Origin of the sequence: Blastococcus sp. DSM 46786 (genome assembly GCF_900109665.1) — a bacterium.
Classification (GTDB): domain Bacteria; phylum Actinomycetota; class Actinomycetes; order Mycobacteriales; family Geodermatophilaceae; genus Blastococcus; species Blastococcus carthaginiensis.
In genome coordinates this window covers 1-115,343 of the sequence record NZ_FOAO01000016.1, presented here as the reverse complement: position 1 = coordinate 115,343, position 115,343 = coordinate 1, and the positions used below count along the sequence as shown (strand labels likewise).

Below are 115,343 nucleotides of genomic sequence, written 5' to 3'. Positions count from 1 at the left end.
GGCACCCGCCGCCGGCGCTGCTGGCCTCCGACGGCAGCGTCGTCCTGCTCGACGGCAAGCAGGCCGACCTGCTGCTGGGCGTGGCGCCGGAGACGGTGCGGGAGGACCACGTCGCCGTCCTGGCCGCGGGCTCCACGGTGCTCCTCTACACCGACGGACTGGTCGAGCGCCGCGACCGCGACATCGACGCCGGTACCGAGCAGCTGCTGGAGGTGCTCGGCGAGTGCGGCGGGTTCCCGCTCGACGAGCTGTGCGACCGGGTGCTGGCGCGGATGATCCTGCCCGACGCCGAGGACGACGTCGCCGTCCTGGCCGTCCGGCTGGTGCCGGAGGACTGAGCGCGACGTCCGCGGCGGACCGGCTGAGCGCCGTCCTCACCGTCGGGGCGCCGTCCTCGCGCTGCACCACGAGGACGGCGACCGCGGCGCGAGGCCGGCGGGCCCGGCCCCGCCTACTGGCCGGGCGGGACGGCCACGGCGGTCGCGGTCCCGTCGGGGGTGGCGGTCCGCAGCTCGGCGTCGCGGGCGGCCATCGCCTCCTGCCGGCCCGGCTCCTCCTCCAGGATCGCCGCGGCCTTCCAGCCGGCCGGGATGGCGAACCCGTCCACCAGCGTGGTGATGTGCGGCCGCAGCTCCTTGAGCAGGGCGTTGACCGTCGCCGTCAGCGTCTTGGCCCGAGACGGGGTCAGCTGCCCGTGCTCGAGGAACCAGCCCTTGTCCTCCTCGATGGTGCTCAGCGCGTACAGGTCGCACACGGTGTCGAGGAGCGCCTTCGCCGCCGGGTCGGCGGTGCGGTCGACGGCGTCCACGAAGGCCTCGAGCACGATCCGGTCGATGTGCGCCTCCGCCGTCGTCAGCACGTGGTCCTGGACGTCGTTGAACATGTCGAACGGGGCCATGCCGGGGGTCGTCGAGTTCTTGCGCAGCCGCCGGATCGCGCCCTCGAGCGCGTGCTTCTCGCGGAACTCGAACATCTTCAGCTGCCAGCCGCGGTCGAGCATCGGCACCTCGTCGTCCCGGCCGGGGACGGCGTCGACCAGTCGCTGGATGAGCGCGCGGGCCGCCGTCCGCTCCAGCACGGTCTCGCGCACCATGTCGGCCACGAAGCCGACCCGGCCCCAGCCGTCCAGCGAGCCGAAGGCGTCGCGGTAGCCCGTGAGCAGCCCCTTGGCCACCAGCTGCAGCAGGACGGTGTTGTCGCCCTCGAAGGTGGTGAAGACGTCGGTGTCGGCCTTGAGGTGCGGCAGCCGGTTCTCCTGCAGGTAGCCCGCTCCGCCGCACGCCTCGCGGCACATCTGGATGGTGCGGGTGGCGTGCCAGGTCTGGGCCACCTTGAGCCCGGCGGCGCGGGACTCCAGCTCGCGCTGGGCCTGCTCGTCGATCTCCTGCCCGTGCTCGTGCACCGCCGTCTGGACGTCGTGCATGGTGCTGACCAGCTCGCCCTGGGCGAAGTGCAGCGCGTAGGTCTTCGCCAGCGCCGGCAGCAGCTTGCGCTGGTGCACGAGGTAGTCGTTGATGACGATCTCGCGCTCCTCGCCGGGGGCAGCGAACTGGCGGCGGGTGTTGCCGTACCGGACGGCGATGTCCAGGGCCAGCTTCGTGGCCGACGCCGCCGAGCCGCCGACGCTGACCCGGCCGCGCACGAGCGTGCCGAGCATGGTGAAGAAGCGCCGGGTCTCGTTCTCGATGCTCGAGGTGTAGGTGCCGTCCTCGGCGACCTGGCCGTAGCGGTCGAGCAGCATGTCGCGCGGGACGGTGACGTGGTCGAAGGTGAGCCGGCCGTTGTCGACGCCGAGCAGCCCGGCCTTGGGGCCGTCGTCGCCGATGGTGACCCCCGGCATCGGGTTGCCGTCCTCGTCGCGGATCGGCACCAGCCACGCGTGCACGCCGTGGTTCTCCCCCTGGGTGACCAGCTGGGCGAAGACGACCGCCATCCGGCCGTCCTCCGCGGCGTTGCCGATGTAGTCCTTGCGCGCGGCCTTGTGCGGGGTGTGCAGGTCGAAGGTCTGCGTCGCCGGGTCGTAGGTGCAGGTGGTGCGCAGCTGCTGGACGTCGGAGCCGTGCCCGGTCTCGGTCATGGCGAAGCAGCCGGGCAGCTCGAAGCTCATGATGCCGGGCAGGTAGGTCTCGTGGTGCCGGCGCGTGCCGAGCAGCTGCACGGCGCCGCCGAACAGGCCCCACTGGACGCCGGCCTTGACCATGAGCGAGAGGTCGACGAAGGCCAGCATCTCGATCGAGGTCACCGACCCGCCGGCGTCGGCCTCGCCGCCGAACTCCTTGGGGAAGCCGAGGGTGACCCGGCCGGACTCGGCGAGCTTCGCCGCCATGCGGGTGACCCGCTCCCGCGCCTCGGCCGTCGACTCGCCGTAGACCGGCAGCATCTCCGGGTCGTGCAGGTTCTCGCGGGCGTCGCGACGCACGTGCGCCCAGCGACCGTCGAGCGCCTCCTGGAGGCGGGCCGGGTCGACCGTGGGGGGCAGGGTGCTCGTCACAGGTCCTCCTTGGCTTCGGGGGTGGGGCGGGGTTCGGGGGTCACGACGCCGGAGAGTCCGGCCCAGGCGAGCTCGGTGAGGTGGGCGGCGAGGTCCCGCCGCGGCATCGGGCGGCCGGCGCGCAGCCACCAGTCGGCGGCGGCGCGGACCAGGCCGACGACGGCGTGGCCCCAGGGAGCGGCGGCGACCGGGTCGCGGCCGGCCCGTTCGACCGCCGGGGCCAGGATCGCGGCCGCCTGGTCGCCGACGAGGTCGGAGAGGCCGGTGATCGGGTCGTCGGCGTCGGACGGGCCCGGCGGGCCGTGGACGACGAAGCGGTAGAGCTCCGGATCGGCCTCGAGGAACGCCAGGTAGGCCTCGATCGCGGCGCCGAGCATGTCGCGGGGCTGGTCGGAGCTGCCCATCGCGGCGCGCAGCGTCGGCACCAGTTGCTCGGCGACCCGGGTGCAGACGGCGACGTGCAGGTCGCTGCGGTCGGCGAAGTGCCGGTAGACGACGGTCTTGCTGGTGCCGGCCACGGCGGCGATCTCGTCCATGCCCACGCCGGCGCCGTGCCGGCCGACCGCGACGACCGCCGCGTCGACCAGTGCGGCCCGGCGGGCGCGGCGGTGCTCGTCCCACCGGGAGTCGCGCCGGTCGCGGGTGCTGGCCCGGGCGGCGGTCGACCCCGCCCGGTGCTCGGCACGCTCCTGGGCCTCCCCGCTGGTCCGGCGCCGGCGCCCGGTCGGGGCGCCCGGCTGCGACGACGGGCTCATCGCCTCGAGTTCCACGGCACCGACGGTACCGGGTACTGTCGGTACCGGCCACTCATCCCCCACCACGGAGGTCCCCATGGCGGAGAACGCGAAGCCCGTGACGCGCAGGGCGGCGATCGTCGGCGGCAACCGGATCCCGTTCGCGCGGTCCGGCACCGCCTACGCCCGGGCGTCGAACCAGGACATGCTCACCGCGACCCTCGACGGGCTGGTCGCCCGCTTCGGGCTCCAGGGCGAGTCGGTGGGGGAGGTCGCCGCCGGCGCCGTCCTCAAGCACGCGCGGGACTTCAACCTCACCCGCGAGGCGGTGCTGGGTTCGCAGCTCGCGCCGACGACCCCGGCCTACGACGTCCAGCAGGCCTGCGGCACCGGGCTGGAGGCGGCGGTCCTCGTCGCCAACAAGATCGCGCTGGGCCAGATCGAGTCGGGCATCGCCGGGGGCGTGGACACCACCTCCGACGCGCCGCTCGCGGTCGGCGACGACCTGCGCCGGGTGCTGATCTCCCTGAACAGCGCGAAGACGGTGCAGGACCGGCTCAAGGCGCTGGCGCGGATCCGGCCGGGCATGATCGTCCCCGAGATCCCGCGAAACGCCGAGCCGCGCACGGGCCTGGCGATGGGTGACCACGCCGCGATCACCGCGGCGGAGTGGGAGATCGGCCGCGAGGAGCAGGACGAGCTCGCCGCCCGGTCGCACCAGCGCATGGCCGCCGCCTACGACCGCGGCTTCTTCGACGACCTGGTGACGCCGTTCCTCGGCCTCGCCCGCGACAACAACCTGCGCCCCGACTCCAGCGTGGAGAAGCTCGCGAAGCTCAGCCCGGTGTTCGGCACGGGCGAGGGCGCCACGATGACCGCGGGCAACTCGACCCCGCTGACCGACGGCGCCTCCGCCGTGCTGCTGGCGTCCGACGAGTGGGCCGAGGCGAAGGGGCTGCCGGTGCTGGCCCACCTGGTGGACGCGCAGACCGCTGCCGTCGACTACGTGCACGGTGGCGAGGGGCTGCTCATGGCGCCGGTCTACGCGGTGCCGGTGATGCTGGCCCGCAACGGCCTCACCCTGCAGGACTTCGACTTCTACGAGATCCACGAGGCGTTCGCCTCCACGGTGCTCGCGACGATGAAGGCCTGGGAGGACGCCGCGTTCTGCAAGGAGAAGCTGGGCCTCGACGCGCCGCTGGGCTCGATCGACCGGGCCAAGCTCAACGTGAACGGCTCGTCGCTGGCGGCCGGGCACCCCTTCGCCGCGACCGGCGGGCGCATCGTGGCCAGCCTGGCGAAGATGCTGCACGAGACGGGCCCGGGCAAGCGCGGGCTCATCTCCGTCTGCGCCGCCGGCGGCCAGGGCGTCGTCGCCATCCTCGAGTCCTGAACCCGGGCGACGCCGTCCGGCTCCACCCGTGCCACCGGACGTCCAGCCGCGCCACGGCCCGGCTGGACGTCCGGTCAGGCGGCCCCAGCGTGCGCCCCCCGACCCCCTTCTGGAGAGATTGCAGTGGCTGACTGGTACACGAACTTCGCCAACTCCGGCTTCGGTACGACGATCACCAAGCAGCTGGGCCTGCCGCGCCCGGTGGAGCTGCGCCGCTACGAGCCCGGGCAGCCGCTGCTCCCGGGCCCGGTGGTGGTCGGCTCGGCCGGTGCGGGCCGGCTGCGCGATACCGTCACCGCGGTCCTCCGGGACGCCGGGGTGACCGTGCAGTCGCCGGTGACCGCCGACGGTGCGACCGGCGGCGAGAAGCTGGGCGCGGTGATCCTCGACGCCTCCGGGCTCACCACCCCCGCCGACCTGGCGAGCGCGCACGACTTCCTCGCCCCGGCGATCAAGCGGCTGCGCGCCTCCGGGCGGGTGCTCGTCCTCGCCGACCCGCCCGCGGACGCCACCACCCCGGCGCAGGCCGCGGCGCGCCAGGCGGTGGACGGACTGGTCCGCTCCATCGGCAAGGAGCTGCTGGACGGGTCGACGGCGAACGCCGTCTTCGTGCCCGAGGGTGCGGAGGCCTCGCTCGCCGCCCCGCTGCGGTTCTTCCTCTCCGGCCGCTCGGCCTACGTCGACGGGCAGCTGCTCACCGTCTCGCCGGCGGACGTCCCGGCGAACCTCGACGAGGACGAGCCGCTGGCCGGCGCGGTCGCGGTGGTCACCGGCGCGGCGCGGGGGATCGGCGCCGCCATCGCCGAGGTCATGGCCCGGGACGGCGCCCACGTGGTGGCCGTCGACGTCCCCGCCGCCGGCGACGCCCTGGCCCGGGTGGCCGACGAGATCGGCGGGACGGCGCTGCAGCTGGACATCACCGCCGCCGACGCCCCGCAGCGGCTGGTCGAGCACCTGCGCGAGCGGCACGGGGGTGTCGACGTCGTCGTGCACAACGCCGGCATCACCCGCGACAAGCTGCTGGTGAACATGGATGCCGCCCGGTGGAACACCGTCATGGCGGTGAACCTGCAGGCGCAGCTGGACATCACCCAGGCGCTGCTGGACGCCGACGGGGTGCTCCGGGACGGCGCCCGGGTCGTCTGCGTCTCCTCGCAGTCGGGCATCGCCGGCAACCGCGGCCAGACCAACTACGCCGCGAGCAAGGCCGGTGTCATCGGCATGGTGCGCGCGTGGGCGCCGGAGTTCGCGGCGCGCGGGGCCACCATCAACGCCGTCGCACCGGGCTTCATCGTCACCGAGATGACGGCGAAGATGCCCTTCGGCACCCGGGAGATCGGGTCGCGGATCAACTCGCTGCAGCAGGGCGGGCTGCCGGTCGACGTCGCGGAGACCATCGCGTGGCTGTCGCAGCCGGCCAGCGCCGGGGTCAACGGCCAGACCGTGCGGGTCTGCGGCCAGTCGATGCTGGGTGCCTGAGATGGCCGAGTCCGCCGCCGGGCGCACGGTCCTCGAGCAGCCGCCGAACATGGCGGCGCTGTTCGCGAAGGCGGCGCTCACCGCGCGCGGCCGGGGCGGAGAGCTGCCCGGCACCCGGCTCGCGCGCACCGGCGTGACCGTCGCCCCGGCGAACCTCGCCGACTACGCCCGCGTCTGCCGGTTCCCGCTGGCCGATGCGCTGCCGGCGACCTACCCGCACGTGCTCACCTTCCCGCTGCAGCTGGCGCTGATGAGCGACCGCGCGTTTCCGCTGGCCCTGCCCGGGCTGGTGCACGTGCGCAACCGCATCGACGTGCTGCGCCCGATCGGCACCACCGAGCCGTTGGACCTCGAGGTCTGGGCCGAGCGGTTCGCGCGGCACCGCAGTGGGGCGACGGTCGACCTGTGCGCCTCGGTGCGGTCGGCGGGCGCCGAGGTGTGGCGGTCGCGGTCGACCTACCTGGCGCGCGGGGCGACGGCGCCCGACGGTGCGCCGGAATCCGATGTGACGGTGGCGGTGGGGGACCTCGATCGTGCGGTCGCCACCTGGCGCGTGCCGGACGACTCCGGCCGCCGCTACGCCCAGGTCTCCGGCGACGTGAACCCGATCCACCTCTCGGGGCTGACCGCCAAGGCGTTCGGCTTCAAGCGGGCGATCGCGCACGGCATGTGGGTCAAGGCGCGGGTGCTGGCGGCGCTGGAGAACCGGCTGCCCGGGGCGCTCGCCGTCGACGTGGCCTTCCGCAAGCCGCTGTTCCTCCCCTCGACGGTCACCCTGTCGACGGCGCAGGCCGACGGCGGCTGGGACGTCGCCGTCCGCCACGCGACGAACGGGAGCGAGCACCTGGTCGGTACCGTCCGGCCCCGCTGATCGCGGTCATCGGCGGCGGGCAGCCGCCGCCGGACGCTGCGGCCGTCCCGACGGGCGGGGGCGAGCGGCGGTGGCCGCGCCCTGGGCGACGTCGCGGACCAGCAGGGCCAGGTGCAGGGTCAGGCGGGACTCCGGGTCGTCCAGGTCCACCGTGAGCAGCCGCTCGATCGTGTTCAGCCGGGCGTACAGCGCCGGCCGGCTCATCGACATGGCCCGTGCCAGCGACGCCTTGTTCGCCCCGGCGGTGAAGTACTGGCGCAGCGTGTGCACCAGATCGGTGCCGTGCCGGCTGTCGTGGTCCAGGAGCCTCCCGAGCTCGGCCTCGGCGAAGCCGAGCACCCGCGGGTCGTCCTGCAGCAGGGCCAGCAGGCCCCGCAGCCGGACGTCGGCAAGCCGGTAGTACGGCCGCGGCCGGGTGACCCGCAGCGCCGCGCCGATCGCGACCGCATGCATCGCCTCGGTCAGGGAGGGTGCCGCGTCGGGGAGCTGCTCGGCCTGCCAGCCGACCCCGATGGTGGGTGCCGCCACCCCGGCGTGGGCGGCCAGCCGGGTGGTGATGCGCTCGGCGAGCCGGTCCAGCGCCTGCTCGACGGGTCGTCCCGTGGGGATCGCCAGCAGACCGTGCGCCCGGCCGCCGTCGGTGGTGGCGACGAGCGCGTCGAGCGCGCAGTCGCGCGCGGCAAGGGTGACCTCCTCGGCCAGGGCGCGGTCGCGGCCCTCGGCGGTGACCGGGTCGAGGTCCTCGGTGGCGCCGCTGTGCACGGCGAGGCCGACGAAGCGGTGCCCGCTGGTGGGGAAACCGAGGGCGGCGGCCCGGGCCTGCATCTCGTGGTCGTTGCCGGTCCGGCTGAGCAGGAGCTCGTCCAGCAGACCCCGGTGCGCCTGACGGACGAGTCCGGCGCGGTCCCGCTCCACGAGCCGGTTGATGGCCAGCGCCTCGGCGGCGCGCTCCAGCAGCAGGACCAGCTGCGCCTCCGGGCGGGTCGGTGCCGGAACGGCCAGCCGGCCCCAGCGCTGCCCGCGCGGGCCGACCGGCGTGACCAGCCAGCCCTCCGGGCCGGCGGTCGCCGTCGAGTCCGTGGCCGGCACGCCCCGCGAGCGCCGTTCCCAGTCCTCCAGCAGGGCACCGGCACGGCCTGCGTCGCAGCCGTAGGCGACGGCGCGGTGCGCGAGGTCCTCCAGGACGACGTCGTCCCCGGCGATCTCGTGCGCCTTGTCGACGATCTGCTGGACCGACGCCGCCTCGACGCTGAGCCGCCCGAACTCCCGGTGTGCCCGCTCGGCGAACCGGAGCAGCTGGTTCTGCTCATCGACGATCAGCCCGTGGACCTCCTCGGTGACGGCCACGAACCGGACGGTGCGGCGCAGGGCGACGACGGGCAGGCCGTGCCGGGCGCCGGCGGCGACGACGCTGGGCGGTACCTCGGTGAACCGGCGGCCCAGCTCCATCACGAGCGCGCAGGCGCCGGCCGAGGCGAGGGTCGCGACGAACTCGCGCAGCTCGACGGGGGAGTCGGGCAGGGCCACCCCCGTGGTGAGGATCAGCTCGCCACCGCGCAACAGCGGGGCGATGTCGGGCAGCTCGCTGACGTGCACCCACCGCACGGGGCGGTCGAGCGCTCCCTCCCCGGTGAGCACGACGGGCCGCCCGGCCTGGAGCACGGGGAGCTGGAGCACTCGGGCGAGGCTGACCGTCACCGACGAAGTGTAAGAACAGACGAGGCTGTCGTGACAGCGTGCTCATTGGAGGCGGCGATGGCCGGCCTGCAGACTGCCTGCGTGGCAGAACGAATCACGCACTGGATCGGCGGAAAGCCGTGGAGCGGCACGAGCCAGCGGCAGGCACCGGTGTTCGACCCGGCCAGCGGGGCGGTCTCGGGCCAGGTCGACCTCGCGTCGGCCGACGTCGTCGACGAGGCGGTGGCGGCGGCGTCGGCGGCCTTCCCGCAGTGGCGGGACGCCTCGCTCACCCGGCGCAGCCAGGTCCTCTTCGCTTTCCGGGAGCTGCTGAACGCCCGCAAGGAGGAGCTGGCGGCGATCATCACCGCCGAGCACGGGAAGGTGCTCAGCGACGCCCTCGGTGAGGTCACCCGCGGGCTGGAGGTCGTCGAGTTCGCCTGCGGCATCCCGCATCTGCTCAAGGGCGGGTTCTCGGAGAACGCCTCGACCGGGGTCGACGTCTACTCGATCCGCCAGCCGCTCGGCGTCGTCGGCATCATCTCGCCGTTCAACTTCCCGGCGATGGTGCCCATGTGGTTCTTCCCGGTGGCCATCGCCTGCGGCAACGCGGTGGTGCTCAAGCCGAGCGAGAAAGACCCGTCGGCCGCCGTCTGGCTGGCCGATCTGTGGGCCGAGGCGGGCCTCCCCGACGGTGTGTTCACCGTGGTGCACGGCGACAAGGAGGCCGTCGACGCCCTGCTCGAGCACCCCGAGGTGCGGTCGATCTCCTTCGTCGGGTCCACCCCCATCGCCCGCTACGTGTACGAGACCGGCACGGCGCACGGCAAGCGGGTCCAGGCGCTGGGCGGCGCCAAGAACCACATGGTGGTGCTGCCCGACGCCGACCTCGACCTCGCCGCCGACGCCGCGGTGAACGCGGGCTTCGGCTCGGCCGGGGAGCGCTGCATGGCGATCTCGGCGATCGTGGCGGTGGATCCCGTCGGTGACGAGCTGGTCGCCAAGATCCGGGAGCGCATGGCCGGCCTGCGGGTCGGCGACGGCCGGCGCGGGGCGGACATGGGCCCGCTCATCACCCGCGAGCACCGCGACAAGGTGGCGTCCTACCTCGACGCCGGCACCGACGCCGGCGCCCGGCTGGTGGTCGACGGCCGCGAGCACGAGGTCGACGGCGGCGCCGACGGGTTCTGGCTCGGCCCGAGCCTCTTCGACCACGCGACGCCCGACATGAGCATCTACCGGGACGAGATCTTCGGGCCGGTGCTGACCGTGCTCCGCGCCGGCTCGTACGCCGAGGCCCTGGGGATGGTCAACGCCAACTCCTACGGCAACGGCACCGCCATCTTCACCAACGACGGCGGCGCCGCCCGGCGCTACCAGAACGAGGTCGAGGTCGGGATGGTCGGCATCAACGTGCCCATCCCGGTGCCGATGGCCTACTACTCGTTCGGTGGCTGGAAGAACAGCCTCTTCGGCGATTCCCACGCGCACGGCACGGAGGGCGTGCACTTCTTCACCCGCGGCAAGGTGATCACCTCACGCTGGCTGGACCCGAGCCACGGCGGGATCAATCTCGGCTTCCCCACCCAGACCTGAGAGGCGGCGTCGATGAGCGAGAGCCGGACCGCGGCGCAGGTGACCTACGACCTGGACCGGGCGCACGTCTTCCACTCGTGGTCGGCCCAGGCGCGGCTCAGCCCGATGGTGGTCGAGCGCGCGGAGGGGGTGTACCTGTGGGACGGCGAGGGCCGGCGCTACCTGGACTTCTCCTCGCAGCTGGTCAACGTCAACATCGGCCACCAGCACCCGGCGGTCGTCGCCGCGGTCCGCGCCCAGGCCGAGCGGTTGTGCACCATCGCCCCGCAGCACGCGAACGACCAGCGCTCACGGGCGGCGCAGCTGATCGCCGAGCTGGCTCCTGCGGGGCTGCAGAAGGTGTTCTTCACCAACGGCGGGGCCGAGGCCGTCGAGCACGCCATCCGCATGGCCCGCCTGCACACCGGCCGGCCGAAGATCCTGTCGGCCTACCGCTCCTACCACGGCGCCACCGGGACGGCGATCAAGCTCACCGGCGACCCGCGACGCTGGCCCAGCGACGACGGCAACGGGGGAGTCGTCCACTTCTTCGGGCCGTTCCTCTACCGCTCGCCGTTCCACTCCGTCACCGAGGCCGAGGAGGCCGAGCGCGCGCTGGCCCACCTGGAACAGGTGATCGCCTTCGAGGGCCCGGGCACCATCGCGGCGATCGTCCTGGAGACCGTCCCCGGTACCGCGGGGATCATGCCGCCGCCGGACGGCTACCTCGCGGGGGTGCGCGAGCTGTGCGACCGGCACGGCATCGTCTACGTCGCCGACGAGGTGATGGCGGGCTTCGGACGCACCGGTGAGTGGTTCGCCCTCGACCACTGGGGGGTCGCGCCGGACCTGATCGCCTTCGCCAAGGGCGTCAACTCCGGCTACGTGCCGCTGGGCGGGGTGATCGTGTCCGACGCGATCGCCGAGACCTTCGCCCACCAGGTCTACCCGGGCGGGCTCACCTACTCGGGGCACCCGCTGGCCTGCGCGGCCGCCGTCGCCACCATCACCGCGATGCGGGAGGAGGGCATCGTCGACAACGCTCGCCGGATCGGCCGGGAGGTGCTCGGTCCGGGGCTCCGCCAGCTCGCCGACCGGCACCGGGTCGTCGGCGACGTCCGCGGGATGGGCGTGTTCTGGGCGCTGGAGCTGGTCACCGACCGGGAGAGCCGGGAGCCGCTCGCCCCCTACGGCGGCACCAGCACGGCGATGACCGAGCTGCTCGCCGCCTGCAAGGGGGCCGGGCTGCTGCCGTTCGCGAACTTCAACCGGCTGCACGTCGTGCCGCCCTGCACGCTCACCGACGAGGAGGCCAAGGAGGGGCTGGCCATCCTCGACGACGCGCTGGCGACGATCGGCGGGTACTACACGGGGGCCTGACGCGTCGCCCGCTGTCCACGGGCCCCGCGGCGGCGCCGGGCCGTGGCGAACGGGCGGCCGCACCGGCCGCGGTGCCGGTGCGGCGGTCAGCCGGCGCCGGCGCCGGGGTCGCGCAGGTCGCAGTCGGTCGCCGTCGAGGCGAAGTCGATCAGGTAGGACTCGGCCTGCTCGCGGGTGACGGAGATGTCGGCGACCACGTGGTGGCCGTACGCGTCCTCGAGCGCCACGAGATTGCTGGCCACCGACCGGGCGGAGCCCTGCAGGCGGAAGACGCCCATCGTGGCCCCGGCCTCCAGCACGGACACGTAGAGGCCCACCTGACGCTCGAAGAGCAACGCGCGCTGGGCGGTGACCGCCGGATTGCGCACCACCTGCGGGTGGAACTCGTACAGCAGGATGCAGGTCTCGTCCTCCGGACCGGTGGGCAGACCCGACCGGATCAACGCGGTCAGCCGCTGCCGCGGGTCGGACATGTGCTCGACCATCTCCCGGCGCTCGGTGCTGAACCGGTCGATGGCATCCCGGTAGACGGCCCGGAACAGGTCGTCCAGGTCGGGGAAGTAGTAGCTCACCAGACCGGGGGAGAGCCCGGCTTCGGCCGCGATGTGCCGGATCCGCACCGGGGCGAGCCCCTGGTCGACGATCCGGCGTCGCGTCGCCGCGATCAGGTCGCCCCGGCGTTCGCGCTGGTCCTTCTTTCGTGCCACACCCAGATATTGCGCGCTCGTTCAACGATCGGCAAGTTCCCAGCGCCGCCGTCACCATGACTTTCTCGACGTAGTACGGGTCCAAGCCTTGACAGCCACCACCGATGGTTCTTTGCTCCCTTGTTCAAGGGACGTGTTGCGCCACCGCCACCGGCGGCGGGCGGGCGGCCGAGGAGAGGGGCTTGGAATGGCAACCGGAGCAAGAGCCACCCGCCACGCCATGACGGCGGGTGCAGTCGCCACGGCAGTCGTGCTCGCCGGCTGCTCGTCCACGCAGGAGGCCGATCGGAGCGGTGGGCAGGCCCGCGACGCGGAGCTGGTCACGTCCACTCCGGCCGCCGCCGGCGGAATCGACCGGATCAGCTGGGCCCTGGGGTCCGAGCCGTTGTCGCTCGACTGGGTCTACAGCTACGACTACCCGCCGAACACGGTGCTGTCCAACGTCTGCGAGAGCCTGCTGCGCATCGACGAGTCGTTCGAGCCCAGCCCCGGCCTGGCCGAGGAGGTGGCGAACCCCGATCCGACGACGTGGGTCTACTCGATCCGCCCCGACGTGACGTTCCACGACGGCAGCACGCTCACGGCGGAGGACGTGGCCTACAGCCTGAACCGGCACCTCGACGAGGAGGTCGGCTCCTACTGGTCGGGCTTCTACAGCAACGTGGAGTCGGTCGAGGCGACCGGGCCGCTGGAGGTGACGGTCCGGCTGACGCAGCCGGACGTGTTGTTCAACCAGATGATGGCGGTGGCCGGCGGGGTCGTCGGCAAGAAGGAGTTCATCGAGCAGGCCGGCCAGGACCACGGCACGCCCGACGGCGGGCTGATGTGCACCGGCCCGTTCGAGCTGGAGGACTGGTCCAAGGGTGAGTCGATCACCCTCACCAAGTTCGAGGACTACTGGGATCCCGAGCGCGCCGCCCTCGCCGACGAGATCGAGTTCTCCTTCCTGTCGGACGCCGCGGCGCTGGCCAACGCGCTGGTGTCCGGGGCGGTCGACGGCACGTACGGAGTGCCCGAGTCGGCGCTGACGAAGGTGCAGAACAGCGACGCAGGCGACGTCTACTACGGCCCGCAGACCTCCACGCGCAATCTGATCGTCGCCGACCTCGAGGGCCCGCTGGGCGACGTCCGCATCCGTCAGGCGCTCTCCCTGGCCCTCGACCGGGAAGGCTTCGCCGACGCCGCGATCCCCGGCCCCAGCGAGCCGTCGCGCGCCGTCGCCTCGACGCTGACCTGGGGCGAGGGCGAGGCCGGGCAGATCTACGCCGATGCGTGGGACGCCCTGCCCGCGGCCGAGCAGGACGTCGAGCGGGCCAAGGAGCTCGTCGCCGAGGCCGGTGTCCCCGACGAGCCCATCGTCGTCGCGCAGAGCCCGCACCCGGTGCAGCAGGTGTTGGCCAACGAGGTGCAGGCCGCGGGCAAGCGGATCGGGCTCGACGTCGAGATCAAGCCGATCGCGTCCGAGGCCTACAGCGCCCTCTTCTCCGACCCGGAGGCCCGCGCGGGGATCGACCTGTTCCACACCACCTGGTACGCCGACGTGGCCGAGCCGCTGCAGATCTACGTCAACTGGCAGAGCGACAACTTCGCCAACTACGGCGGGTGGTCCGACGCCGGGTACGACGCCCTGGTCGACGAGGCCCTGCAGGAGAGCGACCCGCAGGCGCGTGCCGAGATGGTCGTCGACCTGCAGGAGAAGGTCACCGAGAACCTGCTGTGGATCCCCGTCGACCACTCGGCCAACAGCGTCTTCCTCAGCGACCGCATCACCGGTGCCCCGGCCACCAACGCCTATCTGTACTACCCGTGGGCGGCCCAGCTCGGCGCCCGGGGCTGAGCCGGCGTCATGGCCCGGTTCATCATCCGTCGACTGGGCGGGCTGGGGGTGACCCTGCTGCTGACGTCGTTCCTGGTCTTCGGCGCCATGCACGTGGCGCCGGGTGACCCGGCGTCCTTCCTGCTGAAAGGCCGGTCACCGACACCGGAGGCGGTGGCGGCGGTGCGCGCCCAGTTCCACCTCGACGACCCCCTGTTCGTGCAGTACGGCCGGTGGATCGGATCGGCCCTGACCGGTGACTTCGGCCGGTCGGTGCAGTTCCGGCAGGAGGTGGGCGGCCTGCTCGCCGCCCGGCTGCCCACCACGGTGGCCCTCGTGGCCTACGCGGCGCTGATCATGGTCCTCGGCGGGCTGGTCCTCGGCTTCCTGTCGGCCATGCGGCCCGGCCCGGTCGACCGGGTGATCCTGCTGGGGACCACCGTGGCCGTGGCCACACCGAGCTTCGTCGCGGCGATCGCGCTGATCTCCCTGTTCGCCGTCGGGCTGGGCTGGTTCCCGACGTTCGGCGGCGGCGAAGGGGTGCTGGGGACGCTGCGGCACCTCACGCTCCCGGCGATCGCCCTGGGGCTCTCCCTGGTCGGCCTGCTGGCCCGGGTGACCCGGGCCTCGGCCGTGGAGGAGCTGCGCCGGGACCACGTCGAGACGGCGCGGCTGCGGGGGCTCCCGGAGTCGATCGTGCTGCGCCGGCACGTCGCCCGCAACGCCCTGGTGCCGGTGGTCACGGTCACCGGCACGGTGGTCTCCGGGCTCATCGTGGCCACCGCGATCGTGGAGACGGCCTTCGGCCTGCCGGGGATCGGCTCGATGCTGGTCCAGTCGGTGGTGACCCGCGACTTCCCGGTCGTGCAGGCGATCTGCCTGCTCGTCGTCCTGGCGTTCGTGCTCGCCAACCTGCTGGTCGACCTCCTCCTGCCCGTGCTCGACCCGCGCACCCGGCAGTACGCGCCGTGACGGCGGTGGTTCCCGGCATGGCCGGGGCGGGCAAGGGGGCGCCGGCAGTCGCACGGCGGCGCGGCCTGCGCTGGGTGACGGCATCCGGGCCGGGGTTCGTCCTGGCGGTGGGCGTCCTGGTCCTGCTCGTGCTGACGGCGGTGTTCGCGCCCCTGATCGCGCCGGCCGACCCGTACCTGGTCGACCTGTCGGCCTCGCTCGCGCCACCGGGGCCGGGGCACCTGCTGGGCGCCGACGACTCCGGCCGCGACATCCTGTCCCGGCTGGTCTACGGCGCGCGTACCTCGCTGCTCGGGCCACTGGCGGTGGTGGCGATCTCCACCGTGGTCGGGGTGGCGGTCGGGCTCGTCGCCGGCTGGCGGGGCGGCTGGGTCGACGCGGTGCTGGCCCGGGCACAGGAGGTCGTCTTCGCCTTCCCGGGGCTGCTGGTCGCCGTCCTGGCGGTGGCCGTCCTCGGGCCGGGGCAGCTCGCGCCGGTGCTGGCGATGGCGGTCGCCTTCGTCCCCTACGTCGGGCGGCTGGTGCGCAGCCTCGTGATGCAGGAGCGTCAGCGCACCTACGTGTCGGCGTACCAGGTGGGCGGGTTCAGCTCCTTCACCATCGCCGTCCGGCACGTCCTGCCGAACATCGCCGGCGTCGTCCTGGCGCAGGCCGTGGTCAACTTCGGCTACGCCCTCATGGACCTGGCCGCGCTGTCCTACCTCGGGCTCGGCGTCCAGCCGCCCACCGCCGACTGGGGGGCCATGGTGTCCGACGGCCAGACCGCGATCCTCGAGGGCGCGCTCGTCCAGGCGCTCGCCCCCGGCGTGGCGATCGTCGTGGCCGTGGTGGCCTTCACCGTGGTCGGCGAGGGCGTCGCCGACCGGCTCGCCCGACGGGAGACCGGCCGGTGAACGTGCTCGAGATCGACGGGTTGACCGTCCGCCTCGAGGGATCCGTCGGCGCCCGCCCGGTCCTGTCCGACGTCTCGCTGCACGTCGCCGGGGGCGAGGTCGTCGGCCTGGTCGGCGAGTCGGGCTCCGGCAAGTCGGTGACCTGCCGGACGGCGCTGGGCGCGGTGCCCCGCGGGGCGAGCGTCGACGGTGCCGTCCGGACCGTGGGTGAGGACGTGTTCGGCCTGCCTGCTCGTGAGCTGCGCCGGCTGCGCAGCGAGAAGGTCGGGTTCGTGCCTCAGGACCCTCGCGCCGCGGTGAACCCGCTGTACCGGGTCGGTGACTACGTCATCGAGGCGCTGCGGGCCGCCGGCGTCCCCAAGGCCGAGGCGCCGGACCGGGCCACCGCCCTGCTGGAGTCGGTGGGGATCCCGGAGCCCCGCCGGGCGCTGCGGCGCTGGCCGCACGAGTTCTCGGGCGGGATGCTCCAGCGGGTCGTCATCGCCGCCGCGCTGGCCGGTTCTCCGCGACTGCTGGTGGCCGACGAGCCGACCACCGCGCTCGACGTCACCATCCAGGCCGAGGTGCTGTCCCTCCTCCTGGACATCACGGCCGAGCGCGGTGCCGGGCTGCTCCTGGTCACCCACGACCTCGAGCTCGCGGCCGCCGTCTGCGACCGCGCCTACGTCATGTACGCCGGCCGGATCGTCGAGTCGGAACCGGCGGCGTCGCTGTTCGCGTCGCCGAAGCACCCCTACACCGCGGGCCTGCTGCGGGCGACGCCCTCGCTCACCGGTCCGGTCGAACGCCTGACGGCGGTGCCCGGCCGGCCGCTGGGCCTCGACGAGGTCCTGCCCGGCTGCTCGTTCGCGCCCCGCTGCGCCCACGCCCGGCCGGTCTGCGACGACGGGCCACCTCCCCTGCTCGAGGACGGTGCGGGCGCCGTGGCATGCGTGCGTGCCGGTGAGCTGGCCCCGGAACTGCGCCGGCGGGCGCACGAGGAGCAGGCCGTATGACCACCGATCCGCAGTCCCCGGCGCTCGAGGTCGAGGGACTGACCAGGACCTACGGCGGTCTCACCGCGGTCGACGACGTCAGCTTCGTCCTCCGTGCCCACGGTGCGCTCGGCGTGGTCGGGGAGTCCGGTTCGGGGAAGTCGACGACGGCGCGCATGCTGGTCGGCCTCGAGCGGCCGGACGCCGGCACGGTGCGCATCGGCGGAACCGCGTACGACGCGGTGCCACGCGGACGCGCGGCCCGGCTCGCCCGGGCCCGGGCCGTGCAGATGGTCTTCCAGGACCCGTACCTCTCCCTCGACCCGCGGGTGCGGGTGCGGGACTCCGTCGAGGAGGTGCTGCGGCTGCACGGCACCGAGGGCGCGCGGACCGTGCGTGCGCGGGCCGTGGAGCTGCTCGACCAGGTCGGGCTGGGCCCGCGGGAGCAGGAGGCGCTCCCGCGCGAGCTGTCCGGCGGCCAGCGGCAGCGGGTCGCCATCGCGCGGGCGCTGGCTCCCGAGCCCGACGTCCTGGTTCTCGACGAGGCGGTGTCCGCGCTCGACGTCTCGATCCAGGCCCAGATCCTCAACCTGCTGCGCGACATCCGCGCGGAGCGGCAGATCGCCTACCTGTTCGTCAGCCACGACCTGGCGGTGGTCCGTCACGTGTGCGAGGAGGTCCTCGTCCTGAACCGGGGGGCCGTCGTCGAGCGCGGGGACGCAGCCGAGGTCCTCGCCCACCCGGCCCACCCCTACACCCGCCTGCTGCTGGCCTCGGTGCCCCACCAGGGATGGGACCCCGCCGCGATCGGTCGCGCCCGGCGGGCCATGAGCAACGCCACCACCACGAAGACATCACAGGGAGCAGCGCAGTGAGAGCTCGGGATCTCGGCATCACGATCGGCACCGGACGTCCTGGGCCCCGCAACGCCATCACCGACGTCGCCGGCGTCCGGGTCGGGATGTGCACCTTGGTGCGCGGCGACGGGCCGCTGCGGCCCGGCGAGGGGCCGGTGCGCACCGGCGTCACCATGGTCCTGCCGCACGCCGACGGGATCTGGGACACGCCGGTCTTCGCAGGGTCCCACCGGTTGAACGGCAACGGCGAGGTGACCGGGCTGGAGTGGGTCCGCGAGTCCGGCACGCTCAGCTCGCCGATCGGCCTGACCAACAGCCACAGCGTCGGAGTGGTGCGCGACGCCATCGCCGCCATCCAGGCGCGGGAGCGCCCACGGGGCCAGCTGTTCTGGGCCATACCGGTCGTCGGCGAGACCTGGGACGGCGTCCTGAACGACGTCAACGGCTTCCACCTCGGGGCCTCGGACGCCTGGGACGCCTATGCCGCGGCCGACGACGGCCCGGTCGCCGAAGGCAACGTCGGGGGCGGCACCGGGATGACCTGTCACGGGTTCAAGGGGGGCACGGGCACGTCCTCGCGCCGGGTCGACGAGGAGTCCGGTGGCTGGACGGTCGGCGTGCTGGTGCAGGCCAACCACGGCCGGCGCGGCCGGCTCACCGTCAACGGGGCGCCCGTCGGTCGCGAGATCGACGCCGACGTCGTCCCGCTGCCCGCACCGCCCGAGCTGCGCCCGGGCGGTGTCCCCGCCGAGGGTGGTGGGTCCGTGATCGTCGTGGTGGCCACCGATGCCCCGCTCCTGCCCCACCAGTGCGACCGGCTGGCCCAGCGCGCCATGCTCGGCATCGCGCGCACCGGCGGCACGGGCGAGCACTCCAGTGGTGACTTCGCCGTCGCCTTCGCCACGGGCAACCGGCTGCGGGCCAGCGACTACGGTGCCGTCCTCCCCCTGACCCAGCCGGTGACGATGCTCTCCGACGCGCACATCGACCCGTTGTTCGACGCAGCGGTGGAGGCCACCGAGGAGGCCGTGGTGAACGCCCTGGTGGCCGCCCGCACCATGACCGGGCGCGACGGCGTGGTGGCCCACGGGCTCCCGCACGACCGCCTCGTCAAGGCGCTGGACGGCTACGGCCTGCGCACGGCCGAGCGGGCACGCAGCTGACCGCCGCGCCCGGGGCCTGAGCGAGCACCGGCCGATCAGTGTGCGCGGACGAGAAGTTCGGGACCCGTTTCGCCCCCTCTGCGCACACCGTCAGCCCGGAAGGGCGGCGAGGACGGCGTCCAGCACGCGATCCGGGCCGGAGCGGACGACGTCGTCGGTGACCAGCCCGGTCTCCGCCGCGACGTCCTCCACGGCCCGCTGCGCGGCGGCGTCGTCGAGCCCGGCGGTGTTCAGCGCGACGGCGACGACCTGCGCCGGGCGCACCCAGCCGGCGGCCTCCTCGTAGCCGCGGACGATCTCCGCCAGGGGCGGCAGGGCCGTGGCCGGGTAGTCGGCGATCGCGGTGCGCCCCGCGCGGTGGCACAGCACCAGCGCGTCCGCCGACGACCCGTGCAGCAGGCCGAGGGTCACCCCCGAGTAGGCCGGGTGGTAGATCGAGCCCTGCCCCTCCAGCCAGAGCAGGTCGCCGCGCCCGGCGCCCTCGCGCACCAGCCGGTCGGCGGCGCCGGCGACGAAGTCGGAGATCACGTGGTCGACGGCCATGCCCCAGCCCGAGATGGCGACCCCGGTCTGCCCGGTGGCCACGAAGACCGAGCGCAGCCCCCGGTCGCGGGCGGCCCGGTCCAGCTCGAGGACGCCGCTCATCTTCCCGATCGCGCAGTCCGACCCGACGGTGTGCACCACGCGGGCCCCGACCGGCCCGGCGAGGGGGACCCCGAGGTCGTCCGGCACCGCGCGCAGGTCGCGGATCCCGACGCCGGACGCCTGGGCCGCGGCCGCGAGCTCGGGGTCGGCGCCCAGGTCGGTGTGCAGGCCGGCCTCGACGTGCATGCCCAGCCGGAGCGCGGCCAGCAGCGCCTCCCGCCAGGCGGCCGTCAGCCGGCCGCCGAGCGGTGCGACGCCGAGCAGCACCGTCGTCGCGCCGAGCTCCCTGGCCGCCGCGACGTCGGCGACCACGGGGGCGGGGGAGGCGCAGAAGGGGACGACGTCGACCGCCCGCCGCCCGGTGTGCGCCGGGTCGACCACGCACACCACCTCACGGGTGCCGTAGCGCAGCACCCCGTGAGCGGTCTTGGCGTAGCTCTCGGCGAGCTGCCCGCCGGTCAGGACCGCCAGCCGCTCCCCGCTCACGCCGCGCTCCCGGCCGGCTCGAGCCCCAGACCGGGTGCGTCGGGCAGCACCACCCGCCCGGCCTCGAGCCCCAGCCCCGTGAAGGGCTGGTCCGAGACGAGCAGGTGGGCGTCCAGGTCCACCAGGTCGGCCAGCGGGCCGAGCTGGGCGGCCTGGGCGATGCCGAGCTGCGACTCGATCATGCAGCCGAGCATCACCCGCAGGTCGAGCGCCGCGGCCGCCGCCAGCATCCGCTGCGCCTCGCGGATGCCGCCGCACTTGGCCAGTTTCACCACGATGCCGTCCGCGTAGCCGGCGACCGCGGGTACCGAGGCGAGGTCCTTGCAGCCCTCGTCGACGAAGACCGGCAGCCGGTCGGCGAGCTCGCGGTAGCGGGCGAAGGCGTCCAGGTCGCCGGCGGGGAACGGCTGCTCCACCATCTCCACCCCCAGCTCCCGCAGCCGGGGCAGCAGCTCGCGGGCCTGGTCGAACGTCCACCCCTCGTTGCCGTCGATCCGCAGCGGGGCGTCGGTGACCGAGCGGATCGCCGCCAGCCGCTCCAGGTCCGCCGGGCCGCCGACCTTCACCTTGTAGACGGCGAAGCCGGGGGCGCGCTGCACGCGGGCGACGGTCTCCTCGACGGACGCGATCCCGATCGTGAAGCTGGTGGGCGGAAGGACCCCGTCCAGCCCCAGCAGCCGCCACACCGGCTGCCCGTAGCGGCGCCCCACCCAGTCGTGCACCGCGCCGTCGAGCGCCATCTTCGCGCCCTGCGGGCCGTCCCAGGCGCGCAGCCGGCGGGCGATGCCCTCGACGTCGCGCAGGTCCCTGCCCAGCAGGGCGCGCCCGTCCGCGGCGACGGCGTCGGCCATCCCGGTGACCGACTCCCCCCAGTAGGCCACCGGTGCCCCCTCGCCGCGCCCGCGGACGCCCCCGTCGTCCACCTCGACGACGAGCACCTCCTCGGTGTCCACCGACGAGCGGGCGATGGTGAACGTGTCGCGCAGGTGCAGCGTCAGGGGACGGCAGGTGAGCTCCACCCGGGCAGTCTCGTGCCCGTGGCGGCCGGCGGCTACCGGTTGCGGCCGAGGGCGTCGTGGCTGGTGACCCAGTCGCCGGCCAGGATCGCCGAGGTCAGCGAGATGTCGCCGGCCAGCACCACCCCGGCGCAGATCTCGGCGAACTTGTGCACCTTGTCCGCGCCGTAGCAGCCCAGCACCTCCAGGCACTCCCGCTGGGTGGGCAGCCCCGTGCCCCCGCCGTAGGTGGCGACGATCAGCGAGGTCAGCGTCGTCGACCAGTAGTAGTCGCCGTTCTCCAGGAGCTGGGTGTAGGTGACGCCGGAGTGCGACTCGGCGACGTTGGCGGCGTCCTGCCCGGTGGCGATGAACATCGCGGTCAGCCCGTTGGCGGCGTGCGCGCCGTTGTAGGCCGCGCCGGACATGAAGGCGCCGGCCATGCCGACCTGCCGGTACTCGAACAGCTGCCGGGTGCTGACGCCGGTGAGCCGGCGCAGCACCTCGTCGGGGATCGTCACCTCGGCGACGACGCGCTTGCCCCGCGTCATCAGCATGTTGATCTGCGAGTGCTTCTTGTCGGTGTCGATCGCGCCGGAGAGGACGTAGCGCGGGTGGTCGGGGTGGTTCTCGCGGATCCACTCGCAGGCGGCGAGCGTCGCCTTGCCGGTCATGTTCTGGCCGGCGGCGTCCCCGGTCGTGTAGTTCACCCGCAGGTAGCGCAGCGGGCCGATCTGGTGCTGGCCGATGTAGGTGAGCTTCCCCGAGCGGGTCGTGGCCTCGGCCGCCGCCCGGATGCCGTCGATGTGCTCGTCGACCCAGCGGCCGAACTCCCGGGCCGCCAGCGCGTCGTCGAGCATGAAGGCGGGTGCGCGCTGCATGTGGTCGTCGACGACGGTGGTCCGCGCGCCGCCGCACTCGCCGATGACCCGCATGCCGCGGTTGTAGCTGGCCACCAGCGTGCCCTCGGTCGTGGCCATCGGCACGAAGAAGTCGCCCCGGGCGTGCTCCCCGCGCAGGGTCAGCGGGCCGGCGAGGCCGAGGGGCACCTGGGCGACGCCGGTGAAGTTCTCGACGTTGCCCGGGAGGACGGCGGGGTCGATGGAGTAGCGGCCGACGTGGTCGAGCCCCGCCCCGGTCTGCTCGGCGACGAAGGCCTGCCGCTTGTGCGCCATCTCGTCGGTGTAGTCGTGCTCCCGGTCGCGGGGGATGCGGGCGCGGTGCGAGGGGCGGACGTCGGTCATGGGACACCTCGGCGGGACGACGGTTGGGGACGCCTCGATTGTGGGCTGGATCACCCGCCGCCGCCTGCCCACCGGCGGGTCTCGAACCGGCAACGATCCCCCTCGCCCGAGTCGCCAACCTGCGGGTACGGGAGCAAGGTCGAGGTGGACGACCTGCCCCGACCTCGGAGGTTCCCGTGCGCACCACCCGATTGATCTCCCTGGGCGCCGTCGGTGCGCTCGCCCTCAGTGCGTGCAGCGGCGGTGGGGAGAGCGTCGACACCGGCGTGGACGGCGGCGGTGGGGGTGGGGACAACACCCTCGTCGCCGCGGTCGGCGCCCAGCCCGACCAGCTGGATCCGCACGCCACCAGCGCCTATCCGAGCTTCCAGGTGCTGGAGAACGTCTACGACACCCTGGTCGTCCCGAGCCCCGACGACCTGACGATGGTGCCGAGCCTGGCGGAGTCGTGGGAGACCAGCGAGGACGGGCTCACCTGGACGTTCACCCTGCGCGAGGGCGTCACGTTCCACGACGGCAGCGAGTTCGACGCCGCCGACGTCGTCTACTCCTACAACCGGATCATGGACGAGGATCTCCAGAACGCCTACCGGTTCGAGAACGTCGAGTCGGTGGAGGCGGTCGACCCGCAGACGGTGGAGATCACGGTCTCCCAGCCCACGCCCAACCTGCCGGCGCTGATCGGTGGCTTCAAGGGCATGGCGATCCTCCCCGAGGGGGCGGCGGAGGAGTACGACCTCAAGACGGAGGCGGTGGGCACCGGGCCCTTCACGCTGGAGAGCTTCGACGCCAGCAGCACCCAGCTGGCCGCCTACGAGGACTACTGGGGTGGTGCGCCGGAGCTCGCCGGCGTCGAGTTCCGCTACATCACCGAGCCGGCGGCGGCGCTCACCGCGCTGGAGAACGGCGAGGTGCAGTGGACCGACAACGTGCCGCCGCAGCAGATCGAGTCGCTCCAGGGCAACGAGGACGTCCAGCTGGAGAGCATCCCGAGCGTCGACTACTGGTACATGTCGATGAACTTCGCCCGGGAGCCGTTCGCCGACCCGCTGGTGCGCCAGGCGATCGCGACGGCGATCGACCGGGAGTCGGTCACCGAGGCGGCGCGCTTCGGCGCGGCGCAGGCCAACCAGACGGCCATCCCCGAGGGCAACTTCTTCGCCTCGGACTACGCGCCGTTCGAGGCCGACGCCGAAGCGGCCCGCCAGTTGCTGGAGGAGTCCGGCGTCGCGCTCCCCATCGAGATGGGGCTGATGGTCACCGACGAGTTCCCCGAGACGGTGACCGCCGCCCAGGTGATCGCCAGCCAGCTCGAGCCGATCGGGATCACCGTCGACGTCCAGACGGTGGACTTCGCGACCTGGCTGGACCGGCAGGCGCAGGGTGACTTCGACGCCTTCATGCTCGGCTGGCTGGGCAACCTGGACCCGTTCGACTACTACCACTCGCAGCACATCACCGACGGGGTGAACAACTACCAGGGCTACAGCAACCCGGAGGTCGACCGGCTCCTGCAGGCGGCCTCCAGCGAGACCGACCGCGACACCCGCAAGGAGCTCTACAACGAGGCGGTGCGGATGATCGTCGACGACGTCTCCTACCTGTACCTCTACAACCCCAACGTGGTGCAGGCCTGGGCGCCCGGGCTGACCGGCTACACGATCCGGCCCGACAAGGCGATCAACTTCGAGGACGTGGAGCTCCCCTGACCGGCTACGTCCTCCGGCGGATCGGCCAGTCCGCGGTCGTCCTCGCCGGGGTGAGCGTCATCGTGTTCGGCCTGGTGCACCTGGTACCGGGCGATCCGGTGCGGCTCGCGCTGGGCACGCGGTTCTCCCAGGAGAGCTACGACGCCCTGCGCGAGCGGTCCGGACTGGACCAGCCGCTGGTCGAGCAGTTCTTCGGCTGGTTCGGCCGGGCGCTCACCGGCGACCTGGGGGTGAGCTTCCGCAGCGGGGAGACGGTGACCTCCCAGATCGCCGAGCGGCTGCCGGCCACGCTGACGCTGGCGTTCGCCTCCATCCTCGTGGCGCTGCTCATCGCCGTCCCGCTGGGCACGGTCTCGGCGCTGCGCCCCCGGTCGCTGGTCGACCGGGTGGCCACCGTGATCAGCCAGTTCGGCATCTCGGTGCCCGACTTCTGGATGGGCATCGTGCTCATCCTGGTCTTCGCCGGGACGCTGGGCTGGCTGCCCTCGGGCGGCTACGTCCCGCTGACCGAGGACCCGGGCGCCTGGCTCCAGCGGCTGCTCATGCCGGCGCTGGTCACCGGCGTGGTCTCCGGCTCGGTGATCACCCGGTTCGTCCGGTCCAGCGTGCTCGAGGCCCTGGGCGCCGACCACGTGCGGACGGCGCAGGCCAAGGGGCTGGGCACCCGGCAGGTGTTCACCTGGCACGTCCTGCGCAACGCCCTGCTGCCGCTGGTCACGGTGACCGGCGTGCAGCTGGCCTACCTGCTCTCGGGGGTGGTCGTCGTCGAGATCGTCTTCTCGTGGCCGGGGCTGGGGCAGCTCGCGCTGCAGGCGGTCCAGGCGCGCGACTACCCGGTGCTGCAGGGCGCGATCCTGCTGTTCGCGCTGGTCTTCCTGGTGATCAACCTCGTCGTCGACCTGCTGTACTCCGCCATCGACCCCCGGATCCGGCGATGACCTACCGCCGAGTCCTGCGGGCGACCCACAGCCGAGGCCTGCTGCCATGAGCATCCAGCCGACACCGGGCCCGCCGCCCTACCAGGAGCCGGACGGCGAGCGCCGCCCGGAGACCCCCGAGGAGCCCCCGGGCGGCTCGCCGCAGCGGGAGTCGCGGCCGCCGCCCACGCTGCGCCCGGCCCGCCCGCGCTGGCAGGAGACGCTGAGCCTGCTGGCGCACAACCCGACGGCGGCGATCGCCTCGGTGGTGCTGCTGCTCATCGTGGTCGTGGCGGTCTTCGACGACACGTTCGCGAGCGAGGGAGCCAACGAGATCTCGGTGACCGACCGGCTCCAGCCGCCCAGCTGGGAGCACCCGTTCGGCACCGACGACCTCGGCCGCGACATCCTCAGCCGGGTCATCCTCGGCGCCTCGGTCTCGCTCCGGGTGGGCTTCCTCGCGGTCGGGTTCGCGCTCGTCGTCGGCACCCTGATCGGCCTGCTCGCCGGCTACTACGGCAAACGGGTCGACGACGTCCTGATGCGGTTCATGGACATGCTCTTCGCCTTCCCGGCCGTGCTGCTCGCGATCGCCGTCCTCGCCGTCCGCGGGCCCGGCTCGGGCAACACCGCGCTGGCCATCGGCATCGTCTACACGCCGATCTTCGCCCGGGTCACCCGCGCCAGCGTGCTGGGCGTGCGCGAGGAGGTGTACGTGCGGGCGTCCCGGTCGGTGGGGGCCTCGGACTGGCGGATCCTGACCCGCCACATCCTGCCCAACGCCGCGCCGCCGATCATCGTGCAGACCTCGATCAGCCTGGCGTTCGCGGTGCTGGCCGAGGCGGCGCTGTCGTTCCTCGGCCTGGGCACCCAGCCGCCGAACCCCTCGTGGGGCCTGATGCTGGCCGAGGGGCGCGGCTTCATCGAGCTGGCCTGGTGGCTGGCGTTCTTCCCGGGGATGGCGATCTTCCTGACCGTGCTCTGCTTCAACCTGCTCGGCGACGGGCTGCGCGACGTGCTCGACCCGCGCCAGCGCACCCAGATGGCCGGGGGTTCCCGCGCGGCCGGGGCGGCGGCCGCCGCGGAGACCGGGGGGAACGCGTGACCGCGCCGGTGCTGGAGGTCGAGGACCTGCGGGTGCGGCTGCGCACCCCGCGCGGCCCGGCCGACGTCGTCAACGGGCTGAGCTACACCGTGGGCGCGGGGGAGACCGTCGCCGTCGTGGGGGAGTCGGGCAGCGGCAAGAGCGTCTCGGTGCTGGCGCTGCTCGGCTTGCTCCCCGCCCGGGTGGCCACGGTGACCGGGCGCGCCGTGCTGCAGGGGGAGGACCTGCTGACCATGCCCCCCCAGCGGCTGCGTCAGGTGCGCGGCCCCGGCGCGGGCATGGTGTTCCAGGACCCGATGACGTCGCTCAACCCGGTGCTCACCATCGGCCGGCAGCTGGTCGAGGGCATCCGCGCGCACGGCGACGTCTCCAAGCAGGCGGCGCGCGGGCGGGCGGCTGAGCTGCTGCGCGAGGTCGGGCTCCCCGACCCCGAGCGGGCGCTGGACCGCTACCCGCACGAGCTGTCGGGCGGCATGCGCCAGCGGGTGGTCATCGCGATCGCGCTGAGCAACTCGCCGTCGCTGCTGATCGCCGACGAGGCCACCACGGCGCTGGACGTGACGGTGCAGGCGCAGATCATCGACCTGGTCGAGAAGCTGCAGGACGAGCACGGTACCGGCGTCATCTGGATCACCCACGACCTCGGCGTGGTCGCCGGCATCGCCGACCGCGTGCTGGTGATGTACGGCGGCCGGTGCGTCGAGGACGGCACGGTCGACGACGTCCTCGAGCGCCCGGCGCACCCGTACACGCGCGGGCTGCTCGGCTCGCTGCCCGACCTCGCCGCGCCGGTGGGCCCCGACGGCGAGGTGCCCGAGCTCACGGCCGTCCCGGGGCTGCCGCCGCCGCCCACCGACCTCCCGCCGGGCTGCGTCTTCTGGCCGCGCTGCCCGGTGCGGGCCGATCCGCGCTGCGAGACCGAGCAGCCGCCGCTGGCGGTCGTCTCCCGCGCCGCGGCGGCCGGGCCGGGCGGCGCCACCGCCTCCGGCGCGCACGCGGGCGACGGTGCCGGGCTGCCGCACCGGGCGGCGACCTGGTGCGCCGAGGAGGAGGTGCCCCGTGGGTGACGTCCTGGTCTCCGCCCGCGGGCTGGAGGTGCACTTCCCCGTACGCGGCAAGGGGAAGGCGGCCGGCGTGCTGCGCGCCGTCGACGGGGTGGACCTCGACGTGCTGCGCGGCGAGACGCTCGGCCTGGTGGGCGAGTCCGGCTGCGGGAAGTCCACACTGGGCAACGCGCTGCTGCGGCTGGTGCCGCCGACGGGGGGCAGCGTGACCTTCGACGGCACCGACGTCACCTCGCTGGACCGCCGCGGGCTCAAGGAGATGCGCCGGCGGGCCGGGATGGTGTTCCAGGACCCGTTCGCCTCCCTGGACCCGCGGCGCACCGTCGCCCAGACCGTCAGCGAGCCGCTGGAGGTGCACGGGCTCCGCTCGGGCAAGCGGGAGCGGGCCACCCGCGTCGCGGAGCTGCTGGAGCTGGTCGGCCTGGACCCGGCGGTTGCGGGGCGCTACCCGCACGAGTTCTCCGGTGGTCAGCGCCAGCGCGTCGGCATCGCCCGGGCGCTGGCCGGCGAGCCGGACTTCCTGGTGTGCGACGAGGCGATCGCCTCCCTCGACGTGAGCGTGCAGGCCCAGGTGCTCAACCTGCTGCGCCGGCTGCAGCGGCAGCTGGGGCTCACGCTGCTGTTCATCTCCCACGACCTCTCCGCCGTCCGGCACATCTCCGACCGGATCGCCGTCATGTACCTGGGGCGGATCGTGGAGATCGGGCCGGCGGCAGCCGTGGGCAGCGACCCGCAGATGCCCTACACCCAGGCCCTGCTGTCGGCGGTGCCCGTGCCGCACCCGGCCAAGGAGCGGGCGCGGGAGCGGATCGTGCTGCGCGGCGACGTCCCCTCGCCGTCCGACGTCCCCTCGGGCTGCCGGTTCCGCACCCGCTGCCCGTACGTGTTCGAACCGTGCGACGACGTCGACCCGGCGCTGCAGCCGGCCGGCGCCCCCGGCCAGCTCGCGGCCTGCCACCTGCACGGCGTCGAGGGCACGCCGGTCACCCGCACCCCCGAGGGCGTCACCGCCGACCCCTGACCGGCGCCGGCGAGCGCCGGTGGCCGGTTCCGGTGCGTTGCACTCCGCACCGGCGCCCGACGTCGGGCGGGGCTCAGACCGACTCGCCGACCAGCCGGGGGCGGGCGGCGGCCAGCCCGACGGTGAGCTGGGCGACCACGACGGCGAGCAGCAGCCAGAGCCCGGGCGCCCACCCGCCGGTCACCTCGTGCAGCAGCCCGACGGCGAGGGGCCCGGTCGCGGCCACCAGGTACCCCACGCTCTGCGCGGAGGCCGAGAGCCGTCCGGTCTGGCCGACGTCGCGGGTGCGCTGCAGGATCAGCGTCATCGCCAGCGGGAAGGCGATGCCGGTGCCGACGCCGTAGAGCAGGGTCCACAGCAGCGGGGCGGCCGCCGGGGCGACCAGCAGGCCGGTGATGCCGGCGAGCACCGGGAGCGTGCCGGCCAGCACCCACGCGCCCTGGCCCGGGCGGCGCGCGGCCAGCGGGGGGACGACGAGCGACGCGGGGAGGCCCAGCGCGGCGGCGAGCGCCAGCAGGCCGCCGGCGGCCACCGGCGAGACGCCGGCCTCGGCCTCCAGCACCTCGGCCAGCCAGGTGAGCATCGCGTAGAACGACAGCGACTGGAACCCGAAGAAGAGCGTCACCGCCAGCGCCACCCGGTCGCGGAGCACGGCGGTGCGGGCGCCTGCCGGGGCCGCCGGCGGGGGCGGGACCGCCCGGCGCGCGCGGGTGAGCGCGGCCATCCCGAGCAGCGCCGCCAGCACCGGGACCACCCACAGCAGCAGGCCGGTGACGGCGCTGCCACCGGCCGCGGCCAGCGGCTGGGCCAGCCCCGCGCCGATGCTCGCCGAGGCGGCCATGGCGGCGACGATCATCCCGAGCACCACGGCGCTGCGGTTGCCGTACTCCGCGCGGGCCGCGGCCGGCAGGAGCACGTTGGCCACGGCGATGCCGCCGGTGAGCAGCACCGTGCCCGCGAACAGCCCCGGGACGCCGGCCAGCCGCAGCACGATGCCGGCCGCCAGCGCGACGACGCCGAGCAGCACGGCCCGGTGCACCCCCAGCCGGGCGGCCAGGGCCGGCGCGAACGGCGAGACCAGCCCGAAGCAGACCAGCGGGAGCGCGGTGACGACCGCCAGCGCGCCGGTGGAGAGGGTCAGCTCGTCGCCGAGCTCGGCGAGCAGCGGGCCGACGGCGGCGAACGGCGCGCGCAGGCACAGCGCGACCAGCACGAGGGCGGCGGCCGGGAGCGCCAGCCGCCAGGCGGTGCGCCGCCGGGTGGCGGGGGCGGTCACGAGCGGGTGCTGCGGCCGAGATCGTGCCCGATCTGGGCGGCGGTCTCCAGCAGCGGCGGCACGTACTCGTGCTCGAGCCTCGCCGGCGAGGTGCGGCTGGCGCTGACCGACAGGTTGACGGCCGCGACGACGGCGCCGGACCGGTCGCGGACGGGGGCGGCGGCGGAGCGCAGGCCCTCCTCCAGCTCCTGGTCGACCATCGCGAAGCCGCGTTCCCGCACCTCGTCGAGCACCTTCCGCAGCACCCCGGGATCGGTGACGGTGTGCCCGGTGAGCGGTGCCAGGCGGGCCCGGTCGAGGTAGGCGGCCAGCTCGTCGTCGGGGAGCCCGGCGAGCAGCACCCGCCCCATCGAGGTCGCGTACGCGGGGAACCGGGTGCCGACGGTGATCATCACGGTCATGATCCGCTTGGTGTGCACCCGCGCGACGTAGACCACGTCGTCGCCGTCGAGGACCGACAGGGACGAGGACTCCTCCACCCGCTGCACGAGCGCCTCCAGGTGCGGCTGCGCGACCTCGGGCAGGGTGAGCCCCGAGAGGTAGGAGTAGCCGAGCTCCAGCACGCGGGGCCGGAGGGAGAACTCCCGTCCCTCGGCGCGCACGTAACCCAGCTGGACGAGGGTCAGCAGGAAGCGCCGGGCCGCCGCCCGGGTCAGCCCGGTGGCCCGGGCGACCTCGCTGAGCTGCAGGCGCGGGTGCTCGGCGTCGAAGGCACGGATCACGGCGAGGCCGCGGTCGAGCGACTGCACGAACGTGCCGTCGCGGGTGGGCGCCGGACGCTCGTCGGGCACGGATGTCACGGCGCACGCTCCTGTCCGAGAATGGTGAGCGGCCACACCTTACGGTGCGCATGCTGAACACTAGTGCGCAGTGCGTACCGATGACGGTCCGGTCACGACCGATTGACGTGACCACACCCACGTGCGAGCGTTCGTAGAGCACACAGCCGTTCGCAGAGCGAACGGTTTCGGACGTCCCGGTCGTCGATCGAAGGAGATCCCATGCGTCGCACCGTGGCTGCGCTCGTGGCCGCCCCCCTGCTGCTCGTCGCCGCCTGCGGCGGCTCGGACGACGAGCCGGGCACCAGTGCCGGCGGCGAGGGCGGCGGGCTGGAGCAGGTGTCGGTCGGGGTCATCCCGATCGTCGACGTGTCGCCGATCTACCTCGGTCAGCAGCAGGGCTTCTTCGAGGAGTGCGGGCTCGAGCTCACGCTCGAGACCGGCCAGGGCGGTGCCGCCATCGTCCCCGCGGTGGTGAGCGGTCAGTCGGAGTTCGGCTTCAGCAACATCACCTCGCTGCTGCTCGCCGCGAGCGAGGGCCTGCCGCTGCAGGTGGTCGCCAACGGCGTCGCCTCCACGGGTGAGCAGGGTGCGGACTTCGGCGCCGTGGTCGCCAGCCCCGACAGCGGCATCACCGGTCCGGCCGACCTGGCCGGCCGGACCGTGGCGGTCAACACGCTGAACAACATCGGGACGACGACGGTGCGCGAGTCGGTGCGTGCCGCGGGCGGAAACCCCGACAGCGTCGACTTCGTGGAACTGCCGTTCCCGGAGATGGCCGCCGCCCTCCAGCAGGGCAACGTGGACGCCGCCTGGGTGGTCGAGCCGTTCGTGGCCGTCGCCACCGACGCCGGCGCGCAGGTGGTGGCCTCGAACTTCGTCGACACCGCCGACGACCTCACCGTGGCCGCGTACTTCACCAGCGAGCAGTACGCCCAGGAGAACCCCGAGGCCGTCGAGTGCTTCAGCGACGCGATGGCGCAGTCGCTGGAGTACGCGCAGGAGAACCCGGACGCCGTCCGCGAGATCCTCGGTGAGTACACCCAGATCGACCCGGCTATCGCCGAGGCGATGACGCTGCCGGCCTGGCCGGCCGAGATCAACCGCGACTCGGTGCAGACGCTCTCCGACCTGGCGGTCGAGGACGGGCTGCTCGACGAGGCTCCGGACCTGGACGCCCTGCTGCCGTGACCGGTTCGACCGCCACCCGCACGCCGACGGGTCCGGCGTCGCCGGCCCGCTCCCCAGGAGCGGGCCGGCGGCCCGTGCCGACCTGGGCCCTCGGGCTGCTCGGCCTGCTCGCCCTGGTCGCGCTGGTCGAGCTCGCCCCGCGGATCGGCCTGGTCCCGCGGCGCTGGTTCCCGCCGTCGTCGGAGATCGGCGCGGAGCTCGTCGCGCAGTTCGGCCGGCCCGAGTTCTGGACCGCGGTCCTGGAGACCCTCAAGGGCTGGGCGATCGGCCTGGCCGTCGCCGCGGTCGCCGGCGTGCTGCTGGGGCTGCTGCTGGGCACGTTCCGGTTCGCCCGGGAGTTCTCCGCGTCCACGATCGAGTTCCTGCGGCCGATCCCGTCGGTGGCGCTCATCCCGATCGCCGTCCTGCTGTACGGGAACGACCTGGAGAGCGAGCTCCTGCTGGTCGTCTACGCGTCGTTCTGGCAGATCCTCATCCAGGTGCTCTACGGGGTGCAGGACGTCGACCCCGTCGCCCAGGACACCGCCCGCGCCTACGGGCTCGGCCCCTGGGCCCGGGTCCGGTACGTCACCTGGCCCACCGCGCTGCCCTACGTCATGACCGGCCTGCGCCTGGGCGCCGCGGTCGCGCTGATCCTCGCGGTCACCGCCGAGCTGGTCATCGGCACGCCGGGGCTGGGTCAGCTGCTCGCCACGGCCCAGAGCAGCGGCGCGGTCGTGGCCGCCTACGCGATCGTCGTGACCACGGGCATCCTCGGCGTGATCGTCAACCTGGTCTTCCGGGCCGTCGAGCGGCGGGCGCTGTCGTGGCACCCGTCCCAGCGAGCGGAGGTGGCGGCGTGAGCGTGCTGCGCCGGGTCGCGATGACCCTCGGCCTGCCGGTGATCCTGCTCGCCGCCTGGTGGTTCGCCAGCGCCGGCAGCACGAGCTTCTTCTTCCCGCCGCTGTCGGAGATCCTCGACAGCCTGGTCGAGGAGTGGTTCGGCCCGCGGCTGGCCGCCGACGTCTGGCCCAGCCTCTACCGGCTGGCCGCCGGGTACGCGCTCGCCGTCGTGGTGTCCCTGGCGCTCGGCGTGCTCATCGGCACCTCGCGCACCGTGCGGGCGCTGACCGAGCCCGTCTTCGAGTTCTTCCGGGCCATCCCGCCGCCGGTGCTCGTGCCGATCTTCATCCTGCTGTTCGGCCTGGGTGACGGCATGAAGATCGTCGTCATCGCCTTCGGCTGCATGTGGCCGATCCTGCTGAACACCGTCGAGGGCGTGCGGGCCGTCGACGAGGTGCTCAGCGACACCGGCCGGGTCTACGGCCTCCGCGGGTGGTCGCGGCTGCGGCGCCTCGTGCTGCCCAGTGCCAGCCCGCAGATCTTCGCCGGACTCCGCCAGGGGCTCTCGGTCGCGATCATCCTCATGGTGATCAGCGAGCTGTTCGCCGCCGAGAACGGGCTGGGTTACGCCGTCGTCCAGGCGCAGCGCAGCTTTGCGATCCCCGAGACGTGGGCGGGGATGCTCATGCTCGGCCTGCTCGGCTTCCTGCTGTCGCTGCTGTTCCGCCTCGTCGAGAGCCGGCAGCTCGCCTGGTACCACGGCCTGCGCCGCGCCCAGCGCTCCTCCTGACCTCCGCGATCTCCCGGAAGGGGAACCCCCGTGCTCGACGTCCGTGGCATCCAGAAGGTCTACGAGAGCAAGGACCGCACGGTCGAGGCCGTCCGCGACCTGACGTTCACCCTCCCGGCGGGTGAGCTGGCGTGCCTCGTCGGCCCGTCCGGCTGCGGCAAGACGACGCTGCTGAAGATCATGTCCGGCCTGCTGGAGCCCACCTCCGGTGAGGTCCGCATGGAGGGCGAGGTCGTGAACGGCCCGCCGCCGGGCATGGCCGTGGTGTTCCAGGAGTACGGGCGGAGCCTCTTCCCCTGGATGACGGTGCGCGACAACGTCGAGCTGCCGCTCAAGCAGAAGAAGCTGCCGGCGGCCCGCCGGAAGGAGTTGGTCGAGGAGTCGCTGGCCGCGGTGGGCCTGGCGGAGGCGCACGCGGCGTACCCGTGGCAGCTCTCCGGCGGCATGCAGCAGCGGGTGGCCATCGCCCGCGCGGTCGCCTACGAGCCGCACGTGCTGCTCATGGACGAGCCTTTCGCGGCGGTCGACGCGCAGACCCGCGCCGACCTCGAGGACCTCATCCGCGACCTCTGGCACCGGTTCCAGGTGACCACGCTGTTCGTCACGCACGACATCGACGAGGCGGTCTACCTCGGCCAGCGGGTGCTGATCCTCTCCAACTCACCGACGGTGATCCGCGACGACCTCACCATCGACCTGCCCGACGAGCGCGACCAGCTCACCACCCGCTCCTCGCCGCGCTTCGCCGAGCTGCGGGCGCGTGTCTACGAGCAGATCCACCGGGCCAAGGACGAGCAGGACGCCGCGGACACCGCGCAACCGGCGGCGGCGAGTCCGGTGACCGGCCCCGCACCGGCGGCCCCCGACCACTCGGGGTTCTGACGCCGCCGAGGTCGGCCCGCTGCCCGACTTCCGGGAAGTAGGTCCCCAGAGGGCCGTCCGGGGCCCGACCTCCGCGAAGTCGGGTGCCGGCGGACGCCTCTCGTCGACGGCGAACGGCGTGCGCCCGGGCCACCTACCGGCCCGGGCGCACGCCGTCCCACGACGTCAGCGGCCGGCCCGCTCCGCCTGGGCGAAGCCGAGGCGCAGGAACCGGTCGATGTCGTGCCAGGTCGGGGAGGCACGGTGGACGACCCGCTCGCGGCCGAAGGCGTTGGTGAGCCACGTCGTCGACTCCCGGGCGCCGAGGACCTCGTCGACCGAGTGGCCGGCGCCCGGCACGAGCGTGAACCGGGCCTCGTTCCCCGCGGCCGTCGTCGTGTCGTAGACGAGCTGGCTCTGGTTGTAGGGCAGCAGCGCGTCGGCCAGGCCGTGGAGCACCCAGATCGGGATCTCGTCGCCCTCGATGTAGCTGCTCGGGTCGGCCGCCTCGGTCTCCGCCGGGCAGGCCTGGATGCTCACCAGCTGGGTCGGGAAGACCTCGCCGGGGCACTCGATCAGCCGGCTCTCGGGCGACCCGGGAGCGTCGTGGGGGTAGATCCCCGGCGCCATCGGCAGGTCGTTCGCCGCCGCGAACGTGTCCATGGAGAGGAAGTCCGTCGGCGGGAAGAACGGCACGGCGACCTGGACGGCGCTGGACGTGCCGTCCACGCCGGTCTCACCGGGAAGCTCGAGGATGTCGCTCGTGGTCGCGGCGAACGCGGCCGACCAGCCGCCCGACGAGTTGCCCAGGAACGCGAAGCGGTCCGGGTCGAGGCCGTACTCGTCGGCGTTCTCCCGCAGGTGGCGGACGGCGGCGCGGACGTCGTGGCCCTGCGCCGGGAAGCGGGCGTCGAAGCTGGAGCGCACGTTGATCGCCGCGACGGCGTAGCCGCGACCGGTGAACTCCTCGACGACGTCCAACGCCTGCTCGCCGGTCTTGACGTCGTTGCTGAACCAGGCCGAGCCCGAGTGCCAGATCACCAGCGGCAGCTCGCCCTTCCCGCGGGCGGCCGGCAGGTGCAGGTCGAGCAGGTTGCCGGGGGTCGCGGGCCCGTAGGCCAGATCGCTGATCACGGTGGGCTCGCCCTGCGGCGGCGCTGCCTGGGCCGGTGCGGCCAGGGTGAGGGCGAGCATTGCGGCGAGGCCGCAGCCGGCCGCGAGCCCCTTCCGTGCGTGCCGTGCGCTGGGGTTCATGGCGTCGAGCTCCGTTCGCTGGTGCGGATCCGGGGTCCTGTGACGCTAGGCACACTCCCGTGGCATGACGAAGCCCGACTTCCACTCCCCGGAACGGTCCCGCGAACCGGCGGGGCTGTCGCCGAGATCCGCCACATCGGGCTCCCGATCGGTCCGCGACGCCCGCTCCGCCGTATCTCGACGTGCGGCGACCCGGCGCCCTTCCGGAGGGCGGCCGCCGGACTCCCGGGGGCGACCGCGCTCGTGTCACGGTGTACCGCCGCGGCGGCCTGCGCACCGGACAGGGCCCGCGACCCGCCGCCCCGCGCACCGGCCGGGGCACGCACTAGCCTCGACGGCGCCAGGAGGGCTCGCATAGTGGCCTAGTGCGGCGGTCTTGAAAACCGCTAAGGGGTAACCCCTCTTCGTGGGTTCGAATCCCACGCCCTCCGCCGTGTGATGTCGCACGACATCGGCACAGCCCGGACCCACGATTCGTGGGTCCGGGCGTTCGTCATCCGCGGCGGTCCCACCCCCCGCTGGCTGTGGTGAGGGTCTCAGATCAGCGCCTTGCGTCCCATTGGCTGAGACACTGCAGGGTCGATTCCGAGGGTTCCGAAACTGTTTCGCAAAGGTAAAGAAGCAGGTCGCCCCGGGAGTTGTCGATCACCGGGCTCCATCCGGTGCGTGACCGGTCCGTACCGCTCTGTGGACAGAGTTGCGAGGCTCACCTAACGTCCCGGCCGACCGCCCGCGAGGGCCGCCGGTGGCTCCCCGCCGGTCGGCTGGACGGTCTTCCTCTGACCCAGGAGACGCATCCTTGAAGAGAGCTCTGGCCGTCGTCGCCGGCGCCGCCCTGGTCATGGCGGTTCCCGTGACGGCTTCCGCCGCACCCCCCGCTGAAGACGCCCCCGCGACGCCTCAGCGCGCGCACGACCTGCCCAACCCGCTCGCCGAGACGCAGCAGGAGCTGCGCGCCGAGGCTCTCGAGCAGGTGCTCACCGGGCAGGCCACGCCGCGTGGCAACAACAAGGTCGTCGAGGTCGCCCGCGGCCGCTACGTCGAGCTGGCCCAGGAGGACAGCGACGCGATCTGGACCGTCCTCGGCGAGTTCAGCGACCTGCCGCACAACTCGATCCCCGAGCCCAAGCGGTCGGTCGACAACACCACCATCTGGACGCCGGACTTCTCCCAGGGCTACTTCGACACCCTGCTCTACAGCACCGCTCCCGGCGTCAACTCGGTGGCGAACTTCTACGAGCAGCTCTCCTCGGGCCGCTACACCGTCACCGGTGAGGTCGAGGACTGGGTGCGGGTGCCGGGCACCGGCGCCTCCTACGGCGACAACGACCTGGGCGACAGCGCCGTCTGGGGCTTCATCAACGACTCGACCACCGCCTGGTACGACGGGCAGATCGCCTCGGGCAAGACCCCGGAGCAGATCGACGCGTACCTCTCGCAGTTCGACGTCTGGGACCGCTACGACTCCGACGGCGACGGCAACTTCGACGAGGCCGACGGCTACATCGACCACTTCCAGGCCGTGCACTCCGGTGAGGGCGAGGAGGTCGGCGGCGGCGTCCTCGGCGACGACGCCATCTGGAGCCACCGCTGGTACAACCAGACCAGCCGGATCGGCGTCGCCGGCCCGACCGTGAACGGGGCGGTCAACCCGCTGGGCGGTGCGCCGGTCGGCGGCTCGAAGTACTGGATCGGTGACTACACCGTCGAGCCCGAGAACGGCGGCGTCGGCGTCTTCGCCCACGAGTTCGCCCACGACCTCGGTCTGCCCGACCTCTACGACACCTCGGGCAACAGCGGCGGCGCGGAGAACAGCACCGCCTTCTGGACCCTGATGAGCTCCGGCTCCTACGGCAGCTCGGGTCGTCCGCAGGACGGCATCGGCACCCAGCCGATCCACATGGGTGCCTGGGAGAAGCTGCAGCTCGGCTGGCTGGACTACGAGGTCGTGGCGCCCGGCGAGAGCGCGAACCTGCGCCTGGGCCCGTCCGCCTACAACTCCAAGGAGAACCAGGCCGCCGTCGTCGTCCTCCCGGACAAGGAGGTCACCGCGACGATCGGCACGCCGTTCGAGGGCGAGGACTTCTGGTACTCCGGCTCGGGCGACAACCTCGACCGCAGCATGCTGGCCGCCAAGCCGGCCGGTGCCGGTGAGCTGACCGCCAAGGTCAGCTACCAGATCGAGCAGGACTGGGACTACGCCTACGCCGTGTACTCCACCGACGGCGGCAGCACCTTCACCTCGATCCCGACGAACCTGTCGACGACGACCGACCCCAACGGCCAGAACTTCGGCCAGGGCATCACCGGCACCACGGGTGGCGAGTGGGTGGACCTGACGGCGAGCCTGGCGGACGTGCCCGACGGCGCGCTGATCGGCTTCCGCTACTGGACCGACGGCGCGGCGACCGAGCCCGGCCTGCAGGTCGACGCCGTGGCCGTGGACGACGCCTCGGTGACCGAGTGGACGCTGGACGGCTTCGAGGTGACCACGGGCACGACGACGAACTCGTACTTCAACGCCTACATCCTGGAGAACCGGGCCTACACCGGCTACGACACCGGGCTGAAGACGGGGCCGTACAACTTCGGTGACCCGCGCCGGCCGAACTGGGTGGAGCACTTCCCCTACCAGGACGGTCTGCTGATCAGCTACTGGAACACCCAGTACAACGACAACAACGTCGGCACCCACCCCGGCGCGGGCCTGCTCCTGCCGGTCGACGCCCACCCGGGCCTGCTCTACGAGCCGACCGACGACGAGGGCGAGGACCGCACCAACGGGGAGAGCTGGCGCGCGCGGGTGCAGTCCTACGACTCCACCTTCGGGCTCCAGCCGACCGACAAGATCACCCTCCACGACCCGGACACCGGTGTGGGCCAGAAGGTCGGCGGCCTCCCGGCCGTCCGGACGTTCGACGACACGCTGGACTGGTGGGTCGCGCCGGGCGAGCAGCCCGACGCCAACGGCTGGACCGGCGTCGACGTGCCGAAGACGGGCACGACGATCACCGTCACCGGGATGAGCGCGCAGGGCGCCCTCATGCAGGTGCGGGTCAACTGACCCGGTAGCGCACCACGCGAACGGCCCGTCGGCACCCGCCGGCGGGCCGTTCCGCGTGCCGGGGCCCGCGCCCGCACCCGCCGCCCGCGCGACATGCCCAGCTGGCGCGCCCACCGGGGTGACCGAGGTCGTGCGGACCGCATATGCCCAGGTCAGGGCCGCCCATGTCGACATGGCGGCGGGTCGGGGGAGGGGTGACCGGACGGTCGCGGGGGCGGTCGCAACGATCGGGTGACGGGCGTTCCGGAGTGGCGTCGAACCCGCCGATGGGGAGGTCGGTGCGCCGTAACTTCTCCCGTGATCGCGGCACCTTCCCCGGCCGCGACGCGCGCACGGAGGAGTCCCCAGGTGATCATGGGCACGATGCTGCTGTGGCCGGCCGCGGCGGTGCTGGGCTTCCTGCTCTGCACGGCGGTGGTGGTCGCGCTCGGCGCCAGCTCCACCGCGCGGTACGAGCACGCCCGCGCCGCCGCCGGCCAGCAGGCCCAGCGCGCGGCGGCGCGCGCCTCGGGCACCCACCCGGCCGGCCGTCGCGCCGCCGCCGCTCCCGCCGGCGGTGGGGACGGGCCGCGGCGCCCCCAGGCGGTCGCCGTCGCCGTCCGGCCCGCCGAGGCCCCGGCCCGCCCGGTCGTCGCCGCCCCGGGCACCGCGCACGCCTGGTGGCTGGTCGACGAGGGGGCGCAGGTGCTGGCCGGCCCGTTCGACGACCGCATCGACGCCGACTGGGCGGCGCTCTCCGGCGGGCTCGCGGCCGTCTCGGTCTACGGCGCCCCGCGCGCCGACGGCAGCGTCGCCCCCCGGCCCTCCCCGGCGGACCGGGCGTGGCTGGCCGAGCTCGGCGACCAGCTCGACCGGCTCCCCGAGGACTGGGACGCGCTGCTCACCGACACCGACCCGCTGACCACCCTGGTCGTGGAGGTCGCCGCGGCGCTGGTCGAGGCGGGGCTGCCGCTGCACGACGCCGCCGGGGCCGGGACGTCCGGCGGGGTCTGCCTGGTGCCCGAGACCGCCTCCTGCGGGGTCCTGGTCAGCTGGCGCACCCACGACCGGATGGGCGTGCAGCTCTCGCGGGGCGACGCGGCCCTGGAGGCGGTGCAGGAGCTCATGGACGCCGCCCTGGCCGACACGCTGGCCGAGCTCGGCTTCGTCGTCCAGACCTTCGGGGCCTCCGGCGTCCCCCTGGTGACGGCGGTGCGCTGACCCGGGAGCCGGCGGAGCACCGACGGACGCTGCAGAGGGAAGAAGCCGGCGAAGCCGTCGAGGCATTCGCGACCCTGGCGGAGACCTCCCTCGACGACATCGTCGAATGACCGGCGGCCGAGATTCACGTCGGGGATGCGCCACCCGCCGCGCGGCGGAACCTCGTCGCGAGGCGATCGAACGCCACCGCGAGCTCGTCTCCGTCGATCACCTCGAGGTCGACGTCGAGCTGTGCCATCCACAGCGCGAGCCGGTCCGGGTCGTCGGAACCCAGCTCGACATGGCACGTGGACTCGTCGACCACCTCGATGTCGACCGGGACGGGGATCTTCGCGGCGACCTCGGCGGCGGGAGCATGCACGAGTACCCGGGCGCGGTACTTCCAGGCCGCCTTGCTGACGCGTCCGACGACGTACTCGACGACATCGTCCTCCGGGAGCACACGCGGCCGGAACCGCGCACCCGTCGGTGCGTGCGGGAGCATGCGGTCGACACGGAAGATCCGCCAGTCGTCACGGTCGAGATCCCATGCGAGCAGGTACCAGAGCGGCCCCCAGCTCACCAGCCGTCGAGGTTCGGTGTGGCGGGCCCCTTCGCTGCCCCCGGGCTTCGTGTACCCGAACCGGAGCCGTTCGTGACCGCGGATCGCGGCAGCGACCGCGCCGAGAACCGAGAGATCGAGCGGCGGCTCGGCCCCTGGGACGACGCTCGTCGCCTCGCGTACCGCCTCGACGCGCCGACGCAGGCGCGAGGGCAGCACCTGCTCCAGCTTCGCGAGCGCGGTGAGCGATGTCTCTTCGACGCCGAGCCTCTGGGTCGCGACCACACCCAGTCCGACCGCGACGGCGACGGCCTCGTCGTCGTCGAGCAGCAATGGGGGCATCGCCGTCCCGGCGGACAGCCGGTACCCGCCCGCGACGCCTGGCCGCGCCTCCACGGGATACCCGAGCGACCGCAGCTTGCCGATGTCGGCGCGCACAGTCCTCGTGCTCACACCGAGCCGGCCGGCGAGCTCGGAGCTCGTCCAGTCGCGCTTGAGCTGGAGCAACGACAGCAGTTGGAGCAGGCGGGCCGAGGTCTCCAACACGTTCCCGATCATCCAGCAATTGCGGAAGCTGACCTGCCGCATTGCCTGGGAACGTCGACGTCATGGACGAGAACAAGGCACTCACACCCTTCCGCATCGACATCCCGCAGGCCGACATCGACGACCTGCGGAACCGGCTGGCACACACGCGCTGGCCGATCCCCGTGCCCGGCCGAGACGATCGCACCGACTTCAGCCGCGGCATCCCGCTGGTGTACCTGGAGGAGCTCGCCGAGTACTGGCGCGACGGGTTCGACTGGCGTGCGCAGGAGGCGAAGCTCAACGAGCACGAACAGTTCACGACGGTCGTCGACGGCCAGACGTTCCACGTCGTCCACGCGCGATCGGCGAACCCGGAGGCCACCCCGCTGATCCTGAACCACGGCTGGCCGGGCTCGTTCGTCGAGTACCAGCGACTCATCCCGCTGCTGACCGACGAGTTCCACGTGGTCATCCCGTCGCTGCCCGGCTTCGGGTTCTCCACCCCGCTGTCAGGGACCGGCTGGGAGCTGGCGCGGACGACGGAGGCATACACCGAGATCATGGCGCGTCTCGGGTACGAGCGGTTCGCGGCCCACGGCACCGATATCGGCTCGGGCGTCACCGGCCGACTCGCGGCCTGCTACCCGGAGCGTGTCATCGGCACGCATGTCGGCTGCGACGGCCGGTTGCTCGGGTTCGTCGGCGACAAGTTCCCCTACCCCGACGGCCTGTCCGATGACGAGATCGCCCAGGTCGAGGCAGTGCGCACCGAGGTTGCGGCCGAGCGCGGGTATCTCGAGATGCAGAACCACCGTCCCGACACGATCGGCGCGGCACTCACCGACTCGCCGGCCGGGCAGCTCGCGTGGATCGCCGAGAAGTTCAGGACCAGGACCAGCGGCGCGTACCGGACGCCGGACGAGTCGGTCGACCGTGACCAGCTCCTCGCGAACGTCAGCCTGTACTGGTTCACCCGCGCCGGCGCGTCGAGCGCGCAGTTCTACTACGAGGGCGAGCGCTCGGGGCTCGACTGGGCCATGGCCGCCGACGTGCCGTCCGGATGGGCCGTGTTCGACACCCATCCGCTCATGCGCCGCGTGATGGACCCGTGGAACGCGATCAGCCACTGGAGCGAGTTCACCGAGGGCGGTCACTTCCCCGCGATGGAGGAGCCCACGTTGCTCGCGGACGACATCCGCACCTTCTTCCGCGGCATCTCCTGACCCCGTGCCAGGTCCGGCGGGCCACGAAGACCGACTCGAGGCCCGCCCGGTCCGGCGCGTCCAGGACCGCTAGGTCCTCGGCAGGTGGCGCGCCGCTCCGGCGAGCGCCCGCAGGGTGAGCCGGCCGTCGGCCAGCCCGAGCCGCACCACGTCGTCGAACACCTGCTGCCGCGCGCCGGCCGAGCGCAGCACCCCATCCATGAGCGCCGGCCGGCGGCTGAGCCAGGACGCCGTCGTGGAGTGCCGCAGGTGCCGGCCCAGACGGCGCCCCAGCGCCTTCCGGTAGGCCGCGCCGGCCTCCGCGCCCGCACCGGCGGCCATGCCGGCCAGGGCCCCCGAGAGCACCGCGTAGAAGATGCCCTCGCCGGTGAGCGGGTTGATCAGCGCGGTCGCGTCGCCGGCGAGCAGCACCCGGCCGTCGGGTTGCCGCGGTCTCCCGGTGCTCAGCGGCAGGCGGTGGGCACGCAGCGCGTCGGGGGCGACGCCGGGCAGCAGGCGGCGCAGCCCGTCCTCCAGGCCGGCCCGGCTGGCACCCCCGGACACCAGCTCCCCGTAGCCCACGTTGGCCCGCCCGTCGCCGAGGGGAAAGGACCAGGCGTAGGCGGGCCAGCGCTGCTCGGTGGTGACGATGACCTGCACCCCGGCCTGCCCCGGGAGCTCGGGGGCGTACCCGCGCAGCGCCACGGCCAGCTCGGTGGGCGCGTTGCGCCGCACCCGCAGCGCGCGGCGGACCACGGACTCTGCGCCATCGGCCCCGATCAGCACCCCGGCGGTGACGGACCCGTCCACCTCGACGCGGTCGGGGCGCACGCGGACCTGCCGCACCTGCTGACGGCGGAGCACCGCCCCCGCGTCCTGGGCCGCCCCGATGAGACGCGCGTCGAGCACCGCGCGCGGGATGACGTGCGAGGGGCGCTCGGTGGCCCGCTCGACGGTGGTCCCGCGCGGCGAGGTCAGCCGCAGCCGCGGGACGGCGGGGAAACCGTCGGTGACGGTGGCCGGCTCCACCCCCAGGCCGGCCAGGACGTCGAACGCCTCGGCGGCGATGCCGTCACCGCAGACCTTGTCGCGGGGGAAGCCGGCCCGGTCCAGCACCAGGACGCGGGCGGCCGGATCGGCCCGCCGGGCGGCCAGGGCGGCAGCGGCGCCGGCCGGCCCCCCTCCGACGACGACGACGTCCCAGTGCTCCACCCGCCCGACGCTAGGTGAGGCTGCCGCGGTCAGGACGACGAGGGCGCCGTCCACTTGCGCGGCGGGTGCACGTAGCCCTCGACGAAGCGCAGCAGGCCGGCGGCGTCGTGCACCACCCCGAGCGCCTCCAGCCGCCGGGCGTCGAGGTACCCGTCGTCGACCATGCGGCGCAGCTGGGCCAGCAGCGGCTGCCAGAAGCCGCCGACGTCCAGCAGCGCCGCCGGCTTGGCGTGCAGCCCGAGCATGCCCCACGTCCAGGCCTCGAAGAGCTCCTCGAGGGTGCCCGCGGCGCCGGGGAGGGCGATGAAGGCGTCGGCGAGGTCGGCCATCAGCGCCTTGCGCTCGTGCATGGTCGCGACCACCTCGAGGCTCGGGAGCCCGGGGTGGGCCAGCTCGTCGTCGACGAGGTGCTGCGGGATGACGCCCACCACCTCACCGCCGGCGGCGAGCGCGGCGTCGGCGACGATCCCCATCAGCCCGACGCGGCCGCCGCCGTAGACGATGCCGACGCCGGCCCGCGCGAGCCCGGTGGCGAAGGCTGCGGCGGCGTCCGCGTGGGCCGGTGGGCCGGCGTGCGACCCGGTGAAGACGGCGATGCGCACCCGGCGTTCAGCCGCCGTAGTAGCGGAAGACCGGCTCGGCGATGCAGACCGGCTTCGCCCCGCCCTCGCGCTCGATCACGGCGCCCAGCGTCACCTGCAGGCCGCCGGTGACCTCCTCGACCGACGTGAGGGTGGCGGTCAGCCGGACCCGGGAGCCCACCGGCACGGGGGAGGGGAAGCGCACCTTGTTCAGGCCGTAGTTCACGCCCATCACGGTGTCGGTCACGGCGAGGACCTGCGACGAGAGCGAGGCCAGCAGCGACAGGGTGAGGTAGCCGTGCGCGATCGGCCCGCCGAAGGGGCTCTCCTTCTCCGCGCGCTCGACGTCGACGTGGATCCACTGGTGGTCGCCGGTCGCGTCGGCGAAGAGGTTCACGTGCTCCTGGGTGACCTCGTACCAGTCGCTCGTGCCCAGCTCGGTGCCGGTGAGCTTGTTCAGCTCGGCCATGGTCGTCGTGGTGCTCATGCGCTCGTCCTCCGGGGTTCCGATGTCGTCCTCAGGAAACTAGTGCCGCGTCACGCAACCTTCGACTGGTCCAAGCTGGGCCGGCTAGCGCTTCGCGTCAGGACAGTGTGCGCAGACGCGCCATTCCCGTGCCGAAAACTGACCATCTGCGCACTCGGTCGCCATCAGCGGCGGCCGGGCGGCCCGGTCCCGCACCCGGGCCGGGCGCGGCGGCGCGCGACCGGGTTGACTGGCCGACGTGCTCTCCTCGACCGACGGCTGGACCGCCTGCGACCAGGGGCACCGCCACTGGGGGCGCGCAGGCGCGGCCGGTCTGCTGATCCACCGCGACGGCCCGGACGGCGTCGAGCTGCTGCTGCAGCACCGCGCCTGGTGGTCCCACCACGGCGGCACGTGGGGCACGCCGGGGGGTGCCCTGCACGCGGGCGAGGCCCCGGCCGACGGCGCCCTGCGCGAGGTGCGGGAGGAGCTGGGGCTCACCGCGGCCGACGTCGTCCTGGGCGCGCAGTCGGTCGACGACCACGGCGGCTGGGCCTACACGACGGTGCTCGCCCGGCCGGTGCGCCGGTTCGAGGCCGTGGAGCTCCGGTTGGACGGCGAGAGCGACGGCGTGGCCTGGGTGCCGCTGGCGGGGCTGTCCGCGGTGGTGCTGCACCCGGGGCTGGCCGCCTCCCTGGACCGGCTGCGGCCCCTCCTCGGGGACGGCGCTGCTCCGCCCCCGACCGCGGGTTAGGTTCGGCGCATGAGCGCCCGCGACGACGTCTCCGAGATCTTCGACAGCTCCGCGTGGGCGCCGGTCGAGGGCTTCGGCTTCACCGACATCACCTACCACCGCGCCGTGGACGCCGGCGTCGTCCGCATCGCCTTCGACCGGCCCGAGGTGCGCAACGCCTTCCGGCCGCAGACCGTCGACGAGCTGATCACCGCGCTGGAGCACGCCCGGCTGTCCACCGACGTCGGGTGCGTTCTCCTCACCGGCAACGGGCCGAGCCCCAAGGACGGCGGCTGGGCCTTCTGCTCGGGCGGTGACCAGCGGGTGCGCGGCAGGTACGGCTACGAGCACAGCGAGGGGTCGAGCGGCCGGCTGCACATTCTCGAGGCGCAGCGGCTGATCCGGTTCATGCCCAAGGTGGTCATCTGCGTCGTCCCCGGCTGGGCGGCCGGCGGCGGGCACAGCCTGCACGTGGTCAGCGACCTCACCCTCGCCAGCGCCGAGCACGCCCGGTTCAAGCAGACCGACGCCGACGTCGGCAGCTTCGACGGCGGCTTCGGCTCGGCGTACCTCGCGCGGCAGGTCGGCCAGAAGTTCGCGCGAGAGATCTTCTTCCTCGGCGAGGAGTACACCGCGGCCGACGCCCACGCGATGGGCATGGTCAACCGCGTCGTCCCGCACGCGGAGCTGGAGGCGACCGCCCTGGACTGGGGCCGGAAGATCGTGGCCAAGTCGCCGACCGCCCAGCGGATGCTGAAGTACTCGTTCAACCTGATCGACGACGGCCTGGTCGGCCAGCAGCTGTTCGCCGGGGAGACCACCCGGCTGGCCTACATGGCCGAGGAGGCCGTCGAGGGCCGGGACGCCTTCCTGGAGAAGCGCGATCCCGACTTCACCCGTTTCCCCTGGCACGTCTGAACGAGGAGGACCGCATGATCGTCGAGATCGTCACGGGCGCCGACGAGCGCCCCGAGGCACGGGTGGTCGACGTCGACGACCTGGGCAGCCTGCACCTGGCCCTGGGCGTCGTCACCGACGAGGAGGCGGCCGAGGCGCTCGAGCGGTCCGGCCTGGGGCGGCTGCAGGACGCCGAGACGGCGTTCCTGGACGTGGCCGCGCTGCGGGCCGCCGCGGAGCCCCGGGCGACGGCCGGGAACTGGACCACGCGGTGGGACGAGATGATCGCCGGGGCCCGGGCGCAGGGCTGGCTGTCCGACGACGGCGCGAAACTCCAGGTGCACGTCGAGAGCGCCGCGGGGGCCTGAGCAGGGCGGTCGACCGGTCGTGATGGGACTGCGCGGCGACTCATCCGTCCTTTTCATGATCGAGATCGTTGTGGTGGCCCCGTCCGGGAGTCAGGATGTGCCGGTGCATATGAGAAGCCGTGACGGGATCGCGTCGTGAGCGGGACGCCGGGGCGCCCGCTGAGCGCCGAGCTGTCCGAGCAACTGCTCGCCGTGGCCGTCGACATCCTGGCCGACGAGGGCTGGGGGCGCCTGAACAGCGACCGCATCGCTGCCCGCGCCCGCGCGGGGAAGGCCGGCATCTACCGCCGGTGGCCGTCCATGTCGGCGATGGCCCGGGCCGCCGTGAGCCGGTTCGACCTCGTGGTGCTGCCCGAGGACGCCGGATCGCTGCGCGCCGACCTGCTGGGTCTGCTCACCGAGCGCTGGACGCGGCCGCTGGACCGCGAGGAGCGCGCGGTCGCCAGCCTGGTCGGCGCGGCCCGGCACGACGAGGAGCTGCGCGCGGGGCTCGACGAGGCGCTCGTCCGGCCGCTGGCCGCCGCCGTCCAGACCCTCGGCGAGCGCGCCCAGCAGCGCGGGGAGCCCGTGCGGCTCGAGCGGCTGCGGCTCCTCGCCTCGGTGCTCGAGGCCTTCTGGTGGCAGCGCTACCGCATGGCCGAGCCGCTGACGCCCGAGCAGGTCGAGTTCGTCGCCGACGAGGTGCTGCTGCCGCTGCTGCGGCCGGTCGGCGAGATCGTCGCCGCCTGAGCTGCTCCGCGGGGGCAGCCGGCTCAGCAGGCCTGGTGCGCGGGCTGCGGACCGGCCCCGGCAGCGCGCAGCCGCCGCAGGAAGTGGTCGGCGGTCTCCGCGAGCCCGGCGAGCACCTGGTCGGCGAGGCGCCCCAGCTCCTCGCCGACCTGTGCGGCGTCCGCACCGGAGGCGACCGCCGGCCGGTGCCGGAGCAGCAGCGCGCGGACCGCCGAGAGCCACGTGGCGGCCGTGAGCGCGGCGGTGGTGCCCGGGTCCTCCAGCACGAGGCCGTCGTGGGTGGGGCCGGGGTCGGTCCAGGCCTCGGCCAGGGCCTCGGCGAGCAGCCGTTCGCACTCGTTCACCAGGTGGCTCTCGTGCGCGCGCAACGCGGCCGACTCGGCGACGAGCCGCACGTGGCGCCGGTGCGCGGGGTCGTCCAGGGCCACGATCCGGTCGCGGACGAACGCGCTCAGGTACCCGGTCAGCGCCGCGAGCGGGCACTGGGCCGGAGCCCGGTGGCGCACCGCGTCGGCCGGGCCGGAGACCCACGGGGTGCGCCCGTCGAAGAAGAGCTCCTCCTTGGTGGAGAAGTGGTTGAACACCGTCTGGACGGCGACGTCGGCCCGGCGGGCGACGTCGGCGATGGTGACCGCGTCGAAGCCGCGCTCGGCGAACAGCTCGTGGGCCACCGCCCGCACGTGCGCCCGCGTCTGCGCCTTCTTGCGCGCCCGGCGGCCGGTCGGTTCACCCACGGTGCCAGCTTAGGTACTGGACGGTCTCTCTGCTCGGACGACCGACCGACCGGTATGTCCCGCGGTCGGTCCGTCGGGGGTGTGTGCGGCGCCCCCGGATCGACCAGGCACGATGGCCGCGGGCGAACCCGGCCGGAGGGCCCGGGCGCCCGGACGACGACTGCGAGGAGGAGCCGCCCGGTGCGGACGAGAGCTGCGGTGCTGCGCGAGGCCGGGACCGAGTACGAGGTCGTCGACCTGGAGGTGCTCGACCCCGGACCCGGTGAGGTGCTGGTCGAGATGGCCTATGCCGGCCTGTGCCACTCCGACGAGCACCTGCGGCACGCCAACCCCGGCGGGCGGTACCCGATCGTCGGCGGCCACGAGGGTTCGGGCGTCGTGCAGGCCGTGGGCGCCGGCGTCACCGGCGTGGCGCCGGGTGACCACGTCGTCACCAGCTTCCTGCCGGCCTGCGGGCACTGCCGCTCCTGCGCCTCGGGCCGCTCCAACCTGTGCGACAAGGGCGCGACCATCGCCACCGGTCAGCTGCCCACCGGCACCTTCCCGTACCGCCTGGACGGCGAGCCGCTGGGCGGGTTCTGCATGATCGGCGCCTTCGCTCGGCACACCCTGCTCAGCGAGTTCTCCTGCGTGAAGATCGACCCCTGGCTGCCGCTGGACACCGCAGCCCTGGTCGCCTGCAGCGTCCCCACCGGCTGGGGGTCGGCGGTCTACTCCGGCGGCGTCCGGCCCGGGGACACCGTGGTCGTCGTCGGCCTCGGCGGGGTGGGCGTGAACGCCGTGCAGGGCGCGGTGCACGCCGGCGCGATGCACGTCATCGGCGTCGACCCGGTGGCCATGAAGCGGGAGTTCGCCGAGTCGCTGGGCGCCACCCGCACGGTCGCCGACGCCGGGGAGGCGGTCCCGCTCGCCCGCGAGCTGTCCCGTGGCACCGGGGCCGACGTCGTCGTCGTCACGGTGGGGAAGATGACCGCGGAGGTCTTCAAGGCGGCGTCGGCCTGCCTCGGCAAGGGCGGCACCCTGGTGCTGACCGCGCTCGCCGACCGGCCCGACGAGGGGCGCGCGACGCTCAACGGGCAGATCACCACGGTGTTCGAGCACCGGGTGCAGGGCTCGATGTTCGGTTCGTGCAACCCGTTCACCGACATCCCGCGGCTGCTGCGGCTGCACGAGGAGGGCCGGCTGGAGCTCGACCGGCTGATCACCCGCCGCTACGCCCTCGACGAGGTGAACCAGGGGTACCGCGACCAGGGCGCCGGCGAGACCGTGCGGGGCCTGCTCGTCCACGCCGACTGAGAGAACACCCCGCCCCCAGCACTCGCTCCGTTTCGCGCCGGGGCACTGCGGCGGGGCGGCGTGCGGTTCGGGCGCGCTGCTGGTGGGCAGGCCCTCGGGCGTGAGTGACCTCCGCATCGCCGTCCTCGACGTCGACGGCACCCTCGTCGACACCAACTACCAGCACGCCCTCGCCTGGTACCGGGCCTTCCGGTCGCTGGATGAGACGTTCCCGATCTGGCGCATCCACCGGTTGATCGGCATGGGTGGCGACCGGTTGCCGGCCGCGCTCGGCGGGGACGGCCTCGAGGCGCGCATCGGTGAGCAGGCGCGCGACCGCTGGACCGAGGAGTTCGACCGGCTCATCGACGAGGTGGCGCCCCTGCCGGGGGCACGCGACCTGCTCACCGCGCTGGGGGACCGCGGGCACCGCGTCGTGCTGGCCAGCTCGGGCAAGGTCCAGCACGTCGACCACTTCCTGGACCTGCTGGACGCCCGGGACCTCGCCGAGGCGTGGACCACCAACGACGACGTGGAGTCGAGCAAACCGGCACCCGATCTGCTGCAGGTGGCGCTGCAGAAGCTCGGCGAACCGGTGGACGCACCCAGCGTCGTCGTGGGGGATTCCGTGTTCGACGTGGAGGCGGCGAAGAACGCCGGGATGCCCGCGTTCGTGGTGCGCTCCGGTGGGTTCGGCGACGACGAGCTGCGCGGAGCGGGGGCGGTCGACGTCTTCGACACTCCCGGCGACCTCGCTGCGGCGCTGGACCGGCTGGACCTCTCCGCCGCCCGCTCCTGACCCGGCCGGCCCGCTCGACCGGGCCGACCGGTCCACCCGCCCGACCGGCTCACCGGCCCACCAGCCCCGGCGGCTGCGGTACGACACGATGTGCGCTGGCGTTCACTTCGGAGGGCCAGAAGTGGGCGGCAGCGCACTCCGTTGGCCGGTGAGGGTTCGCGCCGACGGATCCTCCGGCGCCGGGTAGCGCCGGCCGCGGCGGGGAGCGGCCCGCGCGTGCTACGCCGCAGGTGTCGTCCCGCGGCCCAGCCGGCGGAGCGCCTCGTCCGGCCGGTCGGTGATGAGGGCGTCGACGCCGAGCCCGATCAGGAAATCGATGTCGGCGGGCGTGTTCGCCGTCCACACGTGGACTTCCTTGCCCGCTGCCTGCGCCTGCGCCACGAACCCCGGATCGGCCCGCACGAGCGCCACCCCCGGCCCGACCGCGCTCATCGACCCCGCCAGCAGCTCGGTGCGCACCGCGCGCAGCCGCTTGCCGACGAGCTGCACGGTGGGAACGCCCGGGGCCAGCGCCTGGACGCGGCGCACCGCGAGCTGGGAGAAGCTCATCACCCGGAACGCCGGCTTCCCGCCCCACTGCGCCGGCCGGTCGGCCTGCAGCAGCCCGTAGCGGCGCAGCGACCGCACCAGCTCCTGCTCCACCCGCTTCGCGTGCCGGGTCGGGTGCTTGGTCTCGATGGCCAGCCGGACGCTCCCGGGCGTCGCCGTCACGTACTCGAGCAGCCGGTCGAGGGTCAGTACCCGGCCGTCCTCGACGTCGGGCTCGTCCGAGACGGCGGTGATCGTGTCGTCCGCCCACCGGTCCCGCCGGCCGCGGCGGGCGCCGAACCGGAACTGCTCCAGCTCGGCCAGGTGCAGCGCGGAGACGACGCCGCGACCGTTCGAGGTGGTCCTGATCCGGCGGTCGTGGACGCAGACGAGCACGCCGTCGCGGGTCATCCGGACGTCGCACTCCACCGCGTCGGCGCCCACGACGGTCGCGTCCCGGTACGCGGCCAGCGTGTGCTCGGGCGCCTCCGCGGTCGCACCGCGGTGCGCGACGACCTCGGGGCCGGTCACCGGCGCGGACGGGCGGAGCGGTCGTGCGGCACGCGGAGATCCTCCTCGCTCTGGGCGAGGCATGCGACCGAGGGCGCTGCGGCTCCGCCGCGCCGTGCGGCTGCCGACGTCGCCGTGCGCCGCGAGGTCGGCAGCCGTATCGCGAGGTCGAGGGCTCCGGGCGGGAGCAGGAGGACGGGGACGGCGAGATCAGACGGCGAGGCGGGCGCGGTACTCGGCGACGGTGATCATCGGCGGGCGCTCGTCCACGGCGACGACGCTGCTGCGCGGCACGAAGCCCCGTCCGTCGTGCCGGAACTGGGTGAGCAGCCCGCTCGCCCCGCCCGCACCCGCGGCCCGGGACAGCGCCGTGGCGACGACCTGGCCGGCCATCTCACCCAGCGCCTCGACGTCCTGCGAGGTGTGCCGGCGCACGCCGAGATCGGCCTGGGCCAGCGAGGAGAGCCCGCCCAGCCGCAGCAGGTCGACGAGCAGCCCCACCTCCACGCCGTAGGCCGAGACGAACGGCACCTGCTCGAGCACGGAGCGGCGGCCGGCGTACTCGCCGCCGAGGGGCTGCACGACCCCGGCGAGCTCGGGCCACAGCGCGTTGAGCAGCGGCCGCGCGGTGAGCTCGGTGACCCGGCCGCCGCCCGCGGGCACCACGGTGCCCTCGACCTCCAGCGGCCGGGTGTAGCAGCCCTTGACGTAGGCGATCTGCGGATCGGCCAGCAGCGGTGCGAGCAGGCCCGGCACGTAGTGGGCGACGTCGCCGAGCAGGTCGGCGTCGAGGAAGACGACCAGGTCGCCGGTGGTGGCGGCCAGCGACTTCCACAGGGCCTCGCCCTTGCCGCGGCGGGTGCCCGCGGCGGGCAGCACCTCGGTGGTGGCCACGACCTCGGCCCCGGCGGCCCGCGCGACGGCGGCGGTGGCGTCGGTGCTGTCGGAGTCGACGACGACGAGCTCGTCGATCAGCGGCACGCCGCGCACCCAGTGCGCGTGCAGGTCGGCGACCAGCCGGCCCACGGTCGCCTCCTCGTTGCGGGCGGGGAGGACGACGCTGACCCGGTGGCCGCCCCGGCGCTTGGCGTGCAGCAGCGCCGCCACGTCGATCTCGTCGAGGGATCGCGCGCTCGACGTGCGGTCGGCGAACCAGGCGCGGGCGTCGGGTCTCACGCGACCACTGTCGGGCAGGTCGTGAGCCGGCACCAGGCGGGGGTGGTGGTGTTCACCGGCCCGTCACGGGAACGTTCCCCGCGGTCCGGCCGGGATGCCGGAGCGGTCGGGCCCGGGGCGCCGGAGCGTTCAGGCGCTGGGGACGACGGCGACCCGGCGGGCGAGGTCGTCGGGCGACAGGTCGTGGGGCAGCGCGCGGCCGTGCACCAGGTGGACGCCGACGGCGAACGCGGCGTCGCACAGCTCGGGGGTGCTGATGCCGCCGGCGATCGAGGTGAGGCCGAAACCGCCGCTCGTGCGGGCGATGGCGGCGAGCACCTGGAGCGCGCGGGTCGTGTCGTCGCGGGCGGCGAGCGCGGTGAGGTCGACCCGGACGAGGTCCAGGGCGACGCGGGCGAGCAGGGCGAAGATGCTGTGCCCCATGCCGTAGTTGTCGAGGCAGAGCCGGACGCCGGTGCGGCGCACCGCCTCCAGCTCGGGCACCAGGCCGGCCGACGAGATGAGCAGGGTCTCCTCGGTGAAGGAGAGGACCAGCCGCGTGGCCGGCAGCCCCGAGGCCGCCAGCGCCCCCGCGACCGTCGTCGCCAGCCCGTCGACGGTCACCAGGCCCGCGGGCAGGCTGACCGCGACCGCGACCTCCTCGTCGGGCAGCCCGGCGGCGACGTGGCAGGCCTCGTGCAGCAGCCAGGTCTGCAGCTCGCCGGCGCGGCCCTGGCGGTCGGCGAAGCCCCACAGCTCCAGCCCGCGGACGTCCTCGTGCTCCGGGTGGGACCAGGTCGGGACGGCGTGCACCATCTCGATGCGCCGCCCGGGCCCGCACGCGGCGTCCAGGCGCACGGTGAACACACCCTCGGCGACCACGTCGTCGAAGTCGGGCCCCTGCTCCACGCCCTCCCGCAGGTCCTCACCGGCGAGCCGCACGCAACCCTTGCCGGCCCGCTTCGCCGACCGCAGCGCGGCGTCGGCCTCGCGGAAGGCGCTCTGCCCGCCCGCCGCGGTGAGCGGCGCGACGCCGACGCTGGCCCCGGTGGCGAAGGTGTGCCCGCCCGAGCGGAACGGCATGGCCATGACGTCGACGACCCGCTGGGCGACGTCCTCGCCGTCGGGGAGCGTGCCGCTGACCAGCACGGCGAACTCGTCGCCGCCGAGCCGGGCGACGAGGTCGTCCTCGCGCACGACGGTGTGCAGCCGACGCGCGACGTCGACCAGGAGCTGGTCGCCGGCCTCGTGGCCCGCGACGTCGTTGACCGCCTTGAACCCGTCCAGGTCGACGATCAGCAGGCAGCGCTCCTCGGGAGCCGGCGCGGCGAGCTCCTGGAAGAGCATCGCGCGGTTGGCCAGCCCGGTGAGGTGGTCGGTGTAGGCCATGCGCTCGAGCTCGCGCTCGCGGCGGCGGCGGGTGGTGACGTCGCGCAGGTAGAGCACCCGCCGGCTGCCCCCCGGCCGCTCGGAGGAGGTGACCTCCAGCTCGCGGCGGAGCCCGCCGTCGAGGGGCACGCGGAACTGCAGCGGCGGGCCCTCGCCCGCGGGGTGGTCCAGGGTCGCCAGGCGCAGCAGCTCGCGGTCCTCGGGCGCGACGAGCTCCAGCAGCGACACCTCGGCGTCGTCGGCGCGGACCCCCAGCAGGCTGCGGGCCGCCGGGGAGGTGAACAGCAGCCGGAACCCGGCGTCCATGATCGCGATGCCGTCGGAGCTTGCCTCGATGAGCTCGCGGAAGTCCTCCTCGTTGCGCACCAGGTCCTCGGTCATGCGGCCGTCCTCGCGGATGCGCAGCACCACGCGGCCGGCCATCAGGACGAAGACGACGGCCATGCCGAGGTCCGCGAGCACGGAGTGCCCCTCGCCCCGCAGGTCCATGTACAGGGTCGAGGCGGGCAGGGCGAGCAGCGCGGCCACGACCAGCAGCAGGCCCACCGGGCTGACGACCGGTGCGGCCGCGCGGGCGCTGCGCTCGGTGAAGGCCGCGGGAGCGAGGACGACGGCGAGGGCGGTGGCGAGCAGGGAGATGGCGACGCTGAGGTCGGAGACCGCCGTCCAGAACGTGCCGGGGGAGACGATCGACATGGCCTCGGCGCCCGCGCCCACCGACTGGGCGGCGATGGCGGCCATGAGCGTGGTCACCGAGCGGCGGAGACCGGCGGTGGAGACGGTGCACACGGCCCCGCCGGCGCCCAGCATGAGCGCGGCGTGGCAGCCGTAGAGCAGGACGAGGGTGCGCAGGTCCTCGGGGGCGCCCGCCGGGTTGACCAGCGGTGCGCGCAGCACCTCGGTGACGACGAGCACGGCGGTGGCCACGACGGTGCCGTCGACGACCAGGGCGCTCCAGCGGGTGCGGATGACCCGCCGGGCCAGCAGGCCGGCGGTGACCAGCGGGGTGGCCGCGCCGACCACGAGCAGCACCTCGTCGAGGCCGAACCCGTCGAAGGCCGGGCCGGGGAAGGCGCCGGCCAGGAACTGGGCGACGGCGAAGCAGCCGGCGCCGACGGCCACCGGCCACCAGGGGCGGGCCGCGGCCGGCTCCAGAGTGCGCAGCCGGCGCACCACGACGACCGCGCAGCTGGTGGCGACCGAGCCGAGCACGAGCTCGTCCCACTGCATGCCGGTGCCGCCGGGCGCGCTGAAGGGCACGGCGAGCACCAGACCGAGCAGGCCGAGCAGCGCCGTCCACCGGAGCCGGCCCGGGAGGTCCCGCGGCCCGATCACGACGGCACCGCCGGCCCGGCCGGGGCGTCGAGCCCGACGGCGACGGCGGTGCGCCAGCCGCCGTCGGCGAGCTGCTCGGCCTCCAGCGGCCGGGCGAAGGCGTAACCCTGCAGGTACCGGTGCCCCATGTCCCGCAGCAGCGCGAGCTGATCGGTGGTGGTCACGCCCTCCACGACCACGGGCAGCCCGAGGCTGGTGCCCAGCTGGAGCACCCCCCGGCACAGCGCCCGGCGCTGCGGGTCGTGCTCGACGTCGGCCAGGAAGTGCTGGTCCATCTTGAGCAGGTCGACCGGCATGCCGGCGAGGTAGGCCAGGGAGGACCAGCCGGTGCCGAAGTCGTCCACGGCGATGCGGACGCCGAGCCCGCGCAGGGTCTGCAGCTCGTCGGCCACGTGGCTGTCGAGCAGCATCGACTCGGTGAGCTCGACGACGAGCCGGGAGGCGGGCAGGCCGCTGGTCCCGAGCGCGGCGACGACGTCGGCCACCAGCTCGCCGCTGTGCACGTGGCGCGCCGAGACGTTGACGGCGACGGCGAGCTCCTCACCGGGCAGCCCGGCGACGGTGGCGCACGCCTCGCGCAGCACCCAGCGGCTCAGCTCGGTGATCAGCGGCGACTCCTCGGCGAGCGGCACGAACTCCTGCGGGGAGACGTCGCCGAGCTCGGAGTGGCGCCAGCGCAGCAGCGCCTCGACGGAGACGGTGCGCTGCAGGACGACGTCGACGACCGGCTGGAACACCAGCCGCAGCTCGCCGCGGGCCAGGGCGCCGGCGAGGTCGGTGCTCAGCGCGCTGCGCCGGTCCTCGGCGGAGCGCAGCGCGTCGTCGAAGCGGTGCACCGAGCCGGCGCCGGCGGTGCGGGCGCTGTGCAGGGCGAGGTCGGCGCGGCGCAGCGCCTCGCCGGGGTCGACGTCGGCGGCCAGGCCGGTGACGCCGGCGGTGGCGGTGAGGCGGCCGGCCGGGGTGGCCAGCCAGCCGAGGGTGGCGATCAGCCGGGCCGCGACGACCTCCGCGTCGGCGACGCCGCCGTCGACGAGGACGACGAAGTCGCCGTCCTTGCCGCGGGCGAGCCAGTCCTCCCCGCGCAGCTCGCGCGCCAGCCGGGAGGTGAGCGCGCGCAGCACGGCGGTCTCGGCGCCGGGCCCGGCGGAGGCCGCGCCGTCGACCGAGAGCAGCACGAGCGACGCGCGGTGCGCCGGCCCCTGCCGCTGGACGGCGGCCAGCCGGCGGACGAGCGCGCTGCGGTTGGGCAGCCCGGTGACCGGGTCGGTGAGGGCCAGCTCGAGCAGCTCGGGGTCGGGGCCTTCGCGGCGGGTGGTGACGTCGGAGCAGAACAGCACGAGCGCACCGACCTCGGGGTCGGCGCGCAGGTCGCGGACGGTGGCCTGGACCAGCCGCCACCCGCCGTCGCCGGTGCGGATGCGGGCGGTGCGGACGGCGAGCTCGCCGTGCTCGTCGGCCCGGGTGCGCAGGGTGGCGAAGAGCGTGCGGCGGTCGTCCGGGTGCACGGCGTGGGCCAGTGGCAGGCCGGGGAGCTCGGCGGGATCGCGGCCGAGGAGGGCGGCGATCGCGGGGGAGGCGAAGGTGACGCGCAGGGAGTCGTCGAGGAGCACCACGGGGTCGGCGCTGCTGCGCACGAGGGCGGTGAACTGGGCGCGGCTGGTGCGCAGCGCGCCCGTGAGCCGGGCCTGGCGGCGCCACAGCACGAACAGGGCACGCGCGAGGACGGCCGCGCCGCCCAGGCAGAGCAGCCGGGCGGGGGCGGGGGCGGACCAGCCGCCGAGCACGACCGCGACCAGCGCGAGGAGGCACGCCGGCGCAGCCGCGCGCCCGGACGGGGACGCGGCCAGGGGCGGCCCCGGGGCGGCGGCGGTGGTCACGTCGTGGTCATCGGGAGCGCGCACCGCGTGCTCCAGCCGGGATGCCCGCGTGGTCACCCGATCGGGGGGACCGGCGCCGGGTCGCGGGCCGGGCGGGCCTCCCGCACGATGCGGGCATGACCACAGGTCACCTGCCCGTGCCGCAGGCGGGAGGTGCGGACCGGCGGCGGATCGCGCTGCTGCTCGAGACCGCCGACGTCCTCGCCGAGCGGGCCGCCCGCACCGCCGATGCGGCCCAGGCCCAGGTGCTGCTGCGCCGGTCGGCCCAGCGCCGCGCGCAGGCCGCGCGCCTGGCGTCCGCCGGCCCGCTCCCGCCGGGCGGGCGCCCGGGGGCGGGTGCGCCGCCGGTCGCGGGGAGCAGCGCGTCGGGCTGACCTCCCCGGCGGGGCCCGGCGGCGTACCGTTCGCGCCGTGGTGGGCGGACTCCCCCCGGCGCCGCGCTGGGCGTGGGCGGTCATGGTGCTCGGCGTGCTCGCGGTCGCCGCCCTGGCGTTCCTCCTGGTGAACCGGCCGCCGCCGCCGGGGTTCACCGCCCCCGCTGCGGCCGGGCTCGGCACGGCGGAGACCGCCGCCGCTGCCGCCCCGGTGCGCATGCTCGTCGTCGGCGACGGCACCACGGTCGCGCCCGAGGGGGTTCCCGCGTGGCCGCAGCTGGTCGCCGAGGAGATCTCCGGCGAAGGAGGCCGCCCCGTGGAGCTGACCGTCGCCGCGGCCGACGGCAGCGGCTACCTCGTGGCCCCGCCCGACGGCCAGACCTTCGCCCAGCTCGCCGAGGGTGCCGGCGGCGACTGGGACGTCGTCGTCCTCTCCGGCTCCCGCGACGACAACGCCGCCTTCCCCGACGTGCAGGCGGCCGCGCAGCAGACGATCGAGGCGGTCCGGGCGGCGTCGCCGGACGCCGCGCTGCTGGCCGTCGGACCGGCGTGGCCGGAGATCCCTGCGCCGGGCTACGTGCAGACCGACCGGGACGCCGTCGCCGCGGCCGCGGAGGCGACCGGGACCACCTTCGCCGACCCGCTGGCGCAGACCTGGCTGACCGGGCCCGGACCGGTCGGGGACGACGGCGAGACCCCCACCGAGGAGGGGCACCGCTTCCTGGCCGACCAGATCCGGCCGCTGGTCGAGCCGCTGGTGCCGGCGGGTGGCTGAGCCGCGCGGGGCCGCCGTCCGCGCGACGGACCGCGCGGTGCCCGCGCGCGCCTACCGTGGGCGGATGCTCCGCTGGTCCTGCGCCCTCGCCGCCGGGGCGGTCGTCTCCGGGTTCGCCGCCCTCCTGATCACCGGTGAGTACCGCAACGAGGGGCCGGTGCTGCTCACGCTGGTCGGCAACCACGGGGTGCACGCCGGCGATCTGTTCGTCCTCGCGGGGTGGGCGGTCGCCGTGCTCGCGCTGGTCCTCCTCGCGGCGGCCCCCGGCCGGCTCGCGGGCGCGGAGGCCCGGTCCCGCGGCTGACGCCGTCGTCGTCACCCTTCCGGACGGCACCGGGCCGGTGCGCGGGCCTGTCATCGCGCCGCGCCCGGCAGCGGGTGGCAGAGTGACGCCCGTGAAGACCTGGCTCGACAGCTGGCCGCTGTACCGCCAGCTCACCGGCTCCGACCCGCTGGGCCGCGGCAAGGCCGCGCGCAGCAAGGCCACCGAGGCCACGGTGTCGCGCACCGCCACCGCCGACCGGGTCGTGAAGAGCGTCTGCCCGTTCTGCGCCGTCGGCTGCGCGCAGAACGTCTACGTGAAGGACGACGCGGTCGTCCAGATCGAGGGCGACCCGGACTCGCCGATCAACCGCGGCCGGCTGTGCCCCAAGGGTGCGGCGAGCAAGCAGCTGGTCACCAGCCCGTCGCGGGTCACCACGGTGAAGTACCGCCGTCCGTTCGGGACGGAGTGGGAGGACCTCGAGCTCGGCACGGCGATGGAGATGATCGCCGACCGCGTCCTGGAGGCCCGGCGCAAGGGCTGGCAGGACGAGAACGAGGGCAAGCGCGTCAACCGCACCATGGGAGTAGCGAGCCTCGGAGGGGCGACCCTCGACAACGAGGAGAACTACCTCATGAAGAAGCTCTACAGCGCCCTGGGCGCGATCCAGATCGAGAACCAGGCCCGCATATAGCACTCCGCGACGGTGCCCGGTCTGGGTGCCTCGTTCGGTCGTGGCGGCGCCACGAACTTCCTGGAAGACCTCGCGAACTCCGACTGCATCGTCATCGAGGGTTCGAACATGGCCGAGTGCCACCCGGTGGGCTTCCAGTGGGTGGGTGAGGCCAAGGCCCGCGGCGCGAAGATCGTGCACATCGACCCGCGGTTCACCCGCACCAGCGCGATCGCCGACCTGCACGTGCCGCTGCGCATCGGCACCGACATCGCGTTCCTCGGCGGCCTGATCAACCACGTCCTGACCAACGAGCTGTACTTCGAGGAGTACGTCGTCGCCTACACCAACGCCGCGGCGCTGGTGGGCGAGGAGTACGTCGACTCCGAGGACCTCGACGGCCTGTTCTCCGGCTTCGACGCCGAGAACCGCGTGTACGACGTGGACAGCTGGCAGTACGAGTTCGAGGAGCCGCCGCACGCGGGCGCCGACGACCCGGGCCGGGCCGCCGAGCAGGACCGGCTCGAGGACGACCCCGACGTCACGCACTCCGACCGCGCACAGGCGTCGGGCAGCGGCGGCCCGCCGATCCCGGCGAAGCCCAAGCGCGACGAGACGCTGCAGCACCCGCGCACGGTGTTCCAGGTGCTCAAGCGGCACTTCGCCCGCTACACCCCCGAGATGGTGTCGGAGGTCTGCGGCATCGAGCCGGCGGTGTTCGAGCAGGTCGCCGAGTGGGTGACCAGCAACAGCAAGCGCGACCGCACGACGGCGTGGGTGTACTCGGTGGGCTGGACGCAGCACAGCGTCGGCGCGCAGTACATCCGCACCTGCTCGATCCTGCAGACGCTGCTGGGCAACATCGGCCGCCCCGGCGGCGGGATCATGGCGCTGCGCGGGCACGCCAGCATCCAGGGCTCCACCGACGTCCCGACGCTGTTCAACCTGCTGCCGGGCTACCTGCCGATGCCGCACGCCCACCAGCACCACTCGCTGGAGGACTACGTCGCCGACGCCGCCGGCAAGGGCGGCTTCTGGGGCAACAAGCCCGCCTACATGACCAGCCTGCTCAAGGCCTGGTGGGGCGACGCCGCGACGCCGGAGAACGACTTCGCGTTCGACTACCTGCCGAAGATCGACGGCGACCACAGCTCCTACCGGACGATCGCCGACATGATCAAGGGGAAGGTGTCGGGCTACTTCCTCGTCGGCGAGAACCCCGGCGTCGGGCACCCGAACAGCCGGATGAACCGGTTCGGCCTGGCCAACCTGGACTGGCTGGTCGTCCGCGACCTGCAGATGATCGAGTCGGCGACCTTCTGGAAGGAGGGCCCGGAGCACGAGACCGGCGAGCTGGCGCCGGACACGATCGGCACCGAGGTCTTCTTCATGCCGGCCGCCACGCACGTGGAGAAGGAAGGCACCTTCACCCAGACGCAGCGGCTGCTGCAGTGGCGGCACAAGGCGGTCGAGCCGCCGAACGACGCCCGCAGCGACCTGTGGTTCTACTTCCACCTCGGCCGGATCCTGCGCGAGCGGCTGAAGAACTCCACCGACCCGCGGGACCGCCCGCTGCTCGACCTCACCTGGGACTACCCGACCCACGGGCCCGACGCCGAGCCCAGCGCCGACGCGGTGCTGCGCGAGATCAACGGCTACGGCCCCGACGGGCGGCTCCTGAACTCCTACCTGGAGATGAAGGACGACGGCTCGACGAGCGGTGGCTGCTGGATCTACAGCGGCGTCTACGCCGACGGGGTGAACCAGGCCGCGCGGCGCAAGCCCGCGAAGGAGCAGGGCGTCGTCGCCTCGGAGTGGGGCTGGGCGTGGCCGCTCAACCGGCGGATGCTCTACAACCGCGCGTCGGCCGACCCGGACGGCAGGCCGTGGAGCGAGCGCAAGAAGTACGTGTGGTGGGACGAGGGTGCCGGGGAGTGGACCGGCGTCGACGTGCCCGACTTCGAGAAGAAGAAGCGCCCGGACTACGTGCCCCCGCACGGCGCCAAGGCGCAGGACGCGCTGGCCGGTACCGACCCGTTCGTCATGCAGGGCGACGGCAAGGCGTGGCTGTTCGCGCCCGCCGGCGTGGTCGACGGCCCGCTGCCGTCGCACTACGAGCCGGCCGAGTCGGTGGTCGAGAACGCGTTCTACAAGCAGCAGGCCAACCCGACGCTCGAGATGATCGAGGGCCCGTGGAACCGGGCCAACCCCACGCGCAGCGACGTCTACCCGTTCGCCGTCACCACCTACCGGCTGACCGAGCACCACACCGCCGGTGGGATGAGCCGGACGCTGCCCTACCTGTCGGAGCTCCAGCCGGAGTTCTTCGTCGAGGTGAGCCCCGAGCTCGCGCGGCTGCGGGGGCTGACCAACGGCGAGTTCGCGACGCTGGTGAGCGCGCGCACGGCGGTGGAGGCGAAGGTGCTGGTCACCGAGCGGGTGCGGCCGATCAAGCTGCGCGACGGCACGGTGGTGCACCAGATCGGCATGCCGTACCACTGGTCCTACGCCGGCATCTCCACCGGTGACGCGGCCAACGACCTGCTGGGCATCGTCATGGACGCGAACACCCACATCCAGGAGTCCAAGGTCAGCACCTGCGACATCGTCGCCGGGCGTCGGCCGCGGGGGCCGGAGCTGCTGGAGTTCGTCGAGTCCTACCGCCGCCGGGCCGGGGTGCCGTCGGGGCAGGTCGGCGTGAACGGCCGCGACCCGGTGGCGGCCCAGGCCGGCGAGGGGTCCTCCCCGTGAGCGGCGGCGTCCCCCTGATGATCAGGTCAGCTGATCGTTCCGGTTCCTGGCTCAGCACCGGTCGTGGGCCAGGACCCCCCACGGTGAGCCAGGACGCGGTCAGCCGCATCGACGACGAGAGGCCGGCATGACCATCAGCTCGGCGAGCCCGGCCTTCACCGGCCGCGGGGGTGGGCGGGAGAAGTTCCAGAACCGGCTGTTCGGCCCGCTGCCCGACGTCACGGCCGAGGCCGGCTACGAGGAGCAGCACCCCAAGCGGGTCGGCTTCTTCACCGACACCTCGGTCTGCATCGGCTGCAAGGCCTGCGAGGTGGCGTGCAAGGAGTGGAACACGCTGCCCATGGACGACTCGCACGGCGTGCGGGACGCCCTCGGGGATCTGTCCGGGATGTCGTATGACAACACCGGCCAGCTGGGCGCGAACTCCTGGCGGCACGTGGCCTTCATCGAGCAGAGCCGCGCCGTCGACCTGCCGATGCCCACGTTCGGGCGGCCCGGCGACGACCGCGCCGGCAGCGGCGCGTCACCGGCGGTCGCCGGGGACGACGTCAGCCTGGCCAACGCGCAGCAGAGCGTGCTCAACGCCGAGGCGCTCAGCGAGTTCGACCCGCAGACCGGCCAGACCGGTGCGGACAAGCAGATCCGCTGGCTGATGAGCTCCGACGTCTGCAAGCACTGCACGCACGCCGGCTGCCTGGACGTCTGCCCCACCGGCGCGCTGTTCCGCACCGAGTACGGCACCGTGGTCGTCCAGGGCGACATCTGCAACGGCTGCGGCTACTGCGTGGCGGCCTGCCCCTACGGCGTCATCGACCAGCGCAAGGACGACGGCCGGGTCTTCAAGTGCACGATGTGCTACGACCGGCTCACCGACGGACTGCAGCCGGCGTGCGCGACCGCGTGCCCGACGCAGTCGATCCAGTTCGGCGACCTCGACGAGCTGCAGGAGCGCGCCGACGCCCGGCTGGCGACGCTCAAGGCGCAGGGCGTGGAGACGGCGCGGCTGTACGGGCGGGACGAGAACGACGGCGTCGGTGGCGACGGCGCGTTCTTCCTGCTGCTCGACGAGCCGGAGGTCTACGGCCTGCCGCCGGACCCGATCGTCACCACGCGGGACCTGCCGGCGATGTGGAAGGCGGCCGGCAAGGCCGCGGCGATGATGATCGGGGTCGCGGTCACCGCCGTCCTCGGTTCCCGGAGGCGCTGACATGACCGGCGGTATCACCAGCCCCGGCGCCGGGTGGCGCCAGGCCGACCGGGGTCCGGCGACGCAGCGCAGCACCGGCCGGAAGCGCCGCCGCGGCCGTGGGCGCCACCGCGGCGAGGTCGCGATGGTCGACGACGTCGAGTTCACCTCGTACTACGGCCGGCAGATCGTGAAGACGCCGGTGTGGAAGTCACCGGACGTGCCGCTGTACCTGTTCCTGGGCGGGGCGGCCGGCTCCTCGGCGATCCTCGGCGCACTCGCCGACCTCACCGACCGGCCGACGCTGACGAGGGTGTCGCGGCTGACCGCGGGCGGCGGGTCGATCCTGTCGGTGGCCTACCTGATCCACGACCTGGGCCGGCCGGAGCGGTTCCTGCACATGCTGCGGGTGCTCAAGCCGACCTCGCCGCTGTCGGTGGGCACGTACATCCTGGCGCCGTTCAGCGCGGCGGCCGGGGCGACGGCGGCGGTGGAGCTGCTGGGCTGGTTCCCGCGGCTCAAGCGCTTCGGCGGCGTGGTGGGCGCGGTCTTCGGCGGCCCGCTGGCCACCTACACCGGGGTGCTGCTGGCCAACACCGCGGTGCCGTCGTGGCACATGGCGCACACCCAGCTGCCCTACGTCTTCGGCGGCTCGGCGATGGCCGCGGGCGGCGGCATCACGATGGCGTTCACGCCGGTGGAGGAGGCCGGGCCGGCGCGGAAGATGGCGATCGCCGGGGCCGCGATCGAACTGGCCGCGATGCACAAGGTCGAGACCGACCACGGGCTCCTCAGCGAGCCCTTCCACGAGGGCCGGCCGGGCGCGCTGATGCGCGCGGCGCAGGTGTGCACCGCGGCGGGCGCCACGCTGACCGTGGTGGCCGGACGACGGCGGTGGGGCGCGGTCGCCTCGGGCACGCTGCTGGCGGCCGGTTCGCTGCTCACCCGCTTCGGCGTCTTCGAGGCCGGCATCGCCAGCACCAAGGACCCGAAGTACGTGGTGATCCCGCAGAAGGAGCGGCTGGCCGCACGGCAGCAGGAGCACGCCGACACCACCACCCGCTGACCCGTCGCGCCTCAGCTCGGCTCGATCAGCTCGACGTCCACCCCGAGGGCTGCGTACGTGCCGAGTGCGCGTGCATCGCGGGTGACGAGCGGGACGCCGGCTGCTCGGGCAGCGAGGCCGACCAGCGCGTCGTAGACGGCTCCACCGGCGATGCCGAGGGGGGCGAGGGCCCTGGGCAGAGCGGCGAGCTCGGCGCGGGGAACGGGAAGCGGGTCGCCGAAGTTCGCCTCGAGAAGTCGAACGGCGTCGGACGCGGTGACCCGCGCGTCACCGGGCAGGCGGGTCAGGACGGAGTACGTCTCCGCCAGGGAGTGCGTGGTGAGGAGTGCCGCGCGGCCGGCCGAGTGCCGACGTACCGAGGCGTGCGCGCCGTGGGACCGCATCAGCAGGGGGACGGCGGCGCTCGTGTCGAACGCCAGACGGGTCACCTGCGTGCGGAGTCCAGCAGACCGAACACGTCCTCGTCGGTCACCTGCGTCGTGGAGTCGGCGACCAGCGCGCCATCGACCTCGGTCAACCGGGCCGTCCGGCCGGCGGGGACGAGTTGCAGGCCGACGCCGTAACGGCTGAGGTCCACGGTGCTCCCCGCGGTCAGCCCCAGTGCGTCACGGAGTGCCTTGGGGACGACGATCCGTCCCAGGCTGTCCATCGTCGTCTCCACTGGGAGAACGCTACCAGCGCTCTGCCACTACGGCGAGGAGATGCGAAGGAGAGGCCGACGGACCGTGCCGGGCTGCACGGCCCGGCACCCGCGACGGCCCTCACCCGGAGCAGCCGGGGGTGGGGCCGCACGGTCGGTGCACGGGTGGGCACCTGCCCAGCCCGGGAGCCCCGTCCGGCTCCGTGCCCCGAGGACCCACCCGCGCCAAGTACGTTCGTGCCCATGTCCGCGATGGATCAGGCGACGACCCGGACGACGCCCCGGCCCCCCGGCGGTCCGCTGGGCTTCCGCGCCGACATCCAGGGGCTGCGCGCCGTGGCGGTGGCGCTGGTCGTCGCCGACCACGTCCTCGGCTGGCCCCACGGCGGGTTCGTGGGTGTCGACGTCTTCTTCGTCATCTCCGGGTACCTGATCACTTCGCTGCTGCTCCGCGAGCTCTCCTCGACCGGCGCCGTCTCCTTCCGCGACTTCTACCTCCGGCGCGCCAAGCGGATCCTGCCCGCGGCCATGGTGGTGCTGGCGGTGACCGTGGCCGTCGGGTACGCCCTCTTCTTCCTGCCGCGGGCGAACGAGACCGCGCTCGACGCGCTGGCCGCGGCGCTGTTCGTCGAGAACTGGCACCTGGTGGCCGTCGAGGCCGACTACCTGCAGGCGCAGGGGCCGGTGTCCCCGGTGCAGCACTACTGGTCGCTCTCGATCGAGGAGCAGTTCTACGCGCTCTGGCCGCTGCTCCTCTTCGCCGGCTTCCGGCTGCTCGACCTCCGCCACCGGCCGCAGCGGCTGGTCTGGTTCATCGGCGTGGGGATCGCCGTCTCGCTGGCGTGGGCGGCCTACCGGACGAGCACCGCCCCGACGGCCGCCTACTTCGACACCCTGGCGCGGGCCGGCGAGCTGCTGATCGGGGCGCTCGTCGCCGTCGTCGCCGGTCGGACGGCCGTCGCCGGCCGGCTCCGCCCGGGGCTGAGCCTCGGCGGGCTCGTGGTCATCCTCGGCTCCGCGGTGGTGATCTCGCCGTCCTCGGCCTTCCCCTTCCCGTGGGTGCTGGTGCCCGTGCTCGGCGCGGCGATGGTGCTGCTGGCCGACCCGCCCCCGTCCCCGGCCACCGCCCTGCTGACCAACCCCGTGGCGCAGGCGATCGGCCGGTGGTCGTTCTCGATCTACCTGTGGCACTTCCCGGTCGTGGTGTTCGGGGTCGCCACCTTCGGGAGCTCCGTCCCGGTGCAGCTGGCGCTCGTGGCCCTCACGGTGCTGCTGTCCGCCGCCTCCTACCGGTGGGTCGAGCGGCCCGTCCTGAACCTCCGCTCCCGCCCCCGCTACGTCTCCGGGTGGGAGCGGCGCCGCGGCACGGGGGTCCTGCTGCCCGTCACCGTGGCCGGGGTGCTGCTCGTGGTGAGCGCGGCCCAGTTCCTGGGGCCGGCGTGGCTGCGCGGCGCCGACACCGCCAGCGCGGGCCCGGCGATCTCCGCCACCGGGGAACGGCCCGCCGCGGCCGAGCTCGCGGAGCAGGTGGAGGACGCCCTCTCCGCCGACTCCTGGCCGGCGGACCTCACGCCCTCCCTCGACGGGCTGGGGCCCGAGCAGCAGGCCGAGGAGATGCTCACCGAGGCCCCGGGGTGCCGGAACACGGTGACCGAGATCGACGACCCGCTGGTCTGCCAGGACGGGCCGGCCGACGCGGCCCGGACGGCGCTCCTGGTCGGTGACTCGGTGGCGATGAGCTGGGGGCCCACGGTCGACGCGATCTTCGCGGGCGACGACTGGCAGGTGCTCGGGCTGGGCTACGCCTCCTGCCCGTTCGTCGACGTCGCCGTGGCCCCGCCGGCCGAGCCGCCCGGCTTCCCGGAGGACTGCGCGGCGGCGCGCGAGACCACGCAGCAGTTCATCGAGGAGACGGAGCCCGACGTGCTGGTCCTGTCGGCCGGGCAGGGGTACTTCGGCAACTTCGTCAGCGGGAGCGGCAGCGACGGCGACAGCGAGGCCGCCATCGACGAGTGGCGGCGCGGCCTGGAGTCGACCCTCGAGGCGGTGACGCCGCACGCCGGCTCGGTGGTGGTGCTGGGCAACCCGCCGCTGGGCGCCGACCCCCGCGAGTGCGGGACGCGCCTGGGCAGCCCGGAGGACTGCGTCAGGTCGATCGGCCGCGGCTTCCCGGACAAGTCCGAGGCCGAGCAGTCCGCTGTCGAGTCGCTGCAGGCGGCCGGTGCGGACGTGACATACGTGGACACCCGGGAGATGTTCTGCGCGGACGGCCGCTGCCCCGCCTTCATCGGCTCCGTGCTGCTGCGCACGGACGAGACCCACCTGACCGCGGCGGCCGCGGACATGGTGGCGGCCGCCGTCGAGGAGATGGTCCCGGCCCGGGTCAGGTCCTGAGCGCACCGCACCCGGTGGCCCGTCCCGCCTGACCTGCCGGGCCCCTCACCCCATGTCGGGGCAGTCAGTCTCTGCCCACCAGAGCCGGGCAGAGACTGACTGCCCACGGGACAACGGTCCTGCCCCGGAGCCAGGGGGCGCTGGCCGCCGGCCTACCCGAGGGGCGCGCTCTCGCGGCGGACCGTCGGCGGCCGCCAGCCGGTGGTGCCCCGACGGGGCACCCCCACGAGCGCCGGCTCGGCCGACTCGACGAAGGTGCCCCGGGTCGCCGCCAGGTCGGCCGGGTCCACGGTGATCGAGCGGAACACACCGTGGTCCAGCGCCGGCGCCAGGTCGGGGCGGGCGCCGTACACCTCGGCCTCCGCCGTCGCCACGGCGAAGACGCACGGGGTGCTGGCCGGCGACCCGAGGTAGGGCTGCGAGGTGGCGCCCGCCATCGCGTGCCAGGGCAGGCCCATCGCGCGCACGAGCCGGTGCACCCGGTCGTCGAGGATGGTGACCATGCCGGGGACGCCGCAGTTGCGGGCGTACCGCCAGATGCCGTGGCACAGGGCGACGCTCACCTCGGCGCCGGCCGCGCCGGCGCGGTAGCGCGGGTCGACGGCGAGGCTGGCGACGTCCCACACCGTCGCGGGCTCCAGGTCGACGGCGGCCAGGCTCTCGGCCACGGGCAGGTGCCACGGCGCGCCGGCGATGTCGAGCACGGTCTTCACCGGGGCCGCGCCGTCGGTGATCAGCCGCGCGGTGCCCAGGGCGACGCCGCTCTCGTCGTCGATGACCGCGACGAACCGCGAGCGCTCCTCGTAGGGGCCGTACTCCTGCGCCAGGAGCTCCGGCGTGTTGCCGAAGGCCTGGAGGAAGACGTCGGCCTCGACCTGACGCGCGGCGTCCCGCTCGGCGGGGGAGTGCGCCACCAGCAGCCGGAAGGCCACGTCAGAACCCCTTCGCGACGACGGTGCGGGCAGCGAAGAAGTCGGCGGTGAAGGCCACCGCGACGTCGGGGTCGAACGCCTTGCAGGTGTAGATGTCCACCGAGAAGAACAGCCGCGGCTGCTCCCAGGCGTAGAAGTGCGCGCCGGAGGTCTCCCAGTGGATCCAGCCGGCCCAGCCGTACAGGTCGGAGCGGTGCGTCACCGGCTCGAGCAGCTGCACCATGTCCACCTCGCGGGACAGCGCCGAGAGGTAGGTGCGGATCTGGGCGTCGTCCACGGGCGCGGCCGGGTAGCCCTCGATCACCAGGCGCTGCCGGAGGATCTCCGGGGCGAGGTCCCGCCAGGCGACGGGGCGGGAGAGCAGGTCAGGGGCAGGGGAGGACGGCGTCACCGGCTCATCGTCCACATCCGGTAGCGCAGGGTGTTCACCCAGGTCGGCGTGTCGCCCGGTCGTGCGTCACCCCGAGGGCGTCGTCCTGACCCTTCGGGGTCAGCCCGGGGCCCCGCCGCGGTGCAGCTGGGGGATCAGCGCGCAGTCGACGAGCCCGGAGTCCGAGGCGACCAGCCAGTCCAGGAAGTCCTCCACCGGCATGGGGCGGGCGATGGCGTACCCCTGGGCGACGTCGCAGCCGAGGCGGGCGAGGGTGGCGCTCGTCGCCAGGGTCTCGACCCCCTCGGCCACCAGGCTCAGGCCGAGGGCGTGCGCGAGCGCGACGGTGCTCTGCACGATGGCCGCCGCGCGGGGGTCGCGGTCGACGTCGGCGGTCAGGGTGCGGTCGAGCTTCAGCTCGTCGGCCGGCAGGTGCCGCAGGTAGGCCAGCGAGCTGTAGCCGGTGCCGTAGTCGTCGATCGACGTGCGGACGCCGGAGGCGCGCAGGTCGGCGAGGACCGTGCGACCGCGCTCGGGATCGGCCATGAGGGTGTCCTCGACGAGCTCCAGCGTGAGCGCCCGCGGGGGCAGCCCGTGCCGGTGCAGCGCGGCGGCGACCTTGCCGGCCAGGTCGAGGTCGGTGACGTTGGCCGCCGACAGGTTCACCGACACCGGCACCTCGCGCTCGTGCCACCAGCGGGCCGCCGCCTCGAGCGCCAGCTCGAGCACGCGGTCGGTCAGCGGCCGCAGGAGCCCGGCCTGCTCGGCGGCCGGGAGCAGCTCGGCGGGGGAGAGCAGCCCGCGGGTGGGGTGCTCCCACCGGACCAGCGCCTCGGCGCCCACGATGCGGCCGTCGCGCATGTCCATCTGGGGCTGGAGGAAGACCCGCAGCTCGTCGCCGTCCAGGGCGGTCCGCAGCTCCTCCATGGTGCGCAGCCGGCCGCTGCCGGAGGTGCCCGTGACGGGGTCGGGCACGTAGACCTGCACGCCCTCGCGGGCGCGCTTGGCGCTGTACATGGCGACGTCGGCGCAGTGCAGCAGCTCCTGGACGGTCGTCGCCGGAGCGGGTGCGGTGGCGACGCCGATGCTCACGCCGACGTGCAGCCGGACGTCGGCGACCGTGAAGGGGGCGAGCAGCAGGTCGCGCAGCCGCTCGGCGAGCGCCCGGGCCTCGGCGGTCGACGCGGCGGGCATGAGGACGGCGAACTCGTCGCCGCCGAGCCGGGCCAGCAGCTCGCCGGCCCGCAGCGAGCCGCGCAGCCGCGGCCCGATCTGGCGCAGCAGGTCGTCACCGGCGGTGTGGCCGAGGCTGTCGTTGATCTCCTTGAAGCCGTCGAGGTCGAGCAGCAGCAGGGCGGCGGGCCGTCCGGGAGTGGCCGCGGTGACGACGCGCTGGGCCTGCTCGAGCAGCGCGCGCCGGTTGGCCAGCCCGGTGAGCTCGTCGGTGCGCGACTCCAGCACCACCTGGTTGTAGCCGCGCACCTCGCGGAAGGTGACGGCGATGCGGAGGACGCCGGCCAGCACGCAGGCGATCGCCAGCCAGCCGGCGACGTCGGGCACGGGCTGCGACCACGGGCTGAGCACGACGAGGCTGGCGACCAGGCAGGCGAGCGGCACGGCCAGCAGCCGCCAGCCGATGCGCGAGCCGCTGCTGCCGAGGCGGCGGGGGGGCTCGACCGCGCCCTCCGCGGCGGCGGCGGCCAGGATCACGGAGGCGAGCCAGCCGAGCTCCAGCGGCCCGCCGTCGACGTAGGTGCCCTGCACCTTGAGGGCGAAGAGGACGAGGTCGGAGACGGCGATCAGGCCCAGCGCCGCACCGAGCAGCACGAAGGTGCGGTCGAGGCGCACGCCGAGGATGCCGCCGACGGCCATGACGACGGCGATGAGCAGCACCGTGGTGATGGGTGCCATGAGGTCGGCGGCCGCCACCGGGGCTCGGCCGGGCCCCATGAGCAGGTAGGGGCCCAGCAGGAAGGCGACCCCGGCCGAGAGGCTGCCGAGCGCGGCGACGACGCCGTCGAGCCACATGCTGGGGTGGAAGCGCGGCACCCGGGCGCGGATGAGCACGACGACGGGCACGTACATGGCCAGGTAGGCCGCGAACATGACCCCGAGCGCGAGCGCGGAGGCGGGCTCGTTGCCCTGCAGGCCGGAGGAGAGGACCCGCAGCGCGTTGCCGAGCGCACCGAGGAGGAGGGCGACGGCGAGCGCGGCCCAGGCCAGCCGCTCGGTGCGCACCCGGCGCGCCGTCAGCAGGCACGCCGCCGCGGCCGCGAGGTAGGGCAGATTGTAGAGGACGACGTCGTACGCGCGGTCCCACGCCGCGCCGGCGGGCCGCTGGCCGATGCCGGTGGCGTAGAGCGCGGTCAGCGCGACCGTCAGGAGCAGCGCACGGCCGGGACGGCGACGCCTGGTCGCCGCCTGCTCTCGCCACTCCATGGAGGGGGACATCGGCCGGGGGACGCCCGGACTGCAGGGCTGCCCGTGCGCTCCTCACCCGGTGGGGGGAGCCGTACCGTCACGGACGGGACCTCGACTGCCGATGAAGCACGTGTGGAGCGAACGCACGAGCAGGAGCCGGGGACGGCGGAGCGCGGTGCCGACCTGGAGCCGATGAGCGGCACGGTCTCCTTCCGCACCGGATCGGCCGAGAGCTACGGCCGCCACGCGGCACCGCCGTCCGCCTACGGACCGGCCGACGTCCACCGGCTGCCTCCCGTGTCGCGCACCCGCCTGCGGGTGGCGGAGCAGGTCGAGGCCGCGGACCGCGCCGAGGAGGACACCGCTGCCGCCACCCCCGCCCGGACGGAGCGCGAGGCGGCGGTGAGCAGCAGCGGGTTCTGGGCCCGGCTGCGCCTGCTGCCCAAGGTGGCGTAGCGCTCGGACGCCGACGTCAGCGCCGGCGCGACCTCACCGGCAGACGGGGACGGCGAGGTCGGTGTTGTGCAGGTACGGCCCACCGGGCGGGTCGCCGTTCATGTAGGAGTTCGCCGGCGTCCAGAGCCCGTTCCAGGGCTCGGTCTCGATCAGGTACCAGAAGCCGTCGGGGCTGACGCTCGGCACGCTCGGGGCGTAGTAGCGGCAGCGCACCATGATCGTGGTGTGCGGCGGGATGGGTGCGCCGCGCCCGGAGAGCGTCCGCGGGTCGGCGAAGGTGTTGGCGCCGATGCTGCCGGCCTCCTCCTGGAGGGGGGTGCCGTCGCCGGTGCTGGGCAGGGGCACGTCCACCAGGTCGTTGGCGGCGAGGGTCGGGTCCGCCGCCGATGCCTCGGGGCTGCGCTCGCCGAGCACGAGGGCGGTGAGCGCGGAGGAGAGGACGGCGACCAGCACCAGGGCGACCGCCGGCAGCGCCCAGGTGGGCAGCCGGCGGCGGCGCGGCGCGGGCCCGGCGGGGGTCTCCTCGACCGGGTCGTCCGCCGTCGCCGGGCCGACCGCGGAGGCGCCGCGGTAGGGGCCGCAGGAGTCGACGAGCGCCGGCACCCCGGCGGCCTCGGGGTACCCGGGCAGCTCGGCGCGCGCCCAGGCGTCCAGTTCGCGGACGGCGCCGGTCACCTTGGTGCGCGGGTAGCTGCCGGCCATCCAGTTGTCGAGGGTGCGGGCGCTGACCAGGCCGCCACTGCGCGTGACGAGCTGGTCCCTCCCACCCGCCGAGGCGATCAGCCAGCCGACCTGCGTGACGAAGGGGTCGGTGGCCGCGTCGTCGCTCGTGTCGGTCATCGGCACCCCCGTGCTGCGGAACTGGTTCGGGCAACTTAGCGCAGCGGGCGAACCCGCTGGTGGAGCCGTGCGCAGGTCGGCCTGCGCGCAGTCTGCGCCCTGCCTGCGTTGCCGGGGAGCGGCCGCGCCGGGTTCAGTGGAGGAGGGCGCGCACCCACGTCGGACCGGGAGCGCGTGCACCGTTCCGCCCCGGGCGGGCTGACCGCGCACGGGGGTGGTCAGCGTCGTTCGGAGCGGGCGGGTGCAGCGGCCGTGACCCCGCCGCTGTACCGGCCCGGACGGGTCAGACGAGGCCGCTGTCGATCGACTGCTGCCAGGCCATCTCGTCGATGACGGCGCGCTTCTCGACGTCGTCGAAGCGCACGTCCTTCCAGCGTCGCTTCTCGTCTCCGAGCGGACCGCCGCGGTGCCACTCGCCCTTGCGGGTCAGGAACCACGACCGGCCGTGGTAGTCGGGGCCCTCGAAGGCCCAGCCAGTCAGCCGCGTGAGGCCGGTGCGCCGCTTCTCGGGCTCGCGGGCGTAGGGAAGCAGGTACAGGCAGACGTCGGTGAACTCGGCCGCGGTGAGCCGGCGCAGCACGTGCACCGCCGAGCGCACCTGCTGCTCGGTGCGCCGCTCGTCGCGTGCGTAGAGCAGCCAGACGGCGTCCTCGTCGGCGAGCTCGAGCAGCGTGGTGCGCTGCCGCAGCCGCTCGGCCTCGGCGGCGGCGGATTCCTCCTCGCGGCGCTTCTCCTCGGCGGCGGCGGCCGCGCGGGCGCGGAGCCGGGCGTTGGCCAGGTCGCGGTCGCACACCCGCCAGCCCTGCCACAGGTCGGAGTGGTCGGCGCAGACGGCGCGGGTGCACTCGGTGCACTCACCGACGGCGGGCTCGCCGCACCGGCAGGTGGCGCCGTCGTCGTCGCGGGTCTGGATGTAGACGGTGCCGCAGCGTCGGGTCTCAGCGGGTGACGGAACCGCCGTGGGCTCCGTGCCGCCGGGGACAAGTTGGTCGATGCGGACGTCGGCGTCGCACCGCCAGTAGCCGGTCAGGATCTGCGTGCGCGCGGCCGTCGCCCCACAGGAGGGACAGGGCATACCGCGGAGCCTAGGAGCGGAAAGCCGACGTAGACCGGACCAAGGCCCAGTGCCCCGTTCCCGTCGGCACAACAGCCACAGGAGTCACGAGCGGCCCAGTGGCGACCAGGTCCCACAGGTGCCGGGGCTCCCGACTCGACGGTCAGCCCTACCTTACCTTCGCGCTCCTGGCCCCATCGGCCACGCGCCGTCGAGCAGGCCCCAGTACTCAATTAATGCTGGGAGAAGGATGGAAGCTCTGCTTGTGTCTGTCGAGTCATGCTGCTGCACGCCTTTGACGAGTCTAGTGGTGCAGGCAGTTCCTTCTGCGCCGCCGAGTCAGGCGCCGCGACAACGCCAAAGAGCCAGAAAGCGCAGACAACCTACCGTTCAAGGAACCCAGAGCGCCGAGACGTGCGCGGGGAGGTATGCCCCTGCGTGGTCGTCATTCCCGCCGCGACTTGGTGTCTGGATAAAGACGTGACTCGACCACACTCAAGAGGCAATAGACCCCCGCGAGTGCCCGCCCGGCACGCATCCACGTCAGATTCGATGATGATGCCGCCTCACACAGCCGCCCTTCCCGGCGCGCCTTCGACCGCCTGCTGAACGAGTTCCCGCAAGACATCAAGCCGCTCCAAACCCGCGAGTAACGTGGACTCCGATATTTCAGAGTCGGCCACTGCTCGGGTCAAAACGCCGCCAACCGGTGCAGTCCCATCTGCCACATTAAGCGCTGCCCCGATGCTCGCTAACGTGGGTAGCAGTTTGCTGTCGTGCGCGTCGACCAGGGGGACAGGCTGAGCCCCTTGGGACCACCCCAGCAGGAGACCATGCAGGCGGTTGCTCACAACGACACTAGCGGACCGGTAGACCTCGAGCACGCGCTGAAGCTGCTCCTTATGCGATCCCGCCCACCTCACCACCTCGCTTCCCGGGACCTTGCTCGATAGGGATAGGTGGCATTCTTCATCTCTGCGCACTTGAGTTACGAATACAATTCGTAGCTGATTCTGATCAGCATAGTCGACTAACTCCGGGATAAGATTCGAAGGCAGCTCTCGATCCGACCTAATTGACAAGGCGAGTATCCGCCGACTTGTGGTGCCGGTGCGGACGTCTTGCCCAGGCTCAGGAAGAATCCCCAAATCGGGATAGACTGTCGCATTATCTGCGCCAACTATAGATGAGGACACGTTGTCCCGCAGCGCGGCAAGTCTCGAGCGGCGTACGACCAGGCGCGCCATTGCGCCAGCGAGCGGACCTTCACCCCGGTAGGCCCTTCCGATGACGAGGACCCCCTTGCCCGCGCTAGAACAGAGTAGCGATAGAAGGGTATTACCTAGACCACGAACCAGTGCCTTCGTCGTGTCTTCCAGGCCCTGAGGTCCAGGTGCGTATACGAGCATTGCCCGGCCAATAGCCACATCGCGAAGGAGGCTTGCGAGCCAAGTTGATGTGCGGCGGTGCAAAACGACTCCGGGCGGCAAGTCGAACGCGTCAACGTACGCGCACGGCATTCCCTCGGCGACAAGGTGTAGCCGAGCCGAAGTACCGCACAGCCATCGGACTAAGTTGCGCCGAATGACGATATCGCCCAGATTATCCGACTGCGCGGCTATCGACATATAGACCGCGGTTGGCTTCGCGAGTCGTCTCACGCGATGGACCCCCAGCCAGATCGACAACGAATAACGGATGGTCGGATAGACATATAGCTCACAAGAAGGCACGCTTGCACTAGGTAGGCAACCGCCCCGCCAACTGCCGCTCCTATTGCTCCATTGACGATCGCTCCCGCCCCTACAAATGCGATGTAGAAGCCGGTCGTGGCCGTTGACGTAAGCGCAACGGCGCGCTGCCGCCCGAGGCCCTGCAGCAGAGCATTCAACAGCGATGCCGCGCTCGCCGCCGCTAGTCCGACTAGGGTCACCTGTAGAGGCACCACGGCGCCGGAATAGGCCTCTCCCAGTACAACAGGCAGCACGGCTGGGACGACGGCGGCGCACCCAACATATAGGACTGAAAGAGCTAGCCACGCGACGGCCGAGATTCGCAGAAGGCGCGTTACCTCAGCGCTGCTTCGAGCCCGCGCAGCAGCAGGAAGCAGGACCGTGGCTAAGGAAGCCGATACCAATCGCAAAGGTCCCGTTAAGCGCGCTGGAATCGCAAACAAGCCGGCCTCGACAGCGCCGACTAAGGCACCCGTTAAGGCAACGTCAACGTTCCTCGCCTGAGTCACCGCAGAGTTCACCCAGAAGCTCCTACCCTTCGCGACAAGACGGGTCTTGGATTCACTAGCTCTCGGCGCTAGTCTGACCGAAACTGCTCGTCTAACGATCACCGCGGCGGCAACCGAAACCAAGCCCGATGCGCTTGCGAAGGCGAGCACGGCGTCAAGGCCAAGCCAGGCTAGAGTCGCGAAACCGCCCAGCGTGGTGGCTCGACGAATTACAACGGAAAGGGCGCTGCGGGACGCGTAACCATCCGCTACCCATAGGGCAGCCCAGGCGTCAGCACTCCTGTCCGCACCGATCCATAGCCCTAGGGGTAAGAGCGCCAAAAATACGTCGTTGGCGATCAGGCCCAACAGCAAGAAGACCGCCAACGTCAGTAATGAAAGCGCTATTGAAATCTTCGCGTGAAGCGCCATGCACGCTGCCGGTAGGTCGCTTGACGGATCGGCTGCCCGTTCGCGAATAGCAAGGGTGCTGAGCCCAAAATCGACGGCCATCTGGGCGAAGGCAGCCAACCCCAAAAAGCCCGCTACGAGCGCAAACTCAGGGACACTGGCGAATCGCGCCAGCACGAGCAAGCTGACTGCCTGCAAGCCTGCCGCAAGAAGGCGGCTAACAGTGAGCCAGGCAAATTGACGACCCATGCTCACTCGGCGCCCCTCTTGGAACGCCAGCCCATCGTCGCTCGATGCTGGGATGCTCTCCGTTGGCGATGAGGCATCAGTCCCGTCACATAGGACATGGACCGTCAGGTGCTTGGTGAGTGCGAGTCGCGTGACTCGTCGGCCGACCAATGGCCAAGCCTCCGAAGGTGCTCTTCACGCTGGGCCTCGTCAAGAAACCTCCATCCGATCGTCCGAGCGGGAGCTCCACCTACTATCGCGAACGGTGGAACATCGTGGGTTACGACCGAGCCAGCCCCAACTATTGCTCCGTCGCCGATCGACACCCCACTAAGCAGAACAGAGGCACCGCCGATCCACACATCGTGACCGATCGTTATACGATCCCGATCGTTAGCGGGCCGGTCGCCCACCCACGTCGCCATCAGCATGGGGACACCCAACATGTCAACCGCATGATCCTGGCGACCGACAATCTGAACGCCCATGCCGATCATCACATAATCGCCAATCTCGCCGTCGACTTGTATGATCGTATTCGGACCGACGCTTACGTCGTTACCAAGCCTCAGGCCGTGCGGGGAACTGATGACAACACCGCGACCGGCTCGGAAGCGCCGGCCCACACTCACGTTCTCGTTTAGAGCCAAGCGGTTCAAGAGGCTACGTACTGCGAGTCTGACAAAGCGAGGAAGGCTCGACCGCGACTTTGTGCGCTTCATGCTGAAATTGTCCCCCATCCGTCCTCTCCGAGTTCCTGCCAACGACCCTCGAATGCAGCCATGAGCCCTTCGGCCATCGCCTCCGCGGTGTAGTACTGCGCCACGGTGTGCGATAGCTTTGCCGCGTTTTCCTGTGAAAAGCGACGATTGGAAGCCTGGCGCAGTGCTACCGCGAGGCCTTCTCGGCCGCGCTCGAACATCTGCACGCCACCGAATCGTTGCAATTCCACCTCAGGAGAGTGGCGCGTCGCGGACGGAATGAGAATAGGTACCCCGAAGCCCAAACTCTGCGTTAATGTGAGTCCTACGTAGCCAGGGCTGACGCTCCAGAGGGTACGGCCGTAAATTCCCCGTAGGGCGTCGGGCCCCTCGATCCGTCCGAGGAAGTCGACATGGTCACTGATCCCGAGCTTCCTCGCGCGCTCTTTGAGCTGGTCTGCTTGAGACCCGAAGCCGACAATCGCCAGTCGGAATCCTCCACGCCAAACATCAGAATCGGCAAAGGCGTCGAGCAGGAGGCCGACATCCTTATCTGGCTCGAGTCTTCCAACGTACAAGAAAAGATTGGGCGACTCCGGGGGACTAGCAGGCCGCATGTCGGCAGCTTGGTACAAGGAATTTGGTGCGACCCAGAGGGGTCCAGAGGGCAACTCGGCTCGCGCGGGCCTGACGCTGTCATATCCGTACAGGACCGTCCCGTGTGCCAGTCGGCGCATCGTGCGACGCAAAACAGCCAATCTAGTGTCGCCACCGGCCTGCGGATGTAGATGTCCCCAGACGATCACGCGTCGACCAAGCAGCCGTCTTGTGATCAAGAGCATCCACGCCGTAATACTACGAGGATTTAGGTCGATAATCAAAGACCTAACGCCGAGCGCCCGTCGCCAGTGACCCGTCTGCACCAGTAGCCGAGAGCCGAAGAGGCGGTGTGCACCAGTTCGCCGATACTGATCCTCCGGAATGCCAGTCCTGACGCTGACATCAAGGTGAGCATCGCTCGCGAACATCTCCAGGTCATGGCCTAGGCGGGCGCGCAGGATGCTAACGCACGCCCGCCTGTAGGACGGGATAACGGCAAGGTAAAGCGCATACGCAGGCTGTTGGGCGCCGGTCTTGCGGGGCTCGATCATCAGTCGCATCCTAACTGCACGCCACTCGCGATTGGACCGCCTTTATGACTGACGGCTTAGACGTCTCAGCATTTGAGTGAAGCGCTACGGCGATCGATGTCGAGAATATCGCCCAGTACAACGGTTGTTGTAACATGGCCGATGTTAACGCGAATGCGGCGAGGATCGCGGCTACGGCTACGGGGAGCGCGCTATCGGTGGGGCGCCGCCTACTCGCCTTAATGATTGCGCCGATCATAATTCCATAGACCGTAGCGATGGCGATGAAAGCAAAAAGTCCCCCCTGATACCAAGCGCGAATCGGAAGATTATGCGTGAGGACGACCCCATCGAAGGTTCCACCGCTCGCGTCATCCATTCCTGCGCCGAACAGGGGATTGTCCACGATGCCGTTCCACGCGTATGCCACGGTGCGGATACGGTCTTCAATGGTGCTGATCTCGTCGGTTTGTCCGGTCACCTGGGCGAGTCGGTCCACGGGGGATGCGAACGCGCCGCTAGACGAAGCGATGGTTACCCCTAGAGCTAGGGTTAGCAGTGCTGTGACGCTACCGACCACGTAGACGAGCGCCGAAGTCCGCCGAAGGTATGCATAAACGAGTAATGCAGCTACGAAGGAGATCATCGATGAAGTGCTCCCGGTGACCAGCAAACCCGTTGCATTCACGATGAACGTCGCTACGAGGATGCCTCGCAATGGGCTTCGTTGTGCGTGCTGCCGCCTGTAACCCTCGATCGTGATCAAGATGGCGACGGAGGCCATGACTCCCATGGTGTTCGGGTGCCCCGCGAGTCCGGGGGAGCGTCCGTAGAGACTGCTTTCTCCCAGCACCTCAAGTCCTGCAGCCTGGAGAACGCCGGCGAGGGAGGAGGCCGTCTGGGCAGTCGTGAACCATACGGCGGCGATGCGGATATGGCTAGGGCGGTGCCTATGGATCCAGGAGGCGGCTAGGGGCGCAAAGCCGACCATGGCGATCATCTGAATGGTCACCACTACAGAGCCTAAGGGGGCGTCAGCCTCTGGAGAGCTAGCGACGGCAGCGCACGAAAGTAGCGCCACGACAATAAGGAAGCCTCCTCCCCTCGGAGGAACGCTTACGCGGCCCGTGATGGTCATGACGAGTACCAGGCCGATGACGGCACTCGACCAGTACGCCGAGTAGTCGCCTATCGCGCCTCTGACAAATGGAAGAGTCGCCGAAACGCTGGCTAGCAGAATCCGGGATGCGCCAACGTGGCCGCATCTCGGCTGCTCGTCAGCTACGGCGCGCGGAGGTTTCAGCACCGCCCTGGCTCTTCTCTCGAACCTTGACGGAAATCTGCCAATAGTACATGGAAAGTGCAAGCGCGTAATCTAGGCCAGCGCGGCCGTCGAGGAACCCAAGCTTGACGAAGTACGAGTACAAGAAAAAGAGTACGGGCTTCCCTGGGACGCTGTCGAAGCGAGCTCCTCGGTCCGAGCGCAAGGCGGCGACCTGACGACGTACGGCACGATTGCGTCGTAAATGAGCTTCCCAGTCAGAGTAACGATTGTGGCGTTCGAACCAGGTAGATACTGGATCGCGATCATCATGGATTAGCGCTGCCTGTGCCTGCCCCGGCTCTTCGCAGCCTTGCGGCTGATAGTGACCTTCGACCTCGCGGATGCCAGGCGCGTCGAGGTCGCCAACCTCAGGAAAGCGAACAGTGTGTTTGTTCAGCAGGCTCCGCTTTGATACTCGGTGGCCGAAGCGCAGGATGCGCCCCGCGAACCGGTAGGAGAGTTGGATATCGTACGCGTCAGGTCCGGTGGCCAAGGCTCCGGAGCGGACCAGGGCGTCGATCTCGCGTACCAAGTCAGCAGTTGGATACTCGTCCGCGTCTAGAAGGAGCACCCAGTCATGCGTGGCTCCTGTGTTCTCTAAGGACCACTGCTTCTTCTTGGGATATTGGCCGTTCCACTCGAACAGCACTACTCTGGCACCCTGCGAACTGGCGATCTGGCGCGTGTCATCAGTACTGTCCGAGTCTACGACAATGACGTCATCGAACGGTGATAGTTGACGCAGGGTGTGACCGATGTTGGCCGACTCATTCTTGGTCAGGACGATAACGCTGACGGGTATCGATCGGGGTGCGAAGTCGCTCGTCTTTAGGGTGCGACTGCCAGCTCTACTGTTGACTCCCATTACTTGTCAATCCGGACAAGTCGACCGGTCCGCTCGTCTTCGAGCAACTTTATGTCGGCATCAACCATAATGCGCACGAGCTCGGGAGTGTGCACCTTAGGCTTCCAGCCAAGCCCGTCCCTGGCCTTCGAGTAGTCGCCGATGAGTGCATCTACTTCCGTCGGTCGTTCGTAGCGGGCGTCGTAGTCGACGTACTTCTCCCAGTCGAGTCCCACGTGCTCAAAAGCCATGCGAACGAAGTCCCTGACCGAGTACGCGGTATTCGTGGCAAGAACGTAGTCCTCCGGCTTGGGGGCCTGGAGCATCCGCCACATGCCCTCGACGTACTCCGGGGCGTATCCCCAGTCCCGCACCGCATCGAGGTTGCCCATGTACAACTTGTCCTGCAGGCCGGCCTGGATGCGGGCCACGGCCCGGGTCACCTTGCGGGTCACGAACGTGGCGCCACGTCGTGGCGACTCGTGGTTGAAGAGAATGCCGTTGACCGCGAACAGGTCGTATGCCTCGCGGTAGTTCCGGGTGACCCAGTACGCGTAGACCTTCGCCGCTCCGTAAGGGCTGCGGGGGTAGAAGGGCGTCGACTCGTCCTGCGGGGGAGGGGTCGCTCCGAACATCTCGGACGAGGACGCCTGGTAGATCTTCGTCCGCACCCGAGCTGCCCTGACCGCCTCGAGCAGCCGCATCGCAGCCACTCCGGTCACGTCGCCCGTGAACACCGGCTGGTCGAACGACACGCGCACGTGCGACTGGGCGCCAAGGTTGTAGACCTCGTCGGGGTTGACGTCGCGCAGGATGTTGATCAGCGTGACGCCGTCGTTCAGGTCGCCGAAGTGGAGGAACAGCCGCTGGTTGGCGACATGAGGGTCCTGGTAGATGTCGTCGAGCCGCTCGGTGTTGAACGACGACGATCGGCGGACGATGCCGTGCACCTCGTAGCCCTTGCTGAGCAGGAGCTCGGCCAGGTAGGAGCCGTCCTGTCCGGTGATGCCCGTGATCAAAGCAGACTTGGCCATGCTGTCCCCCGTGCGGTTGTCACTCGAAGCTTCCATGTGGGTCGACGGATAGCCTAGGTGCGCATCCGACACGGGGAGAACTGACTGTGGCCGTAACCTCGCTCGATAGGAGTGCCCGCACCTACGTCGCGGGGCACCGTGGCCTCGTGGGCGGCGCTGTCTTGCGCCACCTCCAGCAGCTCGGCTTCGGCGATCTGGTGACCCGGTCGTCGTCCGAGCTGGACCTGCGTGACCCCGTGGCTGTTGAAGCGTTCTTCGCCGAGCAGCGACCCGCCACCGTCATCCTCGCGGCCGCCAAGGTGGGCGGGATCCTGGCGAACAGCACCTACCCCGCGGACTTTCTCTCCGACAACCTGCGCATCCAGGTCAACGTGCTCGATGCGGCAGCGCGCCACGGTTCGACCAAGCTTCTGTTCCTAGGGTCGAGCTGCATCTACCCGAAGTTCGCGCCCCAGCCGATCCGTGAGGACTCGTTGCTGACCGGCCCGCTGGAGCCGACCAACGACGCCTACGCCATTGCCAAGATCGCCGGCGTGCTGCACGTGCAGGCGCTCCGTCGGCAGTACGGGCTGCACTACATCTCGGCGATGCCCACCAACCTCTACGGACCGGGAGACAACTTCCATCCGACGGGTTCGCACGTGCTGCCGGCGCTGATCAGGCGCTTCGACGAGGCAGCGCGCTCCGGCGCGTCGTCCGTCACGGTCTGGGGCACGGGCGCGCCGCGACGCGAGTTCCTGCACGTCGATGACCTGGCTCGCGCGTGCGTGCACCTGCTCGAGCACTACGACGAGCCGGAGCCCGTCAACATCGGCGTCGGTGAGGATCTTTCCATCCGGGAGATCGCCGAACTCGTCGCCGAGGTGGTGGGCTTCCAGGGCGAATTGGAGTTCGACACCAGCAAGCCGGACGGCACCCCCCGCAAGCTGCTCGACGTCAGCAAGATCAAGTCATTCGGCTGGGAGCCGAGGATCACGCTGCGGGACGGTCTGAAGCAGACGTACCGCTGGTACTGCGAGCAACTGGAGACAGGGCAGCTTCAGCGGACCTGAACGGATCCCTGCCGAGCCCCTCGATCCAGGCCTCGATGAGGGCCAACGAACGGGCGCCGGTCAAGTGCTCCGCGGCGTAGTACTGCCCGTTGGCTCCATGGGCTTCCGCGATGGCGGGGGCAGAGGCCAACGACTCGATCGCCGCCAGGAGGCTTCCCGCATCGCCGGCCCGGACGGTCAATCCGGCATCGGAGAGGGCCATCAGCGCCGCGGCGCCGCTCGCCGGGTCGGTCGCCGCGACCACCGGGCGGCCCGCGGTGAAGTACGTCGTCAACTTGCTCGGCACCGACATCTCCACGACGCCCGGTCGCTCGTGGAGCAGGAGGCAGTCGGCAGCCTCGAGTGCAGCCTCGAACCGCCCCTTGGGCAAGGGGTCCAGGAACGTTGCGTCGAAGAGTTCGCCGGCGTAGTCGCGGAGGTACTCCCGGCGTGCTCCGTCCCCCAGGAGCACGACACGCACAGCGCTGCCTCGCTCCTTCGCGAGCCGCTGGACGTCGATCAGGCCTTCGAGGCCCTGCTTGGCGCCCATGTTCCCGGCGTGCAGGGCGATGAATTCGTCCTCGCGCCAGCCGAGGTCGCGGCGCGTAGCGGCCCGGTCTGCGCCGGGCATCGTCACATGGGACCAGTTCGGGATGACATCGATCCGGTGCTTGGGCAGTCCGGCGGCGACGAGTCGCCTACGGAAGACGTCGTGGATGACGGCGACTCCGTCCACCCGGCGCAGCAGGAAGAGTTCGAGCCAGGCCGTGGCCCGGGCGACGAGTCCGCCGCCCAGTCCCGTCTCCGACAGTGCGGCGCCGTAGAGGTCCTGGACCACGACGCCGACCCGATGGCGCAGCACCGGCCGGAGCAGGAGCGCAGGGAGCAATGCCAACAGGGCCGGACTGACGGCGATGACCGCAGAAGGCCGCTCCCGGACGAGTCGCATGCCGGCGCGCAGGGCGAAGACGGCTTCCATCCACACTCTGGAGAGGCCGTGCGGATTCGCTGGCACCGGATGGGAGACGCGGATCAGTCGAACGCCGGCATCGTCCTCCGGTCGGCGAGGATCTTCGTAACCGGGGTGTAGCTGCCACTCCGGATAATGCGGATGCCCCGTGATTGCCGTCACTTCGTGGCCGCAGGCAGCAAGATGCCGCGCCATTCCAGTTGTGTACGGTGCGATACCGGTCGTCTCCGGCGCATAGTTCAGGCCCAGGACGACGATGCGCTCATGCCGATCAGGCCGTTCAGTGGTTGCTTGCACAGAATCCCCCGCAGGTCGGTGCATGTATGAGAACTCAACGAACCGTATCCTCGCTCTCGTGGAGCGTCCGACGGTCATCGATCTCGCGGCTGCCCCCGGTTCGGGTGAGTCCTGGGGGGCGCCGGCCTGGAAAGTGTATGCCTGGGGCGTCGCCGAACTCCTGCTGGTCAGCAACCCGTGGCAGATCAGCAGCCGCCTCCGGCGTGCGGTCCTGGTGGCGTTCGGTGCCCGGATCGGCGACGGAGTGGTGCTGCGGCCTCGGCTGCGGGTGCGCTTCCCGTGGAAGCTCGCCATCGGTGATCGGAGCTGGATCGGCGAGGACGTCTGGCTGCACAACCAGGACGAGCTCACGATCGGTTCCGACGCTGTCGTCTCGCAGGGCACGTTCATCACGACCGGCTCGCACGCCCACCGGCGCGACATGGCCCTGCTGACCCGACCGGTGACCATCGAGGACGGCGCCTGGGTGACCGCCCGGTGCATCGTGCTCGGTGGCAGCCGCATCGGTGTCTCGGCGCTGGTCAAGCCGGGGACCGTGGTGAGCGGCGAGGTTCCCGACGGCATGGTCTTCGGCCAGCCGGCGGGAGAGGTTCTCGGGCCGCGGTTCACCTGACCCGCAAGGGGCACGGCGGCAGTCGATCGAGATCCCGACTCCTACCGGTCACCTATCGTCCTCAACTCAAGGCAAGTGTGCTGACGCCAGCGTGCCGGCGTCGATGAATCGGGGGCGACGTGGAACTGAGGGACGTCCTGGCTGCGCTGCGCGCCGCGTGGTGGCTACCAGTGATCGGCCTGTTGACCGGTGGCGCGATCGCCTTCGGTGCCAGCCAGTTGCAGACGCCGCTCTACACGTCGGAGACCCAGCTCTTCGTCTCCACGCGGGACGCGACCTCGACCTCTGACGTCTTCCAGGGCAGTCAATTCTCCCAGGAACGGGTCTCCTCCTACGCCCGATTGATCGCTGGGGAGGAGGTCGCGGCGCGGGTCGTCGACGCGCTCGACCTGTCGGTGTCTCCGGCGGAGCTGGCCGACCAGATCACGGCCACCGCGGTGGCCGACACCGTGCTCATCGACGTCGAGGTCACCGACGCCTCCCCTGAGCTGACTGCGGCCATCGCTGCCGCCGTGGGGGACACGTTCATCGAGTTCGTGGATGAGCTCGAGACCCCGGACGGCGAAGAGTTCTCCCTGGTGGAGGTCACGGTCACCGACCGCCCCGAGGTGCCGGCGGCGCCCAGCTCGCCGAACACCAGCCGCAACACCGCGCTCGGGCTGCTCGTCGGCCTGCTCATCGGCGCCGGTCTCGCGATCCTCCGCGCCCGACTCGACCGCTCGGTCAAGGATCCCGAGGAGACTGCCGAGCTGACCGGCGCCCCGGTCATCGGCAGCGTGCTGCGGAACGCTGCGCTGGACAAGGCGCACACCATCGATCGCGTCGGCGACGGGCGGACGGTCGAGGACTACCGCCAGCTGCGTACCAACCTGCAATTCCTCAACGTCGACCAGCCGCCCAAGGTCATCATGGTTTCCAGCGCACTGCCTGCCGAGGGCAAGACCACGCTGGTCATCAACCTCGCCCTTGCGCTGTCGGATGCCGGTCAGCGAGTTGTCGTGGTGGAGGCCGACCTGCGCCGGCCGAAAGTCACGCGGTACCTCGGGCTCGTGGGCGGCGTCGGGCTCACCAATGTCCTCGCCGGAACTGCCGACGTCGAGGACATCGCCCAGCGCTACCGCGAGAACCTGTCGGTCGTCGCGGCCGGGCCCACGCCCCCCAACCCCGGCGAACTGCTGGGATCCAGGCAGATGGCCTCCTTGCTCGACAAGCTGCGGGCGGACCACGACTTCGTCCTGGTCGACGCTCCGCCGTTGCTCCCTGTGGCCGACTCGACCGGTCTTGCGGTCCACATGGACGGGGTCGTGCTCTCGGTGCGTTATGGCAGCACGCGCAAAGACCAGGTGCAGCAGGCGGCCGCAACTCTCGAGCGGGTGGGCGCCTCCCTGCTCGGCGTTGTGCTCAACATCGTGCCGCCCAAGGCTGCGCTCGCATCGGCCTACGGCTACGGCTACGGCTACGGCTACGACCCCGACCGAACTCCCGGCAAGCACCGGCAGGTGCCGCCGCCCGACGGACAGGCGCCGGCGGACGGGCAGTAGTACGGGTCACAACGGCTTCACGACCAGTTCGTGTTGCGGCCCTGTTCAGGTTCGCTTGTAGCAGGTAGCTTCGCTGCGGCGGTTGAACGTTGGAGTTCTCGGGCGGACTGGTTGTGATGCCCGAGCGCGGCTGCCGCATCGGGTTCACGGGGGTAGTGGCGCAGTGGCAACGCGTGTGGGTGACGGAACGGTTCGTGACTCGGTGCAGTCGGTCGGCAAGGCTGAGATCTCCGGGATGCGACTCCGCGGGGACGGAACGGCGGCTCGCCGGGCCTGGCGCAGCGCGTACGTGCGGCGCATCGGGCTGGGAGACGCACTCTGCGCCGCCGCGGCCGCAGTCGCTGGTTACCTGGTGCGTTTTGGTGCCGAGGAGACGACCACCGGCCACACGCCCTTCCTCTTGGCCGTGGTGCTTCCGGTCGTCTGGGTGCTCGCCATGCTGGTCGCCCGCAGCTACGAGGAGCGCTTCCTCTGGGTCGGGGCGGAGGAGTTCCGGCGCATCTTCTTCGCTGCTGCCCTTCTGCTGGCCGCCGTCGGCACGGTGTCGTGGGGCTTCCAGCTCGATGTCGCTCGTGGCTTCGTCGTCCTCGCACTGCCGCTCGCCACGGCGCTCACGCTGCTGCAGCGCTACTTCCAGCGGCATCGACTGCACCGTCAGCGTCGGGCCGGCCGATACCGGTCCACCGTGCTGCTCGTCGGGCACCGCAGCGGCGTAGCGGGGCTGAACGAGCAGATCCAGCGTGAGGCCCACCACGGTTACCGGGTCGTCGGCTGCTGCCTTCCGGATGCGACGAGCGCCGGCTTCGACGGGTTGCCCGTCCTGGGCCGGCTCGACGAGGTCATCGACGTCGTGCACCGCCACGAGATCGACACGGTCGCCGTGCTTCCCTCGCCGGAACTGGACGGGCCGGCGTTGCGCCGCCTGGGCTGGGAGTTGGAGGACACCGCCGCCGAGTTGTTGCTGGCGCCGGCCGTCACAGAGATCGTGGGACCCCGTGTGCGCATCCGTCCGGTGTGCGGGCTGCCGCTGCTGCACATGGAGCGGCCGGAACTGCGGGGCGTCCGCCGGTTCACCAAGGACGTCTTCGATCGTTCGGCCGCCGCCTTCGGGCTTCTCGTGATCGCACCGCTGCTCATCATGCTCGCTGTGGCCGTCAAGTTCACGAGCCCTGGCCCGGTGTTCTTCCGCCAGGAGCGGGTCGGTCGTAACGGCCGCCCGTTCTACATGCTGAAGTTCCGCAGCATGGTGGTCGGTGCTGACCGGATGGTGGGGGACTTGGCCGCCGAGAGCGACGGCAACGGTGTCCTCTTCAAGAAGAAGGACGACCCGCGCGTCACTCGCATCGGCAAGATCTTGCGCCGCTATTCGCTCGACGAATTGCCTCAGCTTTTCAACGTGCTGCGCGGCGAGATGTCTCTGGTGGGCCCGCGGCCGCCGCTGCAGAGCGAGGTCGAGCAGTACGGCTACGACATGCACCGCCGATTCCTGGTGAAGCCTGGGCTCACCGGTTTGTGGCAGGTGAGCGGCCGGTCCACCCTCTCCTGGGACGACTCGGTGCGGATGGACGTCCGCTATGTCGAGAACTGGTCGCTGCCTCTCGACCTGATGATCTTGTGGAAGACGGTCGGCGCCGTGCTCCGTGGTTCGGGCGCGTACTGAGGCACGCGGTGCACGGAATTCGTGCTCGTGCGTTCGCGGGGCCCACGAACGATGTCTTGCCCGTACGGTGCGGCCCCATGAGCTGGCTGGTCACGGGTGGTGCGGGCTACATCGGGGCTCACGTGGTGGCGGCGATGCGAGCCGCCGGCCAGGACGTGGTCGTCCTCGACGACCTCAGCACGGGCATCGAGAAGCGGGTCGCGCAGGTGCCGCTCGTCGTCGGCTCGACGCTCGACCGCGAACTCGTCGCCCGGACGCTGCGCGAGCACCGGGTGCGCGGTGTCGTGCACCTCGCCGCCAAGAAGGCGGTGGAGGAGTCCGTCCGCGAGCCATTGAGCTACTACCGGGAGAACGTCGAGGGCCTGCGGTGCCTGCTCGAGGCGGCCGCGTCCGAGGGGGTCGACTCCTTCGTCTTCTCGTCGAGCGCGGCCGTGTACGGGGAGTCCGACGTCGAGCAGGTCGACGAGAGGACGCAGTGCCGGCCGATCAATCCCTACGGCCGCACCAAGCTGATCGGCGAGCAGATGGTCGCCGACGTGGCTGCGGCCACCGGGCTCCGTTACGCCAGCCTCCGCTACTTCAACGTCGCGGGCTGCGCGACCCCCGAGCTCGCCGATCGAGGCGTGTCCAACCTCGTGCCCATGGTGTTCCAGCGGCTGGTCCAGCAGCAGCCGCCCGTCATCTTCGGAGACGACTACTCGACGCACGACGGCACGTGCGTGCGTGACTTCATCCACGTGCAGGACATCGCGTCGGCGCACGCCGCCGCCGCCGCCGCACTGGCGGAGGGCCGCATCACCGACCTCGTCGCCAACATCGGCCGGGGCGAGGGCGTCTCGGTGCGGGAGATGATCGCCGTCATCCGCGAGGTCACCGGCACCGCCGGCGCGGAGTGGTCGGAGCCGACGGTTCTCGACCGCCGACCCGGGGACCCCCCTCGGGTGGTGGCGTCAGCGGAGGTCATCGAGGGCGCCCTGGGATGGCGGGCCTCGTTCGGCGTGCGGGAGATGGTGGAGTCCGCCTGGGCGGGGTGGCCGCGGCCCTGATCCGGTCCGTCCGCCGCTCAGCGCGGGACGTCGGGGAGCGCCTCGTCGGCGAACTCGTCGGCGTTCTGGGCGAGCGAGTCGCTGCGGAGGTACTCCCACATGCGCTCGGCGGTGACGTGGTCGAGGTAGACGACGCTGGCCGGCCCCTCCATGCCGGTGCCCAGCACCGGTGCGGTGAAGTACTCGATGTCGCCCGGCGTCACACCACGCATCGAGTACGCCAGGCTGACCAGGTCGGCGTTGCTGAGCGTCTCGTCGACGCTCACCGCGCTGGTGACGGCCAGCATGGCCGCGTCGAGCTTGGGCGGGCTGGTGAAGGTCTCGGCGCTGAACAGCTTGTCGAACATGGCGCGCAGGTACTGCTGCTGCCGCTTCACCCGGTCGAAGTCGCCGCCGGTCAGGCCGTAGCGCTGGGCGAGGTACCAGCGGGCCTCGTCCCCGTTGAGGTGGTTGACGCCGGCGGTGAAGGTGTACGGGCCGTTTCTCGTCGTCTCGGCGACCACGACGTCCACGCCGCCGAGGTCGTCGGTCACCTGGACCAGGCCCTCGAAGTCGATCGCGACGTAGTGGTCGATGCGCACCTGGGTGAGCTGCTCGACGGTCTGCACCAGGAGTGAGGGCCCGCCGAGGGCGTAGCTCGCGTTGATCTTGTTCATGCCGTGGCCGGGGATCTCCACCCAGGAGTCGCGGGGGATGGAGATCAGCTGGGCGTGCTGCCGGTCGGCCGAGAGGCGGGCGAGCATGATCGCGTCGGAGCGGCCGCCGGGGTCGGCGCCCTGCCCGCCCTCGCTGCGGGTGTCGGAGCCGACCAGCAGGAAGGTGACCGGGTCCTCGCCGGCGCTCTGCTGCGGGGTGGCCGGCGCGGGACGGGCCTCGGCCTCCAGGTCGGCGAAGACGCCGGAGACCCGGTCGATGTTGCCGCCCCACCGGTCGGCGAGGAACCACATGCCGCCCCCGACCAGCACGGCGAGCACCAGCGCCAGGACGCCGAGGCTTATCAGCACCCGCCGCAGCCCGCGGCGGCGTGGCTGCGCCTCCTCGGCCCCGTCCGCCGAGGCAGGCAGGAGCGGGATGGGTGCGGTGTCGCGGACGCGGCCGGCGTCACCCGTGCCGTGCCCTGACGCGCCGTTCTCGTCGCTGCGCATTCACCAGCCCCCGTCCCTGTCGAACCCGGCCGAGGGTACGGCGACGCTGCAGGCCCGCACCTCGCCCCTGCCTCGCGAGGGTGAAGTCAGGCGATCCCGGGCTCGCGGTCGGACGGCGCGCGCTCGGTCGGGGAGGCGGAACGCTGGGGGGCCGGACGGCCGGTTGGCCGGCCCTTCCGCGGCGGTGGCTCCGCGGCACTACCCTCGGGCACTCGCCACGGCCCATCGTCCGCCGGAAGGGCGGGGTGGGGAAGCGCCACGTCCGCTGGATGGAGGTCCGGCCAGGTGTCCGGGTACACGGAGCGGTCGCGGGCGGCTCGCGCCTCGTGCTCGGCCAACCGGACGACGGCCCCGATCGCGACAGCCACGGCGAGGGCGACAACCACCCACACCGTGATGAAGATCAGCACCCAGCTCATGGGCTCTTCCTTGGTGTCGCCGGCTCGGCGCCGGATCCGACCGGGGATTGCCGTTCTCCGCAATTCGTGTAGCTGGGTTCGAAGGTACCTGCGCATCCCCTGATGCGGGCCTCTGCGCTGCATCGCAGGTAACGCGCTCGTGAGCTCGTCGATCTGTTGTTGCTCCACGCGACGAACTCAGTGTGATCGAGTTACGGGTGTGCCGGTGCTGCGGCAAATGTGAAAAGCGCGATGACGAAAGGTCGCGGCGCCGCCGCTGAGGCTTTCGTCAGGGCCCGCTCACGGTCCGTGTGGTCAACGTGGGACAGGCGGGGTGACGGCGGTGTGTCGGTCTACGTCCGCGACGTTGCGCGATGACAGCCTTACACCGTGAAGTGGCAGCGTGTGCATCTTGGCCCGAGCAACCATCCGTGCGGGCTCTGCCGAAGCACGGACGTCGTCGTCGTGCAGGCCCAGGAGGTTCGCAGTGGCCTGGCGCTGATCAACCCTCGCTGGGTTCCGGCCGTCCGCAACTACGACCGCTGCCAGACGTGCGGCGCCAAGAACGTCGCCCACGAGCAGCTACAGCCGGCCTAGCTGCGATGCCATTCACGTCAGTGCTTCCGGAGCGCCGCTTCGCGTGGTGAGGCGGAGGCGCCGTCAGTGGCGTACGCCGGATCACTCGCGGCCGGGCCCACGACTCATGTCGAGGAAGTCGCGGAGCCACCGGTCGACCCGTCGCATGGTGTCGGTGCCCGCAGTCCCCGTGCGTCGCGTGATCCGAGTGGTCGAGGTCGTCCGCGGCTGCTCGGTCATGGCGAAGCTCGGCTTGGAGAGGCCGGTGCGGTCACCCTCGACGGGCACGTGGTGGGGCCAACCTCGGTCCACTGACGTGATCGGGACGACGATCGCCAGATCGCGGACGCTGGCCAGGTAGTCCGTGCTGCACACGATCAGTGCGGGTCGGGTGCCACGCTGTTCCCGCCCTGCGGTCGGATCGGAGTCGACCCAGACGACGGCGCCACGCTCGAGCGCGGGAGCCGTGTCCGTCACGGTTGCAGGCCGTCGTCAGCCAACGAGTCCCATGCCTCGGTCTCCTCGCGGTAGGACGCGTCAGTGCTCGCGTAGGCCTCGCGGACGGCCTCGAACCGCGCACGCCGTTCGGCTTCGTCCAGCAGTTCGGCGATCACTTCGGCGGCGGTCATCCGTTGCCGACCTGCCTGTGCGGCGATGCGCTCGCGCAGGCTCCGCGGCACCTTGATGGTGGTAACCGTGTCGGGCATACCGGCGAGGATACCTAGGAAACGTGCGGTGGCGGAGGTCGTTGCCTCGGTGGAGTGGCCGGAGCCTGGTGCGTCAGGCCGGCGTGGCTGCCAGGGCGGGCGACCGTGCGAGGAGACCTGCTACCGCCGCGGGGTGTGGCCGCCGCCGCCGGTGCTGACCGGCAGCGAGCCGCCGCGCAGCCGCCGCTCCAGCGGTTTCTCGACCACCGTGAACAGCACGTAGGCGCTGGCGATCGAGCCCGCCAGGGCCAGCACCGTCGCGCCGAGGGCGATCGCCACGGTGGTGGGCTCGAGCACGTAGTCCACGGCCCGGATGACCAGCTGGTGGGTCAGGTAGAAGGCGAACGACCACTCGCCGAGCTTCACCAGCACCGGGTGGCGGAACACCGACGGGCGCCCGTCCAGGTCGGCCTGCGCCGCCGTCGCGATGGTGAGCGCGAAGGGGATGAACGGGATGGCCACCCAGATCAGGTACGCCGGGGCGTAGGCGGCGATGAGGTAGGCGACGGCGACCAGCACCAGCGAGCCGCCCAGCCCGATCCGCCGGATCCGGCGCCCCTCCTTGATCCACAGCGCGATCAGGATGCCGAGGCAGAACTCCCACAGCCGCTGCACGGGGAAGATGAAGATCGCCCAGTCGGCGACCGTCTCGCCGTGGGTCAGCGGCGCCAGCACGAACGGCGGCACGATCACCAGCACGCAGAGCACCCCGGCCGCCCACCACCGCGCCCGCTGCGACAGCCGCAGCGCCTGCACGATGAGCAGCGGGAACATCGCGTAGAAGAACATCTCGCACGAGATCGACCACGTGACGCCGTTGCCGGCCCAGTAGTACTCGTTGTCCGGGATCCACGCGTGCAGGCCGATGAACGACGGCGCCATGTGCCACAGGAGCTCCCCGGTCTCCTCCGGCCGAGCCAGCGCGTTGAGCGGGATGAACGCCAGGACGGCGACCCAGTACGCCGGCGCGATGCGCGCGAACCGCCGTCGGTAGAAGGGGCCCGCCTTGTCACCCGGCCGGTGGGTCCAGGTGAGCACGAACCCGCTGAGGATGAAGAAGAAGCTCACCCCGGCCGCGCCCGGCTCCAGGTACGGGTCGATCGCCTCCGCGACCGGCGTGAACTCGAACGACGCGATCGAGTGCGAGGCGAAGACCAGCAACGCGGCGACGAACCGCAGACCGGTCAGCGAGTCCAGCCGCGCGGTCGCCCGGGCGGGGGTGGGGCCGGACGACGAGGCGCGCGGGCGGGCGGGGATCGCCGATGGGCGGCCGGCCTGCCGCTCGCCCGAGCGCTGGCCGGCCGAGCGGGCCGGGGTGCCGCGGGACGTCGTGCCGGGATGTGGTGCCGACACCGCTAGCCCTTCCGAGGCGCACGGGGCACCTCGGGCTGCTCGTCGACGACACGCCCGGAGAAGATCATTGCTCTCCACAGTAGAGGCTGCTCGCCGTCACCGCTGGGCGTCGGGGAACACAGGACGTGAACACCTCGTTTCCTCCTGCGTACCGGTGACCCCTCGGGCACGAGCTCGCGATGGGTAACCTCGGGCACCCCGCCCGTGGTCACCCGGCGCGGGCCCGCGCCGTGCGGGCCGACCGTCGTCCGGGGCGCTGCGCCGCCCACCGTGCCGAGACCAGGACCAAGAGGGAACCGAAGTGATTCGAGGACGCCGCCGGCTCCCGCTCGCCCTGGTGGTGACGGCGTCGCTCGTCCTGACCGCCTGCGGCTCCGACGAGCCCGACGCCGGCGAGGGCGAGGGCGAGGCCCCGCACGCCACGGCCGAGCCGACGTCGACGCCGATCGAGTCCACGGCCATCCCGCGATCCGACCTCGAGCCCGTCCCGACGACGGGGGACCGGTTCGACATCACCCGCCCGACGGAGGCCTCCCCCTCGGGATCGGCGTCGTCCGAGGAGACGGCGGAGCCCGAGCAGGTGTGGAGCTACGCCGGCGGCGACCTCTCCGACTGGAGCGAGGTCCAGGCCGCCCGCTCCGAGCAGGTCCGGGTCGTCGAGGAGCCGGCCCGCCCCGGCTCCGAGTACTCCGCCGCCTTCTCCGCCCGCCCGGGCGACTTCACCTTCGGCGTCGACACCACCATCCGCGGCGAGGTGCGCTCCACCATCCAGGAGGCCGGCGTCCCCCGCGAGGGCGACGTCCAGTGGTACTCCTGGTCGACGTACTTCCCCGAGGACTTCGTGTGGGACGGCGGCGACGAGTTCCTCATCTACACCCAGTGGCACCAGACGGCGAACGAGGGCTCGCCCAACGTCGACCTCTGGGTCACCGCCGGCCCCGACCCCGAGATCCGGCTCTCCGTGCGCGGCGGGCTGCAGGGGCGCGAATCCGCCCAGTACGCCGCCACCTACGATCTCGGCCCGCTGGAGCGGGGGGAGTGGCTGGACCACACCGTGCGCATCGAGTGGTCCACCGACCCCGACCAGGGCAACGTGCAGGTGTGGATCGACGGGGAGCGGGTGGTCAACGCCGTCGGGGCCACCCTGTTCGAGGGCCAGAGCATCTACTTCAAGCAGGGCATCTACGCCGCCAGCAACACCCGGCGCGAGCACACCGTCTACTTCTCCGACGCCCGCTGGGGCGAGTCGCGGGCGAGCGTCGCGATCGAGCCGGCGGGCGACTGACGCTACTGCGCCGCTGACGCCGGCGAGCCGAGTGGGTTCTTGCCGGTCGGGGCGTCCGATGGGGCGTCGACCGGCTCGTCATCGTCCGGCCCGGGCTCGGCGGGCGGCGTCTGCGGCACCACCCGGACGGCGACCAGCCAGCTCACCAGCGACATGGTGGCCGCGGCGATCACCAGCCCCGCCATCAGCCCGGTGCGGCCCCACACGGCGGTGAGGGTGACGGGCAGGAACACCGCGAGCGGCGCCACGCCGATGCGCACGCGCAGCGCCGCCTTGGTGTTGCGGGAACCGCGCATCGCCAGCAGCGCGCCGTGGGTGATGCCGAAGAGCACCATCTGCAGGCTCACCGCGGCCACCAGCCAGCCCGAGCCCCACGACTCGCCGAACAGCGCCCGGCCCACGCCCTCCGGCAGCAGCACCAGCGCCGTGCCGTAGACGACCGCGACCCCGGCCAGCGCCAGCGAGGCGAACCGGCCGATGCGCAATGCCCGGCCGGCGTCGGACTCCACCGCGCTCGCCACCATCGGCAGGCAGATGACGCTCGCGGCGGCGACGGTGATGTTGAGCGGTCCGTTGGCCACCTGCGCGGCCTTCAGCTGGCCGAGCAGCGCCGTGCCGGCCACCAGCGGCAGCACGAAGATCGTCAGCTGGCCGGAGCCGGAGGAGAGCGCGAAGTCGCCCAGCAGCGGGCCGGAGACCGGCCACATCGCCTTCAGCCGCGCCTTCAGCCGCACCGGCTCCCGCCGGATGCCGAACGCCACCAGCCCGATGACGTCGGCCAGCAGGGCGCCGAGGATCCACAGCGCCAGCACCGCCGCCGTCCCCGAGATCGCCTCGGTGAGCGCCAGGACGGTCGCGACCACCATGACCACCAGCCACACGCCGTCCAGCAGCACCGCCCGGCCCGGCCGCTGCTCGAGGAAGCCGACGTAGCGCAGGGCGTCCTGCAGCAGCAGGACGGGCAGGCCGAGGAAGAACACGGCCCAGGCGAGGTCCAGCGGCGTGGCCAGCAGCAGCAGGCCGACCGGGATGCCGATCGCGCCGACCGCCGTCGCCGACACAGCGGCGACCAGGTGCACCGGCGCGCCCTTGAGCACGTTCCGCTGGGTGATCAGCAGCGGGTCGAGGACGGCGGCGCGCGTGCCGCCCAGCAGCAGCCAGTAGATGCTGTAGATCAGCGCGAACTCACCGAAGACGCTGGCGCTGACGCCGGTGGCGATCGCCACCGACAGCAGCATGTTGCTGGCGCTGGAGATCGCCTGGTCGGCGACGGTGAGGCCCCGGCTGACCAGCTTGCCCCCGCGCACGGCCCGGCCCACGCGACGGATCACCATCGGCGGGCGCGGCGGGTCAGGGGCACGGCAGGGGAGTTCGGTGGACCGGGGTCAGCCGGCGCGGCGGCCGAGCGCCCGGTAGGTCCAGCCGGCGGCGGTCCAGGCCTCGCGGTCGAGGGCGTTGCGCCCGTCCAGGACGCGCTTCTGCTTGACGATCCGGCCGAACGCCACCGGGTCCAGCTCGCGGTACTGCTTCCACTCGGTGAGCACCAGGACGGCGTCGGCGCGCTCGGCGGCCTCCTCGGGGGTGGCCGCGTAGTCCAGCTGCGGCCACTGCCGGCGGCTGTTCTCGACGGCCGCCGGGTCGGTCACCCGGACGACGGCGCCCTGCAGCTGCAGCTGCGCGGCGACGTTGAGCGCCGGCGAGTCGCGGATGTCGTCGCTGTCGGGCTTGAAGGCCGCGCCCAGGACGGCGACCCGCTTGCCCAGCAGCGAGCCGTCGCAGACCTCGCGGGCCAGCTCCACCATGCGGATGCGGCGGCGCATGTTGATGTTGTCGACCTCGCGCAGGAAGGTCAGCGCCTGGTCGGCACCGAGCTCACCGGCGCGGGCCATGAAGGCGCGGATGTCCTTGGGCAGGCAGCCGCCGCCGAAGCCGAGGCCGGCGTTGAGGAACTTGCGGCCGATCCGGTCGTCGAAACCGATGGCGTCGGCCAGCAGCTTCACGTCGGCGCCGGTGGCCTCGCACAGCTCGGCCATCGCGTTGATGAAGGAGATCTTCGTAGCGAGGAACGAGTTCGCCGCCGTCTTCACCATCTCGGCGGTGGCGTAGTCGCTCTCCACCTTTGGCGTGCCGCGCTCGACGATCGACGCGTACACCTCGTCGAGCAGCGCCCGGGCGGTGTCGCCGTCGGCGCCGGCGGGCAGCCCGTAGACCAGCCGGTCGGGGTGCAGCGTGTCCTGCACCGCGAAGCCCTCGCGCAGGAACTCCGGGTTCCACGCCAGCAGCGCGCCGGGCGCCTTGTCGGCGATCAGCTCGGCCAGCTGCGCGGCCGTGCCCACCGGCACGGTGGACTTGCCGACGACGAGCTCGCCGGGGGCCAGGACGTCGAGCAGCGACTCGACCGCGCCCTGCACGTAGCGCATGTCGGCGGCGTACTCGCCGCGCTTCTGCGGGGTGCCCACGCAGACGAAGTGGACGGCGGAGCCCGCGGCGTCGGCGAAGTCGGTGGAGAAGCGCAGCCGCCCGGTGGCCAGGGTGCGCTCCAGCAGCTCCTCGAAGCCGGGCTCGAAGAACGGCGCCTCGGCCTTCGACAGCGAGGCGATCTTGGCCTGGTCGACGTCGATGCCGACGACGTCGTGACCGAGCTCGGCCATCGACGCGGCGTGGACGGCGCCCAGGTACCCGCAGCCGATGACCGAGATCTTCACGCAGTGCTCCTGTGGTTCGGGTCGAGGTGGTCCGGCGCGTCGGCCGGGGTGGTTCCCCGGTCCGTCCGCCGCGGGCCTCCGCCATGTTCGACCACGCACCGGCCCGAACGCCAGCCGGGTGGCCGCCGGAGCAGCGAGAATCGTCCGTGCAGGTGCCCTGACGACCCGAACGGGTGTGACGCCGGTCGCTACCGCCGGGGAGGCTTGCTGCGGCGTGGCATTGTCGAGGGTCGGCCCGAGTGGAACGCTCCGCACCGGACCGGTGGGAACCGTACCGCCCGGACGGGGCGGCCGGCTGGCGGGAGGGGGTCGAGGTGGGCGACGCGCTGACCAGGACCGTGCCGCGCACGCTGGCCGTCTGCGTGCTCGCCGTCGCGGGGCTGACCGCCGCCGCGGCCTACCAGCCCGTCCTCGTCCTCGTGCTGGTGGTCGCCGCGCCCGTCCTCGTCTGGGGCGTCGACCACCCCAAGCGCTTCGTGGCGGCCGCGATCCTGGTGAGCATCTTCGGCAAGACGGCCGCGCAGGTGAGCGGCAGCGCGGCGGTGGACCTGCTCGACGAGCTGGCGATCGCGGCGTCGCTGCTGGTCTGCATCGGGCCCCGACTCTTCCGCGGCCAGCCGCTGCGGAGCTTCCCGGGGCTGGTCTGGTGGGCCCTCTACGGCGCGCTCGGGGTGGGAAGCGGGCTCGTCGTGGGCGTGCCGCTCGCCGTCCTGGCGTCGGGCACCACGCTCGCCGGGAAGGGCATCCTGCTCGCGCTGGCCGTGGCGCAGCTGCACTGGACCAGCGACGACGTGCGCCGCCTCGCCAAGGGCGGGGTCGGCGTCCTCCTCTTCATCATCGCCTGCTGCGTGGTCAACCTGGCCATCCCGCAGACCTGGCAGAGCACGGTCGGCAACATCGACCAGCTCAGCTTCCGCGCGGCCATCCCGTCGCTGATCGGCCCGTTCGTCGAGCCCGGCACGCTCGGGATCATGGCGGCCCTGGGCTTCCTCGCCGTCGTCGCGTGGAACACCACCATGGGCTCGACCCGCTTCACCTGGCTGCTCTCCGCCGGCATGGCCCTGGTCGCCATCCTCTCCTTCCGGCGCAAGACCTGGCTGGGGATGATGGGCAGCTTCCTGTGGCTGAGCTCGCGGGCCGGGCGGTCCGGCGTCTTCCCCGCGGCGATCACCGCCGTCGTCGGCATCGTCATCGTGTTCTGGTCGACGCTGCTCAACGCGCTGCAGGGCATCGTCGCCACCTACCTGGACCAGTCCGAGGGCACCGCGGCCCGCACGCTGATGACCCGGGACTCCTTCTTCGTCGCCCAGGACTACTTCCCGCTCGGCGCCGGGTTCGGCCGCTTCGGCTCCGACACGGCCTCGGAGTTCTACAGCCCGCTGTACCTCGAGCGCGGCTACCAGAACGTCTGGGGCCTCTCCGAGCGCACCGGCAACGCGATGTTCCTGACCGACACCATGTGGCCGGCGGTGCTCGCCGAGAGCGGCTTCCTCGGGATGCTGGCGTTCCTCGTGGCGCTGGTCGCCGTCTTCCGGCGGCTGCGCCGGCTCTCGCGCGACGACCAGCCGGTCGCCCGCTTCCTGGGGCTGACCGGGATCGCCTGGATCGTGCAGTACCTGCTGGAGTCCACCGGCAACCCGGTGTTCGTCTCCCCGCCGTCCTACATCCCCCTCTTCGTCCTGATCGGGCTGCTGGGATCCTTCGGTGGCCGGGCCACCGACACCGACGAGGACACCGACGCCGCCGCCGACGAGCAGCCGGCCGGCGCCGGGCACGCGGGTGCGGGCGGGCGCGGCGACGTGGCCCGGGTCACCTCCCCGGCTCCCGTCGGCTGACATCGGCCACACCAACCGGCGACATCACGAGCGCGAGGTCGGTTGCGCGGCCGGCCCCCATTACGCTTCGGTGGTGTCACCACGACGGGATCGAGCCGAACCGGCAGGTGAGCGGGTGGAGCTGTCCGCCGCGCTCAGCGGCAAGCGCGCGCTCCTGGTCGCCTCGACCGGTGGCCATCTCGCCCAGATCGTCCGGTGGTCCGAGCGGTTCGGCCTCCAGCCGGACTCCGTCTTCGCCACGTTCGACTCGGAGCAGAGCCGGTCGCTGCTGCGCGACCGCCGCGTGGTCACCCTCGACTACGTGCCCCCGCGCGGCCTCGCCCCGGCGGTCCGCGCCGGCATCCGGCTGTTCCGGGCCACGCGCCGCGAGCGCTTCGACGTCGTCCTGAGCACCGGGGCCGCGGTCGGGACGGCCGCCTGGGCCATCGCCCAGCTGCGGCGGCTCCCGTTCGTCTACATCGAGAGCGTCTCCCGCTTCGACGGGCCGTCGGCCACCGGCCGCATCCTCGAGCGGCTGCCGCGGGTGCAGCGCTACAGCCAGCACGCCGCCTGGGCCGACCGCCCCGGGTGGCAGCTGGGCCCCTCGCTGCTCGACGACTACACCGCCGTCCCGGCGGCCGACCGCCCGGCCCGCGACGGCGAGGGGCGCCGCATCTTCGTCAGCCTCGGCACCATCAAGCCGTTCCGCTTCGACGCGCTGGTCGACGCCGTGCGGGACCGGATGCGCCCCGGCGACACCGTCACCTGGCAACTCGGGGTCACGACGCGCGACGACCTGCCCGGCGACGTCAACCAGGAGCTGCGCGCGGAGGAGTTCGACCGCCTGGTGGCCGAGAGCGACGTCTTCGTCACCCACGCCGGCGTGGGCACCCTGCTCCGCGCGCTCGAGCTCGGCGTCCGGCCGGTCGTCCTCCCGCGGCTGGCCGCGCGCGGCGAGCACGTGGACGACCACCAGCTGCAGGTGGCCCGCGAGCTCGCCCGGCGCGGGCTGGTCCTGCTGCGTTCCCCCGGGGAGCTGACCACCGACGAGCTCGACCCCTCGGGTGTGGTGATCCGCCGATCCGGGGACACGTCGGCGTGAGCCGGCCGTCGCGGCCCGCGCTGCGCGTGACGCAGATCGGCAACGCCTCGCAGGGGCGCGGCGGTGTCTCCTCCGTGGTGCGCACGACGAACACCTGGTCCGGCCCCGACCTCGAGGTGCGGGAGTGGCCCACCTACTGGCACGGCGACCGGCGGCGCACGCTCTCCGCGTTCGCCCGCACGGTGCTGAACGTGCTGTTCAGCAAGGTGGAGCCCACCGACGTGTGGCACTTCCACCTGACCCAGCAGGGCTCGTTCCTGCGCGAGGGCCTGCTGCTCGCCCTCGCCCGCCGGCGCGGGGTCTGCTGCACGGTCCTCGTGCACGGCTCGCAGTTCGTCGCGTTCGCCGAGGGCAACCGCCGGCTCGCCCGCCTGGTGCTGCGCCGGCCCGCGGTGGTCTTCGTGCTCACCGAGCCGGCCGCCGAGGTGCTGCGCTCGCTCGGCGTCGACGCGGTCCGGGTGGCCAACGCCGTGCCGATCGAGGAGGAACCGGTCGGGTCGGACCGCTCCGGGTTCGTCTTCGCCGGCGAGATCGGGCCGCGCAAGGGCGCCGACGTCCTCCTGGACGCGTGGTCGGCCGCCCGGCTCGACGGCCAGCAGCTCGTCCTGTTCGGCGACCTCGCCCCGCAGTTCCGGCTGCCCGACCCGCTCCCGCACGGGGTGGTGTTCGAGGGGCCGGTCACCCCCGAGGAGGTGCGCGCCCGGCTGCGGACCGCGGTCGCGCTCGTGCTGCCCAGCCGGGCCGAGGCGATGCCGATGATCATCCTGGAGTCGATGAGCCTGGCCACCCCGGTCATCGCCAGCGACGTCGGCCAGATCGCCGAGGTGGTCGACGACACCGGCATGGTGGTCCCGCCGGCCGACGCCGACGCCCTCGGGACGGCGATCCGCCGGATGGCAGGCTCGCCGGAGCTGGCGCAGGGCCTCGGGCGCCGCGCGTGGGACCGTGTCCGGGAGCGGCACTCGAACGCCGTCGTCCGGCGCGTGTTCGTCGAGCACTGGCAGAACTGCGTGGAAGAGGCCCGAACGGGTGACGCCACCCGCCCGGATCGGGCGCAGGATATCTAGCCTAGGGCGCTCAGCAACTGCACGAATCGAACGGGGGGTAGCCGCGGCCCTGCGACGACCGCGACTGCGGCTCACACCTGTGGGCCTCGATCATCGGAGACGAGGAAGTAGTGGAATCCAGAGACACCATCGCGGCGTTCCGGGCCGGGTGGTTCCTGCCCGTGATCGGGATGCTCCTGGGTGGGGGCGTCGGGGCCGCGATGGCCCTGATGATGACGCCGACGTACACGTCGGCGGCGCAGGTGTGGGTGACGTCGACGGACGCCACCTCCACCACCGCTGCGTTCCAGGGCAGCCAGTTCGCCCAGAACCGGGTGGCCTCCTACGTCCAGATCCTCGACAGCGAGCGCCTGGCCGAAGGTGTCATCGACCGGCTGGACCTGGACCTCACGGCGGGGGGCCTGCAGGAGCGGGTCGAGGCCTCGGTGGTGCCGGACACGACCGTCCTCGGGGTCGTGGTGACCGACACCTCGCCCCAGCGGGCGCGCGACATCGCCGCGGCGGTCGCCGCCGAGTTCACCGACCTGGTGCTCGAGGTCGAGGCGACCACCACGGTGCCGACCGACCCCGAGGTCGAGCCGGTGACGACCGTGCCGGTGAAGGTGACCGTCCTCGACAACCCCGAGGTCGCCGAGGAGCCCTCCGCCCCCAACCTCTACGCCAACATCGCCGTCGGCGTGCTCATCGGCCTGCTCGTCGGCCTGGCGCTCGCCTACGCCCGGGTGCGCATGGACCGCTCGGTGCGCGACGCGAAGGTCGCCTCCGACGCGGCCGGCGCACCCGTGATCGGCACCGTCGCCCGCGACCCGAAGCTCGCCTCCGGGCACGTGCTGCAGCGGAACAGCCGGTCGGGCAACGCCGAGGCCTTCCGCCAGCTGCGCACCAACCTGCAGTTCCTCAACGTGGACGAGCCGCCGCGGGTCATCATGGTGTCCAGCGCGGTCGCCGCCGAGGGGAAGAGCACCGTCGCGATCAACCTCGCCCTCACCCTGGCCGAGGGCGGGCACCGGGTCGCGCTGGTCGAGTCCGACCTGCGGCACCCCCGGGTGGTCCGGTACCTCGGGCTCGTCGACGGCGCCGGGCTGACCAGCGTCCTCACCGGCGCCGCCGACATCGACGACGTCCTGCAGCCCTACGCCAACGGCCGGCTCTCGGTCCTCGGCGCCGGGTCCATCCCGCCCAACCCCAGCGAGCTGCTGGCGTCCAGCCAGCTGCGCGCCCTGGTCGACCGGCTGCGGGCCACCCACGACTACGTCATCGTCGACACGCCCCCGCTGCTGCCGGTCGCCGACGCCAGCGCCGTCGCCGTGGTGATGGACGGCGTGCTGCTGTCGGTGCGCCAGGGCAAGACCCGGCGGGAAGAGCTGGAGCGCGCCGCGGCCGTCCTCGACCGGGTGGGCGCGCGAACCCTGGGCATCATCCTCACCATGGCGCCGGCGTCGTCGTCGCCGCACTCCTACGGCTACGACGGGGACGCCCCCACGGAGCCCGACCCCAAGCCCCGGCCCGTCGCCGCCCAGGAGAAGCCCCAGGCGCCGGGTGACCGAACCGGGGGCGACGTGCGGACGGAGCCGGGGGGTGCGACGCGGGCCGGGGTGCCGACCACCGATCCGGCCGGCGCGACTCGGGCCGAGGTGCCGACGGGTCCGGCGACCACCGAGATCCCCGCCGTCGGGCCGCCCCAGCCGCCCCAGCGCTCGGACTCGGCCAGTCGGAGCTGATCGGGGGCGCCTCGGCTCCGTCGCGAGCAGATGCCGACACGGATGTGACCTGTACCGCTCACGCTCTGTGGGTGCACATGTCCGTTACGTAGGGTTATGTCGTGAGCGAGCCAAATCGTCACGCAACCGCTAACGTCGAGTTCGGCGGTTCGACCGGCCGAGGCAAAGGGGCCTCGCTGCCCTCTTCTGCTCACTCAGCGTGACCAGAGTGGGGCGGCGAGATGTTCGAGTCGCCGAGACGACGACCAGACGCACCCAGGAGGCTCGGTAACCCCATGCAGGTTTCTCACGACCAGACCACTCGTGAGGTGCTGCCGGCCACGGTGCGGACCCGCTTCCCCGGCCTGCGCCGCCTGCGGGGGGAGGGCACCGAGGCGCGTCGGGCGTGGCGCACGGCCTACGTGCGCAGCATCGTGCTCGGGGACGCGGTCGCCGCCGTGCTCGCGGCCACGATCGGCTACTTCGGCCGTTTCGGGACCGACGTCGACGGCGCCGCCCAGTACTCGCTGTGGGCCGCGCTGGCGATGCCTGCGATGTGGGTGGCCGCCATGCACATCGGGCGGAGCTACGAGGAGCGCTTCCTCTGGGTGGGTGCCGAGGAGTTCCGGCGGGTCCTGCATGCCGCGGCCGTCCTGCTGGCTGCGGTGGCCGTGGTCTCCTGGGGGCTGGACCTGCGCGTCGCGCGCGGCTTCGTCGTCATCGCCCTCCCTCTCGCGACGGTGCTGACGCTGCTGCAGCGCTACCTGCGCCGGCAGGCGCTGCACCGCGCCCGCAACGGCGGGGCCTTCCAGCAGACGACGGTCGTCGTCGGGCACCGCAACGCCGTCGCCTCGCTTCACGCCGAACTGGACCGCGCCGGCTACCACGGCTACCGGGTCATCGGGTGCTGCCTGCCGGACGGCAAGGCGGCCGACGGCCCCACCGACTTCGACGGCCTGCCCGTCCTCGGTGGCCTCGACGAGGTGCTCGACGTGGTGCAGCGGTTCGAGGTCGACACCGTCGCCGTCATGCCCTGCCCCGAGCTGGACGGCCCCTCGCTGCGCCGGCTGGGCTGGGATCTGGAGAAGACCGAGGCCGAGCTGCTGCTCGCCCCCGCGGTGACCGAGGTCGTCGGCCCGCGGGTAGCCATCCGCCCGGTCTGCGGGCTCCCGCTGCTGCACGTCGAGCGCCCGGAGCTGCGCGGGGTGCGCCGGCTGGCCAAGACGGCGGTCGACGCCTCGCTGGCCGCCACGGCGCTGCTGGTGACGCTGCCGCTGTTCCTCGTCATCGCGCTGGCGCTGAAAACGACCAGCCGGGGGCCGGTCTTCTTCGAGCAGACCCGCGTCGGCCGTGACGGGCAGACGTTCTCCATGCTCAAGTTCCGCAGCATGGTGCATGGCGCCGACCGGATGGCCGAGGTGCTGGAGGCCGACAACGACGGCAACGGCGTGCTCTACAAGCGCAAGGTCGACCCCCGCGTGACCCGCGTCGGGCGCCTGCTGCGCCGGTACTCCCTCGACGAGCTGCCTCAGCTGATCAACGTGCTGCGCGGCGACATGAGCCTGGTCGGCCCGCGCCCGCCGCTGCCCAGCGAGACCGAGCGCTACGGCTTCGACATGCGCCGCCGCTTCCTGGTCAAGCCCGGCATCACCGGGCTGTGGCAGATCAGCGGTCGCTCGGACCTCTCCTGGGACGACTCGGTGCGCATCGACGTCCGGTACGTGGAGAACTGGTCGCTGAGCTTCGACATGATGATCCTCTGGAAGACCCTCGGCGCGGTCCTCCGCGGGCGCGGCGCCTACTGAGCGTCCGCCGTGCTCCGCCAGCACGCGCGGATGTCGGCGTACATGGTGCGGGCGTCGAAGCCCGCCGCCCACGTGCCGTAGGCCGCCCGGGCCATCTCGTCCCGCAGCTCCGTGCTGCCCAGCAGGCACACCAGGTGCTCGGCGAGGGCGTCGACGTCGCCGGGAGGCACGAGGAAGCCGTTCGCGCCGTGGGTGACCAGCTCCTCCATGGCACCCACCGGCGTCGTCACGGCCGGGATGCCCCGGGACATCGCCTCGATGACCACCATCGGCAGCCCCTCGGCGTGGCTGGGCAGCGCGAGCAGGTAGGCCGTGCGCAGCAGCTCCTGGGCCTCCGAGCGCGGGAGCGAGCCGGCGTAGGAGATCCGGCCGGGTCGGCTGCGGACGGCCTCCTCCACCAGCGCGACGACGCGGGGGTCGACCGGCGGGCCGGCGAGGACCAGCTCCACGTCGGTGAGGCCGTCGAGCCGCTCGAAGGCGCGCAGCAGCTCCGGCACGCCCTTGGACTCGTCGATCCGCCCCATCAGCACCACCCGCCTGGGGCGGGCGGCCGGCCAGGGCGTCACGGGCGGGGCGCCGTCGGCCACGCCGTTGTGCACGACGTGCACCCGCTCGGCGGGCACCCCCAGCTCCTCGGTGACCAGCTGGGCCCAGGGGCCGCCCAGGACCACCACGTACGCGGCGCGGCGGAAGAACCGCTCGATGCGGCGCTTCGCGGCCGGGGAGACGGCCTCGAGGAAGCCGCGGTACCCGGCGCCGTGCAGGTGGATGCCGTAGGGCAGGCCGCGCAGCGAGCACGCCGCCGCGACCGCCATCTTGCGCCAGGTGCTCCCGCGGCTGGCCACGTGCAGGTGGGCGACGTCGGCGCGCGCGGTGCCGGCGGTGAGCAGAGAGCGGGCGAAGTTGGCGGCCCGCCGCGGGGTCGGCCCGATGCCCCCGGAATCCACGACCCGCAGCTGCACGGGTGCGTCGCTGAGGCCGTTCTGCGCCTCGAGTTCGGCGACGACCGACGCCATGCCGCCGGACTGGCCGCCGGTGGGGCCGATGCTCAGGACGCGGAGTGCGCCGTCGTCGTGGTGATGGTGCCGGCCGGAGCCGGGCGTCGATCCTCGCATCGTGCCCGGATCACCGAGCCGCGACGTCGTCGAGCTCGGGCAGCGTCCACTGCTCCCCGAGCCAGGCGTCGAAGCTGTGCGGCTCGAACGGCAGCACACCTCCGCCCGGGTAGGGCGTGTACTCGCTGAACCAGATCACGCCGTCGACGTTGTAGAGGTCGACCCGCATGAAGTCGAAGGGACGGGCGAGCACCTCGGCCGCGTGGTTCAGGGCGGCCAGGTTCTCCGGCGGCGGGCCCGGCTCGCCGCTGCCCAGGGCGGTCGCCACGTGCAGCGGCTCCCAGTCGGCCGTGTAGAAGGTGCGCGAGTGCTGCTTGGTGAAGCGGCCCGTGTCCACGGACACCGCGGCGATCTTGCCGTCGAACATCAGGTACTTGTAGTCGTCGGGCGGCGTCACGCCGTCGCCGATGGCCTCCTCGAGGACGTAGAGCGGTCGCGCCTGGCTGTAGGCCCACTCGCCGAGCAGCACGCTCTGGTCGTCGCGGAGCCAGGTCTTCGTCGCCGCGATCGTGCGGGCGTCCACCGACTCGTCGGCCCGGCCGAAGCGGACCAGCCCGCTGCGGTGGTTGGGCTTGAGCACCCACGGGCGGTCGAACATCCGGCCGGCCACCTCGGTGAGGTCGGTGCCCGACCAGAAGGTCTCCGGCACCGAGATGCCGGCCTCCTCCGCCACCTGCGCAGCGTGGTCCTTCATCGCCAGCTTGTCGCACGTCCAGGCCAGCACCGGCCGCCGGTCGTGCATGATGCGCCAGTTGATCTTCTCCCCGAAGGTCTGCGGGTCGCGCAGGCGCGGGAGCCGGCCGTGCCCGGCCAGGTAGAGGTACCGCCGCCGCAAGGGTAGGGGGAGGAGCCCGGCGACCCTGCGGTGGGCCGGCTGGAAAACGTGTCGGAGGCTCTCGTTCAAGCCGCTCCGGGGCATCCGGACCCCTTCTGGTGTGAGACGTGGGCACGCCGGCGGTGTCTGCTCCCGGGCGCTCCGTCGGTGCGTCCGGTGTCGCGGCGAGCCTAGTACCCGGGCTCCGGCGTGGCTTTCCTCCGGAACCGAACCACCCCATCGGAGGTTTCGGGCGGTGGCCGGCGCCGATCAGACTGGGGGCGTGCCCGACGAGCAGATCCCCGCCACACCCCTGACCGTCCTGCTGGTGTGCACCGGGAACATCTGCCGGTCGGCCATGGGGGAGGGGCTGGGGCGGTCCTACCTGCGCGGGCTCCTCGGCGACGCGGCCTCCGACGTCCGGCTGGTCAGCGCGGGCACCCGCGCGGTGACCGGCTCCCCGATGCACCCCCGGAGCGCCCTGGTGATCTCCGGGTTCGGCGGCGACCCCGAGGGGTTCGTGGCCCGGCAGCTGGAGCCGGGGATGGTCGCCGAGGCCGACCTCGTCCTGACGCTGACCCGGGACCACCGCCGCACGGTGCTGGAGCTCGCGCCACGGGCGCTGGCGCGCACGTTCACCCTGCGGGAGGCCGCCGCGCTGCTGGGCGCGCTGGAGGACCGGCCGCCCGAGGGCGAGGGCTTCACCGGCCGGGCCCGCGGGCTGGTCGCCGCCCTGGCCGCGGCCCGTCCCGGGCGCCGGGGCGACGAGGGCGACGACATCGCGGATCCGATCGGCCGCTCCCTGGAGGGCCACGAGGAGGTCGGGCAGGCCGTCGCGGACGCCCTGCTGCCGGTCCTGGCCGCGCTGATCTCGCTGCACCCCGAGGTCGACGGCGCCGTGGAGCCCGGGCCGGTCCGGATCGCCGCGCACGTGGACCGGAGCGGTGGGCACCCGGCGCCGGACGGGGCGGTCGACGGGGACGGGTCGCTGCCGGCTGCGCTCGACCACCGGTCCGCGGGCCCGGGACGTGCCCGGCGTGCGTTCGGCGCGTTCGGCCGCCGTCGGCGCCCGGCGAGCTCCTAGGACCGCGTCACGCAACCGTCGACTGGTTCACGGTGGGCCGGCCAGCGCTTCGCGTCAGGACAGTGTGCGCGGACGCGCAAGTCCCGTGCCGAGAACTGACCATCTGCGCACTCCGTCGCCACCAGCGGCGGGCTCCTGGCGGGCTCTCGCCGGGTTACTGGCGGGCGACGGGCGGGGCGGCGGTCCACTCCGCGGGCACGAAATCGGGCACCGCAGCGGTGTCCGCCGCGTGCCGCCGATCGGCCGTGCGCACCGCCCGGCCGATGCCGAGCGCCAGGAGCACGGCCAGCATCGTCCACGCGGCCACGAGGACCAGTACCCACGTCATGGGACCTTCCTAGGCGGGCGGAGGCCCCGGGGTCCGGTCCGACGCGGGCAGAACCTGCCGAAAATGTCCACCCCCACATGTTTGGGCGTCCGCGCTGGTCAGGCCGCGAGTCGCGTAGCAGAACCCGTGACGACTCGGCGGGAGGCCCGAAAAATTCACTCGAACGGGCTTGGCGTTATGTAACCGTGACGCTACCTTCTGTCGCGTGTCACGAAACGCTCACCGACAGTGGCGAAGCCTCCGACCCGGTCGTCGCCGGCGCATGTCCCGCCGACGCATGACGCAGCTGCTCCTCGCGCTCATCGGGATCCTTCCCCTCAGCTATCCGATCGTGCAGGGCGGGGGATCCGGCGTCGTCGCCGAGCAGGCCGCACCTGCCGTCGAGTCCCGCGACTCGCGTCCCGCCACGCAGCCGCCCCCGGCCGCCACTGCCCCTGACGCGGCCCCGGCCGGCGAGGTCCCGGCCGACCAGGCCGCCGCCGGCGCCCAGGCCGAGGCACAGGCGCAGGCCCGGGCGGAGGAGCTGGCCCCGGTGGCCGGCTCGCGCTCCGGTACGGGCCCGGCCCCCACCGCCACGACCACCACCCCGGCCCCCGCTCCGAAGCCCACCACGGCCACGACCACCCCCAGCACGACCACCGCCCCGCCCGCCCGCGCGACGACCCCCTCCACCGGCGCCCTCAGCTGGGCCCCGCCGGCCGGCTGGCAGAACTACCCGGTCACCCGCATCACCTCGACGAACTCCGTCACCACGGTCAGCGGCAAGGGCGGGGACGTCCTGGTCCAGCTGCCCGCCGACCGCCCGGCCGCGCCGATCATCATCGCCAACTGCCGCAACGCCGTCGTCATGGGCGGGCAGATCAACGTCCTGCCCACCGCCCGCATCGGCAACGACGACCAGCGCGCCGTCTACGTGCACAAGTGCACCGGCACCGTCCACATCGAGGGCGTCCTCATCAACGGCAACGTCGCCGGCTCGCAGGCCGACGGCATCGCCGTGAACGCCCCCGAGGCGACCGTGCAGATCCAGAACGTCCGGATGGACGCCCTGCGTGGCACGTACTCGGTGAACCACGCCGACGTCTTCCAGCCCTGGGGCGGGGTGCGCGAGTACCGGATCGACCGGCTCACCGGTACGACCAACTACCAGGGCATCCAGGTGCGCCAGGACCTCGGGGCCATCGGCAAGGGCACCATCCGGAACGCCAACGTCGGCAGCTCCGAGGTGAACCCGATCGAGCGGGGCGGGCAGTTCATCCGCATCGACTGCAACACCTACCCGCTGGCGCTCGAGAACGTCTACCTCGACCCGCGCTCCGGCCGGGACATGGGCTACAGCGTCTGGCCGCAGACCGATGACCGCAGCTGCCCCGCGAAGATCAGCAACGGCGTCGTCTCGTGGCCGTCGATCGGGAACCTGAGCGGCACCCTCAGCCAGGGCAAGCCCGCGTCGGGTGACTTCGTCCCGGCCGGCTCCGTCGGCATCGGGTACGTCTCTCCCGGTTACCGCTGACCTGACCCTCGAGGGGGCGGGTGCCGCGCAGAACGCGCGGTGCCCGCCCCTTCGTCGTCCCTAGTAGGCGCCGCGGCCGGTGAAGACCGCCCCCACCGTCCGCCAGAGGATCATCAGGTCCAGCGTCAGCGACCAGTTCTCCACGTAGTGGATGTCCAGCCGCACCGAGTCGCTCCAGGACAGGTCGGACCTGCCGCTCACCTGCCAGAGACCGGTGAGGCCGGGCTTGACCGCCAGCCGGCGGTGCATCTCCACCCCGTACCGCTCGACCTCCGAGGGCAACGGCGGGCGCGGCCCGACCAGCGACATCTCGCCCCGCACGATGTTGAGCAGCTGGGGAAGCTCGTCGATGGAGTACCGGCGCAGCACCCGGCCGACCCGCGTCACCCGCGGGTCCTGGCGCATCTTGAACAGCACGCCGTTGCCCTCGTCCACCGCCGCCAGCCGGGCGACCTGGCGCTCCGCGTCGACGTGCATGCTGCGGAACTTCAGCATCGGGAACCGGCGGCCGTCGCGGCCCACGCGCTCCTGGCGGAACAGCACCGGCCCCGGGCTGTCGAACCGGACGGCCACCGCGGCGGCGAGGAGGACCGGCGCCAGCAGCAGCAGGAGCAGCACAGCGGCAGTCCGGTCGAACGACTCCTTGACCAGCCGGTGGAGGCCGCGGAGCTCGGGGCGCTCCATCTGCAGCAGGGAGAGCCCGCAGACCGGGCGCACGCGGATGCGCGGGCCGGCGACCTCGGAGACCGACGGCGCGAGCAGCAGATCGGCCTGGGTCTTCTCCAGCTCCCAGCCCAGCCGGCGCAGCGCCGCGCCGTCCAGCTCCGGTGACGGCAGCACGGCCACGGTGTCCACCTCGTAGCGCTCGACGACGTCGACCACCTCGTCCAGGGCACCGAGGACCGGCAGGCCGCCGGGGCCGCTGCGGAGGCCGGAGCCGTGCGGCAGGCAGTACCCGATCACGCGGTAGCCCTGGTCGGCCTCGCGGTGCAGCTGCTCCCGGAGCGCCGCCACGCCGGTGCGGTGGCCGACGAGCAGCGTCGTCTGCTGGAAGCGCCCGTGGGCCCGCTGCCGGCGCAGCCACGACCGGTGCGCCTGCCGATGGGCGAGGGTGAGCAGGGTGGCCAGCGGCAGGGCGACGACGGCGAACCCGCGGGCGACCTCGAGCTTCAGGCCCCACGAGACCGTGCCCACGATGGCCAGCAGCAGCGCGGCGGCGAAGAAGACCCGACGGAACTCCTCCGGCCCCTCCCAGAGGTACCGGCTCTCGTAGCTGCGCGCGACCACCATGGCGAACAGCCAGACGGCCGGCAGGGCGACGGCGATGGCCAGGGAGGCGGTCGTGAGCCCCGCGTCCGGCGGGGCGAAGCGGGCGAGCAGACCGCTGCCGGCGGCCGCGCTCGCGCAGAGCGCGTCCCACACGACGAGCCGGCGGACGTAGGGGCCGCGCCAGGCCCGGCGCGCTTCGGTGCCGGCCCCGCGGAGCCGGTCGGGCCGCGGCAGCCGCTGGAGCGGCGCGGCGCGGTGCTGGGTGACGTGTTCGGACGGAACGGCTTCACTGCTCATCGCGTGAGTTCCCTGCGGTGCGAACGGCGGTCCGGCACCCGGTGCGGAGAAGTCACCGGGGGCGGTCGCGCACGTGCGGAGTCATGGACTGTTCGACGAGCCGATCGGGGGGGACCGGCGGGGCAGGACGGAGGGGGTGCGCCCGTCAGTCGGGGCTGGCACCCGGGTCCTCGACGCGGCCCAGGAGGACGGCGTCGTGCCCGCGAGCGATCCGGATCGAGCCGGCGAGGGAGGCGGGGAAACCTGCGTCGAGCACCGCGAGCGCGGCGTCCGCGTGGTCGGTGTGGCCCGTGGCGCACGACCCGCCGCCGGACACCGAGGCCGACGTGTGGCCCACGGGGGCAGGCGCGTGCACCGGCGAGACCGGCGTCGCCGGCGGGCTGGGCGGGGGAGGCCGGCGCACCGGTGGTGCCGCCGGCTCGGGGGGGGCGTCGGCCGGCGGGGCCTGGCCGAGCCCGGTCGCGCCCGCGGGCACCGGTGCGGCCTTCGCCGGGGAGGCCGGTGCCACGGTCGCGGTGCCGGGTTCGGGGGCGCACTCGGCCGCGGTGGGCCCGGTCGGGGCCGGGGGGACTGGCGGGGTCGCCTCGGGGGGCGCCGCCGGTTCGGCAGCGGGCGCCGGTTCGGCAGCGGGCGCCGGGTCGGCCGGCTCGTCGGCGGCCGCGGGAGCGGCCGGCGCCGGGTCCTCCGTGCCGTCGGCGGGATCTGCGGCTGGTGCCGGCTCCGACGCCGGGGTCTCGGTGGCCGGGGGGTCCGCGTCGGTCCCGGTGTCGGTGGCCGGGCTGTCCGCGTCGGTGGCCGGGGCCGGCTCGTCCGGGGTCTCGGTCACCGGAGGTGCCGCCGGGTCGGCGGGGGTCTCCTCGGCGGGGGGTGGGTCGGTCGGGGTCTCGCCGGCGGGCGTCTCGGTCGCCGGAGGTGCTGCCGGGTCGGCCGGGGTCTCGCCGGCGGGGATCTCCTCGGCGGGGGGTGGGTCGGCCGGGATTTCGCCGGCGGGCGTCTCCCCGGCGGGCGGCGGCTCCACCGGGACCACGGGCGGGTCGACCGGGACCACCGGCGGGTCGACCGGCACCGTCGGCGGCTCCACCGCGACCACGGGCGGGTCGACCGGCACCGTCGGCGGCTCCACCGGGATTACGGGCGGGTCGAGCGGGGCCACGGGCGGGTCGAGCGGGACCACCGGCGGGTCGGCCGGAACCTCGGGCGGCGGACCGGCGGGCGGATCGGGGAGCGGCGTCACCGCACCGGCCGGCGCGACGACGTGGGTGTCACCCTCCGTGGGCACCCGGGCCTCGGCCCGGGCCGCGTCGTCGGTGGTGGCGGCGAGCACCGTCCAGGCGCCCAGCAGCAGGAAGGCGGTCACCAGCAGGCGCCGGGACCAGCGCGCACGTCCGGGGGGAGCCGCGGCCGGCGAGCGGAGGTCGCGCGGCACCCGCGCGGCATCCGACGGCCGGCCGATGGACATGCGGTTCCCCCTGTCGCTCCACTCCCGAACACCTTCGGCCGAAGTCTGGGCGAGGGAAACCGGGGCCGGGTGGCGTTCGGATGAACAGCGGCCACGCGCGGCCCGGCCTCACTGTCGGTGACCGGAGGGACTCGGAATGGTGTCGCACCGTGGGCGTCCGGCGTGCCGGACGCCACCCCCTCGAAGGGGGCGGGGCCGACGGCGAGGTGCCGGGTCCCGCCGCTCGGTGCGACTACCGTCGTTCCCTGCACGACGACCCGCCCCAGCGCGGGGACCGGGCACGGGAGCGTCGTCCGGTCGCGGATCCACGGTGGAGGTTCAGCAGACGATGCGCATGCTCGTCACCGGGGGCGCGGGCTTCATCGGCGCCAACTTCGTGCACCAGACGTTGCGCGAGCACCCCGAGTACGAGGTCACCGTGCTCGACGCGCTGACCTACGCGGGCAACCCCGCCTCGCTGGCCCCGGTCCGCGACGACATCGAGTTCGTGCACGGTTCGGTGGCCGACGCCGACGTCGTCGACCGGCTGGTGGGCCGCTGCGACGTCGTCGTCCACTTCGCCGCCGAGAGCCACAACGACAACTCGCTGCGCGACCCCGCACCGTTCCTCACAACCAACGTCGTCGGCACGTTCACCCTGCTCGAGGCGGTGCGCCGGCACGGCGCCCGCTACCACCACATCTCCACCGACGAGGTCTACGGCGACCTGGAGCTCGACGACCCGGCGAAGTTCACGCCCGAGACGCCGTACAACCCCAGCAGCCCGTACTCCTCGACCAAGGCGGGCTCGGACCTGCTGGTGCGGGCGTGGGTGCGCTCCTTCGGCATCCACGCCACCCTCTCCAACTGCTCCAACAACTACGGGCCCTACCAGCACGTGGAGAAGTTCATCCCGCGGCAGGTCACCAACGTGCTCTCCGGGCTGCGGCCAAAGCTCTACGGCGCCGGGGAGAACGTGCGCGACTGGATCCACGTGGACGACCACAACTCCGCCGTCCACGCGATCCTCGACCGCGGCCGCTCCGGCGAGACCTACCTGATCGGCGCCGACGGCGAGAAGAACAACCGCGAGGTGCTCGCCCTGGTCCTGGAGCTGACCGGGCAGCCGGCCGACGCCTTCGACTCGGTCACCGACCGCGCCGGCCACGACCTGCGCTACGCGATCGACGCCACCAAGCTGCGCACCGAGCTGGGCTGGACGCCGCGCTACACCGAGTTCCGCGAGGGGCTCGCCGCGACCATCGACTGGTACCGGGAGAACGAGGCCTGGTGGCGCCCCCTGAAGGACGGCGTCGAGGCGGCGTACGCCGCCCAGGGGCAGTGAACGCCGTCATCGTCGGCGCGGGCGGGCAGCTCGGCCGCGCGCTGCGGCGCGAATTCCCAGGCGCGGTCGCCCTCGACCGGGCGGCGCTCGACGTCACCGACGCCGCCGCGGTGGAGGCGTTCGACTGGACCGGTGTCGACGTCGTCCTGAACGCCGCCGCCTGGACGGCGGTCGACGCCGCGGAGGACCCGGCGAGCCTGGCGGCCGTCCGGGCGGTCAACGTCGACGCCGTCGCCCACCTGGCCCGGGCCGCCGACCGGGCCGGTGCCGCGCTCGTGCACCTCTCCAGCGAGTACGTCTTCGACGGCACGCACCCCGGGCCGATCCCCGAGGACCTGCCGCCCGCGCCGCTGTCGGTCTACGGCCGCAGCAAGGCCGACGGCGACGCCCGCGCCACCGCCGTCGAACGCCACTGGCTGGTGCGCACCACCTGGGTGGTGGGGGAGGGCGGCAACTTCGTGCGCACCATGGCCGCCCTCGCCGACCGCGGTGTCTCGCCCTCGGTGGTCGACGACCAGATCGGCCGGCCCACCAGCGCCCGCGACCTGGCCGCCGGCATCCGCCACCTGGTCGTGACCGGCGCGCCCTACGGCACATACAACCTCACCGGCGACGGCGAGCCCGTGTCGTGGGCCGACGTCGCCGCGCTGGTCTTCACCGCGCGCGGCCGCTCCGCCGACGACGTGTCGCGGGTGAGCACGGCCGAGTACTTCGCCGGCCGGACCGGCGTCGCGCCGCGGCCGCTGAACTCGGTGCTCGACCTGGCCCGGATCCGCGCCACCGGCTTCCGGCCGGGGCACTGGCGCGACGGGCTGCGGCACCACCTCGCCGGCCTCAGCTGACCCCGCAGCCCCGCCGGTACCGACACGTGGCGCGCATGGGTCAAGCTCTGCCGCCGCCCTGCCGATGATCAGCGCGTGTCGTGGGCCTGGATCGTCGGTGGACTGGTCGTCTGGATGGCGGTCGCCGCGTCCCTGGGTGTCCTGCTCGGGAAGGTGATCCGCCGGGCGGACGACCTCACGACGCCGTCCTGGGCCCCCGTCGAGCAGCTCGCTCCCGCGGCCACCGTCGTGCGCACCCGCCGCCGCGCCGTCCCGCTGCCCCCGGTCGGGGTCGGGCTGGCCGCTGCTGCGGTCGTGCTCATGGCCACCGGCTTCCTGCTGCGCCTGAACGGGGCCACCGGCTCCGCCGCCCAGCTGCTCTCCATGGACGCCCCCTTCTCCCTGCCCCGCCTGTTCGTGGCCGGCCTCTTCGCCGTCGCCGCGATCGCCGCCGTCGCCGGGGCCGCCCGCAACCCCGGCCGCCGCACCTGGTGGCTGGCCGTGGGGGTGGTCGCCGCCGGCATCGCGTCGGTCAAGGCCGGGGGCACCGTGCACGCCGACGCGATGGCCGCCCTGTACTCCGCCGTCGGCCGGCCCGCCGCCATCGCCGTCAGCGCGGTCGCGGCCCTCGCCGTCGTCGGGGTGCTGTTCTTCCTCAGCCGCACCGAGCGCCGTGACCGGCGCCGCGTCCTGGGCAGCCTCGCCGGCTACGGCGTCGCCTCCGTCGGCCTCTCGGCGCTGTCCGCCCTCGCGCCGGCGTCGCTGGGTATCGCCGCCACCTTCATCGAGGAGTCCGGCGAGGCGCTGGCCGGTGTGGCGTTCCTGGTCGCCGTCCTCATCGGTGTCGCTCCGCGACTCGTGCTCCCCGCCGGCTGGGTGCTTCGCCGTGCCGACGACGCGCACTCCCTGGAGCTGGCTCCGCAGGTCGTCCGACCGCTCGGCGACCAGCCGCGCTGAGGGCGGGCGGGCCGGTGCGGGGATCCCTCAGAAGCCGGACCGGACCTCGCCGCACCGGCACCGGTACAGCGTCGCCGAACTGAAGGCGTCCGGGCCGAGCCAGCGGAAGAGGTGCAGGTGCACCGCCGGGCCACGGCGGTCTGCAGGCGCGGATCCGGCACCGTGCACCCGGTGGCCGCCGAAGCGTGGGGATGACGTCACGACCACTCCTTCCCGACGGAGCGGCTGGCCCGCCTGCTCTGCGCCGCCTGCCGTGTGTACCACCTGAGCGAGCGATGCGAACCCGACTCCGTCGCGACCGTGGGCGAGCGGTGGCGTCGTGCCCGAGGCGCGGGTCGGACCTCAGGGGCCCCGACCAGGCCGTTCTCAGTCCTGCTCCGCAGCGGTCACCGGCACGTCGGGCTTTCGTCATCCCAGCGTCACCGACCGGCCACCGAACGGTGAACCGCGCAGGGTGGCGGAGGCCTGCCTCCCGATGCCGTGTCGGCGCCCCTTGCGGCCGGGGTGCCGGCGTGGCAGAACGCTCACCACGCGCACCCGGCCCCCGAGGTGGTCGTGGTCCATCGAAGGAGGCACCCCTGAGCGTCCCTCCCGAACCGGATGACGAAGGTCACGCCGGCGACAGTTCTTTCCACCCGGACCGAGAGTTCGAGGGGGTCGAGGAGCGCGATCCGTTCGACGCGCTCTTCGGTATCGGCCTGGCGTGCGCGGCCGGGCTCGTCGGCTGCGCGGTGGCAGTCCTCGCCTGGGGTGGTGTGCTCTCCGACCAACCGCGCGACGGTGTGCCCGTCGCGGCCAACTTCCCCTTCGGCGGGTTGACCGGGGGACCCGCAGAGCAGGAGGCCGCGCCGCTCGCGTCCGCGCCGGACGGTGGTGCTGAGGAGAGCGTTCCGGCCGCACCGGTCGGCGACGGGGCGCGATCAGCAGGCGACGGCGACGGCGACGGCGACGGCGGCGTCGGCGTCGGCGGACGCGCCGGTTCCAGCGTCTTCATCGGCGATCGTCGGACTGCGACGCTCCCGGCGGCGGTCCGGCGCATCCTCGAGGGCGTGGACCGGCAGGGAGACGCGGCGCCGGACAGCGGGCCGACCACGAGTGCGCCGACGACGACCCCGCCGACGACGACGACCCCGCCGACGACGACGACCCCGCCGACGACGACGACCCCGCCGACGACGACGACCCCGCCGACGACG

At 72.7% G+C, this 115,343-nt stretch carries 97 protein-coding genes, 1 tRNA gene and 1 pseudogene (1 of these 99 running past the window's edge); 56 read left to right on the top strand and 43 right to left on the bottom strand.

What is annotated here, in order from left to right; translation table 11 throughout:
* Positions 1–338, top strand: the end of a protein-coding gene (locus BMW62_RS15510; RefSeq protein WP_244524072.1) for a SpoIIE family protein phosphatase. 2,419 nt of this gene lie to the left of the window's left edge; the window shows 338 of its 2,757 coding nt (coding positions 2,420–2,757); its start codon lies beyond the left edge, outside the window; it ends in the stop codon at positions 336–338.
* A 113-nt stretch (positions 339–451) separates the two neighbouring features.
* Here BMW62_RS15510 and BMW62_RS15505 read toward each other — a convergent pair whose 3' ends face one another.
* Together BMW62_RS15505 and BMW62_RS15500 are read right to left on the bottom strand one after the other, a co-directional pair.
* On the bottom strand, positions 452–2,491 hold the full coding sequence (locus BMW62_RS15505) for an acyl-CoA dehydrogenase family protein (RefSeq protein ID WP_091932296.1): 2,040 nt from the start codon (positions 2,489–2,491) through the stop codon (positions 452–454).
* Positions 2,488–3,261 carry a TetR family transcriptional regulator gene (locus BMW62_RS15500; RefSeq protein ID WP_244524071.1) on the bottom strand — a complete coding sequence of 258 codons (774 nt, stop codon included), beginning with the start codon at positions 3,259–3,261 and terminating at the stop codon, positions 2,488–2,490. Before BMW62_RS15500 ends, BMW62_RS15505 begins: the two co-directional genes overlap by 4 nt.
* 61 nt (positions 3,262–3,322) lie before the next feature.
* Between BMW62_RS15500 and BMW62_RS15495 the strand changes: the two genes are divergently transcribed.
* From BMW62_RS15495 to BMW62_RS15485, 3 genes are all read left to right on the top strand, one after another.
* Complete coding sequence (locus BMW62_RS15495; protein WP_091932293.1) at positions 3,323–4,618, top strand: acetyl-CoA C-acetyltransferase; 1,296 nt, start codon at positions 3,323–3,325, stop codon at positions 4,616–4,618.
* A gap of 123 nt (positions 4,619–4,741) precedes the next feature.
* Positions 4,742–6,097: a 3-oxoacyl-ACP reductase gene (locus BMW62_RS15490; RefSeq protein ID WP_091932291.1), complete on the top strand. Its 1,356-nt coding sequence runs from the start codon at positions 4,742–4,744 to the stop codon at positions 6,095–6,097.
* 1 nt (position 6,098) lies between these two features.
* Positions 6,099–6,968, top strand: a complete 870-nt coding sequence (locus BMW62_RS15485) for a MaoC family dehydratase (RefSeq protein WP_091932288.1) — start codon at positions 6,099–6,101, stop codon at positions 6,966–6,968.
* 6 nt (positions 6,969–6,974) lie between these two features.
* On the opposite strand, the gene BMW62_RS15480 is transcribed toward BMW62_RS15485, so the two are convergent.
* Positions 6,975–8,666, bottom strand: a complete 1,692-nt coding sequence (locus tag BMW62_RS15480; protein WP_091932285.1) for a PucR family transcriptional regulator — start codon at positions 8,664–8,666, stop codon at positions 6,975–6,977.
* An 81-nt stretch (positions 8,667–8,747) separates the two neighbouring features.
* Between BMW62_RS15480 and BMW62_RS15475 the strand changes: the two genes are divergently transcribed.
* On the top strand, positions 8,748–10,241 hold the full coding sequence (locus BMW62_RS15475) for a CoA-acylating methylmalonate-semialdehyde dehydrogenase (protein ID WP_244524070.1): 1,494 nt from the start codon (positions 8,748–8,750) through the stop codon (positions 10,239–10,241).
* Positions 10,242–10,253: 12 nt separating this feature from the next.
* Positions 10,254–11,600, top strand: coding sequence for an aspartate aminotransferase family protein (locus BMW62_RS15470; RefSeq protein WP_091932280.1), 1,347 nt, complete (start codon positions 10,254–10,256; stop codon positions 11,598–11,600).
* Between the two features lie 86 nt (positions 11,601–11,686).
* Here BMW62_RS15470 and BMW62_RS15465 read toward each other — a convergent pair whose 3' ends face one another.
* Complete coding sequence (locus BMW62_RS15465; protein ID WP_170852417.1) at positions 11,687–12,307, bottom strand: TetR/AcrR family transcriptional regulator; 621 nt, start codon at positions 12,305–12,307, stop codon at positions 11,687–11,689.
* 220 nt (positions 12,308–12,527) lie between these two features.
* Here BMW62_RS15465 and BMW62_RS15455 point away from each other — a divergent pair, with 220 nt between their 5' ends.
* From BMW62_RS15455 to BMW62_RS15430, 6 genes are read left to right on the top strand one after another with little or no spacing between them, the layout of a single operon-like run.
* Positions 12,528–14,144, top strand: coding sequence for an ABC transporter substrate-binding protein (locus BMW62_RS15455; protein WP_170852416.1), 1,617 nt, complete (start codon positions 12,528–12,530; stop codon positions 14,142–14,144).
* Positions 14,145–14,153: 9 nt separating this feature from the next.
* Positions 14,154–15,095 (top strand): ABC transporter permease, encoded by a 942-nt coding sequence (locus tag BMW62_RS15450; protein ID WP_091932277.1) that lies wholly within the window; start codon positions 14,154–14,156, stop codon positions 15,093–15,095.
* Positions 15,092–15,988, top strand: coding sequence for an ABC transporter permease (locus BMW62_RS15445; protein ID WP_211435150.1), 897 nt, complete (start codon positions 15,092–15,094; stop codon positions 15,986–15,988). The genes BMW62_RS15450 and BMW62_RS15445 overlap by 4 nt, the downstream gene beginning before the upstream one ends.
* Positions 15,985–16,983, top strand: a complete 999-nt coding sequence (locus BMW62_RS15440) for an ABC transporter ATP-binding protein (RefSeq protein ID WP_091932273.1) — start codon at positions 15,985–15,987, stop codon at positions 16,981–16,983. The genes BMW62_RS15445 and BMW62_RS15440 overlap by 4 nt, the downstream gene beginning before the upstream one ends.
* A complete protein-coding gene (locus tag BMW62_RS15435) occupies positions 16,980–17,837 on the top strand; it encodes an ABC transporter ATP-binding protein (RefSeq protein ID WP_091932271.1) in 858 nt (285 codons plus the stop codon). Before BMW62_RS15440 ends, BMW62_RS15435 begins: the two co-directional genes overlap by 4 nt.
* A complete protein-coding gene (locus BMW62_RS15430; RefSeq protein ID WP_211435149.1) occupies positions 17,834–18,982 on the top strand; it encodes a DmpA family aminopeptidase in 1,149 nt (382 codons plus the stop codon). The genes BMW62_RS15435 and BMW62_RS15430 overlap by 4 nt, the downstream gene beginning before the upstream one ends.
* 90 nt (positions 18,983–19,072) lie before the next feature.
* Here BMW62_RS15430 and BMW62_RS15425 read toward each other — a convergent pair whose 3' ends face one another.
* From BMW62_RS15425 to BMW62_RS15415, 3 genes are read right to left on the bottom strand one after another with little or no spacing between them, the layout of a single operon-like run.
* On the bottom strand, positions 19,073–20,113 hold the full coding sequence (locus tag BMW62_RS15425; protein ID WP_091932267.1) for a DUF1611 domain-containing protein: 1,041 nt from the start codon (positions 20,111–20,113) through the stop codon (positions 19,073–19,075).
* On the bottom strand, positions 20,110–21,132 hold the full coding sequence (locus BMW62_RS15420) for a dipeptide epimerase (RefSeq protein ID WP_170852415.1): 1,023 nt from the start codon (positions 21,130–21,132) through the stop codon (positions 20,110–20,112). Before BMW62_RS15420 ends, BMW62_RS15425 begins: the two co-directional genes overlap by 4 nt.
* A 32-nt stretch (positions 21,133–21,164) precedes the next feature.
* On the bottom strand, positions 21,165–22,352 hold the full coding sequence (locus BMW62_RS15415) for a hydroxymethylglutaryl-CoA reductase (protein WP_091932263.1): 1,188 nt from the start codon (positions 22,350–22,352) through the stop codon (positions 21,165–21,167).
* 176 nt (positions 22,353–22,528) lie between these two features.
* Between BMW62_RS15415 and BMW62_RS15410 the strand changes: the two genes are divergently transcribed.
* From BMW62_RS15410 to BMW62_RS15390, 5 genes are read left to right on the top strand one after another with little or no spacing between them, the layout of a single operon-like run.
* Positions 22,529–24,061, top strand: coding sequence for an ABC transporter substrate-binding protein (locus BMW62_RS15410; RefSeq protein WP_091932261.1), 1,533 nt, complete (start codon positions 22,529–22,531; stop codon positions 24,059–24,061).
* On the top strand, positions 24,058–24,999 hold the full coding sequence (locus BMW62_RS15405; RefSeq protein ID WP_091932259.1) for an ABC transporter permease: 942 nt from the start codon (positions 24,058–24,060) through the stop codon (positions 24,997–24,999). The genes BMW62_RS15410 and BMW62_RS15405 overlap by 4 nt, the downstream gene beginning before the upstream one ends.
* A gap of 46 nt (positions 25,000–25,045) precedes the next feature.
* Positions 25,046–26,083: an ABC transporter permease subunit gene (locus BMW62_RS15400; RefSeq protein ID WP_091932257.1), complete on the top strand. Its 1,038-nt coding sequence runs from the start codon at positions 25,046–25,048 to the stop codon at positions 26,081–26,083.
* Entirely contained in the window at positions 26,080–27,150 is a 1,071-nt protein-coding gene (locus tag BMW62_RS15395) for an ABC transporter ATP-binding protein (protein ID WP_091932255.1), read from the top strand. The genes BMW62_RS15400 and BMW62_RS15395 overlap by 4 nt, the downstream gene beginning before the upstream one ends.
* Positions 27,143–28,168, top strand: a complete 1,026-nt coding sequence (locus BMW62_RS15390; protein ID WP_091932253.1) for an ABC transporter ATP-binding protein — start codon at positions 27,143–27,145, stop codon at positions 28,166–28,168. Before BMW62_RS15395 ends, BMW62_RS15390 begins: the two co-directional genes overlap by 8 nt.
* A 73-nt stretch (positions 28,169–28,241) precedes the next feature.
* Here the strand turns inward: BMW62_RS15390 and BMW62_RS15385 are convergent, their stop codons facing one another.
* Complete coding sequence (locus BMW62_RS15385; protein ID WP_091932251.1) at positions 28,242–29,444, bottom strand: MFS transporter; 1,203 nt, start codon at positions 29,442–29,444, stop codon at positions 28,242–28,244.
* Complete coding sequence (locus tag BMW62_RS15380; RefSeq protein WP_091932249.1) at positions 29,441–30,244, bottom strand: IclR family transcriptional regulator domain-containing protein; 804 nt, start codon at positions 30,242–30,244, stop codon at positions 29,441–29,443. The genes BMW62_RS15385 and BMW62_RS15380 overlap by 4 nt, the downstream gene beginning before the upstream one ends.
* A 201-nt stretch (positions 30,245–30,445) precedes the next feature.
* On the opposite strand from BMW62_RS15380, the gene BMW62_RS15375 reads away from it, so the two are divergent.
* The 4 genes from BMW62_RS15375 (at position 30,446) to BMW62_RS15360 (ending at position 33,908) form a co-directional block, all read left to right on the top strand.
* The gene (locus BMW62_RS15375; RefSeq protein WP_091932247.1) at positions 30,446–31,414 is read left to right on the top strand and encodes an ABC transporter substrate-binding protein; all 969 of its coding nucleotides are present in this window, start codon (positions 30,446–30,448) and stop codon (positions 31,412–31,414) included.
* Positions 31,415–31,488: 74 nt separating this feature from the next.
* The gene (locus BMW62_RS15370; RefSeq protein WP_170852414.1) at positions 31,489–32,256 is read left to right on the top strand and encodes an ABC transporter permease; all 768 of its coding nucleotides are present in this window, start codon (positions 31,489–31,491) and stop codon (positions 32,254–32,256) included.
* Positions 32,253–33,026 carry an ABC transporter permease gene (locus tag BMW62_RS15365; protein WP_244524068.1) on the top strand — a complete coding sequence of 258 codons (774 nt, stop codon included), beginning with the start codon at positions 32,253–32,255 and terminating at the stop codon, positions 33,024–33,026. The genes BMW62_RS15370 and BMW62_RS15365 overlap by 4 nt, the downstream gene beginning before the upstream one ends.
* 30 nt (positions 33,027–33,056) lie before the next feature.
* On the top strand, positions 33,057–33,908 hold the full coding sequence (locus tag BMW62_RS15360; protein ID WP_091932243.1) for an ABC transporter ATP-binding protein: 852 nt from the start codon (positions 33,057–33,059) through the stop codon (positions 33,906–33,908).
* A gap of 165 nt (positions 33,909–34,073) precedes the next feature.
* Here the strand turns inward: BMW62_RS15360 and BMW62_RS15355 are convergent, their stop codons facing one another.
* Positions 34,074–35,141: an alpha/beta hydrolase gene (locus BMW62_RS15355; protein ID WP_091932241.1), complete on the bottom strand. Its 1,068-nt coding sequence runs from the start codon at positions 35,139–35,141 to the stop codon at positions 34,074–34,076.
* A 343-nt stretch (positions 35,142–35,484) separates the two neighbouring features.
* On the opposite strand from BMW62_RS15355, the gene BMW62_RS15350 reads away from it, so the two are divergent.
* From BMW62_RS15350 to BMW62_RS15340, 3 genes are all read left to right on the top strand, one after another.
* Positions 35,485–35,572 (top strand) — tRNA-Ser (locus tag BMW62_RS15350).
* A gap of 368 nt (positions 35,573–35,940) precedes the next feature.
* Positions 35,941–38,205 carry an immune inhibitor A domain-containing protein gene (locus BMW62_RS15345; RefSeq protein WP_170852413.1) on the top strand — a complete coding sequence of 755 codons (2,265 nt, stop codon included), beginning with the start codon at positions 35,941–35,943 and terminating at the stop codon, positions 38,203–38,205.
* A gap of 354 nt (positions 38,206–38,559) precedes the next feature.
* Positions 38,560–39,405 (top strand): hypothetical protein, encoded by an 846-nt coding sequence (locus BMW62_RS15340; RefSeq protein ID WP_244524074.1) that lies wholly within the window; start codon positions 38,560–38,562, stop codon positions 39,403–39,405.
* 124 nt (positions 39,406–39,529) lie between these two features.
* Here BMW62_RS15340 and BMW62_RS15335 read toward each other — a convergent pair whose 3' ends face one another.
* Entirely contained in the window at positions 39,530–40,534 is a 1,005-nt protein-coding gene (locus BMW62_RS15335; protein WP_211435148.1) for a helix-turn-helix transcriptional regulator, read from the bottom strand.
* Positions 40,535–40,554: 20 nt separating this feature from the next.
* On the opposite strand from BMW62_RS15335, the gene BMW62_RS15330 reads away from it, so the two are divergent.
* Positions 40,555–41,697, top strand: a complete 1,143-nt coding sequence (locus tag BMW62_RS15330; protein ID WP_091932239.1) for an epoxide hydrolase family protein — start codon at positions 40,555–40,557, stop codon at positions 41,695–41,697.
* Positions 41,698–41,766: 69 nt separating this feature from the next.
* Here BMW62_RS15330 and BMW62_RS15325 read toward each other — a convergent pair whose 3' ends face one another.
* Genes BMW62_RS15325 through BMW62_RS15315 form a run of 3 tightly spaced genes read right to left on the bottom strand, consistent with a single transcriptional unit; the run spans position 41,767 to position 43,956 of the window.
* Positions 41,767–42,888, bottom strand: a complete 1,122-nt coding sequence (locus BMW62_RS15325) for an NAD(P)/FAD-dependent oxidoreductase (protein WP_091932374.1) — start codon at positions 42,886–42,888, stop codon at positions 41,767–41,769.
* A 29-nt stretch (positions 42,889–42,917) separates the two neighbouring features.
* Positions 42,918–43,490, bottom strand: coding sequence for an LOG family protein (locus BMW62_RS15320; RefSeq protein WP_091932237.1), 573 nt, complete (start codon positions 43,488–43,490; stop codon positions 42,918–42,920).
* A gap of 7 nt (positions 43,491–43,497) precedes the next feature.
* Complete coding sequence (locus BMW62_RS15315; protein WP_091932235.1) at positions 43,498–43,956, bottom strand: MaoC family dehydratase; 459 nt, start codon at positions 43,954–43,956, stop codon at positions 43,498–43,500.
* Between the two features lie 238 nt (positions 43,957–44,194).
* Between BMW62_RS15315 and BMW62_RS15310 the strand changes: the two genes are divergently transcribed.
* The 4 genes from BMW62_RS15310 to BMW62_RS15295 all read left to right on the top strand — a co-directional run bounded on the left by BMW62_RS15310 (position 44,195) and on the right by BMW62_RS15295 (position 46,662).
* On the top strand, positions 44,195–44,689 hold the full coding sequence (locus BMW62_RS15310) for an NUDIX domain-containing protein (RefSeq protein WP_091932233.1): 495 nt from the start codon (positions 44,195–44,197) through the stop codon (positions 44,687–44,689).
* 9 nt (positions 44,690–44,698) lie between these two features.
* Positions 44,699–45,586 (top strand): 1,4-dihydroxy-2-naphthoyl-CoA synthase, encoded by an 888-nt coding sequence (locus BMW62_RS15305; RefSeq protein ID WP_091932232.1) that lies wholly within the window; start codon positions 44,699–44,701, stop codon positions 45,584–45,586.
* 14 nt (positions 45,587–45,600) lie between these two features.
* Complete coding sequence (locus BMW62_RS15300) at positions 45,601–45,933, top strand: hypothetical protein (RefSeq protein ID WP_091932230.1); 333 nt, start codon at positions 45,601–45,603, stop codon at positions 45,931–45,933.
* A 135-nt stretch (positions 45,934–46,068) separates the two neighbouring features.
* Positions 46,069–46,662 (top strand): TetR-like C-terminal domain-containing protein, encoded by a 594-nt coding sequence (locus BMW62_RS15295; RefSeq protein WP_091932228.1) that lies wholly within the window; start codon positions 46,069–46,071, stop codon positions 46,660–46,662.
* A gap of 23 nt (positions 46,663–46,685) precedes the next feature.
* Here the strand turns inward: BMW62_RS15295 and BMW62_RS15290 are convergent, their stop codons facing one another.
* Positions 46,686–47,396 carry a TetR/AcrR family transcriptional regulator gene (locus tag BMW62_RS15290; protein ID WP_091932226.1) on the bottom strand — a complete coding sequence of 237 codons (711 nt, stop codon included), beginning with the start codon at positions 47,394–47,396 and terminating at the stop codon, positions 46,686–46,688.
* A 180-nt stretch (positions 47,397–47,576) separates the two neighbouring features.
* On the opposite strand from BMW62_RS15290, the gene BMW62_RS15285 reads away from it, so the two are divergent.
* Together BMW62_RS15285 and BMW62_RS15280 are read left to right on the top strand one after the other, a co-directional pair.
* On the top strand, positions 47,577–48,692 hold the full coding sequence (locus BMW62_RS15285; RefSeq protein ID WP_091932223.1) for an NDMA-dependent alcohol dehydrogenase: 1,116 nt from the start codon (positions 47,577–47,579) through the stop codon (positions 48,690–48,692).
* 100 nt (positions 48,693–48,792) lie between these two features.
* Positions 48,793–49,470 carry an HAD family hydrolase gene (locus BMW62_RS15280; RefSeq protein WP_091932221.1) on the top strand — a complete coding sequence of 226 codons (678 nt, stop codon included), beginning with the start codon at positions 48,793–48,795 and terminating at the stop codon, positions 49,468–49,470.
* A gap of 219 nt (positions 49,471–49,689) precedes the next feature.
* On the opposite strand, the gene BMW62_RS15275 is transcribed toward BMW62_RS15280, so the two are convergent.
* The 4 genes from BMW62_RS15275 to BMW62_RS22745 all read right to left on the bottom strand — a co-directional run bounded on the left by BMW62_RS15275 (position 49,690) and on the right by BMW62_RS22745 (position 56,288).
* Positions 49,690–50,529: a glycerophosphodiester phosphodiesterase gene (locus tag BMW62_RS15275; RefSeq protein WP_211435147.1), complete on the bottom strand. Its 840-nt coding sequence runs from the start codon at positions 50,527–50,529 to the stop codon at positions 49,690–49,692.
* A 189-nt stretch (positions 50,530–50,718) separates the two neighbouring features.
* Positions 50,719–51,684: a glucosyl-3-phosphoglycerate synthase gene (locus BMW62_RS15270; protein WP_091932215.1), complete on the bottom strand. Its 966-nt coding sequence runs from the start codon at positions 51,682–51,684 to the stop codon at positions 50,719–50,721.
* Positions 51,685–51,813: 129 nt separating this feature from the next.
* On the bottom strand, positions 51,814–54,387 hold the full coding sequence (locus BMW62_RS15265; protein ID WP_091932211.1) for a diguanylate cyclase domain-containing protein: 2,574 nt from the start codon (positions 54,385–54,387) through the stop codon (positions 51,814–51,816).
* A complete protein-coding gene (locus BMW62_RS22745; protein ID WP_170852412.1) occupies positions 54,384–56,288 on the bottom strand; it encodes a putative bifunctional diguanylate cyclase/phosphodiesterase in 1,905 nt (634 codons plus the stop codon). The genes BMW62_RS15265 and BMW62_RS22745 overlap by 4 nt, the downstream gene beginning before the upstream one ends.
* 92 nt (positions 56,289–56,380) lie before the next feature.
* On the opposite strand from BMW62_RS22745, the gene BMW62_RS22740 reads away from it, so the two are divergent.
* The 6 genes and pseudogenes from BMW62_RS22740 (at position 56,381) to nrfD (ending at position 63,351) form a co-directional block, all read left to right on the top strand.
* Positions 56,381–56,638: a hypothetical protein gene (locus BMW62_RS22740; protein WP_170852411.1), complete on the top strand. Its 258-nt coding sequence runs from the start codon at positions 56,381–56,383 to the stop codon at positions 56,636–56,638.
* Positions 56,639–56,675: 37 nt separating this feature from the next.
* Positions 56,676–57,413, top strand: a complete 738-nt coding sequence (locus BMW62_RS22735) for an SGNH/GDSL hydrolase family protein (RefSeq protein WP_170852410.1) — start codon at positions 56,676–56,678, stop codon at positions 57,411–57,413.
* Positions 57,414–57,477: 64 nt separating this feature from the next.
* Complete coding sequence (locus BMW62_RS15255; RefSeq protein ID WP_139206285.1) at positions 57,478–57,717, top strand: hypothetical protein; 240 nt, start codon at positions 57,478–57,480, stop codon at positions 57,715–57,717.
* A 91-nt stretch (positions 57,718–57,808) separates the two neighbouring features.
* Positions 57,809–61,099, top strand: a pseudogene (gene fdh, locus BMW62_RS15245) (formate dehydrogenase).
* 127 nt (positions 61,100–61,226) lie between these two features.
* Complete coding sequence (locus BMW62_RS15240; RefSeq protein ID WP_091932200.1) at positions 61,227–62,306, top strand: 4Fe-4S dicluster domain-containing protein; 1,080 nt, start codon at positions 61,227–61,229, stop codon at positions 62,304–62,306.
* Position 62,307: 1 nt separating this feature from the next.
* Entirely contained in the window at positions 62,308–63,351 is a 1,044-nt protein-coding gene (gene nrfD / locus BMW62_RS15235; RefSeq protein WP_091932198.1) for an NrfD/PsrC family molybdoenzyme membrane anchor subunit, read from the top strand.
* A gap of 11 nt (positions 63,352–63,362) precedes the next feature.
* Here nrfD and BMW62_RS15230 read toward each other — a convergent pair whose 3' ends face one another.
* Positions 63,363–63,779 (bottom strand): PIN domain-containing protein, encoded by a 417-nt coding sequence (locus BMW62_RS15230; protein ID WP_091932195.1) that lies wholly within the window; start codon positions 63,777–63,779, stop codon positions 63,363–63,365.
* Positions 63,776–64,000 carry an AbrB/MazE/SpoVT family DNA-binding domain-containing protein gene (locus tag BMW62_RS15225; protein ID WP_244524067.1) on the bottom strand — a complete coding sequence of 75 codons (225 nt, stop codon included), beginning with the start codon at positions 63,998–64,000 and terminating at the stop codon, positions 63,776–63,778. Before BMW62_RS15225 ends, BMW62_RS15230 begins: the two co-directional genes overlap by 4 nt.
* 234 nt (positions 64,001–64,234) lie before the next feature.
* Here BMW62_RS15225 and BMW62_RS15220 point away from each other — a divergent pair, with 234 nt between their 5' ends.
* The gene (locus BMW62_RS15220) at positions 64,235–66,385 is read left to right on the top strand and encodes an acyltransferase family protein (protein ID WP_091932189.1); all 2,151 of its coding nucleotides are present in this window, start codon (positions 64,235–64,237) and stop codon (positions 66,383–66,385) included.
* A gap of 152 nt (positions 66,386–66,537) precedes the next feature.
* Here BMW62_RS15220 and BMW62_RS15215 read toward each other — a convergent pair whose 3' ends face one another.
* The 3 genes from BMW62_RS15215 to BMW62_RS15205 all read right to left on the bottom strand — a co-directional run bounded on the left by BMW62_RS15215 (position 66,538) and on the right by BMW62_RS15205 (position 70,126).
* Positions 66,538–67,317, bottom strand: a complete 780-nt coding sequence (locus tag BMW62_RS15215) for a hypothetical protein (protein ID WP_091932186.1) — start codon at positions 67,315–67,317, stop codon at positions 66,538–66,540.
* Between the two features lies 1 nt (position 67,318).
* On the bottom strand, positions 67,319–67,708 hold the full coding sequence (locus BMW62_RS15210) for an S-adenosylmethionine decarboxylase (protein WP_091932184.1): 390 nt from the start codon (positions 67,706–67,708) through the stop codon (positions 67,319–67,321).
* A 99-nt stretch (positions 67,709–67,807) separates the two neighbouring features.
* A complete protein-coding gene (locus BMW62_RS15205) occupies positions 67,808–70,126 on the bottom strand; it encodes a putative bifunctional diguanylate cyclase/phosphodiesterase (RefSeq protein ID WP_091932181.1) in 2,319 nt (772 codons plus the stop codon).
* A gap of 114 nt (positions 70,127–70,240) precedes the next feature.
* Between BMW62_RS15205 and BMW62_RS15200 the strand changes: the two genes are divergently transcribed.
* The gene (locus tag BMW62_RS15200) at positions 70,241–70,564 is read left to right on the top strand and encodes a hypothetical protein (protein WP_091932178.1); all 324 of its coding nucleotides are present in this window, start codon (positions 70,241–70,243) and stop codon (positions 70,562–70,564) included.
* 33 nt (positions 70,565–70,597) lie between these two features.
* Here the strand turns inward: BMW62_RS15200 and BMW62_RS15195 are convergent, their stop codons facing one another.
* From BMW62_RS15195 to gmd, 7 genes are all read right to left on the bottom strand, one after another.
* Complete coding sequence (locus BMW62_RS15195) at positions 70,598–71,404, bottom strand: hypothetical protein (RefSeq protein ID WP_091932176.1); 807 nt, start codon at positions 71,402–71,404, stop codon at positions 70,598–70,600.
* A 283-nt stretch (positions 71,405–71,687) separates the two neighbouring features.
* Positions 71,688–72,479, bottom strand: a complete 792-nt coding sequence (locus BMW62_RS15190; protein WP_091932173.1) for a hypothetical protein — start codon at positions 72,477–72,479, stop codon at positions 71,688–71,690.
* A 2,964-nt stretch (positions 72,480–75,443) separates the two neighbouring features.
* Positions 75,444–75,743, bottom strand: coding sequence for a DapH/DapD/GlmU-related protein (locus tag BMW62_RS23600; RefSeq protein WP_348271465.1), 300 nt, complete (start codon positions 75,741–75,743; stop codon positions 75,444–75,446).
* Positions 75,744–76,036: 293 nt separating this feature from the next.
* A complete protein-coding gene (locus tag BMW62_RS15175; RefSeq protein ID WP_170852406.1) occupies positions 76,037–77,170 on the bottom strand; it encodes a glycosyltransferase in 1,134 nt (377 codons plus the stop codon).
* A 10-nt stretch (positions 77,171–77,180) separates the two neighbouring features.
* Positions 77,181–78,161: an O-antigen ligase family protein gene (locus tag BMW62_RS15170; protein WP_170852405.1), complete on the bottom strand. Its 981-nt coding sequence runs from the start codon at positions 78,159–78,161 to the stop codon at positions 77,181–77,183.
* Between the two features lie 265 nt (positions 78,162–78,426).
* A complete protein-coding gene (locus BMW62_RS15165; protein WP_091932161.1) occupies positions 78,427–79,338 on the bottom strand; it encodes a glycosyltransferase family 2 protein in 912 nt (303 codons plus the stop codon).
* Positions 79,338–80,351: a GDP-mannose 4,6-dehydratase gene (gmd, locus tag BMW62_RS15160; RefSeq protein WP_091932366.1), complete on the bottom strand. Its 1,014-nt coding sequence runs from the start codon at positions 80,349–80,351 to the stop codon at positions 79,338–79,340. The genes BMW62_RS15165 and gmd overlap by 1 nt, the downstream gene beginning before the upstream one ends.
* An 86-nt stretch (positions 80,352–80,437) precedes the next feature.
* On the opposite strand from gmd, the gene BMW62_RS15155 reads away from it, so the two are divergent.
* Positions 80,438–81,403: a GDP-L-fucose synthase family protein gene (locus BMW62_RS15155; protein WP_170852404.1), complete on the top strand. Its 966-nt coding sequence runs from the start codon at positions 80,438–80,440 to the stop codon at positions 81,401–81,403.
* Here BMW62_RS15155 and BMW62_RS15150 read toward each other — a convergent pair.
* Positions 81,324–82,649, bottom strand: a complete 1,326-nt coding sequence (locus tag BMW62_RS15150) for a glycosyltransferase (protein WP_170852403.1) — start codon at positions 82,647–82,649, stop codon at positions 81,324–81,326. The two genes, BMW62_RS15155 and BMW62_RS15150, sit on opposite strands and share 80 nt — an antisense overlap.
* 58 nt (positions 82,650–82,707) lie before the next feature.
* Here BMW62_RS15150 and BMW62_RS15145 point away from each other — a divergent pair, with 58 nt between their 5' ends.
* The 4 genes from BMW62_RS15145 to galE all read left to right on the top strand — a co-directional run bounded on the left by BMW62_RS15145 (position 82,708) and on the right by galE (position 87,509).
* On the top strand, positions 82,708–83,262 hold the full coding sequence (locus BMW62_RS15145; protein ID WP_211435146.1) for an LbetaH domain-containing protein: 555 nt from the start codon (positions 82,708–82,710) through the stop codon (positions 83,260–83,262).
* Positions 83,263–83,381: 119 nt separating this feature from the next.
* The gene (locus BMW62_RS15140) at positions 83,382–84,803 is read left to right on the top strand and encodes a tyrosine-protein kinase domain-containing protein (protein WP_091932153.1); all 1,422 of its coding nucleotides are present in this window, start codon (positions 83,382–83,384) and stop codon (positions 84,801–84,803) included.
* A gap of 202 nt (positions 84,804–85,005) precedes the next feature.
* Positions 85,006–86,463, top strand: a complete 1,458-nt coding sequence (locus tag BMW62_RS15135; protein WP_244524066.1) for a sugar transferase — start codon at positions 85,006–85,008, stop codon at positions 86,461–86,463.
* Positions 86,464–86,540: 77 nt separating this feature from the next.
* Positions 86,541–87,509 carry a UDP-glucose 4-epimerase GalE gene (gene galE / locus BMW62_RS15130; RefSeq protein WP_091932151.1) on the top strand — a complete coding sequence of 323 codons (969 nt, stop codon included), beginning with the start codon at positions 86,541–86,543 and terminating at the stop codon, positions 87,507–87,509.
* A 17-nt stretch (positions 87,510–87,526) separates the two neighbouring features.
* Here galE and BMW62_RS15125 read toward each other — a convergent pair whose 3' ends face one another.
* Positions 87,527–88,654 (bottom strand): LCP family protein, encoded by a 1,128-nt coding sequence (locus BMW62_RS15125; RefSeq protein ID WP_244524065.1) that lies wholly within the window; start codon positions 88,652–88,654, stop codon positions 87,527–87,529.
* A gap of 788 nt (positions 88,655–89,442) precedes the next feature.
* On the opposite strand from BMW62_RS15125, the gene BMW62_RS22245 reads away from it, so the two are divergent.
* Complete coding sequence (locus tag BMW62_RS22245) at positions 89,443–89,649, top strand: hypothetical protein (RefSeq protein WP_139206282.1); 207 nt, start codon at positions 89,443–89,445, stop codon at positions 89,647–89,649.
* 81 nt (positions 89,650–89,730) lie between these two features.
* Here BMW62_RS22245 and BMW62_RS15115 read toward each other — a convergent pair whose 3' ends face one another.
* From BMW62_RS15115 to BMW62_RS15105, 3 genes are all read right to left on the bottom strand, one after another.
* A complete protein-coding gene (locus BMW62_RS15115; protein ID WP_091932146.1) occupies positions 89,731–90,105 on the bottom strand; it encodes a type II toxin-antitoxin system PemK/MazF family toxin in 375 nt (124 codons plus the stop codon).
* Positions 90,102–90,335, bottom strand: a complete 234-nt coding sequence (locus BMW62_RS15110; protein ID WP_091932143.1) for a hypothetical protein — start codon at positions 90,333–90,335, stop codon at positions 90,102–90,104. Before BMW62_RS15110 ends, BMW62_RS15115 begins: the two co-directional genes overlap by 4 nt.
* Positions 90,336–90,455: 120 nt before the next feature.
* Entirely contained in the window at positions 90,456–91,688 is a 1,233-nt protein-coding gene (locus BMW62_RS15105) for an acyltransferase family protein (protein WP_139206281.1), read from the bottom strand.
* 301 nt (positions 91,689–91,989) lie between these two features.
* On the opposite strand from BMW62_RS15105, the gene BMW62_RS15100 reads away from it, so the two are divergent.
* Positions 91,990–92,973 carry a polysaccharide lyase gene (locus tag BMW62_RS15100; RefSeq protein ID WP_170852402.1) on the top strand — a complete coding sequence of 328 codons (984 nt, stop codon included), beginning with the start codon at positions 91,990–91,992 and terminating at the stop codon, positions 92,971–92,973.
* A gap of 2 nt (positions 92,974–92,975) precedes the next feature.
* Here the strand turns inward: BMW62_RS15100 and BMW62_RS15095 are convergent, their stop codons facing one another.
* Together BMW62_RS15095 and BMW62_RS15090 are read right to left on the bottom strand one after the other, a co-directional pair.
* Positions 92,976–94,292, bottom strand: a complete 1,317-nt coding sequence (locus tag BMW62_RS15095) for an MATE family efflux transporter (RefSeq protein WP_091932136.1) — start codon at positions 94,290–94,292, stop codon at positions 92,976–92,978.
* A gap of 66 nt (positions 94,293–94,358) precedes the next feature.
* On the bottom strand, positions 94,359–95,678 hold the full coding sequence (locus tag BMW62_RS15090) for a UDP-glucose dehydrogenase family protein (protein ID WP_091932132.1): 1,320 nt from the start codon (positions 95,676–95,678) through the stop codon (positions 94,359–94,361).
* A 239-nt stretch (positions 95,679–95,917) separates the two neighbouring features.
* Between BMW62_RS15090 and BMW62_RS15085 the strand changes: the two genes are divergently transcribed.
* From BMW62_RS15085 to BMW62_RS15065, 5 genes are all read left to right on the top strand, one after another.
* On the top strand, positions 95,918–97,513 hold the full coding sequence (locus BMW62_RS15085) for an O-antigen ligase family protein (protein ID WP_091932129.1): 1,596 nt from the start codon (positions 95,918–95,920) through the stop codon (positions 97,511–97,513).
* A gap of 115 nt (positions 97,514–97,628) precedes the next feature.
* Positions 97,629–98,594, top strand: a complete 966-nt coding sequence (locus BMW62_RS15080; RefSeq protein ID WP_091932126.1) for a glycosyltransferase — start codon at positions 97,629–97,631, stop codon at positions 98,592–98,594.
* Positions 98,591–99,661 carry a glycosyltransferase family 4 protein gene (locus BMW62_RS15075; RefSeq protein ID WP_170852401.1) on the top strand — a complete coding sequence of 357 codons (1,071 nt, stop codon included), beginning with the start codon at positions 98,591–98,593 and terminating at the stop codon, positions 99,659–99,661. The genes BMW62_RS15080 and BMW62_RS15075 overlap by 4 nt, the downstream gene beginning before the upstream one ends.
* 110 nt (positions 99,662–99,771) lie before the next feature.
* Positions 99,772–101,382 (top strand): polysaccharide biosynthesis tyrosine autokinase, encoded by a 1,611-nt coding sequence (locus tag BMW62_RS15070; RefSeq protein ID WP_091932123.1) that lies wholly within the window; start codon positions 99,772–99,774, stop codon positions 101,380–101,382.
* A gap of 275 nt (positions 101,383–101,657) precedes the next feature.
* A complete protein-coding gene (locus BMW62_RS15065; RefSeq protein WP_091932121.1) occupies positions 101,658–103,166 on the top strand; it encodes a sugar transferase in 1,509 nt (502 codons plus the stop codon).
* Here the strand turns inward: BMW62_RS15065 and BMW62_RS15060 are convergent.
* On the bottom strand, positions 103,160–104,281 hold the full coding sequence (locus tag BMW62_RS15060) for a glycosyltransferase family 4 protein (protein ID WP_091932118.1): 1,122 nt from the start codon (positions 104,279–104,281) through the stop codon (positions 103,160–103,162). The two genes, BMW62_RS15065 and BMW62_RS15060, sit on opposite strands and share 7 nt — an antisense overlap.
* Before the next feature lie 10 nt (positions 104,282–104,291).
* Positions 104,292–105,116 carry an ATP-grasp fold amidoligase family protein gene (locus tag BMW62_RS15055; protein WP_170852400.1) on the bottom strand — a complete coding sequence of 275 codons (825 nt, stop codon included), beginning with the start codon at positions 105,114–105,116 and terminating at the stop codon, positions 104,292–104,294.
* Between the two features lie 262 nt (positions 105,117–105,378).
* Here BMW62_RS15055 and BMW62_RS15050 point away from each other — a divergent pair, with 262 nt between their 5' ends.
* A complete protein-coding gene (locus BMW62_RS15050) occupies positions 105,379–106,179 on the top strand; it encodes an arsenate reductase/protein-tyrosine-phosphatase family protein (protein WP_211435145.1) in 801 nt (266 codons plus the stop codon).
* Positions 106,180–106,333: 154 nt separating this feature from the next.
* Here the strand turns inward: BMW62_RS15050 and BMW62_RS22720 are convergent, their stop codons facing one another.
* Complete coding sequence (locus tag BMW62_RS22720; RefSeq protein ID WP_170852399.1) at positions 106,334–106,507, bottom strand: hypothetical protein; 174 nt, start codon at positions 106,505–106,507, stop codon at positions 106,334–106,336.
* Positions 106,508–106,784: 277 nt separating this feature from the next.
* On the opposite strand from BMW62_RS22720, the gene BMW62_RS22715 reads away from it, so the two are divergent.
* On the top strand, positions 106,785–108,020 hold the full coding sequence (locus tag BMW62_RS22715; RefSeq protein WP_091932112.1) for a hypothetical protein: 1,236 nt from the start codon (positions 106,785–106,787) through the stop codon (positions 108,018–108,020).
* 60 nt (positions 108,021–108,080) lie between these two features.
* On the opposite strand, the gene BMW62_RS15040 is transcribed toward BMW62_RS22715, so the two are convergent.
* Positions 108,081–109,586, bottom strand: a complete 1,506-nt coding sequence (locus BMW62_RS15040; protein ID WP_091932109.1) for a sugar transferase — start codon at positions 109,584–109,586, stop codon at positions 108,081–108,083.
* Between the two features lie 145 nt (positions 109,587–109,731).
* Positions 109,732–111,045, bottom strand: coding sequence for a hypothetical protein (locus tag BMW62_RS15035; protein ID WP_091932107.1), 1,314 nt, complete (start codon positions 111,043–111,045; stop codon positions 109,732–109,734).
* 310 nt (positions 111,046–111,355) lie between these two features.
* Here BMW62_RS15035 and rfbB point away from each other — a divergent pair, with 310 nt between their 5' ends.
* From rfbB to BMW62_RS15020, 3 genes are all read left to right on the top strand, one after another.
* Positions 111,356–112,369, top strand: a complete 1,014-nt coding sequence (gene rfbB, locus BMW62_RS15030) for a dTDP-glucose 4,6-dehydratase (RefSeq protein WP_244524064.1) — start codon at positions 111,356–111,358, stop codon at positions 112,367–112,369.
* The gene (locus tag BMW62_RS15025; RefSeq protein WP_211435144.1) at positions 112,366–113,211 is read left to right on the top strand and encodes an SDR family oxidoreductase; all 846 of its coding nucleotides are present in this window, start codon (positions 112,366–112,368) and stop codon (positions 113,209–113,211) included. Before rfbB ends, BMW62_RS15025 begins: the two co-directional genes overlap by 4 nt.
* A 75-nt stretch (positions 113,212–113,286) precedes the next feature.
* Positions 113,287–114,147, top strand: coding sequence for a hypothetical protein (locus BMW62_RS15020; protein ID WP_091932104.1), 861 nt, complete (start codon positions 113,287–113,289; stop codon positions 114,145–114,147).
* Positions 114,148–115,343: the final 1,196 nt, after the last annotated feature.

Bases quoted from the DNA above. Each gene is read 5' to 3' on its own strand.
- BMW62_RS15300 (WP_091932230.1), top strand. From the start codon at position 45,601: ATGATCGTCGAGATCGTCACGGGCGCCGACGAGCGCCCCGAGGCACGG.
- nrfD (WP_091932198.1), top strand. From the start codon at position 62,308: ATGACCGGCGGTATCACCAGCCCCGGCGCCGGGTGGCGCCAGGCCGAC.
- BMW62_RS15495 (WP_091932293.1), top strand. From the start codon at position 3,323: ATGGCGGAGAACGCGAAGCCCGTGACGCGCAGGGCGGCGATCGTCGGC.
- BMW62_RS15065 (WP_091932121.1), top strand. From the start codon at position 101,658: ATGCAGGTTTCTCACGACCAGACCACTCGTGAGGTGCTGCCGGCCACG.
- BMW62_RS15240 (WP_091932200.1), top strand. From the start codon at position 61,227: ATGACCATCAGCTCGGCGAGCCCGGCCTTCACCGGCCGCGGGGGTGGG.
- BMW62_RS23600 (WP_348271465.1), bottom strand. From the start codon at position 75,743: ATGGCGACGTGGGTGGGCGACCGGCCCGCTAACGATCGGGATCGTATA.
- BMW62_RS22715 (WP_091932112.1), top strand. From the start codon at position 106,785: ATGACGCAGCTGCTCCTCGCGCTCATCGGGATCCTTCCCCTCAGCTAT.
- BMW62_RS15305 (WP_091932232.1), top strand. From the start codon at position 44,699: ATGAGCGCCCGCGACGACGTCTCCGAGATCTTCGACAGCTCCGCGTGG.
- BMW62_RS15400 (WP_091932257.1), top strand. From the start codon at position 25,046: ATGAGCATCCAGCCGACACCGGGCCCGCCGCCCTACCAGGAGCCGGAC.
- BMW62_RS15195 (WP_091932176.1), bottom strand. From the start codon at position 71,404: ATGACCGACACGAGCGACGACGCGGCCACCGACCCCTTCGTCACGCAG.
- BMW62_RS15335 (WP_211435148.1), bottom strand. From the start codon at position 40,534: ATGCGGCAGGTCAGCTTCCGCAATTGCTGGATGATCGGGAACGTGTTG.
- BMW62_RS15040 (WP_091932109.1), bottom strand. From the start codon at position 109,586: ATGAGCAGTGAAGCCGTTCCGTCCGAACACGTCACCCAGCACCGCGCC.
- BMW62_RS15455 (WP_170852416.1), top strand. From the start codon at position 12,528: ATGACGGCGGGTGCAGTCGCCACGGCAGTCGTGCTCGCCGGCTGCTCG.
- BMW62_RS15175 (WP_170852406.1), bottom strand. From the start codon at position 77,170: ATGATCGAGCCCCGCAAGACCGGCGCCCAACAGCCTGCGTATGCGCTT.
- BMW62_RS15255 (WP_139206285.1), top strand. From the start codon at position 57,478: ATGCTCCGCTGGTCCTGCGCCCTCGCCGCCGGGGCGGTCGTCTCCGGG.
- BMW62_RS15315 (WP_091932235.1), bottom strand. From the start codon at position 43,956: ATGAGCACCACGACGACCATGGCCGAGCTGAACAAGCTCACCGGCACC.
- BMW62_RS15330 (WP_091932239.1), top strand. From the start codon at position 40,555: ATGGACGAGAACAAGGCACTCACACCCTTCCGCATCGACATCCCGCAG.
- BMW62_RS15470 (WP_091932280.1), top strand. From the start codon at position 10,254: ATGAGCGAGAGCCGGACCGCGGCGCAGGTGACCTACGACCTGGACCGG.
- galE (WP_091932151.1), top strand. From the start codon at position 86,541: ATGAGCTGGCTGGTCACGGGTGGTGCGGGCTACATCGGGGCTCACGTG.
- BMW62_RS15355 (WP_091932241.1), bottom strand. From the start codon at position 35,141: ATGAACCCCAGCGCACGGCACGCACGGAAGGGGCTCGCGGCCGGCTGC.
- BMW62_RS15415 (WP_091932263.1), bottom strand. From the start codon at position 22,352: ATGACCGACGTCCGCCCCTCGCACCGCGCCCGCATCCCCCGCGACCGG.
- BMW62_RS15035 (WP_091932107.1), bottom strand. From the start codon at position 111,045: ATGTCCATCGGCCGGCCGTCGGATGCCGCGCGGGTGCCGCGCGACCTC.
- BMW62_RS15435 (WP_091932271.1), top strand. From the start codon at position 16,980: ATGACCACCGATCCGCAGTCCCCGGCGCTCGAGGTCGAGGGACTGACC.
- BMW62_RS15060 (WP_091932118.1), bottom strand. From the start codon at position 104,281: ATGCGAGGATCGACGCCCGGCTCCGGCCGGCACCATCACCACGACGAC.
- BMW62_RS15165 (WP_091932161.1), bottom strand. From the start codon at position 79,338: ATGGGAGTCAACAGTAGAGCTGGCAGTCGCACCCTAAAGACGAGCGAC.
- BMW62_RS15375 (WP_091932247.1), top strand. From the start codon at position 30,446: ATGCGTCGCACCGTGGCTGCGCTCGTGGCCGCCCCCCTGCTGCTCGTC.
- BMW62_RS22740 (WP_170852411.1), top strand. From the start codon at position 56,381: ATGACCACAGGTCACCTGCCCGTGCCGCAGGCGGGAGGTGCGGACCGG.
- BMW62_RS15190 (WP_091932173.1), bottom strand. From the start codon at position 72,479: ATGCCCTGTCCCTCCTGTGGGGCGACGGCCGCGCGCACGCAGATCCTG.
- gmd (WP_091932366.1), bottom strand. From the start codon at position 80,351: ATGGCCAAGTCTGCTTTGATCACGGGCATCACCGGACAGGACGGCTCC.
- BMW62_RS15225 (WP_244524067.1), bottom strand. From the start codon at position 64,000: ATGGACAGCCTGGGACGGATCGTCGTCCCCAAGGCACTCCGTGACGCA.
- BMW62_RS15125 (WP_244524065.1), bottom strand. From the start codon at position 88,654: ATGCGCAGCGACGAGAACGGCGCGTCAGGGCACGGCACGGGTGACGCC.
- BMW62_RS15450 (WP_091932277.1), top strand. From the start codon at position 14,154: ATGGCCCGGTTCATCATCCGTCGACTGGGCGGGCTGGGGGTGACCCTG.
- BMW62_RS22720 (WP_170852399.1), bottom strand. From the start codon at position 106,507: ATGACGTGGGTACTGGTCCTCGTGGCCGCGTGGACGATGCTGGCCGTG.
- BMW62_RS15340 (WP_244524074.1), top strand. From the start codon at position 38,560: ATGGGCACGATGCTGCTGTGGCCGGCCGCGGCGGTGCTGGGCTTCCTG.
- BMW62_RS15220 (WP_091932189.1), top strand. From the start codon at position 64,235: ATGTCCGCGATGGATCAGGCGACGACCCGGACGACGCCCCGGCCCCCC.
- BMW62_RS15205 (WP_091932181.1), bottom strand. From the start codon at position 70,126: ATGGAGTGGCGAGAGCAGGCGGCGACCAGGCGTCGCCGTCCCGGCCGT.
- BMW62_RS15110 (WP_091932143.1), bottom strand. From the start codon at position 90,335: ATGCCCGACACGGTTACCACCATCAAGGTGCCGCGGAGCCTGCGCGAG.
- BMW62_RS15485 (WP_091932288.1), top strand. From the start codon at position 6,099: ATGGCCGAGTCCGCCGCCGGGCGCACGGTCCTCGAGCAGCCGCCGAAC.